127 protein-coding genes, 3 pseudogenes, 4 riboswitches and 2 other annotated features (1 of these 136 only partly in view) are annotated in these 115,343 nt (G+C 35.7%); of the genes and pseudogenes, 34 read left to right on the top strand and 96 right to left on the bottom strand.

From position 1 onward, the window contains the following. A protein-coding gene (locus tag BLV40_RS14040) for a ribonuclease FAU-1 family protein (protein ID WP_090691021.1) crosses the window boundary here: on the bottom strand, positions 1 to 509 show its 5' portion. Its footprint begins 10 nt before the window's first position; the window shows 509 of its 519 coding nt (coding positions 1-509); the start codon lies at positions 507 to 509; its stop codon lies beyond the left edge, outside the window. A gap of 66 nt (positions 510 to 575) precedes the next feature. Then, positions 576 to 1,847 carry a glutamate/aspartate:proton symporter GltP gene (gene gltP / locus BLV40_RS14035; RefSeq protein ID WP_026591270.1) on the bottom strand — a complete coding sequence of 424 codons (1,272 nt, stop codon included), beginning with the start codon at positions 1,845 to 1,847 and terminating at the stop codon, positions 576 to 578. 494 nt (positions 1,848 to 2,341) lie between these two features. Here gltP and BLV40_RS14030 point away from each other — a divergent pair, with 494 nt between their 5' ends. Both BLV40_RS14030 and BLV40_RS28625 read left to right on the top strand, forming a co-directional pair. Then, a complete protein-coding gene (locus tag BLV40_RS14030; protein ID WP_090691018.1) occupies positions 2,342 to 3,604 on the top strand; it encodes a murein hydrolase activator EnvC family protein in 1,263 nt (420 codons plus the stop codon). A 138-nt stretch (positions 3,605 to 3,742) separates the two neighbouring features. After that, the gene (locus BLV40_RS28625) at positions 3,743 to 3,907 is read left to right on the top strand and encodes a hypothetical protein (RefSeq protein WP_170833661.1); all 165 of its coding nucleotides are present in this window, start codon (positions 3,743 to 3,745) and stop codon (positions 3,905 to 3,907) included. Positions 3,908 to 3,988: 81 nt separating this feature from the next. Here the strand turns inward: BLV40_RS28625 and BLV40_RS14025 are convergent, their stop codons facing one another. The 12 genes from BLV40_RS14025 to BLV40_RS13965 form a co-directional block, all read right to left on the bottom strand. Continuing rightward, positions 3,989 to 5,347 carry a sodium-dependent transporter gene (locus BLV40_RS14025; protein WP_139265533.1) on the bottom strand — a complete coding sequence of 453 codons (1,359 nt, stop codon included), beginning with the start codon at positions 5,345 to 5,347 and terminating at the stop codon, positions 3,989 to 3,991. Positions 5,348 to 5,458: 111 nt separating this feature from the next. After that, positions 5,459 to 5,705 (bottom strand) — a binding site (T-box leader). 54 nt (positions 5,706 to 5,759) lie between these two features. Further along, a complete protein-coding gene (locus tag BLV40_RS14015) occupies positions 5,760 to 6,383 on the bottom strand; it encodes an NAD(P)-binding protein (protein WP_026591273.1) in 624 nt (207 codons plus the stop codon). Further along, positions 6,352 to 7,110 (bottom strand): sirohydrochlorin chelatase, encoded by a 759-nt coding sequence (locus BLV40_RS14010; protein ID WP_026591274.1) that lies wholly within the window; start codon positions 7,108 to 7,110, stop codon positions 6,352 to 6,354. The genes BLV40_RS14015 and BLV40_RS14010 overlap by 32 nt, the downstream gene beginning before the upstream one ends. 1 nt (position 7,111) lies before the next feature. Then, positions 7,112 to 7,888, bottom strand: coding sequence for a uroporphyrinogen-III C-methyltransferase (gene cobA, locus BLV40_RS14005; protein WP_026591275.1), 777 nt, complete (start codon positions 7,886 to 7,888; stop codon positions 7,112 to 7,114). Between the two features lie 158 nt (positions 7,889 to 8,046). Further along, complete coding sequence (locus tag BLV40_RS14000; protein ID WP_090691014.1) at positions 8,047 to 8,259, bottom strand: DUF3906 family protein; 213 nt, start codon at positions 8,257 to 8,259, stop codon at positions 8,047 to 8,049. A gap of 13 nt (positions 8,260 to 8,272) precedes the next feature. Further along, on the bottom strand, positions 8,273 to 9,895 hold the full coding sequence (locus tag BLV40_RS13995) for a nitrite/sulfite reductase (RefSeq protein ID WP_090691012.1): 1,623 nt from the start codon (positions 9,893 to 9,895) through the stop codon (positions 8,273 to 8,275). 11 nt (positions 9,896 to 9,906) lie between these two features. Further along, entirely contained in the window at positions 9,907 to 10,500 is a 594-nt protein-coding gene (gene cysC / locus BLV40_RS13990) for an adenylyl-sulfate kinase (RefSeq protein WP_090691010.1), read from the bottom strand. 12 nt (positions 10,501 to 10,512) lie between these two features. Continuing rightward, on the bottom strand, positions 10,513 to 11,649 hold the full coding sequence (gene sat / locus BLV40_RS13985; protein WP_090691008.1) for a sulfate adenylyltransferase: 1,137 nt from the start codon (positions 11,647 to 11,649) through the stop codon (positions 10,513 to 10,515). 45 nt (positions 11,650 to 11,694) lie between these two features. Next, on the bottom strand, positions 11,695 to 12,399 hold the full coding sequence (locus tag BLV40_RS13980) for a phosphoadenylyl-sulfate reductase (RefSeq protein WP_090691006.1): 705 nt from the start codon (positions 12,397 to 12,399) through the stop codon (positions 11,695 to 11,697). Between the two features lie 85 nt (positions 12,400 to 12,484). Further along, complete coding sequence (locus tag BLV40_RS13975; RefSeq protein ID WP_081810990.1) at positions 12,485 to 12,628, bottom strand: YezD family protein; 144 nt, start codon at positions 12,626 to 12,628, stop codon at positions 12,485 to 12,487. 70 nt (positions 12,629 to 12,698) lie between these two features. Further along, positions 12,699 to 12,806: riboswitch (SAM riboswitch) on the bottom strand. Between the two features lie 114 nt (positions 12,807 to 12,920). Further along, positions 12,921 to 14,237, bottom strand: coding sequence for a diaminopimelate decarboxylase (lysA, locus tag BLV40_RS13970; protein WP_090691003.1), 1,317 nt, complete (start codon positions 14,235 to 14,237; stop codon positions 12,921 to 12,923). 179 nt (positions 14,238 to 14,416) lie between these two features. Then, a riboswitch (Lysine riboswitch) is annotated at positions 14,417 to 14,599 on the bottom strand. 88 nt (positions 14,600 to 14,687) lie between these two features. Further along, entirely contained in the window at positions 14,688 to 15,083 is a 396-nt protein-coding gene (locus tag BLV40_RS13965; protein ID WP_026591282.1) for a DUF3888 domain-containing protein, read from the bottom strand. A 272-nt stretch (positions 15,084 to 15,355) separates the two neighbouring features. Between BLV40_RS13965 and BLV40_RS13960 the strand changes: the two genes are divergently transcribed. Together BLV40_RS13960 and pssA are read left to right on the top strand one after the other, a co-directional pair. Continuing rightward, a complete protein-coding gene (locus tag BLV40_RS13960; protein ID WP_026591283.1) occupies positions 15,356 to 17,242 on the top strand; it encodes an LTA synthase family protein in 1,887 nt (628 codons plus the stop codon). A gap of 285 nt (positions 17,243 to 17,527) precedes the next feature. Further along, the gene (gene pssA, locus BLV40_RS13955; RefSeq protein ID WP_026591284.1) at positions 17,528 to 18,235 is read left to right on the top strand and encodes a CDP-diacylglycerol--serine O-phosphatidyltransferase; all 708 of its coding nucleotides are present in this window, start codon (positions 17,528 to 17,530) and stop codon (positions 18,233 to 18,235) included. Positions 18,236 to 18,267: 32 nt separating this feature from the next. On the opposite strand, the gene BLV40_RS13950 is transcribed toward pssA, so the two are convergent. The 20 genes from BLV40_RS13950 to ilvE form a co-directional block, all read right to left on the bottom strand. Continuing rightward, positions 18,268 to 19,239, bottom strand: coding sequence for an NAD(P)-dependent oxidoreductase (locus tag BLV40_RS13950; RefSeq protein WP_090691002.1), 972 nt, complete (start codon positions 19,237 to 19,239; stop codon positions 18,268 to 18,270). A 150-nt stretch (positions 19,240 to 19,389) separates the two neighbouring features. Next, the gene (locus BLV40_RS13945) at positions 19,390 to 19,554 is read right to left on the bottom strand and encodes a DUF4025 domain-containing protein (protein WP_081810991.1); all 165 of its coding nucleotides are present in this window, start codon (positions 19,552 to 19,554) and stop codon (positions 19,390 to 19,392) included. A gap of 68 nt (positions 19,555 to 19,622) precedes the next feature. Beyond that, positions 19,623 to 20,645: a histidinol phosphate phosphatase domain-containing protein gene (locus BLV40_RS13940; protein WP_090690999.1), complete on the bottom strand. Its 1,023-nt coding sequence runs from the start codon at positions 20,643 to 20,645 to the stop codon at positions 19,623 to 19,625. Positions 20,646 to 20,657: 12 nt separating this feature from the next. Continuing rightward, positions 20,658 to 20,981: a phosphoribosyl-ATP diphosphatase gene (gene hisE / locus BLV40_RS13935; protein ID WP_090690997.1), complete on the bottom strand. Its 324-nt coding sequence runs from the start codon at positions 20,979 to 20,981 to the stop codon at positions 20,658 to 20,660. Positions 20,982 to 20,993: 12 nt separating this feature from the next. Next, positions 20,994 to 21,299, bottom strand: coding sequence for a phosphoribosyl-AMP cyclohydrolase (gene hisI, locus BLV40_RS13930; protein WP_026591288.1), 306 nt, complete (start codon positions 21,297 to 21,299; stop codon positions 20,994 to 20,996). Then, positions 21,296 to 22,054 carry an imidazole glycerol phosphate synthase subunit HisF gene (hisF, locus tag BLV40_RS13925; protein WP_090690995.1) on the bottom strand — a complete coding sequence of 253 codons (759 nt, stop codon included), beginning with the start codon at positions 22,052 to 22,054 and terminating at the stop codon, positions 21,296 to 21,298. The genes hisI and hisF overlap by 4 nt, the downstream gene beginning before the upstream one ends. Beyond that, entirely contained in the window at positions 22,048 to 22,767 is a 720-nt protein-coding gene (gene hisA, locus BLV40_RS13920) for a 1-(5-phosphoribosyl)-5-[(5-phosphoribosylamino)methylideneamino]imidazole-4-carboxamide isomerase (RefSeq protein WP_026591290.1), read from the bottom strand. Before hisA ends, hisF begins: the two co-directional genes overlap by 7 nt. Further along, positions 22,740 to 23,369, bottom strand: a complete 630-nt coding sequence (hisH, locus tag BLV40_RS13915) for an imidazole glycerol phosphate synthase subunit HisH (protein ID WP_090690991.1) — start codon at positions 23,367 to 23,369, stop codon at positions 22,740 to 22,742. The genes hisA and hisH overlap by 28 nt, the downstream gene beginning before the upstream one ends. Further along, positions 23,370 to 23,954 carry an imidazoleglycerol-phosphate dehydratase HisB gene (gene hisB, locus BLV40_RS13910; protein ID WP_090690987.1) on the bottom strand — a complete coding sequence of 195 codons (585 nt, stop codon included), beginning with the start codon at positions 23,952 to 23,954 and terminating at the stop codon, positions 23,370 to 23,372. It abuts the gene before it with no gap. Next, positions 23,954 to 25,243, bottom strand: a complete 1,290-nt coding sequence (hisD, locus tag BLV40_RS13905; protein ID WP_026591293.1) for a histidinol dehydrogenase — start codon at positions 25,241 to 25,243, stop codon at positions 23,954 to 23,956. Before hisD ends, hisB begins: the two co-directional genes overlap by 1 nt. A 13-nt stretch (positions 25,244 to 25,256) precedes the next feature. Beyond that, positions 25,257 to 25,892, bottom strand: a complete 636-nt coding sequence (gene hisG, locus BLV40_RS13900; protein WP_090690984.1) for an ATP phosphoribosyltransferase — start codon at positions 25,890 to 25,892, stop codon at positions 25,257 to 25,259. Continuing rightward, positions 25,868 to 27,130 carry an ATP phosphoribosyltransferase regulatory subunit gene (hisZ, locus tag BLV40_RS13895; protein ID WP_026591295.1) on the bottom strand — a complete coding sequence of 421 codons (1,263 nt, stop codon included), beginning with the start codon at positions 27,128 to 27,130 and terminating at the stop codon, positions 25,868 to 25,870. Before hisZ ends, hisG begins: the two co-directional genes overlap by 25 nt. A gap of 348 nt (positions 27,131 to 27,478) precedes the next feature. Beyond that, positions 27,479 to 28,057 carry a 3-isopropylmalate dehydratase small subunit gene (leuD, locus tag BLV40_RS13890; protein WP_026591296.1) on the bottom strand — a complete coding sequence of 193 codons (579 nt, stop codon included), beginning with the start codon at positions 28,055 to 28,057 and terminating at the stop codon, positions 27,479 to 27,481. Next, positions 28,035 to 29,429, bottom strand: coding sequence for a 3-isopropylmalate dehydratase large subunit (gene leuC / locus BLV40_RS13885; protein WP_090690980.1), 1,395 nt, complete (start codon positions 29,427 to 29,429; stop codon positions 28,035 to 28,037). The genes leuD and leuC overlap by 23 nt, the downstream gene beginning before the upstream one ends. Then, positions 29,429 to 30,493, bottom strand: coding sequence for a 3-isopropylmalate dehydrogenase (gene leuB / locus BLV40_RS13880; RefSeq protein WP_090690976.1), 1,065 nt, complete (start codon positions 30,491 to 30,493; stop codon positions 29,429 to 29,431). The genes leuC and leuB overlap by 1 nt, the downstream gene beginning before the upstream one ends. 81 nt (positions 30,494 to 30,574) lie before the next feature. Continuing rightward, positions 30,575 to 32,095 (bottom strand): 2-isopropylmalate synthase, encoded by a 1,521-nt coding sequence (locus tag BLV40_RS13875; RefSeq protein ID WP_090690973.1) that lies wholly within the window; start codon positions 32,093 to 32,095, stop codon positions 30,575 to 30,577. A 1-nt stretch (position 32,096) separates the two neighbouring features. Next, entirely contained in the window at positions 32,097 to 33,107 is a 1,011-nt protein-coding gene (ilvC, locus tag BLV40_RS13870) for a ketol-acid reductoisomerase (protein ID WP_026591300.1), read from the bottom strand. 27 nt (positions 33,108 to 33,134) lie between these two features. Further along, positions 33,135 to 33,647: an acetolactate synthase small subunit gene (gene ilvN, locus BLV40_RS13865; protein ID WP_026591301.1), complete on the bottom strand. Its 513-nt coding sequence runs from the start codon at positions 33,645 to 33,647 to the stop codon at positions 33,135 to 33,137. Continuing rightward, positions 33,647 to 35,344, bottom strand: a complete 1,698-nt coding sequence (gene ilvB / locus BLV40_RS13860) for an acetolactate synthase large subunit (RefSeq protein ID WP_090690969.1) — start codon at positions 35,342 to 35,344, stop codon at positions 33,647 to 33,649. Before ilvB ends, ilvN begins: the two co-directional genes overlap by 1 nt. A gap of 73 nt (positions 35,345 to 35,417) precedes the next feature. Then, positions 35,418 to 35,647: a binding site (T-box leader), on the bottom strand. A gap of 27 nt (positions 35,648 to 35,674) precedes the next feature. Further along, positions 35,675 to 36,568: a branched-chain-amino-acid transaminase gene (ilvE, locus tag BLV40_RS13855; RefSeq protein WP_090690965.1), complete on the bottom strand. Its 894-nt coding sequence runs from the start codon at positions 36,566 to 36,568 to the stop codon at positions 35,675 to 35,677. A gap of 412 nt (positions 36,569 to 36,980) precedes the next feature. Between ilvE and BLV40_RS13845 the strand changes: the two genes are divergently transcribed. Together BLV40_RS13845 and BLV40_RS13840 are read left to right on the top strand one after the other, a co-directional pair. After that, on the top strand, positions 36,981 to 37,220 hold the full coding sequence (locus tag BLV40_RS13845) for a DUF3911 family protein (protein ID WP_090690962.1): 240 nt from the start codon (positions 36,981 to 36,983) through the stop codon (positions 37,218 to 37,220). Between the two features lie 189 nt (positions 37,221 to 37,409). Continuing rightward, a complete protein-coding gene (locus tag BLV40_RS13840) occupies positions 37,410 to 37,649 on the top strand; it encodes a YkuS family protein (protein ID WP_026591305.1) in 240 nt (79 codons plus the stop codon). A 383-nt stretch (positions 37,650 to 38,032) separates the two neighbouring features. Here the strand turns inward: BLV40_RS13840 and BLV40_RS13835 are convergent, their stop codons facing one another. Both BLV40_RS13835 and ytfJ read right to left on the bottom strand, forming a co-directional pair. Continuing rightward, a complete protein-coding gene (locus tag BLV40_RS13835) occupies positions 38,033 to 38,122 on the bottom strand; it encodes a hypothetical protein (RefSeq protein WP_000608217.1) in 90 nt (29 codons plus the stop codon). Between the two features lie 115 nt (positions 38,123 to 38,237). Beyond that, positions 38,238 to 38,639 (bottom strand): GerW family sporulation protein, encoded by a 402-nt coding sequence (gene ytfJ, locus BLV40_RS13830; protein ID WP_026591306.1) that lies wholly within the window; start codon positions 38,637 to 38,639, stop codon positions 38,238 to 38,240. Positions 38,640 to 38,838: 199 nt separating this feature from the next. On the opposite strand from ytfJ, the gene BLV40_RS13825 reads away from it, so the two are divergent. Next, the gene (locus BLV40_RS13825) at positions 38,839 to 39,201 is read left to right on the top strand and encodes an imidazole glycerol phosphate synthase (protein WP_081810996.1); all 363 of its coding nucleotides are present in this window, start codon (positions 38,839 to 38,841) and stop codon (positions 39,199 to 39,201) included. Positions 39,202 to 39,234: 33 nt separating this feature from the next. Here BLV40_RS13825 and BLV40_RS13820 read toward each other — a convergent pair whose 3' ends face one another. The 3 genes from BLV40_RS13820 to BLV40_RS13810 all read right to left on the bottom strand — a co-directional run bounded on the left by BLV40_RS13820 (position 39,235) and on the right by BLV40_RS13810 (position 42,650). Further along, complete coding sequence (locus BLV40_RS13820) at positions 39,235 to 40,578, bottom strand: TrkH family potassium uptake protein (RefSeq protein WP_090690957.1); 1,344 nt, start codon at positions 40,576 to 40,578, stop codon at positions 39,235 to 39,237. A gap of 1,278 nt (positions 40,579 to 41,856) precedes the next feature. After that, positions 41,857 to 42,012, bottom strand: coding sequence for a hypothetical protein (locus BLV40_RS13815; RefSeq protein WP_026591309.1), 156 nt, complete (start codon positions 42,010 to 42,012; stop codon positions 41,857 to 41,859). Between the two features lie 218 nt (positions 42,013 to 42,230). Continuing rightward, positions 42,231 to 42,650, bottom strand: a complete 420-nt coding sequence (locus BLV40_RS13810; protein ID WP_026591310.1) for a MarR family winged helix-turn-helix transcriptional regulator — start codon at positions 42,648 to 42,650, stop codon at positions 42,231 to 42,233. Positions 42,651 to 42,990: 340 nt separating this feature from the next. On the opposite strand from BLV40_RS13810, the gene BLV40_RS13805 reads away from it, so the two are divergent. Both BLV40_RS13805 and BLV40_RS13800 read left to right on the top strand, forming a co-directional pair. Next, positions 42,991 to 43,434, top strand: a complete 444-nt coding sequence (locus BLV40_RS13805; RefSeq protein WP_090690954.1) for a YrvL family regulatory protein — start codon at positions 42,991 to 42,993, stop codon at positions 43,432 to 43,434. A gap of 66 nt (positions 43,435 to 43,500) precedes the next feature. After that, a complete protein-coding gene (locus BLV40_RS13800) occupies positions 43,501 to 44,055 on the top strand; it encodes a thioredoxin family protein (RefSeq protein WP_090690951.1) in 555 nt (184 codons plus the stop codon). 27 nt (positions 44,056 to 44,082) lie between these two features. Here the strand turns inward: BLV40_RS13800 and bacA are convergent, their stop codons facing one another. Continuing rightward, positions 44,083 to 44,877, bottom strand: coding sequence for an undecaprenyl-diphosphate phosphatase (gene bacA / locus BLV40_RS13795; protein WP_026591313.1), 795 nt, complete (start codon positions 44,875 to 44,877; stop codon positions 44,083 to 44,085). Positions 44,878 to 45,070: 193 nt separating this feature from the next. Between bacA and BLV40_RS13790 the strand changes: the two genes are divergently transcribed. The 3 genes from BLV40_RS13790 to BLV40_RS28620 all read left to right on the top strand — a co-directional run bounded on the left by BLV40_RS13790 (position 45,071) and on the right by BLV40_RS28620 (position 46,851). Next, positions 45,071 to 46,429: an MATE family efflux transporter gene (locus BLV40_RS13790; RefSeq protein WP_026591314.1), complete on the top strand. Its 1,359-nt coding sequence runs from the start codon at positions 45,071 to 45,073 to the stop codon at positions 46,427 to 46,429. A gap of 74 nt (positions 46,430 to 46,503) precedes the next feature. After that, positions 46,504 to 46,683, top strand: coding sequence for a hypothetical protein (locus tag BLV40_RS13785; protein ID WP_026591315.1), 180 nt, complete (start codon positions 46,504 to 46,506; stop codon positions 46,681 to 46,683). 18 nt (positions 46,684 to 46,701) lie between these two features. Continuing rightward, positions 46,702 to 46,851 carry a hypothetical protein gene (locus BLV40_RS28620; RefSeq protein ID WP_026591316.1) on the top strand — a complete coding sequence of 50 codons (150 nt, stop codon included), beginning with the start codon at positions 46,702 to 46,704 and terminating at the stop codon, positions 46,849 to 46,851. A gap of 88 nt (positions 46,852 to 46,939) precedes the next feature. On the opposite strand, the gene BLV40_RS13775 is transcribed toward BLV40_RS28620, so the two are convergent. Next, positions 46,940 to 47,461, bottom strand: a complete 522-nt coding sequence (locus BLV40_RS13775) for a biotin transporter BioY (protein WP_139265531.1) — start codon at positions 47,459 to 47,461, stop codon at positions 46,940 to 46,942. Positions 47,462 to 47,566: 105 nt separating this feature from the next. Here BLV40_RS13775 and BLV40_RS13770 point away from each other — a divergent pair, with 105 nt between their 5' ends. After that, positions 47,567 to 48,463, top strand: a complete 897-nt coding sequence (locus tag BLV40_RS13770; protein ID WP_090690944.1) for an aminoglycoside phosphotransferase family protein — start codon at positions 47,567 to 47,569, stop codon at positions 48,461 to 48,463. Here BLV40_RS13770 and BLV40_RS28615 read toward each other — a convergent pair. From BLV40_RS28615 to BLV40_RS13750, 4 genes are all read right to left on the bottom strand, one after another. Further along, entirely contained in the window at positions 48,460 to 48,633 is a 174-nt protein-coding gene (locus BLV40_RS28615) for a hypothetical protein (protein ID WP_090690940.1), read from the bottom strand. The genes BLV40_RS13770 and BLV40_RS28615 overlap by 4 nt on opposite strands. A gap of 101 nt (positions 48,634 to 48,734) precedes the next feature. Next, positions 48,735 to 49,508, bottom strand: coding sequence for a hypothetical protein (locus tag BLV40_RS13760; protein WP_090690937.1), 774 nt, complete (start codon positions 49,506 to 49,508; stop codon positions 48,735 to 48,737). Positions 49,509 to 49,531: 23 nt separating this feature from the next. Beyond that, positions 49,532 to 49,978, bottom strand: coding sequence for a flavodoxin (locus tag BLV40_RS13755; RefSeq protein ID WP_090690935.1), 447 nt, complete (start codon positions 49,976 to 49,978; stop codon positions 49,532 to 49,534). Between the two features lie 380 nt (positions 49,979 to 50,358). Beyond that, positions 50,359 to 51,528: an amidohydrolase gene (locus tag BLV40_RS13750; protein ID WP_090691226.1), complete on the bottom strand. Its 1,170-nt coding sequence runs from the start codon at positions 51,526 to 51,528 to the stop codon at positions 50,359 to 50,361. 323 nt (positions 51,529 to 51,851) lie between these two features. On the opposite strand from BLV40_RS13750, the gene BLV40_RS13745 reads away from it, so the two are divergent. The 5 genes from BLV40_RS13745 to dltD all read left to right on the top strand — a co-directional run bounded on the left by BLV40_RS13745 (position 51,852) and on the right by dltD (position 56,170). Then, the gene (locus tag BLV40_RS13745; RefSeq protein ID WP_003206349.1) at positions 51,852 to 51,998 is read left to right on the top strand and encodes a teichoic acid D-Ala incorporation-associated protein DltX; all 147 of its coding nucleotides are present in this window, start codon (positions 51,852 to 51,854) and stop codon (positions 51,996 to 51,998) included. Positions 51,999 to 52,010: 12 nt separating this feature from the next. Next, entirely contained in the window at positions 52,011 to 53,525 is a 1,515-nt protein-coding gene (gene dltA / locus BLV40_RS13740) for a D-alanine--poly(phosphoribitol) ligase subunit DltA (protein ID WP_090690932.1), read from the top strand. Beyond that, on the top strand, positions 53,522 to 54,688 hold the full coding sequence (gene dltB, locus BLV40_RS13735; protein WP_026591324.1) for a D-alanyl-lipoteichoic acid biosynthesis protein DltB: 1,167 nt from the start codon (positions 53,522 to 53,524) through the stop codon (positions 54,686 to 54,688). Before dltA ends, dltB begins: the two co-directional genes overlap by 4 nt. A gap of 70 nt (positions 54,689 to 54,758) precedes the next feature. Then, on the top strand, positions 54,759 to 54,998 hold the full coding sequence (gene dltC / locus BLV40_RS13730; protein WP_003196126.1) for a D-alanine--poly(phosphoribitol) ligase subunit DltC: 240 nt from the start codon (positions 54,759 to 54,761) through the stop codon (positions 54,996 to 54,998). Further along, positions 54,995 to 56,170 carry a D-alanyl-lipoteichoic acid biosynthesis protein DltD gene (gene dltD / locus BLV40_RS13725; protein ID WP_026591325.1) on the top strand — a complete coding sequence of 392 codons (1,176 nt, stop codon included), beginning with the start codon at positions 54,995 to 54,997 and terminating at the stop codon, positions 56,168 to 56,170. Before dltC ends, dltD begins: the two co-directional genes overlap by 4 nt. Positions 56,171 to 56,187: 17 nt before the next feature. Here dltD and BLV40_RS13720 read toward each other — a convergent pair whose 3' ends face one another. After that, entirely contained in the window at positions 56,188 to 57,285 is a 1,098-nt protein-coding gene (locus BLV40_RS13720; protein WP_090691223.1) for an NAD(P)H-dependent flavin oxidoreductase, read from the bottom strand. A gap of 117 nt (positions 57,286 to 57,402) precedes the next feature. Here BLV40_RS13720 and BLV40_RS13715 point away from each other — a divergent pair, with 117 nt between their 5' ends. After that, positions 57,403 to 58,314, top strand: coding sequence for a S66 peptidase family protein (locus BLV40_RS13715; protein WP_090690930.1), 912 nt, complete (start codon positions 57,403 to 57,405; stop codon positions 58,312 to 58,314). 190 nt (positions 58,315 to 58,504) lie between these two features. Here the strand turns inward: BLV40_RS13715 and BLV40_RS13710 are convergent, their stop codons facing one another. The 3 genes from BLV40_RS13710 to BLV40_RS13700 all read right to left on the bottom strand — a co-directional run bounded on the left by BLV40_RS13710 (position 58,505) and on the right by BLV40_RS13700 (position 59,998). Beyond that, positions 58,505 to 58,903 carry an SseB family protein gene (locus tag BLV40_RS13710; protein WP_090690928.1) on the bottom strand — a complete coding sequence of 133 codons (399 nt, stop codon included), beginning with the start codon at positions 58,901 to 58,903 and terminating at the stop codon, positions 58,505 to 58,507. Positions 58,904 to 59,000: 97 nt separating this feature from the next. After that, entirely contained in the window at positions 59,001 to 59,585 is a 585-nt protein-coding gene (locus BLV40_RS13705) for a cysteine hydrolase family protein (RefSeq protein WP_090691220.1), read from the bottom strand. After that, a complete protein-coding gene (locus BLV40_RS13700; RefSeq protein WP_231503918.1) occupies positions 59,582 to 59,998 on the bottom strand; it encodes a carboxymuconolactone decarboxylase family protein in 417 nt (138 codons plus the stop codon). The genes BLV40_RS13705 and BLV40_RS13700 overlap by 4 nt, the downstream gene beginning before the upstream one ends. 123 nt (positions 59,999 to 60,121) lie before the next feature. Here BLV40_RS13700 and BLV40_RS13695 point away from each other — a divergent pair, with 123 nt between their 5' ends. Both BLV40_RS13695 and BLV40_RS13690 read left to right on the top strand, forming a co-directional pair. Beyond that, positions 60,122 to 60,574: an Lrp/AsnC family transcriptional regulator gene (locus tag BLV40_RS13695; protein WP_026591331.1), complete on the top strand. Its 453-nt coding sequence runs from the start codon at positions 60,122 to 60,124 to the stop codon at positions 60,572 to 60,574. 102 nt (positions 60,575 to 60,676) lie between these two features. After that, a complete protein-coding gene (locus tag BLV40_RS13690; RefSeq protein WP_026591332.1) occupies positions 60,677 to 60,859 on the top strand; it encodes a DUF3913 family protein in 183 nt (60 codons plus the stop codon). Between the two features lie 60 nt (positions 60,860 to 60,919). On the opposite strand, the gene BLV40_RS13685 is transcribed toward BLV40_RS13690, so the two are convergent. The 21 genes and pseudogenes from BLV40_RS13685 to BLV40_RS13580 form a co-directional block, all read right to left on the bottom strand. Further along, positions 60,920 to 61,930 (bottom strand): CPBP family intramembrane glutamic endopeptidase, encoded by a 1,011-nt coding sequence (locus BLV40_RS13685; RefSeq protein WP_090691217.1) that lies wholly within the window; start codon positions 61,928 to 61,930, stop codon positions 60,920 to 60,922. A 293-nt stretch (positions 61,931 to 62,223) separates the two neighbouring features. Further along, entirely contained in the window at positions 62,224 to 63,000 is a 777-nt protein-coding gene (locus BLV40_RS13680; RefSeq protein ID WP_090690926.1) for an ABC transporter permease, read from the bottom strand. Then, a complete protein-coding gene (locus BLV40_RS13675) occupies positions 63,000 to 63,902 on the bottom strand; it encodes an ABC transporter ATP-binding protein (protein WP_090690924.1) in 903 nt (300 codons plus the stop codon). The genes BLV40_RS13680 and BLV40_RS13675 overlap by 1 nt, the downstream gene beginning before the upstream one ends. Before the next feature lie 14 nt (positions 63,903 to 63,916). Then, positions 63,917 to 64,708 (bottom strand): ABC transporter permease, encoded by a 792-nt coding sequence (locus BLV40_RS13670; RefSeq protein WP_090690921.1) that lies wholly within the window; start codon positions 64,706 to 64,708, stop codon positions 63,917 to 63,919. Then, positions 64,705 to 65,403, bottom strand: a complete 699-nt coding sequence (locus BLV40_RS13665; RefSeq protein ID WP_026591337.1) for an ABC transporter ATP-binding protein — start codon at positions 65,401 to 65,403, stop codon at positions 64,705 to 64,707. Before BLV40_RS13665 ends, BLV40_RS13670 begins: the two co-directional genes overlap by 4 nt. Next, a complete protein-coding gene (locus BLV40_RS13660; protein ID WP_026591338.1) occupies positions 65,403 to 65,780 on the bottom strand; it encodes a GntR family transcriptional regulator in 378 nt (125 codons plus the stop codon). The genes BLV40_RS13665 and BLV40_RS13660 overlap by 1 nt, the downstream gene beginning before the upstream one ends. Before the next feature lie 126 nt (positions 65,781 to 65,906). Beyond that, complete coding sequence (locus BLV40_RS13655) at positions 65,907 to 67,124, bottom strand: acyl-CoA dehydrogenase family protein (RefSeq protein ID WP_090690919.1); 1,218 nt, start codon at positions 67,122 to 67,124, stop codon at positions 65,907 to 65,909. Between the two features lie 13 nt (positions 67,125 to 67,137). Further along, the gene (locus BLV40_RS13650; RefSeq protein ID WP_090690916.1) at positions 67,138 to 68,325 is read right to left on the bottom strand and encodes a CaiB/BaiF CoA transferase family protein; all 1,188 of its coding nucleotides are present in this window, start codon (positions 68,323 to 68,325) and stop codon (positions 67,138 to 67,140) included. Between the two features lie 99 nt (positions 68,326 to 68,424). After that, positions 68,425 to 69,807, bottom strand: a complete 1,383-nt coding sequence (locus BLV40_RS13645) for a putrescine aminotransferase (protein ID WP_026591341.1) — start codon at positions 69,805 to 69,807, stop codon at positions 68,425 to 68,427. Then, positions 69,808 to 71,301, bottom strand: coding sequence for an aldehyde dehydrogenase family protein (locus BLV40_RS13640; protein WP_090690913.1), 1,494 nt, complete (start codon positions 71,299 to 71,301; stop codon positions 69,808 to 69,810). It abuts the gene before it with no gap. Between the two features lie 203 nt (positions 71,302 to 71,504). After that, positions 71,505 to 73,634 (bottom strand): sigma 54-interacting transcriptional regulator, encoded by a 2,130-nt coding sequence (locus tag BLV40_RS13635; protein WP_090690910.1) that lies wholly within the window; start codon positions 73,632 to 73,634, stop codon positions 71,505 to 71,507. 137 nt (positions 73,635 to 73,771) lie between these two features. Continuing rightward, positions 73,772 to 74,020, bottom strand: coding sequence for a biotin/lipoyl attachment domain-containing protein (locus BLV40_RS13630; protein ID WP_026591344.1), 249 nt, complete (start codon positions 74,018 to 74,020; stop codon positions 73,772 to 73,774). Positions 74,021 to 74,047: 27 nt separating this feature from the next. After that, the gene (locus BLV40_RS13625) at positions 74,048 to 74,338 is read right to left on the bottom strand and encodes an SAV0927 family protein (RefSeq protein ID WP_026591345.1); all 291 of its coding nucleotides are present in this window, start codon (positions 74,336 to 74,338) and stop codon (positions 74,048 to 74,050) included. A gap of 18 nt (positions 74,339 to 74,356) precedes the next feature. Next, a complete protein-coding gene (locus BLV40_RS13620; protein WP_244525410.1) occupies positions 74,357 to 75,616 on the bottom strand; it encodes a Glu/Leu/Phe/Val family dehydrogenase in 1,260 nt (419 codons plus the stop codon). Between the two features lie 247 nt (positions 75,617 to 75,863). Next, positions 75,864 to 77,213 carry an APC family permease gene (locus BLV40_RS13615; protein ID WP_026591347.1) on the bottom strand — a complete coding sequence of 450 codons (1,350 nt, stop codon included), beginning with the start codon at positions 77,211 to 77,213 and terminating at the stop codon, positions 75,864 to 75,866. Between the two features lie 415 nt (positions 77,214 to 77,628). Then, a complete protein-coding gene (gene nrdF, locus BLV40_RS13610) occupies positions 77,629 to 78,597 on the bottom strand; it encodes a class 1b ribonucleoside-diphosphate reductase subunit beta (RefSeq protein WP_026591348.1) in 969 nt (322 codons plus the stop codon). 170 nt (positions 78,598 to 78,767) lie between these two features. Then, positions 78,768 to 80,168 (bottom strand): annotated as a pseudogene (locus BLV40_RS13605) (ribonucleoside-diphosphate reductase subunit alpha); the annotation flags it as partial. A 307-nt stretch (positions 80,169 to 80,475) separates the two neighbouring features. Beyond that, a pseudogene (locus tag BLV40_RS13600) lies at positions 80,476 to 81,174 on the bottom strand (ribonucleotide reductase N-terminal alpha domain-containing protein); the annotation flags it as partial. Continuing rightward, the gene (gene nrdI, locus BLV40_RS13595; RefSeq protein WP_026591349.1) at positions 81,161 to 81,520 is read right to left on the bottom strand and encodes a class Ib ribonucleoside-diphosphate reductase assembly flavoprotein NrdI; all 360 of its coding nucleotides are present in this window, start codon (positions 81,518 to 81,520) and stop codon (positions 81,161 to 81,163) included. The pseudogene BLV40_RS13600 and the gene nrdI, both read right to left, overlap by 14 nt. A 545-nt stretch (positions 81,521 to 82,065) precedes the next feature. Beyond that, positions 82,066 to 82,383 (bottom strand): hypothetical protein, encoded by a 318-nt coding sequence (locus BLV40_RS13585; protein ID WP_090690903.1) that lies wholly within the window; start codon positions 82,381 to 82,383, stop codon positions 82,066 to 82,068. A 24-nt stretch (positions 82,384 to 82,407) separates the two neighbouring features. After that, positions 82,408 to 82,602, bottom strand: a complete 195-nt coding sequence (locus tag BLV40_RS13580) for a hypothetical protein (protein WP_026591351.1) — start codon at positions 82,600 to 82,602, stop codon at positions 82,408 to 82,410. Positions 82,603 to 82,819: 217 nt separating this feature from the next. Here BLV40_RS13580 and BLV40_RS13575 point away from each other — a divergent pair, with 217 nt between their 5' ends. After that, on the top strand, positions 82,820 to 83,398 hold the full coding sequence (locus BLV40_RS13575; protein WP_090690899.1) for a GNAT family N-acetyltransferase: 579 nt from the start codon (positions 82,820 to 82,822) through the stop codon (positions 83,396 to 83,398). 36 nt (positions 83,399 to 83,434) lie between these two features. Here BLV40_RS13575 and BLV40_RS13570 read toward each other — a convergent pair whose 3' ends face one another. Together BLV40_RS13570 and BLV40_RS28610 are read right to left on the bottom strand one after the other, a co-directional pair. Further along, positions 83,435 to 84,037, bottom strand: coding sequence for a histidine phosphatase family protein (locus BLV40_RS13570; protein ID WP_090690895.1), 603 nt, complete (start codon positions 84,035 to 84,037; stop codon positions 83,435 to 83,437). Between the two features lie 94 nt (positions 84,038 to 84,131). After that, positions 84,132 to 84,290, bottom strand: a complete 159-nt coding sequence (locus BLV40_RS28610) for a hypothetical protein (protein ID WP_090690892.1) — start codon at positions 84,288 to 84,290, stop codon at positions 84,132 to 84,134. A gap of 237 nt (positions 84,291 to 84,527) precedes the next feature. Between BLV40_RS28610 and BLV40_RS13560 the strand changes: the two genes are divergently transcribed. Then, entirely contained in the window at positions 84,528 to 84,713 is a 186-nt protein-coding gene (locus BLV40_RS13560) for a YkvS family protein (RefSeq protein ID WP_026591355.1), read from the top strand. A gap of 48 nt (positions 84,714 to 84,761) precedes the next feature. On the opposite strand, the gene queF is transcribed toward BLV40_RS13560, so the two are convergent. Genes queF through queC form a run of 4 tightly spaced genes read right to left on the bottom strand, consistent with a single transcriptional unit; the run spans position 84,762 to position 87,168 of the window. Further along, positions 84,762 to 85,259, bottom strand: coding sequence for a preQ(1) synthase (queF, locus tag BLV40_RS13555; protein ID WP_026591356.1), 498 nt, complete (start codon positions 85,257 to 85,259; stop codon positions 84,762 to 84,764). A 43-nt stretch (positions 85,260 to 85,302) separates the two neighbouring features. After that, complete coding sequence (gene queE / locus BLV40_RS13550) at positions 85,303 to 86,019, bottom strand: 7-carboxy-7-deazaguanine synthase QueE (RefSeq protein WP_026591357.1); 717 nt, start codon at positions 86,017 to 86,019, stop codon at positions 85,303 to 85,305. Then, a complete protein-coding gene (queD, locus tag BLV40_RS13545) occupies positions 86,012 to 86,506 on the bottom strand; it encodes a 6-carboxytetrahydropterin synthase QueD (protein WP_026591358.1) in 495 nt (164 codons plus the stop codon). The genes queE and queD overlap by 8 nt, the downstream gene beginning before the upstream one ends. After that, positions 86,506 to 87,168 carry a 7-cyano-7-deazaguanine synthase QueC gene (gene queC / locus BLV40_RS13540; protein WP_026591359.1) on the bottom strand — a complete coding sequence of 221 codons (663 nt, stop codon included), beginning with the start codon at positions 87,166 to 87,168 and terminating at the stop codon, positions 86,506 to 86,508. Before queC ends, queD begins: the two co-directional genes overlap by 1 nt. A 93-nt stretch (positions 87,169 to 87,261) precedes the next feature. Next, positions 87,262 to 87,305, bottom strand: a riboswitch (PreQ1 riboswitch). A gap of 233 nt (positions 87,306 to 87,538) precedes the next feature. Here queC and BLV40_RS13535 point away from each other — a divergent pair. Next, on the top strand, positions 87,539 to 88,747 hold the full coding sequence (locus BLV40_RS13535) for an ATP-binding protein (RefSeq protein ID WP_026591360.1): 1,209 nt from the start codon (positions 87,539 to 87,541) through the stop codon (positions 88,745 to 88,747). Positions 88,748 to 88,755: 8 nt separating this feature from the next. On the opposite strand, the gene BLV40_RS29345 is transcribed toward BLV40_RS13535, so the two are convergent. From BLV40_RS29345 to BLV40_RS13515, 4 genes are all read right to left on the bottom strand, one after another. Beyond that, the gene (locus BLV40_RS29345; RefSeq protein ID WP_026591361.1) at positions 88,756 to 88,872 is read right to left on the bottom strand and encodes a DUF6254 family protein; all 117 of its coding nucleotides are present in this window, start codon (positions 88,870 to 88,872) and stop codon (positions 88,756 to 88,758) included. A 262-nt stretch (positions 88,873 to 89,134) separates the two neighbouring features. Beyond that, positions 89,135 to 89,668 carry a DinB family protein gene (locus tag BLV40_RS13525; protein ID WP_090690889.1) on the bottom strand — a complete coding sequence of 178 codons (534 nt, stop codon included), beginning with the start codon at positions 89,666 to 89,668 and terminating at the stop codon, positions 89,135 to 89,137. Positions 89,669 to 89,808: 140 nt separating this feature from the next. Then, positions 89,809 to 91,503: a M3 family oligoendopeptidase gene (locus tag BLV40_RS13520; RefSeq protein ID WP_090690887.1), complete on the bottom strand. Its 1,695-nt coding sequence runs from the start codon at positions 91,501 to 91,503 to the stop codon at positions 89,809 to 89,811. A 468-nt stretch (positions 91,504 to 91,971) separates the two neighbouring features. After that, entirely contained in the window at positions 91,972 to 92,418 is a 447-nt protein-coding gene (locus BLV40_RS13515) for a MarR family winged helix-turn-helix transcriptional regulator (protein ID WP_026591364.1), read from the bottom strand. 231 nt (positions 92,419 to 92,649) lie between these two features. Between BLV40_RS13515 and BLV40_RS13505 the strand changes: the two are divergent. Then, positions 92,650 to 93,652, top strand: a pseudogene (locus BLV40_RS13505) (DUF3149 domain-containing protein). Positions 93,653 to 93,681: 29 nt separating this feature from the next. Here the strand turns inward: BLV40_RS13505 and BLV40_RS13500 are convergent. Beyond that, a complete protein-coding gene (locus tag BLV40_RS13500; RefSeq protein WP_026591368.1) occupies positions 93,682 to 93,963 on the bottom strand; it encodes an aspartyl-phosphate phosphatase Spo0E family protein in 282 nt (93 codons plus the stop codon). A gap of 531 nt (positions 93,964 to 94,494) precedes the next feature. Here BLV40_RS13500 and BLV40_RS13495 point away from each other — a divergent pair. Next, positions 94,495 to 95,262 carry a divergent polysaccharide deacetylase family protein gene (locus tag BLV40_RS13495; protein WP_090690880.1) on the top strand — a complete coding sequence of 256 codons (768 nt, stop codon included), beginning with the start codon at positions 94,495 to 94,497 and terminating at the stop codon, positions 95,260 to 95,262. A gap of 62 nt (positions 95,263 to 95,324) precedes the next feature. Here BLV40_RS13495 and cbpA read toward each other — a convergent pair whose 3' ends face one another. The 4 genes from cbpA to BLV40_RS28605 form a co-directional block, all read right to left on the bottom strand. Beyond that, a complete protein-coding gene (gene cbpA, locus BLV40_RS13490) occupies positions 95,325 to 95,948 on the bottom strand; it encodes a cyclic di-AMP binding protein CbpA (protein WP_026591370.1) in 624 nt (207 codons plus the stop codon). 123 nt (positions 95,949 to 96,071) lie between these two features. Further along, the gene (locus BLV40_RS13485) at positions 96,072 to 96,701 is read right to left on the bottom strand and encodes a class II aldolase/adducin family protein (protein ID WP_026591371.1); all 630 of its coding nucleotides are present in this window, start codon (positions 96,699 to 96,701) and stop codon (positions 96,072 to 96,074) included. A 692-nt stretch (positions 96,702 to 97,393) separates the two neighbouring features. Next, the gene (locus tag BLV40_RS13480) at positions 97,394 to 98,176 is read right to left on the bottom strand and encodes a DeoR/GlpR family DNA-binding transcription regulator (protein WP_090690876.1); all 783 of its coding nucleotides are present in this window, start codon (positions 98,174 to 98,176) and stop codon (positions 97,394 to 97,396) included. 434 nt (positions 98,177 to 98,610) lie between these two features. Further along, entirely contained in the window at positions 98,611 to 98,763 is a 153-nt protein-coding gene (locus tag BLV40_RS28605) for a hypothetical protein (protein ID WP_026591373.1), read from the bottom strand. Between the two features lie 173 nt (positions 98,764 to 98,936). Here BLV40_RS28605 and BLV40_RS13470 point away from each other — a divergent pair, with 173 nt between their 5' ends. Beyond that, a complete protein-coding gene (locus BLV40_RS13470; protein ID WP_139265530.1) occupies positions 98,937 to 99,272 on the top strand; it encodes a DUF3905 domain-containing protein in 336 nt (111 codons plus the stop codon). A 37-nt stretch (positions 99,273 to 99,309) separates the two neighbouring features. On the opposite strand, the gene BLV40_RS13465 is transcribed toward BLV40_RS13470, so the two are convergent. From BLV40_RS13465 to phaR, 5 genes are all read right to left on the bottom strand, one after another. Continuing rightward, positions 99,310 to 100,659 (bottom strand): TrkH family potassium uptake protein, encoded by a 1,350-nt coding sequence (locus tag BLV40_RS13465; RefSeq protein ID WP_026591375.1) that lies wholly within the window; start codon positions 100,657 to 100,659, stop codon positions 99,310 to 99,312. Between the two features lie 21 nt (positions 100,660 to 100,680). Continuing rightward, complete coding sequence (locus BLV40_RS13460; RefSeq protein ID WP_090690870.1) at positions 100,681 to 101,874, bottom strand: NAD(P)/FAD-dependent oxidoreductase; 1,194 nt, start codon at positions 101,872 to 101,874, stop codon at positions 100,681 to 100,683. Positions 101,875 to 102,009: 135 nt separating this feature from the next. Continuing rightward, the gene (phaC, locus tag BLV40_RS13455) at positions 102,010 to 103,095 is read right to left on the bottom strand and encodes a class III poly(R)-hydroxyalkanoic acid synthase subunit PhaC (RefSeq protein WP_026591377.1); all 1,086 of its coding nucleotides are present in this window, start codon (positions 103,093 to 103,095) and stop codon (positions 102,010 to 102,012) included. A gap of 83 nt (positions 103,096 to 103,178) precedes the next feature. After that, positions 103,179 to 103,922 (bottom strand): acetoacetyl-CoA reductase, encoded by a 744-nt coding sequence (locus BLV40_RS13450; protein ID WP_017152700.1) that lies wholly within the window; start codon positions 103,920 to 103,922, stop codon positions 103,179 to 103,181. Between the two features lie 155 nt (positions 103,923 to 104,077). Beyond that, positions 104,078 to 104,548: a polyhydroxyalkanoic acid synthase subunit PhaR gene (gene phaR / locus BLV40_RS13445; RefSeq protein ID WP_090690868.1), complete on the bottom strand. Its 471-nt coding sequence runs from the start codon at positions 104,546 to 104,548 to the stop codon at positions 104,078 to 104,080. 197 nt (positions 104,549 to 104,745) lie between these two features. Here phaR and phaQ point away from each other — a divergent pair, with 197 nt between their 5' ends. The 7 genes from phaQ to BLV40_RS13410 all read left to right on the top strand — a co-directional run bounded on the left by phaQ (position 104,746) and on the right by BLV40_RS13410 (position 110,324). Further along, a complete protein-coding gene (gene phaQ, locus BLV40_RS13440; protein ID WP_090690865.1) occupies positions 104,746 to 105,198 on the top strand; it encodes a poly-beta-hydroxybutyrate-responsive repressor in 453 nt (150 codons plus the stop codon). Positions 105,199 to 105,240: 42 nt separating this feature from the next. Further along, positions 105,241 to 105,765: a polyhydroxyalkanoic acid inclusion protein PhaP gene (gene phaP, locus BLV40_RS13435; protein ID WP_026591381.1), complete on the top strand. Its 525-nt coding sequence runs from the start codon at positions 105,241 to 105,243 to the stop codon at positions 105,763 to 105,765. 101 nt (positions 105,766 to 105,866) lie between these two features. After that, entirely contained in the window at positions 105,867 to 106,310 is a 444-nt protein-coding gene (locus BLV40_RS13430) for a MaoC family dehydratase (RefSeq protein ID WP_026591382.1), read from the top strand. A 171-nt stretch (positions 106,311 to 106,481) separates the two neighbouring features. Then, on the top strand, positions 106,482 to 106,667 hold the full coding sequence (locus BLV40_RS13425) for an alpha/beta-type small acid-soluble spore protein (protein ID WP_000241213.1): 186 nt from the start codon (positions 106,482 to 106,484) through the stop codon (positions 106,665 to 106,667). A gap of 115 nt (positions 106,668 to 106,782) precedes the next feature. Beyond that, positions 106,783 to 108,102, top strand: a complete 1,320-nt coding sequence (locus BLV40_RS13420; RefSeq protein ID WP_026591383.1) for a TrkH family potassium uptake protein — start codon at positions 106,783 to 106,785, stop codon at positions 108,100 to 108,102. A 38-nt stretch (positions 108,103 to 108,140) separates the two neighbouring features. Continuing rightward, positions 108,141 to 108,314: riboswitch (yybP-ykoY riboswitch) on the top strand. 82 nt (positions 108,315 to 108,396) lie between these two features. Then, positions 108,397 to 109,194, top strand: a complete 798-nt coding sequence (locus BLV40_RS13415) for a TerC family protein (protein ID WP_026591384.1) — start codon at positions 108,397 to 108,399, stop codon at positions 109,192 to 109,194. A 278-nt stretch (positions 109,195 to 109,472) separates the two neighbouring features. After that, on the top strand, positions 109,473 to 110,324 hold the full coding sequence (locus tag BLV40_RS13410; RefSeq protein WP_090690862.1) for a formate/nitrite transporter family protein: 852 nt from the start codon (positions 109,473 to 109,475) through the stop codon (positions 110,322 to 110,324). 33 nt (positions 110,325 to 110,357) lie between these two features. Here the strand turns inward: BLV40_RS13410 and BLV40_RS13405 are convergent, their stop codons facing one another. The 6 genes from BLV40_RS13405 to BLV40_RS13380 all read right to left on the bottom strand — a co-directional run bounded on the left by BLV40_RS13405 (position 110,358) and on the right by BLV40_RS13380 (position 115,287). Then, a complete protein-coding gene (locus tag BLV40_RS13405; RefSeq protein WP_090690860.1) occupies positions 110,358 to 110,669 on the bottom strand; it encodes a cyclic-phosphate processing receiver domain-containing protein in 312 nt (103 codons plus the stop codon). Between the two features lie 53 nt (positions 110,670 to 110,722). Then, positions 110,723 to 111,445 carry a prepilin peptidase gene (locus tag BLV40_RS13400; RefSeq protein WP_090690858.1) on the bottom strand — a complete coding sequence of 241 codons (723 nt, stop codon included), beginning with the start codon at positions 111,443 to 111,445 and terminating at the stop codon, positions 110,723 to 110,725. A 114-nt stretch (positions 111,446 to 111,559) separates the two neighbouring features. Continuing rightward, positions 111,560 to 112,270 (bottom strand): LutC/YkgG family protein, encoded by a 711-nt coding sequence (locus tag BLV40_RS13395; protein ID WP_090690856.1) that lies wholly within the window; start codon positions 112,268 to 112,270, stop codon positions 111,560 to 111,562. Beyond that, positions 112,270 to 113,691 (bottom strand): LutB/LldF family L-lactate oxidation iron-sulfur protein, encoded by a 1,422-nt coding sequence (locus BLV40_RS13390; protein WP_090690853.1) that lies wholly within the window; start codon positions 113,689 to 113,691, stop codon positions 112,270 to 112,272. Before BLV40_RS13390 ends, BLV40_RS13395 begins: the two co-directional genes overlap by 1 nt. Before the next feature lie 16 nt (positions 113,692 to 113,707). After that, positions 113,708 to 114,427, bottom strand: coding sequence for a (Fe-S)-binding protein (locus BLV40_RS13385; RefSeq protein ID WP_026591390.1), 720 nt, complete (start codon positions 114,425 to 114,427; stop codon positions 113,708 to 113,710). A gap of 170 nt (positions 114,428 to 114,597) precedes the next feature. After that, positions 114,598 to 115,287: a FadR/GntR family transcriptional regulator gene (locus BLV40_RS13380; RefSeq protein ID WP_255259962.1), complete on the bottom strand. Its 690-nt coding sequence runs from the start codon at positions 115,285 to 115,287 to the stop codon at positions 114,598 to 114,600. Between the last annotated feature and the right edge of the window lie 56 nt (positions 115,288 to 115,343).

Below are 115,343 nucleotides of genomic sequence, written 5' to 3'. Positions count from 1 at the left end.
TTTTGAATTTCTTTTTCTAAAATTGTAATCCAAGGGAATTTTTCTTTTTCAATTACTTCGATAAGCCATTTTGCTGTATCCACCGATTCATTATATTCCTCTTTAGAAATATCTCCATCTCTATATGCCTCTTCTAATTCGTCTTCATCAAGCAAATATATATCCCCATTAGGTAATAACACTACATCCAAATATAAATCATCAAAATATGGCATACCTCGCTCATCTATTTTATATTCTTTAGCCACATCAATATAATACTGCACTAATTCCCTTTTTTCATTTAACATAGCTGTGATGGCAAAGTTCTTATCGTTTATAAAATACTGCACCCACGTATAACCTGCATCTACAATACAAAGCTCTCGATCATTATATTTCTTATAGCTCGGCTCTTTTACCTTTTGTATACGCAATATACCTAACATACCTTGCTCTATTGCCTTTACTTCATATGTTTTCTCTATTAACCGATTCCAAGAAGAACCATCCCCATACTTTCTTTTCATTATTCCCTCTCCATTCTCTATGCAGAAAAGCCCTCACTCTATTGTGAGGGCTTTATTCATTACCAATTAAGCTGCTCGCTTCTCTGAAAGTTCTTTTAGATAAGCTTGTCCTTTTGCTTCATCATATTGACCTTCCCACTTAGACATAACAACAGCTGCTAAAGAGTTACCAACTACGTTAACTGCTGTACGAGCCATATCTAAAATACGGTCAATACCTGCGATAAATGCTAAGCCTTCCGGCGGAATACCTACTGTGCCAAGTGTTGCTAACAATACAACAAATGATACGCCTGGTACACCCGCAATCCCTTTAGATGTCACCATTAATACAAGCAATAATGTAACTTGCTGCGAAATTGATAAATCAATACCATACATTTGCGCTAAGAAAATTGCTGCAATTGCTTGATATAATGTAGATCCATCTAAGTTAAACGAATAACCTGTCGGAATAACGAAAGAAGTAATTGCTTTTGGACAACCAAACTTCTCCATTTTCTCCATAATTTTCGGTAAAACCGTTTCTGAACTTGCAGTAGAATACGCTAAAATAAGTTCATCTTTCAAAATCTTGAAGAATTGGAAAATATTAATTCCGAATATTTTCGCTGTCAAGCCTAAAACAACGACAACGAAGAAAATCATTGCTCCATATACGACAATGAGCAATTTCCCTAATGGGATTAATGAAGATAGACCAAATGTAGAAACTGTAACACCAATTAAAGCAAATACACCAAACGGTGCAAATTTCATAACTTGGTTCGTTACATAAAACATCGCATCTGCCACACCTTGGAAAAATTGAAGAACTGGTCTTCCTCTTTCACCAATTGCTGCAACGCCTAAACCAAATAGTACAGAGAAGAAAATGATAGCAAGCATATCACCATCAGCTAGAGATTTCACAATATTTGTCGGAACAATGTTTACAAATGTATCTGCAAAAGAGTGACTCTGTACTTGTTCTGTCGTGTGTGTATATTTAGAAATATCTGTCTTTGTTAATTTGCTCATATCTACGCCTTGTCCTGGTTGGAAAATATTCGCTACCAGTAGGCCTACAACGATTGCAATTGTTGTAATGATTTCAAAATAAATAATTGTTTTTCCGCCTAATCGTCCAAGCTTCTTTACATCACCTACGCCAGCAACACCAACAACGATGCTCGCTACGACAATTGGTACAACAATCATTTTAATTAATCGAATGAAAATATCACCAATTGGTTGTAAGTATCCTACAACTGCTGTATTGCCATAAAAAATCGCCCCTACCGCAATACCCAGCGCAAGACCTATTAAAATTTGCCATGCAAGTCCAATTCTTTTCATACTTGCTGCAACCCCCTTCTTAGATGCTTTTACTCTATTTTTCTCGTTTGTTATGAAACAGTGAAAGTAAGAGTATTACATATTATTCGACAATTCACTACATTTGTCCCTGTTTAAAATGATAAATCATAAAATTAAATCTGACAACAAAATAACTTTGCATGAATACAAATAATTTTCTTGACAAAAACAAAACCCATGTCAGAAAACCTAACATGAGAACGATTCCTCACTGATGATTTATAGGTTTCAAAAAAACGATTTCATTATGAAAAATGCCAACATTTCTCACTCGTTTCACATCAAAAAATTTTAAAATCCGATTTTGGATCCCATTGCATAGTTTCAAACTGATGACAAACTCCTCCAAATCATGCTAAATTCCGACAAATCTTAGCAATTTTATAAAATTTCCTTTACATTATGATTACAACAATAGACACTCTTCTTCTCCTTATGATATATACATTCATAGAGAAGGGAGCTAGACAACAATGAAGAAGAAATTTACAGCTTTCAGCGTTTTAGCCGCAGGGACTATTTTTGTTTCTCCTTTGCTATCACCAGCATATGCAGAAACAAGTCAAGATAAATTATCTAATATTCAAGCCGAGTTAGAAGGCAATCAACAAGAATTACAGGACAAATCAGCAGAGAAAGAACAAATTGAAAAAGAAATACAAGAATTACAGAAAAAAATCGATGATTTAACGGCTTCTATTAATAAAAACGAAACTGAATTAAACGATACAAAAAAAGAAATTAGTAAAACACAACAAACAATTGCTGAAAAAAAGAAACATATTGAGCAATTACAAACTAATATTGACACTCGCCAAGATGTCATTAAACAACGACTACAATCTATGCAAGAGAAACCACGAACAAACATCATAACTGAAGTATTGATGAACTCAAACAATTTTGCCGACCTTGTCGATAATGTGTATTCCGTTAGTTTAATTTTAAATAACGACACAGACATCGTAAAAAAGCAAACAACTGATCAAGAAACTGTAAAGGCAGAAAAAGAGGCCGTTGAAAAAATAGAACAACAACTAAAAGAATCCGAGCAACAATTGGAGCAAAAACAACAAGAACTTCAGAAAAACCAACAAGAACAACAGACACTTATTAACGATTTACATACCAAAGTATCAAAAGTAGATTCTGAGATTGAAGGATTAGAAGAATCAAAAAGTATTTTAGAAAATCAGCGTCAAGCTGTTCAAAAGGCGATTGAAGAAGAAAAACGCGCAGAAGAAGCTCGGAAAGCTGAAGAGGCACGTAAGGTAGAGGAAGCTCGGAAACAAGCTACTACATCTTCAGAAGCTGCTCCAACACCACAAGATACAAACAAAGGTGGATTTATTAAGCCAGCAGCCGGTTCAAAAACATCTGGATTCGGCGCACGTTCTTTAGATAACCATAAAGGAATTGATATCGCTGCTTCCGGAACAGTTCCAATTATTGCAGCTGCTGATGGCGTTGTCATTCGTTCCGAGATGTCATCCAGTTACGGAAATGTCGTGTATTTATCACATCGTATCAATGGTAAAACTTATACAACAGTATACGCTCATATGAGCAGTCGTTCTGTATCGAACGGACAAACTGTAAAACAAGGCGAACAATTAGGATTTATGGGAAACACTGGCCAATCTTTCGGACAGCATTTACACTTCGAACTTCATATCGGTGAATGGAATGTAGGTAAAACAAATGCCGTTGATCCTTCTCCTTATATCGGATTATAAATAAAAAACTCGGTGCATACCGAGTTTTTTTATTTATGTCCAAATTATATTCTTTATTATAAGCCCCTTTGTTTTTAACACTTTATAGGCATTTTACATAAACTAAAACAAAATGCCTATTCATCTGGGGGGATACACATGAATATAGAACAACAAGCAGAACTACAAGAAGCCAAAGAAACATATGTTGGCCGATTATTTACGCTTGGTAGTGCGATCCTATTTTTAATTGGTTCCGTTATATCAATTGCTACAGCTTATAAGACATATACTCGTTTATTACAAACATCTACATCACAATAAAGTGAAACTTTAACCAACGAGAGTATTACTGTCCGCGAATAGCGGGATAAAATAAAAAGGCAGGGAATCCCCCTCGCCTTTTTATTTTGTAAACATTTTAAACACACCAATTGCATTCAAAAATACAATTACTACTGTTACTGGAATAATATAGCGTAACAAGAAAAACCACACGTTAAATAATGTTTTTCCTTTTGTTTCTGTAACTTCTAACTCCTTCATTAATAAATCTTTACTCATTTTATTTGGCACAAACAATGAAATCGCTAGTACTCCTAACGGCAACAATACATTACTTACCGTAAAATCTACTAAGTCAAAAAATGTTTTTCCAAAGATTTTTACATCACTCATAACACCAAATGATAGAGCACATGGAATTCCAACGGCAAAAATGAGTAATCCGATAATAAATGATGCTGAAGGACGTTTCTTCTCATTATCTTTCGCTACAGACGCGACAACAATTTCAAGCATCGAGATTGCAGAAGTTAAAGTTGCAAAGAAGAATAAAATTAAAAACATAATAAAGAAAAATTGTCCGAATGGTATTTTCGCAAACACAGCAGGAAGAACGATAAACAGTAATCCCGGTCCTTCTGTTGGTTTAACCCCCAATGCAAAGATCGCCGGGAAAATCGCTAAACCTGCAAGTACTGTAATAAAAACAGTTAAACTTACGATGGATGTTGCTGATTTCGCTAAATGCTCCTCCTTCTTTAAGTACGAACTATACGTTACCATCACAGAGGCTCCTACCGTTAACGAGAAGAAAGATTGTCCCATCGCATATAAAATCGTATCTGCTGTTAACTTTGAAAAATCAGGTTTTAAGAAAAACTCTACCCCGGCCCATGCGCCATCAAGTGTAAGAGAACGGATAATAATAGCAATAAACAAAATAAATAATAGCGGCATCATATACTTACTTGCTTTTTCGATTCCTTTTTCTACACCTTTACTTACAACGAAAATAGTACAAAGCATAAAGATCAGCTGAGCGCCTACTGCACTAGCAGGATTCGAAATTGTTTGTTCAAACAATTTTCCATATTCAACTGCCCCGCTCCAAAAATCCCCTGTCACACTATAATATAGATATAATAAAATCCATCCACCTACGACACTATAAAAGGATAATACACTAAAACAAGTAACAACGCCCATACGACCAATCCATGGATATAATTTACTATTTGGTACTAACAATTTATATGCAGTAACCGCTTCTTTTTGTGTACTACGACCTATAACAAACTCAGCTATAAGAAGAGGCATACCAATAAACAAAGTTAATAATAAGAAGACTAGGAAAAATGCTCCTCCTCCACCATTACCTGCAACGTATGGAAATTTCCATATCGCTCCAAGTCCTACTGCGGCTCCGGCTGCTGCGAGTACAAAACCTATTTTCGACGTCCATTGCTGTGTTTCTTTCATGATAAAATCTCCTTTTCTGAATATTTACACTTTTATTAATTATACACTTTCATTTCATACTCGCACACCTCCTTTAGAAAATAAAAAAGTCCCCTACACGCTACTATGCATGTAGAGGACGATATATGTAATAGAATACCGTGGTACCACCTCAATTGGATTAAACAATCCCACTTGTTCAGGTACAGGAAACATCCGATACCCTATCCTTTTAACGGCGGAACCCGGGCTGCCTACTAAAATGTTCAGCATACCTCTCGCAAGCCCATTCTGTATATTTTATCGTACCGGGCTCACACCTTATCCCAGCTCTCTGAACGCATCAAATATACGTACTCTTCTTGCTCATCGATTTCATATATTGAAGTTACTAGTGATTATAGAGTAGATTGCTATGTTTGTAAAGAAGTATTTAATCTATTCTTTTATATCCCCTTTCATCTAACTCTTGTAAAAATCTTTCCCTTTTTTGCGGATTTTGAATGTACTCAGACTTCAACACTTCTTGTAATAAAATGTGCTGTCTTCTTTTTTCTAGAGACAATTTCTTCACCTTCATTCTCGCCTCATATAAAAAATCAAGGTACCCTTCATACACATCATCATATTTTTCCGCAATATCATCTCGAATTTTTTTCGCAAGTTTTGGACTTGCACCTCCAGTAGAAACAGCAACATTGAGCTTCCCTCGATGAATAGTCGCTGGAAAATGAACATTTCCACTTTCAGGGTTAGTAATTACATTAACAAGCTGGTTTAATGATGCATCTTGTGCAATATGTTCATTTAATATCGCATCACTTGTAGCTGCTACTACTAAAAATGCATCTTCTAAATCACTTTTTTCATAGTCCTTTTGAAACCAACGAATTTGCTTTGATTCTACAAGCTTCACTAAGCTCGGATCTAAATCATGACTCACTACAACTATATCCGCTCCTTCTTTTAGTAAAGGAGCTATTTTATATGACGCTACTCGTCCACCACCAATGACAATAACTCGTTTATTTGTAATTCGAACTGTAAGTGGATACACGTTCATCTCCCCTTAAAATTTCTTCCGTCTTCTGGATCAATACCTCTTGAAACACATGATTTCTTCCCAAATAAGGACTTACATATATATTCAAATTACTATAATTGCGAACTTCTCGTTCAATATGTTTCATTAGCAATCCTGTAAATAATAAATAAGGAAGAACGACGATGTTCTCATTAGCTCGTTTTACAACTTCTTTTAACTTTTCTTCAAATCGCGGTTCTGCTGCAGCTAAATAACATACTTCTACCTTTTTAACTTTCTCTTCTTTTTCAAACAAAGAAGCAATACGTTTCATATCTTCTAATGCCCTAGGATCACTACTTCCTCTTGCGACAAGTAATAAGGTCACTTCGCTTTCAGAAACTTTAATGCCACTTCCCTCGTACGTGGCTGATACAAGGGGTTCTGAAACACCAAACGGATTTCCGTAAGTAATTGCAATGTGCGGATATTTATTTTGCAGTTTTTTCAATTCATTTGGAATATCTTCTTTCACATGCCCTGCTGCTAATAAAAAAACAGGAACAACAACAACTTCTGTTGCTCCTCTTCTTACACAAGCGGCAAACCCTTCTGAAATAGAAGGCCTTGTTAACTCTAAAAAGCACAGCTCTTGAATAGGAGCTGACACACGATTCATACAAGAAGAAACAAAATCTATTGCTTCCTCTTTCGCCTCTCGGAGCCTACTTCCATGGCATATATATAATACAGCTTTCATTTTATAACACTCCACTTACTGGATACGTAGTATCAGCCTGTTGTTCAAACCAATGAATTTTTTCACGAAAACGAACAACTTCCCCAATCACAATCATACTCGGATTTTGAATCTGCTCATTTCCGGCAATCGTTACAATTGTTCCCAACGTTCCTGTAATAGTTCGCTGAGATGATGTAGTTCCCCACTCCACAATAGCAACAGGTGTATCTTCCTCTTTTCCATGTTTCAAAAGTTGTTCACATATATAAGGAAGATTACTTACTCCCATATAAACAGCAAGCGTGTCGACCCCTTTCGCTAAGTTTTCCCACTTCACTTCTTCTTCAGCACCATCTTTTCGATGCCCTGTCACAACAGCAAAACTCGCGCTCGCGTCTCGATGAGTAACAGGAATACCTGCATATGCTGAAGCAGCAATCCCAGCTGTAATACCAGGTACAATTTCAAATGGAATACCTTGCTTCGCTAATACTTCTGCTTCTTCTCCCCCTCTTCCAAATACAAATGGATCCCCACCTTTTAAGCGCGTTACAATTTTCCCTTTTTTCGCATATTTAACAAGAAACGCATGAATTGTTTCTTGTTTCATCGTGTGATAGTTTGGGAGCTTCCCACAATATATTAAATCTGCATTTGGCTTTGCATAAGAAAGTAATTCTTTATTTACAAGACGATCATATAAAATGACATCTGCTTGCTTGATACACTTGACTCCTTTTACAGAAATTAAATCTGGATCTCCCGGCCCTGCGCCAACAATATATACTTTTCCCATCATCTCTCCTCATTTCTACTATAAAGTGAAACTTCCATCGCTATTACGAATGGAAGTTACAATATATACCCATTTTGATTTACTGACATTTACGTCATGACTATAAAGAACAAAGGGGGATTCCCACTCGTTTTCTACCAACTTTCCAATATTTTGTATTACAACGTCTCTTGCTCATGAATGACAAATGCTGCCCCTTTTCGAATCTTCTTTTTTTCATATAGAGAGATTTCCTTAACTTCTGGCAGCGGTAAAAAATACTTCTCTAATTCTACTTCCACAAGTCTAAATGCCTGTTCTTCACTTTGTGCAACAACTACTACAGGAATAACACCATTTTCCAATACTGCTTCAAAACGATATAAATCCATATTGCCCTCCCCCCTATGATGCAATCACTTCTTCTAAAATAACATTTAACGCGGATTGTAAATCTTCTATACCAATGCGTCCAACAAACTCATAAAATGTTTCAGCTGGCAGTTTATGCTCTTTAAAATATGTTAAAAATGATACAAGAACATTTGGAAGGTCTTCCCCATCAATTTTCCCTTTTAATTTTTGGTTATAGACGCCACCATCTAATAACGTACCACCTACATAAATTTCAAACGCTTCCACAATTCCTTTTTCTTTCGTTTTCAATTTCACCCCTTGCAAACCAATGTCTGCAATTTGTCTTTGCCCACATGAATTTGGACACCCTACCATATGAATACGAACCGGAACATCTAAAACAAGCTGCGTATCTAAATAATCTGCAATATTACGTAGTCTTTCTTTCGTTTCCACTAATGCAAGGTTACAATATTCAATCCCTGTACACGATACTGCATATCCTATAAAAGATTTTGGACTTGCAAAAATAGATTCAAATAAAGGTTCTTTTAACAGTCCCTCCACATTTTCTTTCGGAATATTCGGAATGATGAAATTTTGGGAATTACATGTACGAATCTCTCCATTTCCGTACTGTTTCGCAATTCTAGCAATTTCAAAGAACTCCTCAGAATGTAAACGTCCAACAGGTACGTTAAAACCAACGTATGATAAATCACCTTGTTTTTGCTTATGAACACCGTAGAAATAACCCGCGTTCCACCCTTTTAAAGCATCTTTTCCTTTATCATGTAAAGGCCCTGTATATTCTAATAATTTGTCTTTAAATTTTTCCGGTCCCCAATCGGCAACTAAGAATTTCAAACGTGCTAAATGTCGTTTTTCACGATATCCGAAATCACGGAAAACTGTAGCAATTGCAATCGCTACTGTTTTCACTTGCTCAGGAAGGATGAACAAATCTAGCTCTTGCGCTAAATACGGACGGGCAGATAATCCTCCGCCTACTCGTAAATGAAATCCTTCCACTGTTTTTCCATCAATCTCTTTTGTAGCTGGAATAAAGGCAGCACAGTTAATTTCAGCATTTGCTGCATTATATACATTTGTGCTGATTGACATTTTAAATTTTCGAGGTAAATTCGAGAATTCTTCATTATGTTGGAAGAACTCATACACTTCTTTTACAATTGGTGCAGTATCAAATAATTCGTCACCATCAATACCAGCAAGAGGATTCCCAATGATATTTCTTGTAATATCACCGCAAGCTCCAGCTGATGATAATCCTACTTTTTCTAATCGGTCAAAAATATCTGGTATTTGACCAATTTCAAGCCAATGGAATTGAATCGCCTGCCTTGTAGTAATATCCAGAACATCACGACCATAATCTTCCGCAATCGAAGCCAATACCTCCACTTGTTCATTCGTTAAAATACCAGAAGGAATATTCACGCGCATCATAAAATATCCCGCTTCTTTTGGCCGCTGTAAATATAACCCCGCCCATTTAAATGAATCCCATTCTTCTTTTGGAATAGAATCAAATCCATGTTCAGCATAATACGGAATCGCTTTAAAAATTTCTAACCCGTCTTTTTCTAATTTCTTTTTCTCTGTAGCATTTAACTTTTCATTGTTTGCCCACACTTTTTCATAACTCATTTTTATTCCCCCTATATAAAGCTACGCTCTTGTAAGTAACCAATAATTTGTTCTGCACATTGTTCGATTGAATAAAGATGTGTTTCTACTACCACTTCTGCCTCTACAGGCTCCTCATACGGCGAATCAATACCAGTAAATTGCTTAATATCGCCTTGCCTCGCTTTTTTATAGAGTCCTTTCGGATCACGTTTCTCACATTCTTCTATTGGACACTTTACAAACACTTCGATAAATTCGTCCGTTTCAAGAATATCGCGTACTTGCTGACGATCCACTCGGAATGGTGAAATAAATGCTGTTAATACAATTGTCCCTTGATCTACAAATAACTTCGCCACTTCACCAATACGACGAATGTTTTCTGTCCGATCACTTTCGGAAAAGCCCAAATCTTTATTTAAACCATGACGAATATTATCGCCATCGAGCACATAATTCCCTATATTTCTTTCGAACAACTTCCTAGCAACCACATTGGCTACTGTTGATTTTCCAGAAGCTGACAATCCAGTGAACCAGAGCACAAAACTGTGGTGATCACTTTTCTTCCGTCTTTCTTTTTTTGAAACAGATGCTGTATGCCAAGTAATATTTCTTCCCATCTTACTCTCTCCTTATTTTGTAACGACTTCTTTTTGCAAACCACGAATTAATATTTCTATCACCTCTTTACGGCTAAATGTACTTGGCGGAATTTCTCTATTTCGTAACATCTCTCGTACTTTTGTACCAGATAAAATAACATGGTCATCTTTACTATGTGGACACGTTTTCGTAGAAGCCATCGCTTCACATTTGGTACAGTAAAAACTATGTTCAAAAAAGAGTGGTGTAATCCCTAACTCATCTACTGTAAAGTTCGCAAAAATCTCTTGCGCTTCGTACGTGCCATAATAATTACCTACCCCCGCATGATCACGTCCGACAATAAAGTGTGTACAGCCAAAGTTTTTTCTAACTAGCGCATGAAATATCGCTTCACGTGGTCCCGCATAACGCATTGCCGCTGGAAAAACACTTAAAAAGACACGATCACTCGGATAATAATTTTTCAACAGCACTTCATAACTTTCCATACGCACATCAGCTGGAATATCATCTGATTTCGTTTCACCAACAAGCGGATTCAAAAATAGGCCGTCTACAATTTCCAGTGCAGACTTTTGAATATACTCATGTGCACGGTGGACAGGGTTTCTTGTTTGAAAACCTACTACCGTTTTCCAACCTCGCTTTTTAAATTCTGCACGAGTTTCGCTTGGATCTAAGTGATAAGAAGCAAACTTATCATTTTTAAAACGCTTTACAAGCGTGATTGTTCCTCCAACATAAATATTCGGTCTATCATATAATTTTTTCACACCTGGATGGGCAATATCAGTGGTTTTATAGACAAGCAACGCTTCTTTCTCTTTATCCGGTGTAAAAATATCTTCTATTTGAATGGCACCATACGTGATTCCCTCTTTGACAAGACGAACCTCTTCACCAATTTTTAATTGCTTCGCCTTTGCTTCCGTTATTGGTAGTGTGATAGGGATACTCCATACACTCCCGTTTACTAGGCGCATTGTTTCTATTACAGATTGATAATCCTCTTTCCCTAAAAATCCTGTAAGGGGGCTATAACCACCTACTGCAAGAAGCTCTAAATCACTTAAAGCCATTTGGTCTAATTCAATTTCTTTTGTAACTCCCTTTATTTCATATGATTCATCAACGCGATTTACTAATATGTTTGTTTTACTCATTTTCCTGTCCGCCTCTTTCACATATATTTAAAAGTGCTTAAATTCTTATTGATAATGAAGGCCACATTCCGTTTTCGACTTTCCAGCCCATCGTCCGTCCCTGGAATCTCCTCCTTCTCCAATAGGCAATGTACATTTTTCACAACCTATACTTGGATACCCAACGTCGTGCAGCGGATTATACGGTAAATGATGCTTAAATACGTAACGCCACACTTCCTTCCACGTCCAATGAATGAGTGGACAAATTTTAATAGATTGAAAGCGATGATCTTGATTGATAAATCTTGTATGTTTACGTGTTTCAGATTGTTCCCTTCTTAGTCCTGATATCCAAGATTTCCCACTCGATAAAGACTCTTCCAGCGGTAAAATTTTTCTTAATTTACAACAAAGATTTGGATTATGCTCCCACAGATTATCCCCATGCTCCTTTGCTTGCTCTTCAAGCGTTAGCGAGGGTTGTTTTTCAGTAATTTTGAGATTTGGAAACCTTTCGCGCACTCGCTTAATTAAATCGTATGTTTCTTGAAAATGAACGTTTGTATCCAAAAATACAACGTTTGCAGATGGATTTACTTGATTTATAAGATGTAGTAACACCATCCCCTCTACACCAAAGCTACATGCGTATACAATATCATCCTCATAATGTTTATAAGCCCATTCTAATACTTGTAATGCTCCCTTCGTTTCATCTTCCTCAGAAAAAGAAACGAAATCCTCTTTCCACGTTTCATACGTCAGCATGTTATTTCCCCCTATAACACAAAAAGACGGTTTTAACCTAATAAAATAGATTAAAACCGCCTCTAGTTTTTCTAGTCAGCGCTTTTTACTTTAAGCGTACTTTTTCACTTTTCTCAAGCTGAATCACTTTTCCATCTTGCACAACAATTGTAATGGAACCATATTTCATACCTGCAAGCATCGTTTGAATTTTCTCAGCTACTTCGTCAAAATGTCCACGTACTCCCACGAACAGCCCCCCTTTTTATTCATAAAAAAAATCTTTTCCATTTCGAAAAGACTGTTCGGTAATATATTTTACCTTATCTTTCAAAATGGATGCCATTTTGCTGGACTTAGCACCTTGCTTTCATAAGCAGGTTGCTGAGCTTCGTAGGGCCAGTTCCCTCCGCTTCTCTTGATAAGCTTTGTATCTGTATTTTATCATAATTCTGATTTTTTTCAATCCTAGTTTTCCGATATATTTTATATTTTTTCTTTTTTAAAGGAGTTGCTCAGTCTAAGCAACTCCTTCTTATTGATTACACAAGCTCTTTTATGTGTATGCGATCGTTCCCAATTATATTTTCATATGTTTCACGTTCAACAACAACTTGCGACGCTCCATCTTTTGCAAATACTACAGCTGGTCTACGAATGCGATTATAATTGTTTGCCATAGAATATCCATATGCTCCTGTACAAGAAATTGCTAACAGATCTCCTGGAGCAACTTGCGGCAATTCTATATCCCAAATAAGCATATCCCCACTCTCACAACACTTTCCAGCAATCGAAACAACTTCTTCAGCCGCTGCTTTCCCTCGATTTGCTAACATCGCCTCATAACGTGCTCCATATAAAGCTGGTCTTAAATTATCTGTCATTCCACCATCGACTGACACATATTTACGAATACCAGGAATATTTTTTACAGCTCCTACTGTATAAATTGTTGTTCCTGTATCCCCAACGATACTACGACCTGGTTCAATCCATATTTCAGGAAGGGGATAATTATTTCGTGTAAATTGTTCTCTCACTGCATCAGTGACAGCATGCACATATGTTTCAAGTGTAAGTGGTGTATCAGCTTCCGTATATCGAATCCCAAAACCTCCACCGACGTTTAACACCGTTACAACATAACCAGTCTGTTCTCTTATTTCTTCTAAAAAGTTATACAATACTTCAATCGCCCGAACAAATCCTGCTGTTTCAAAAATTTGTGACCCAATATGCGAATGAATGCCTAACACATTATAATTTGATTTTCCTAACGCTATTTGAATTGCCTGCATTGCCTGGCCAGTAGAAACCCCAAAACCAAATTTCGAATCATCCTGCCCTGTTGTAATATATTCATGCGTATGTGCCTCTACCCCAGGTGTAACTCGAATTAATATATTTACAATTTTTCCATACTGCTGTGCTAAATCATGTAATACTTCCATTTCAAAGAAATTGTCTACTACAAAGCATCCAATACCTGCTTGTAGTGCCATTATGATTTCTTCTTCGGTCTTATTATTACCATGAAAATGAATGCGCGATGCAGGAAAGCCCGCCTGCAGAGCAGTATACAATTCACCGCCAGAAACAACATCTAACGACATATTTTCTTCACGAGCTACTCGGCACATCTCCATGCACAAGAACGCTTTACTTGCATACGCTACTTGATAAGAGAACCCACTTTCCTGGAAAGCATGATGAAACGCGTGACATTTTTCACGAATAGAAGCCTCATCGTATACATAAAGTGGTGTTCCATATTGTTTAGCTAGTTGCGCTGTATCGCATCCTCCAATTTCTAAGTGTCCTTGCTCATTGATTCGGCTTGTGCCGTGTAAATACATTTGAATTCCTCCCTTATTCCCTCTACAACTTATAACCCCAGTCTTCTATTCATTGCAGCACGCTTTTGGATAAACAAAAAACGCGCGGAACAATGTTCACACGCGTTTCTTATTAGGAATCATATATCATGAAAAAATAAACGAGTTGTTATCTTCTCAAATAAGAAACCGCATCAACATCTCCAAATAGCTCTCCATAAAATAAAATTTTATGACAGTACTACATTTATTCAATGTAGTCCCAATATATGAATGATGTGGTCAATCTTATATTTCGGCAATAGTCCCTTTCAATCTATGATCACAGATTCCACTAAATCTCCCATAGCTTACTCTTTCCTATCGCGGCCTCTACCTTTGAGAGTAGATGAGGTAATACTATTTAATTTTCAAACAGCTTATATTGGTATTAACAATACCAAACGAATAATTTATTTGTCAAACAATTTTTTACATTAATTTTTTACAATTTAATTTCGTATCATTCGGCAAGCGCTTTATATCTATTTTTTTCACAGTCCATTCTCCCTCATCATTATCAAACGTAATTCTTATTTTTTCAAATGGCGGAAGCACCTTTCCCCTTTTAACTTCATATTTTGTCACTTCAATTACAGCTTGAAATACATATGTACCACTATAAATTTTTTTTAAACTCACGATTTTGGGACAATCATATGGCTTTAGTTTTCCATAATTCTTTTCAATCGCAGCGTTTATTTTTGGAAACAATACAGAATAGAGGGCATCCTCCATTAAAGGTACATCATATTGTGCTGCAATCGCTGCTGGAGAAGAAAATAATATAAAAACACTACATAACGCTAAACAAAGTAACTTTTTCATTACAACCTCCATATTCTTACGCAACGTTTTCATCCCATTATTTTAATCAATGGATCAGCATCCATGAATTAAAGTTTCATTTTATTTTCTCCCACTTCTCTTTTTCTACTCGATTATTACAAAAATCATCCACAATCCCGCTTTGTTCTCGTATAATAGTACACATAGTATAATAATCATAATCATATAGGGCTGTTCGTATATATAGTGAAACTTCTATTCAGTAAGGTACAATCACTATAACTGTCATAAGTATAGGAGAGGAGTATATTATGTTACAACATTTGTTCCCAAAATTACGATTTGCACTTGTTGCAGTCGTTTTATTATGGATCAAAACATATATTGTGTACAAGCTAGCCTTCGATATTAAAATTGATAGCTTCTTTGAAGAAATGATGCTTTTGTTTAATCCAATTGCTTCATTGCTTTTATTTTTTGGTCTAGCTTTATTAGCATCAAAATATCGAAATCGAATTATTATTGGAATAAGCTTTTTGCTGTCATTTATTTTATTTGGAAATGCAATGTTTTATGGATTTTATAATGACTTTGTCACATTCCCTGTTCTATTCCAAACAAATAACATGGCTGATTTAGGAACAAGTATTAAAGAACTATTTACGTACAAAACATTACTTCTATTTGCAGATGCGATGATCTTAATTTTTATTTCACGTAAGTTCCCGAACTTCTGTGATAACACACCACTGTCCCGCTCTGAAAAACGAACCTTTTTTAGTGGTGTAACAGCTCTATTAGCATTGCAAGTTATTGTTTCTGTCATTCATAAGCCACAGTTATTTTCACACTCTTTTGATCGTCAAACTGTTGTGAAAAATCTAGGTTTATACACGTATCACCTATTTGACATTACACTTCAGTCTAAATCTTCTGCAGAGCGTGTATTTGCAAGTGGAGACGGTTTTTCTGAAATTAAAAACTATGTGAATTCAAAAGATAAACAAGTTGATAAAAATTTATTCGGAGCTGCAAAAGGAAAGAACGTCATTTTAATTTCAATGGAATCCACACAAAATTTTGTTATCAACAAAAAAATAAATGGAAAAGAAATTACTCCATTTTTAAATCAATTTATAAAAGATAGTTATTACTTCGATAACTTTTATCATCAAACTGGACAAGGAAAAACATCCGATGCCGAATTTATTGTAGAAAATTCATTATACCCATTAGACCGCGGCTCTGTATTCTTTACGCATGCAAAAAATGAATACACAGCAACTCCTGAACAGTTAAAAAAATACGGATATTATTCCGCTGTATTCCATTCAAATGATAAAACCTTTTGGAATCGGGATGTAATGTATCCAGCACTCGGATACGATCGTTATTTTAACCTCAATGATTATACAGGAACAGAACAAATGTCTGTTGGTTGGGGACTAAAAGATAAAGAGTTCTTTGAACAATCGATTTCAAAGCTTAAATCCTTGCCACAACCGTTTTACACAAAATTTATTACATTAACAAATCATTTCCCATTTCTTTTAAATCCAGAAGATCAATACATTAATGAGTATAATTCTGAGAGTGGTGTATTCAATCGTTATTTCCCAACCGTTCGCTATACAGACGAAGCTCTTAAACTATTTATCAATCGATTAAAAGAAGAGGGGCTATATGATAATTCAGTTATAGTTATTTATGGAGATCATTATGGTATTTCTGAAAACCATAATACTGCGATGGCACAGTTTCTCGGTAAAGAATCCATAACTCCATTTGATTCAATGCAGCTGCAACGTGTACCACTTATTATTCACGTTCCTGGTCAAGAAGGAAAAATCATTCCCAAAGTATCTGGACAAATCGATTTAAAACCAACATTGCTCCATTTACTTGGTATCAAAACAAACCAATCCATTGAATTTGGTACTGATTTATTTATAAAAAATGAAGATCCACTTATGATTATGCGTGATGGTAGTTTCGTAACAAACGATTATGTTTATACAAAAAATATGTGCTATAAAAAAAGCACAGGTGAACCTATTGATTCAGCAATTTGCCAGCCATATATTGAAAAAGCAAAAACAGAATTAAATTATTCCGACAAACTTATATATGGAGATTTATTACGATTTGATCCTAACAATACATATAAAACAGGATCAATGATAACTAAATTTGAATAAATTTCAAAGAAACCTCAAATGATAACAACTTGAGGTTTCTTTTTTCTTAATTAAATCTTTACTCTTTCATAAACATGACGATCTTATCTAGCACCCCTCTCTCTCCCTTAGCTCAACCCTCACTTTATCGAATCCCACCATTAAGCTAAATGAGGGTTTCACGTTATGAAATCTTTCACAAAATGGGAATTTTTTCGTACGTCGAAAGAAATTTATGTTATGATAAAATAAGTAAACTTTCATACACTAATTAAGAATTTATTACAGAAAGCAAGGGATCAGATTTTGTATAGAGCAGCAATTCCAAACTTATTTACGCTCGGAAATTTATACAGTGGATTTTTATCAATCGGCTATGCATCTTTAGGGTATTATAAACCAGCTGCTATTTTAGTACTAATCGGGATGATGTTAGATAGTCTTGATGGTCGGGTTGCTCGTTTATTGCGTGTTGATTCACAAATGGGAAAAGAACTTGATTCACTAGCAGATGTTGTAACATTCGGTGCTGCGCCTGCGGTTTTAATGTACTACACCTCCTTTTCCAATTACGGAATTATTGGACTATACATAGCAGGACTATTCCCCCTATTCGGAGCATATCGCTTAGCAAGGTTCAATGTAACGCCATCCTCTACTTCTATGAAGTATTTCACTGGTGTTCCTATTACTGCAGCAGGAGGACTTGTTGCCTTCTTAACATTGTTTTCAAATACCATTCCAAAAATCGTCCTCATTACGGTATTTGTAACGTTTGCATTTTTAATGGTAAGTCGCATTCGAATCCCAAGTTTAAAAGATGTACCAATTCCACGTTACAGCATTATTGTTACGCTATTTTTAATTGGTAGTATTTATACAATGTATAAAACGAGTTTTGGCAACATTTCAGTATTTCTATTCATTGCTATTCCACTTTATATTTTGTTTATGTTATCTCAATTTCTTAGACAAAGGCCATCTCATAAAAAACGAGCAAATAAAGAAAAATAGCAAGAACCCTTCCGAATTCGGAAGGGTTCTTGCTATTTTGTAACTAATACTTTTTGTTTCACAGGTGTTAATGGTTCCTCTCCTTCTAATACAGCTAAAATGTTACGTACTGCCATTTCAGCCATAGCGTCACGTGTTTCAAACGTTGCGTTTCCAACATGCGGAGTAAGAACAACATTTTTCAGCCCCTTTAATCTCTCTGTAATTTTCGGTTCAAACTCAAATACATCAAGAGCCGCCCCTTCAATTTCATTTGTCTCTAACGCATGAGCAAGCGCTAGTTCATTCATAATTGGACCACGTGCTGCATTTATGATATATGCTGTTTTCTTCATCATTTTAAATTGTTCTTCATCAATCATATGATGAAGACTTGGATTATACGCACAATTAATCGTAATAAAGTCTGCTGTTTGTAATAGTTCTTCTAATGTTACATATATTGCTTCTAATTCACTTTCTGCCTCATCCTTACGGTTTGGTCCTGTATAAATCACATTCATTCCAAATGCTTTTGCACGTTTCGCAACTGCTTTTCCAATTTCACCAAGGCCGATGATTCCAATTGTTTTCCCATATACTTCTCGGCCTAGGAAAAAGAGTGGTGCCCAGCCATTAAATCCTACAGTACGACATAATGTATCTCCTTCTGGAATTCGTCTTGCAGCTGCTAAAAGAAGGGCAAATGTTAACTCTGCTGTTGCTTCTGTTGAAACTTTTGGTGTATTTGTAACTGTAATTCCTTTTTCTGCAGCATACATATAATCGATATTATCGTAACCTGCACCATAGTTGGCAATGATTTTCAAATCAGGTGCTACATCAATTACTTCCTTTGTTACCTTTGTTGAAAGTAAACTTAACAGTGCATCTTTTTCCTTTACTCGTTCTGCTAGTTCCTCTACACTAATTAATCCTTCCTTATCATACATTTCCACATCATGATTTTGTAATAATTGTAGTCCGATTTCTGGAATTTTTCCTGCCACTAATATTTTCGCCACTAATAAGCACCTCTTCTATTTAAAAATGAAAACTCCTTTATATTTTATTGTAAGAAATCTATATCAAAAAAGCCAAGAAATTTGATTACAGTTCCGAAAACTGACACTTTTCCACATAATAAAAGAGGAGATCGATATCTCCTCTTTTATTTATTGCTCTTCACTAGATTGTTTTCCCAGCTTTACATCAATCGTTCCTTCTGCTACCGTATCACTAATTTGTTCTTGCACTACAGAATCAACTTCCTCGTTCGTTTGGGAAGCATAACTTTGATTCGTCACTTTCATGTTCTGTTTGTTGTTTTGTTTTGTCATTTCAAACCCTCCTTTATCATTCTTTTTTATTTTGAGCAAAAAGAAAGGTTTTCATCACAAAATCATTTTTACTTTGAAACAGTTACCGATTCTTCTTCAAGCAGCTTCATCTTCCTCATCCGTTTTTCAAATGTAGCAACATGAGAAATACCATGATTACGTAATGTTTTCACATTTTCCCGGATATAATTTCCTAAGTCATTTGGGTAATGAGCATCTGATGAAAGAGTAATCGGTACTTTATGCTGCGCTAACGCTTGTAAATAAAGCGGACTTGGACACATCTCTCGAACAGGATAACGATAATATAATCCAGCATTTACTTCCGTTGCTGTATTTGTTTCTATTAATGCCTTAGCAATTCTTTCGTAATATGGAATCTGTACATTTTCATCTAATCGATAATTAAATACTTTTATATTATCAAGGTGCGCTACAATATCAAATAATCTCGAACGAACTGCCTTTTCTACTGTTGTGAAAAAGGCACCATACAATGTATTTAGCTGATGATTTTCGAAATATTCTTTCGTATCTGGGTTATCAAATCCCCATCCATCAATAAAATGGACAGAACCAATTACATAATCCCAATCTCCTAATGCTAACAAATCTTCTAGCTCTCTCTCTCCATCAATAAAATAATCAGCTTCAATCCCAAGGCGCAGCACTACTCCTCTTTTTCTCCAACGCTCCTTTGCCTCTTGAATTGCTTTTGTAAAATCAGAAATGGAAGCTACCCGCACTTGATCTAGCCATTCTTTCTGCAGTCGACCGAGCTTTGAATCACTAATGTCTACATATTTTTCGTAATACTCTTTTGCCTCATAAAAGCGATAGAGATGATCAACAATCCCCACTTCTTTTATTCCTTTTTGCAGCGCTTCTTCTAAATATAAATCAATCCATTCCGCTGTAAACGGACCGTCTTGCACACGCTTTTGCAAACGTTCTTGTGTTTTCATGAGCCATTCAATAGAGTGCTTTTCTTCTTTGAGTGGTTGAAAATGTTCTAGCGATTCATTTATTCTCGCCAACCATCCTATTGAATACGGACCTTCTTCTAAATGAAGGTGATAATCTACTTTCATACTCTTCCCCCCTTATAATGTATCAATTTCTTTTCGTTCCCCTGTTTTTGAGAGCTTTCCTTGTCTCTCTTTCACTTCTTCTAACACATCTTCTAATGGAATATTTTTTGTGGCTAGTAAAACAAAGCAGTGATAAATCACATCGACCATTTCTTTTATAAGTTCTTCTTTATCATCGTTTTTTGCAGCGATCACAACTTCTATACACTCTTCCCCTATTTTTTTTAAAATCTTATCTTCACCTTTTGTAAATAAATAACTTGTATATGATTCCGAAATTGGACTTTCTTTACGCTGCTCAATAGTTTCATATAAAGACTTCAGTACGTCTTCCATCCTCAGATCCCCCTATATGATTTTATAATGAAAGCATGTTTTCTCTCCTGTATGACAAGCTGGTCCTACTTGCTTAACCATAATTACAATCGAATCTTGATCACAATCTAAATACAGAGATTGAACATACTGCATGTGCCCAGACGTTTCTCCTTTATTCCATAACGCTTGCCGCGAGCGTGAATAAAACCATGTTTTCTTCGTCTCTAACGTTTTTTTATATGCTTCTTCATTCATATATGCTAACATCAAAACTTCTTTTGTTTCTTCTTCTACCACAATAGCTGGCAACAATCCCTTTGAGAAATCAGGCGTCATATTCTCACCTCAATTTTCGCTTCTTGTAATTTTTGCTTCACCTCTTGCACTGTTGCCTCACCATAGTGAAAAATAGAGGCTGCTAATGCTGCATTTACCGATGTTTTTTGAAACACCTTTACAATATGTTCCGCGCTTCCACATCCTCCTGATGCAATAACTGGAATCGAGACAGCTTCTGAAATTGTTTTAGTCAAACGAATATCATAGCCATCCTTCGTCCCATCTGCATCCATACTCGTAAGTAAAATCTCGCCAGCCCCTAACTGTTCTACCTGCTTTGCCCATTGTACAGCATCAATTCCTGTATCAATCCGTCCACCATTTACATATACGTTCCATTTATTTTCTTTTACTTTCCTTGCATCAATTGCGACAACAATACATTGGGAACCAAAATGTTTGGCTCCTTCCCCAACTAATTTTGGATTTCGTACTGCCGCTGAGTTAAGTGAAACTTTGTCCGCACCTGCTCTTAGCAAGGCATATATATCTTGAATAGTGGAAATCCCACCCCCAACTGTAAGCGGAATAAACACTTTTGACGCCGCTCTCTCTACAACATCTATAATTGTTTTTCTCCCCTCATGCGTCGCCGTAATATCTAAAAAAACAATTTCATCTGCACCTGCTTTATTATACAAATCAGCTATTTCAACAGGATCACCAACATCTTGTAATCCTACAAAATTCACACCCTTTACAACACGGCCATCTTTCACATCTAAACATGGAATGATTCGCTTCGTTAACATATCTTTGTCACCTGCAATGCCTCTTCTAAATCAATTGTTTTTTCATATAACGCTTTTCCGATAATAACGCCATAGACATTCATATCGTTTAACTTCTGTATATCTTGCAATGAGCATACGCCGCCTGATGCAACAATACGGATCGCCACCGCTTTCTGTAGTAATTGCAGTTGCTCGAAGTTCGGACCCTCTAACGTACCATCTTTTGCAATATCTGTAAAAATGATTGTTTGCACGCCGGCACTTTCCATTTTCTTCGCAAGGTCAATATAAGAAATTTCAGACACATCTAACCAGCCTCTCGTTGCAACAAAACCATTTTTCGCATCAATACCAACAATAATATTTTCTCCATATAAACGAACTGCTTCTTCTAAAAAAGGACGATCATACAATGCTGCCGTTCCTAAAATAACTTTTTCTACTCCTACTGACAGTAACTTTTCAATCGTTTTAAGAGAGCGTATTCCTCCGCCTACTTGAACCGGAATTCGAACTGCTTTACATATATCCTCAATTACAGAAAGATTCATTGATTGACCTGCAACCGCCCCGTCTAAATCAACAATGTGTAATGTTCTTGCACCTAATTTTTCAAATAATAATGCTTGAGCAACTGGATTTTCATTCATAACTTTTTCCTTATTAAATTCTCCTTGATAAAGCCTAACACACCGCCCTTGTTTTAAATCGATAGCTGGGAAGATTTCCATGATTCTACCACTCCTTTAAAGTTTCTTAACATTTGTATTCCGATATCACCGCTTTTTTCAGGGTGAAACTGCGCTCCAAATATATTCCCTTTCGCAACAATCCCTGGAATATCAATCTTATAGTCACTACTACCACATACAACCTCACTTGGACAATCTACATAATAGGAATGAACATAATACACAAATGAACCATTTTCTACTCCATTCCACAGCTCCATTTCCCGTTTCTTCTTTAATTGATTCCAGCCCATATGCGGTATTTTATAAGGGACTTTCAGCTTTCGAACTACTCCTGGCAACAAACCTAATCCTTTTGTTCTCTCTATTTCTTCACTTTCTTCAAATAAAATCTGCATCCCTAAACAAATACCAAGTAGTGGTTTTCCTTGTGCTCCAATTTCTTGAATTACTGAAACGAGATCTTTTTCCTGCAAAGCAATCATTGCTTTTGGAAAAGCTCCAACTCCTGGTAAGATCACACCGTCACTTTGTAATATCTTCTCTTTATCATCTGTTACAATATGCTTAGCCCCAATACGTGTTAACGCCTGTTCAACACTGCGAATATTCCCCATTCCATAATCTACAATTGCAATCAATTACAACAGTCCTTTCGTAGAGTTTACACCAACAATTTTGTCATTTTTGTCCACCGCTTCACGCAGTGCACGTCCAAACGCTTTAAATAACGCTTCAATTTTGTGATGGGTATTACTTCCATATAATATTCGAGCATGTAGTGTGATATTGGCAGCGTGGGCAACCGCTCTAAAAAACTCCTCTGTCAGCTCTGTATCAAAATCTCCTAACTTAGGATTTTTCAATTCACCTTGAAAGACAAGATAAGACCTTCCGCTTATATCAATTGCTACAAAGCCTAATGCTTCATCCATTGGTACATATGCCGCTCCGTAACGATTAATCCCTTCTTTATTTTGCAGTGCCTCTTTCAAACAATTTCCAAGTACAATACCAACATCTTCAACAGTATGATGAGCGTCAACAAACACATCACCTTCTGCTTCGATTTGCAAACCAAATCGTCCATGTCTTGCAAACAAAGTTAACATATGATCAAAAAACCCCACACCTGTTTGAATCGCAACATTTGTACTTTCATCTAGTTGTAAACTCAGTTTGATTTTTGTTTCTGTCGTTCCTCGTACTTGACTTGCCTCACGCATTATTTCTCCTCCTCAAATCGAATTTGTATTGCTCTTGCATGCGCATGTAGTCCCTCTTTATCAGCGAGCGTTGTAATATGATGTTGAACGTTTTGTAACGCTTCTTTTGTATAGGATACAAAGCTCGATTTTTTCACAAAATCATCAACCGATAACGGTGAAAAGAAACGCGCCGTTCCGCTTGTTGGCAGTACATGATTGGGTCCTGCAAAATAATCTCCAAGTGGCTCTGGTGCATACGGACCAATAAAAATCGAACCCGCATGCTGAATATATGCCAAAGCGTTCATCGGCTCTTTTATGTGCAACTCTAAATGCTCCGGTGCTATTTCATTTGACAATTGAAACGCGTGCTCTAGCGAAGGAACAACGAGAATTGCTCCGTTTCTTTCTATTGATTCACAAGCTATTTCACTTCTTGGCAATTCCCGAAGTTGCTGCTTTATTTCTCTTTCTATCTCTTTAGCAAGTTCTACACAAGTTGTAATACAAATCGCTGTTGCTCTCACATCATGCTCAGCTTGAGATAATAAGTCCGCTGCGATAAAAGACGCATTTCCAGTTTTGTCAGCAATTACAACGATCTCAGATGGTCCAGCAATCATATCGATATGAACAACTCCAAATACCTCACGTTTTGCAAGAGCCACATATATATTCCCTGGACCGACAATTTTATCAACTTTCGGAATCGATTCTGTCCCATATGCTAATGCTCCTATCGCTTGTGCACCACCTACTGTATAGATTTCATCTACACCGGCAATTTCAGCAGCTGCTAAAATATGTGGATCTATTCCCGCTTTCCCTGGCGGTGTTACCATTACAACCTTCTGAACACCGGCAATTTTAGCAGGTAATACATTCATAAGTACAGATGACGGATACGATGCAGTTCCTCCTGGTACATATACACCAACTGTTTGCAATGGTCTAATCAGTTGCCCACGAATCACACCCTCATTTTCACAATCTAAAAAGGATTGTCTTTTTTGTTTTTCATGGTATGAGATGATGTTTTCCTTTGCGCATTGCAATGCTTCTAGAAATGAAGATTCCACATATTTACTCGCTTTTTCAACTTCTTCTTTTGCAACACGTAATTTTTGTAATTCAATTCCATCAAAAGTTTTTGTATAAGAAAATAGTGCCTCATCTTTCCCTTTTCTCACACCCTCAACAATTTCCCTTACGCGTATCTGTACAGTTTCTTCTATTATATTAGCCTGTTCTCTTAACTGCTTTATTCTCTTCAACGCTTCCGTGTAGTTTTCAGATATTACTTCCACCCAGAGTCCCCCTTTATTTATCTGCAGTGATGACACGCTCCATTTTATTTATAATATTGAATATTTCGTCTTTTTTTGTTTTTAAAGCAGCTTTATTTACAATCATGCGAGCTGATATTGAATACATTTCTTCAAATACAATCAATCCATTTTCTTGTAATGTTTTTCCCGTCTCTACAATATCAACAATCGCATCTGCTAATCCAAGAAGTGGAGCGATTTCTACTGAACCTTCTATTTTAATAATTTCTACATCTTCTCCCTTATCTCGAAAATAACCGGAAGTAATATGCGGATATTTTGTAGCAATTCTCTTTTTTCGATAGCCTTTCGGATTATATGTCGGGATAGAAGCGACACAAAACTTACAACATCCTACTTCTAAATCAACCATTTCATATATATCTTTCTCATATTCCATTAAAATATCTTTTCCAACAATACCTATGTCTGCAACACCATGTTCTACATATGTTGCAACATCAACCGCTTTAACAAGAATGAACGAAATATTAGCATTTTCACTTTGAAAAACAAGTCTTCTTCCTTTATCTTTCAGCTCCGAACAATCTATACCGATTTTTTCAAAAAGCGGTATAGTATGTTCCTCCAATCTTCCTTTCGTTAACGCAATTTGAATGTTACGCATGAAGTTTCTCCTTCTTTCTGTATCACCCATTTTTCTTTCCACATATATTCCACTAATGCTTTTCCAGTCGCTTCAATCACTTTTGTAATCCCATTCTTCTTCGCAAACTGAAATGTATCTTGCAAATTCTCAAACATAGATAACTCCACTTTCCAACCATCTTTCTGAAGTAAACCACATAGTCTTTCTGCTTCTGCTATCCGATCCAAAGAATAATGAATGATCATATCTAATTTTTTTCGTTTGAATTGTTTTTGCTGTTCTTGTAATATCCGGACAATTTGATTTACTTGTACAGCCAATCCAACTGCTGGCATCGGTTCCCCAAAATTACCAAGCAATTCATCATATCTTCCGCCACTAACGATTTCTCCTCCAACATCATATATATATCCTCTAAAAATAATTCCTGTATAATAATGCAAATGTTGAATCATTCCAAGGTCAATCGAGATATACGAAGCATATCCTAATTTTTCAATCGTTTTATAAATTTCTTTAACCCGCGCAATCGCTTGCTTCATCTCATAATTCGAAGCAAGTTTTTCCGCTTCTTCAATTACTTCAAGTTTTCCGAATAATCTTGGTAACTTTTCAAGTAACTGTACAGTTTCATCACGTCGATCTAAGTTCCTTTCTTGTAAAAAACGGGATAGTTCTGCATAATTTTTACTTTCAATATACGTACGTAAAAGCGACTCCTCCTCTTCTCCAAATGACAGCTTTTTAACGATACACTTGTATAACTGAACTTGCCCTAATTCTATTGTAAAAGATTGAATCCCCACAGCTTGAAGAGCGTGAATTGCGCTTACGATACATTCAATTTCAGCACGTATATTATCTATCCCAATTATTTCAATACCTGTTTGAATGATTTCATTGTATTTTCCAGCTAGCGACTCGTTCGCTCGAAACACATTCCCACTATATGTTAATTTCACTGGTGCTTCCTCACCATGAGTTCCTATTACTCTTGCAAGTGGGATTGTCATATCAGGTCTTAACACGATAATGCGTCCTTGCTGGTCAAAGAACTTATACATTTTCTCTTCATCTATCGGACGATTCCGAAAAGAAAAGACATCATAAAATTCAATCGTAGGCGTTCGGATTTCCTCATAGCCTCTTTCTAAAAAAGTACGTCGCAATTTTTGTTCAACTTCTTCTATTAGCGTACACTCTTCAAATACATAATCTCTTGTTCCATCTGGATTTGCTCGCTTCCATTTTGTCATACCGATTCACACTCCTTTAAGCTCTCATCAGTAAATTTCCCCTTTTAATATATGCCCACCATAGCAATCATGAACAAAATAAAAAGGGCCTTGTAGAAAAAATACCTACAAGGCCCTTTCATAGGGGGTAGGTACAACGGGACTAACCCTTGTACCTACACGTTGTTCACGCTAGGTTCAAGGGTTTATGTATGATGATGTAGTTGTGTAAGCATATTAATAGATTGTAATGTAAGCATTATCCTTACTCCCTTTCTCCTCTTATTTTCACATAGTATATAACACAAAATTCAGAATGTAAACAAAATTCAAACCTTATTTATATTTTATTACAGCTCGCTAAACAAATTAGCGAGCTGTATTTCGTTCATATTCTTGAATTTGTTGCTCATATTGAAGTGTGATTCCGATTTCATCTAAACCATTTAATAATTTTTCTTTCCACATGTTCTCAATTGTAAAATGAAAACGATGTAGCGAGGTTGTAATCACTTCATTCTCTAGATCAACTTCGATGACATCTCTTGGATCAACAGCTGCTAACTTTTCACGCATTTCTTTTTCCATAACGATTGGCAGCATGCCATTTTTCGTACAATTCATATAAAAAATATCTGCAAATCCCCCCGCAACAATAACACGAAATCCATAGTCAGCGAGTGCCCATGGCGCATGTTCTCGTGATGAACCACAGCCAAAATTTTCACCTGTAATGAGTATACTTGCACCTTTTCGCTCAGGTGCATTTAATGGAAAATCCGGATTCTCTTGCCTGTCATTCCCATAACGCCATTCATCAAATAAAAATTGCCCAAAACCCGTTCGTTCAATCCTCTTTAAATATTGTTTTGGAATAATTTGATCTGTATCAATATTATCGTTCATTAGTACGGCAACAGTACCTTTATGAATACGAAACGACTCCATCATAACTCTCCTTTCTTACATCAACGAAATGACCATAAAGTGCTGCGGCAGCTGCCATAGCAGGACTGACTAAATGTGTTCTTGCACCCTTCCCCTGCCGTCCTTCAAAATTCCGATTGGAAGTAGATGCACAATGTTCTCCTTCAGGCACTTGGTCTGGATTCATCCCAAGACACATAGAACACCCAGGTTCTCTCCATTCAAATCCCGCCTCTTCAAATATACGGTGCAATCCTTTTTCCATTGCTGCTTTTCGTACTCTTTTAGACCCTGGTACAACAAGCGCTCGCACCCCTTCTTTTACCTTTTTTCCCTTCACAACAGCCGCGGCGATTTCTAAATCTGATAAACGAGAATTTGTGCAAGAACCAATAAATACATGCTGAACAGGAATATCAAATACACTCTGTCCCGGCTGAAGCCCCATATACGCTAAAGCTCGTTCATCATTTTTATCATGTGTTTCTGGAAGCTTCTCATCAATACGCATACCCATACTTGGATTTGTTCCCCATGTTACATATGGTACTAGATTAGCAACATCTACTGAAATATAAGTATCGTATATTGCATCTGGCTCAGTATAAAGTTCCTTCCACTTTGCTACTGCCAAATCAAATTCTTCCGGTGCATACTCACGTCCTTTTACATAAGCAAATGTTTTTTCATCTGGCGCAATAATTCCTGCTTTTGCTCCGCCCTCGATTGCCATGTTACAAAGCGTCATTCGCTCTTCCATTTCCATATTTACAATTGTTTCTCCGTAAAACTCCATCACATATCCCGTTCCAACTGCTATCCCATGCGTAGCTAGGAGGTGTAAAATAATATCTTTTGCGTATACTCCTTTAGGCAATTTCCCCTTTAATTCAATCCCCATTGCCTTTGGCTTTCTCTGCCATAATGTTTGCGTCGCTAATACATGTTCAACTTCACTTGTACCAATTCCAAATGACAACGCTCCAAAGGCTCCATGTGTTGCCGTATGACTATCACCACATACAATGGTCTTTCCCGGTTGTGTAAGTCCTAGTTCCGGTCCAATAACATGAACAATCCCTTGATGTTCATCATCAATATCCGCTAATGGAATATTAAATTGCTTACAATTTTCACGAAGTGTATCTAATTGTTGCTTAGCAATACGATCCGTAATGTTCCAAACATCCTTTGTTGGAATATTATGATCCATCGTTGCAAATGTTAAATCCGGCCTCCGAACGTTTCGATTTGCGAGCCGCAAGCCTTCAAACGCTTGCGGCGATGTTACTTCATGTACGAGATGAAGATCGATATATAATAAATCTAATCCATTTTCATTTGTCGCAACAACATGTCTCTCCCACAACTTATCCAGTAACCTTTTAGCCATTATCTTCCTCTCCCTACTAACGCTTGTTCTTCCATTTCTTGAAGTACAGCCTTTGTAAACGAAGTTGTTGTTTCATTTCCGCCGATATCAACTGTACATTTCCCAGAGCGAAGAACTGAAGAAATTGCTTCTTCAATCGCTTCTCCCTCTCTTCTTAGTTCAAAAGACTGTCCAAGCATCATCGCAACTGAACGCATCATCGCAATTGGATTCACTTTATTTTTCCCTGCAATGTCTGGTGCTGATCCATGAATTGGTTCATAAAGTGAAGGCCCATTCTCTGCGTGACTTGCCGAAGGAAGCATCCCTAGTGACCCAGCTAATACAGAGGCCTCATCACTTAAAATATCACCAAATAAATTTTCTGTTACAACAACATCAAACCTGCCTGGGTTGCGAATCAATTCCATAGCCGCTGCATCTACTAAAATATGTTCAAGTTCAATATTAGGATAGCGAAGTGCCACTTCTTTTGTTACTTCCCTCCAAAGTTTACTCGACTCTAAAACATTTGCTTTATCAATAGAAGTAACTTTTTTACGACGTTTACTCGCTAATTGAAAAGCGTATGAAACAATGCGCTCAATTTCATGACGATGATAAGTAAGCGTATCTGTAGCTACTTCTTCTGTTCTTTCTTTTGGAAAAGAGAAATAAATACCACCCGTTAATTCACGAACAACAACAAAATCCACCTTATCAGCAGCCTTCAATGGAGATAAATGAGCAGTCGCTGCATCTACAGTGACAGGACGAACATTAGCAAATACACCAAGCCCTTTTCGAAGTGCAAGCAATCCTTTTTCCGGTCTTTCTTTCGCGTCGTCCCAGCGCGGTCCGCCAACCGAACCTAGTAATACCGCATCACTTGCTAAACATGCCGCTAATGTTCGAGGTGGCAATGGTTGCCCAAACGAATCAATCGCAGCTCCTCCAAATTGTTCATCTTGTAAATAAAAATGGTGACCATATAACCTTTCTATCATGTGCAGTACTTCCTTCGCACTCTCCATAATTTCTGGTCCAACACCATCACCCGCTAAGCAAACAATACGTTTTTCCAATGATCAGCACCCCTTTTTATTTTTACTGATTATTCTGAATTTAATTAAGTGAAGTGGGGGTATTCCCCCACTTATCAAACATTACTTTGCAAGCAATAACAAAGCCTTTAACTTTCCAGCTGCATGTACATAAGCTCTAGCTGATGCTTCTAATACATCTTGCGCCACACCAAAACCTGTAACTTGATGAGTTCCTTCTTTCAATTCAACATGAACATGAGCAAGTGCATCTTGACCTTGTGTAATAGATTGAATGCGATAATCAGCTAACTCACACTCAAGTCCCAAAATCCTTTGAATTGCATTGTAAATCGCTTCAATACTCCCTGCTCCTGTTGCTGCATCTTCGTACACATTACCTGCCTCATCTGTTAGTGCAACTGTTGCACATTGCGTACTATTTGATACAAAATGTACTTGTAATTGTTTAATTTTATACTGCTGGGTTGAAAATGCTGTTTCTCCCAGTACTAATGCACGTAAATCTTCTTCTGTAATCTCTTTTTTTCGATCTGCTAATCTCTTAAATGCGCTGAATGCTATATCTCGCTCTGCTTCCGTAAACTCATAGCCAAGTTCCTTCATTTTTTCAGTAAACGCATGGCGACCAGAATGCTTTCCAAGTACAAACAAATTTTGCGCTTCACCAATGAGCTCTGGTGCAATAATTTCATATGTCGTTACTTCTTTTAATACACCATCTTGATGAATACCTGATTCATGAGCAAACGCATTCGCTCCAACAATCGCTTTATTTTTCGGTACAACCATTCCTGTTAAACGACTCACTAATGTACTTGTTGCCTTAATCTCTTTCAATACCATAGAAGGATCGGCTTCATAATAGTCTTTTCGAATATGCAAAGCTACCGCTACCTCTTCTAAAGCTGCATTACCTGCGCGCTCTCCAATTCCATTAATTGTTCCCTCTATTTGGAGGGCCCCGCCTTCAATCGCCGCTAATGAATTTGCTACCGCCATTCCAAGATCGTCATGGCAATGGCAAGAGAAAATAGCTTTTTCATAAGAAGGAACGGACTCTTGTAAGTATTTAAAAAGAGAGTAGTATTCTTCTGGATTGGTATAACCAACTGTATCCGGAATATTAACAACATCCGCTCCAGCACGAATCGCAACTTCCACAGCTTCTGCTAAAAATGCACGAGCCGTTCTCGTTGCATCTTCTGCTGAAAATTGTACTGTGGGAAATAACGATTTCCCTAAAGTTACAGAGCGATGAATACTATCTAATACATCTTCTTTTGACATACAAAGCTTATATTTCATATGAATATCACTCGTTGCCAAAAAGACGTGTAACCTTGGAGATGCTGCATGTTTTAAAGCTTCATATGCTCTTTGAATATCACTTTCCCTCGCTCTTGCTAGACTCATAACAGAAGCGTTTTGAATCGTTTCTGCAATACGTTTTACTGAGCGAAAATCACCTTCAGAAGCTGCTGCAAATCCTGCTTCCATCACATTGATTCCTAGTTTTTCTAACTGTTTGGCAATCTGTAACTTTTCTTGTTCATTTAAATTGACTCCGGGTGATTGTTCGCCATCACGAAGCGTCGTATCCATGAACAAAATCTGTTTCATATTATTTAACCTCCGCCTTTACTTTCGGTTGTACAAACGGCATCATTTCACGTAATTTACGTCCAACAACCTCAATTTGATGTCCATTCTCCTTAGCGTTCGTTGCATGGAAATGTGGTCTCCCTGCTTTATGCTCTGCAATCCATCCTCTTGCGAATGTGCCATCTTGAATTTCTTTCAACACTTCATCCATCGCTTTCTTCGTATGTTCTGTTACAATACGTGGCCCTGATACAAAATCCCCCCACTGCGCTGTATCAGAAACAGAATATCTCATATTTTCAAGTCCACCTTCATACATAAGATCAACAATGAGCTTTAGTTCATGTAAACATTCGAAATAGGCAAGTTCTGGTTGATAACCAGCATCTACTAATGTTTCAAATCCTGCCTTTACAAGTGCAGTAACCCCTCCGCAAAGTACAGCCTGTTCTCCAAATAAATCTGTTTCTGTTTCTTCTTTAAATGTCGTTTCTAATACTCCAGCCCTCGTTGCTCCGATTCCATCTGCATAGGATAATGCTTTTTCAGTTGCTGCTCCTGTTGCGTCTTGATATACAGCAAATAATGCCGGAACTGCCCCGCCTTCGGTAAATGTACGACGTACTAAATGCCCTGGCCCTTTTGGTGCAACTAGAAAGACATCTACATCTTCTGGTGGTGTAATTTGATTAAAATGAACGTTAAACCCATGTGCAAACACGAGTGAATTTCCAGCTTGTAAATTCGGTTCGATTTCTGCTTCATATACCTCTGGTTGTAGTTCATCAGGTAATAGAATCATTACTACATCCGCAAACTTTGTTGCCTCTGCCACTGAATATACAGCAAAGCCATCCCCTTCCGCCTTTTCCCATGACTTTCCTGGCCTTAATCCAACTACTACTTCAAAATTGTTATCACGTAAGTTTTGTGCATGAGCATGACCTTGTGATCCATATCCAACAATTGCTACTTTCTTTCCCTTTAATACATTTACTGCTACATCTTTCTCATAATAAACTTTTGCCATATTCTTTCTCCCCCTATATTTAAATGATTACTGAATTAACATAATTTGTTTATCTTGTTTTTTCATGCTACGCGTGAATGCTGTGACACCTGTTCTTGCAATTTCTTTTAAGCCATATGGGCGCAAGAGCTCAATTAACGCTTCTACCTTTTCTTGCGTACCTGTTACTTGCACCACGATGGAATCCTTTCCAATATCTATTACAGTGGCTCGGAACGGTTCAATTAAGCTATACAATTCGGCTCTTGATACACTTGTTGTTGCTACTTTAATGAGAGCGAGTTCCCTTGCAATCATCGCCTCTTCCGTTATATCAGATACTTTTAACACATCAATTTGTTTATGCAGTTGCTTAATGAGCTGTTCCACTTGTTGTTCGCTTTCGACATGAACAACAAATGTCATCCGTGAAATATCAGACGATTCTGTATGCCCAACAGAAATACTTTCAATATTAAAATGCCTCCTCGTCATAACACCGGTAATTCGGTTTAATACGCCGCTTTGATTTCGAACGGTTGCCGTAACAATCCTTTTCATCACTTTTCCACCCCCTCCATTTGATGAACCCCTTTTCCAGGAGCAACCATCGGCATTACTTTTTCGGACTGTAGTACCCTGCAATCAATTACAACTGGTTCTTGTAAAGCAATCGCCTCTTTTAACTGTTCCTTTGCTAATAATGGATTTTCAATGCGAATCCCTTTTAGCCCATACGCCTGTGCAAGTGCTACAAAATCCGGTTGACAAGAAAGCAAAGAATGAGAATATCTTTGATTATAAAATTCATCTTGCCATTGTCTTACCATGCCTAAAGCTTCATTATTTAAAATCAAAACTTTAACCGGCAAGGAATGTTCTTTTAATACACCTAATTCTTGTAGTGTCATTTGAAAACCAGCATCCCCAACAATTGCAACAACTAACTCATTTGGCTTTGCAATTTGTGCACCAATAGCAGCTGGAAATCCAAATCCCATCGTCCCAAGCCCTCCAGATGTTACCCACTTATCTGGATCTTTAAGCGGATAATATTGAGCTGCCCACATTTGGTGCTGTCCAACATCTGTTGTAATAATCGCCTTGCCTTTTGTGATTTCGTATAGCATATCAATTGCCGATTGTGGTTTAATCTCATCAGAATCTTGATCGTAAGAAAAAGGATATTGTTCTTTTCTACTTTTCAAAAGTGATAACCATGCACTATGATTCTCTTTTTTCCCTTTAGAAACAAGAAGTGCCTCCAAAGCATGCTTTGCACTTGCTACAATCGGAATTTCTGTAGGGACATTCTTTCCAATTTCTGCTGGATCAATATCAATATGTGCGACTATAGCCTCTTTCGCAAAATATTCCAGATTTCCTGTGAGACGATCATCGAATCTCGCACCGAGATTTATGAGTAAATCACACTCATATAACGCCATGTTTGCTGTATACGAACCGTGCATCCCTCCCATTCCTAGAAACAACTCATCATGAGGAGGAAATCCACCTAATCCAAGAAGTGTATGAACCACAGGTATACGATACATTTGTGCAAAATCTGTTAATTCTTGTGCAGCTTTTGCATGCAATACGCCTGCTCCAGCTAAAATCAACGGCTTCTCAGCAACATCAATCGCTTGTAATAATTTGTTAATTTGCAATAAATTTGGTTCATAGTTTGGTTGATATCCTGGCAAATCCATTTGTACGTTACTACATCGCTCTCCTTTTTCTACTACCATGTTTTTAGGAAGATCGATAACTACCGGTCCTGGTCGACCCGTTTTCGCAATATGAAAGGCCTCTTTAATAATTCTTGGTAAATCTGATGCCCTGCGCACTTGATAATTATGTTTTGTTACTGGCATTGTAAGCCCCATAATATCCGCTTCTTGGAAAGCATCACTTCCAATCAGCGTTGTAGCTACTTGACCAGTGAAAACAACAAGCGGTAATGAGTCAATCATTGCATCTGCAAGACCCGTAATTACATTTGTCGCACCAGGACCACTTGTCGCAATAACAACACCAGGTTTTCCTGTAACTCGTGCATACCCCTCAGCTGCATGAATCGCTCCTTGTTCATGTCTTGTTAAAATATGAGGAATTTCGCAATCATAAATTGCATCATAGAGCGGTAGAACAGCACCTCCTGGATAACCAAAAATAACTTCTACGTCTTCCTTTCCTAACGCTTCTAACAATAGTTGTGCACCAGTTGCCATTTTATCTTCCGTTTTTGAAGGCATTTTTCTTATGAACCTCCTTTAAAATTGTTTTTTTACAATAAAAAAATCCTACGTCCACACTCCAGCTATGTGCTGAAGGGACGAAAGATTTCGCGGTACCACCCTTCTTCGCAAGAATACTTCTTGCCTCAGTGACTCAGGGGATGAGTCTAGCTAATAACGGAGCTACCGTCTAAACCTAGACAAACGCTTCAGTTTAGCACTCAAAGGCGATGTTCGTCGACGTGAACCATCGGTTTCCAGCAACCACCGACTCTCTGTGAGGCTTCACAATCAACTACTCCTCCCTATCAACGCTTTACAAATTTATCATTCATTACACTGCTATCATTAAACTTTATTTTCTTCGTAAACTTTCTCTCCATCTTCTATAACTAATTTACGAAACTCTTCTAATAAACGATTTGTATGTGGACCCGTTTTTCCGGCCCCAATCGTTCTTCCGTCAACTGTTGTCACTGCAATAACTTCAGCAGCAGTTCCTGTTAAAAATACTTCATCTGCTACATATACATCGTGTCTTGTAAATAATTCTTCTCTTACGTCATACCCGAGTTTTTCTCCAATTTCCAAAATGGAATTTCTTGTAATACCTTCTAATGCCCCTGCAGAACTTGGTGGTGTAATTAATTTATTGCCTTTTACAATGAACACATTATCACCAGATCCTTCTGCAACATAACCTTGTTCATTTAACATAAGGGCTTCTTGTACACCAGCAAGCTTCGCTTCAATTCGAACTAAAATATTATTTAAATAGTTTAAAGACTTTACTTGCGGTGTTAATACATCTGGACGATTTCGACGTGTGGCAACTGTCACAACCGGTATTCCTTTTTCGTAATATTCCGACGGAAATAGTGATAACTGTTCCGCAATTACGACTACATTCGGTTTTGAGCAAGAATCAGGATCTAATCCAAGGTTCCCAGCACCTCGTGATACAACTAAACGAATGTATCCGTTAGATAGCTTATTTTGACGAATCGTCTCAATAACAATATCTATCACTTCATCTAACGTATATGGAATTTCCAACATAATGGATTTTGCTGACTCATATAAACGAATAAGATGTTCTTTAAGTCTAAAGACATTGCCACTGTAGACACGAATCCCTTCAAACACCCCATCGCCATATAAATAACCATGATCATATACTGAAACTTTTGCTTCGTCTTTTGGAACAAATTCTCCATTTAAGAAAATCCGTTGCTCATTCACTTAAAAGCGCCTCCTATGTTCTGTGAATTTTTTATTGTTTCCTAGTTTACTCTCCTTTTTAAATAAATCAAGATAATTTTTAGAAAATTTTTAATTTTTAATTTATAGACACGCTCATTTATATTGATTTATCAACATTGTTAACGTTTACAAAATGTCAAAATTTTTTTTCGTCATTTTTCATCAAAAAAAATATTTGTTTAGAAGAAGGATTTTTGTCAAATAATGCGAATCTATTGTATTCAATAAACGGACGTCCGATTTCATATATTCGGCAATAAAAACGACTTTTAATTAAAAAGGAGGAATACATTCAAAATAAAATTGTATAAAAGTAACAATCATATTTTTCACGCAGCTTTCATAATCCTATTTTAAAAAAACAAATTGTCAAATGAAGGAGGAAAATAATATGGCGTGTGTACAAATTAAAGGAACAAGACAAGAGGTAGTAGAAATGTTACAACTATTTGATTTAATGGATACGAAAGGTTTTTGTAAATTCGACAATTACGTAGAGGTGTATCCAAATGAAAAACAAAATAACAACTTCATCGCCTCAATTGATATTCGATCCAATGATGCTTCTGCTCAAGATCAATTAAATGATCAGTTCGTCAGTCAAATGCTTACAGGTGTGTACAACGACTAATATATGATTAAAACTTCAAGGAGCACTGATCGTGCTTTTATAGACAGTTATCCCCTACCTACTTCTACGTCTCAAGGTGGGGGATCTTGCTACCGCAAGCAACTCTCCTTTTTCTACCATCTTTTTCTTACAAACATAAATATTTTCCAAAAAACAGTGCATATTACTAGATGGTAGGAGGTGAAGGAAATGGCGAAAATTGGTGTTGAAAATTCATTAACAGATGTTCAACAAGCATTGAAACAACAAGGACATGAAGTTATTTCACTGCAATCTGAAAACGATGCGCAAAACTGTGATTGTTGTGTTGTAACTGGACAAGATTCTAATGTGATGGGAATTAGTAATGTAACGATGAAAGGATCTGTCATTGAAGCAAGTGGCTTAACAACTGATGAAATTTGTCAACAAGTCGAAAGTCGACTTTAAAAAATGATATGACTACAAAATGCAAAAATTTATAAAAAGAAAAGTCTCCTATTCAAGGAGACTTTTCTTTTTATATTCACCTAACGGGAAAGTAACATATACTGGATGAAAGCCCTACCTCTCTCTCATCAACACGGTTCCTCTGACCGCTCCTTGATACACTAGTATGTGTATAAGCTTACAAATACAACTTTTTGGGTTTATTCACAAAAGTTGTTGGTAAAATTACCCGATCCTTCGCAAATTTTTCATGTCGCATTTATAAAAAATATCCAATATATACTAGCTGTAACCGAGACACGAAATGTAATCTTAACACTTCATAATAAATTCGTCAATATTTATTTTAACAAAATAAAAACAGACATCGTAATCTGTCTGTTTTAGAATGGAGCCTTTTCTTTTACTACATATACAACAAATCCGCTTACTAACATACATAAACCGACGGTAAAATTCTTGATGTTAATCATAACTACCTCTCCCTTATTTCATAAATCATATATATTTACATTTCAATTATATTCATTATCCCGAAGCACACTTTTTCTAATATATCACAATTCCTAAAAAATGCAACTTTACTTTTTAACGACCATTTACAAACTTATCCACTGTACTTGGAACCGCATTCAAAGCCTTTTCAATCAAATGTGTACCACTATGTAAATGTAACACTTGCACACCACCAGATCCTACTACTAAAAACGCAACCGGGTCAATTGAAACTCCTGCACCACTTCCGCCTCCAAACGGGTGCCCTTGTTTCAACTCTTTTTGCTGACCTTGTCCAGTCACACTTTTTCCTATAGACCTTTCTCCTTTAAAATCACTACCCCCTGCCCCAAACCCAAAAGCAACTTTTGAGACAGTTAAAACAACATGTCCGTCCGCTGTTGAAACAGGACTTCCGACAATTGTATTTACATCAACCATCTCTTTTAAATTTGTCATTGCGGTTTTCATTAAGTTTTCAATTGGATGTTCCATCATTTCAGCCACCTTTTTCCTCTTAATTCTTTTTTATGCTTTCCAAAATAGAGAAACTCATACCAAGTTTTACAATTCATAAACAACACTGCTCTATTATCAACTTTCTTCAACTTGATTAAGCGAAATGTAAATCGACTATCTATTTCTTACGGGATAAAAAAAGAAAAAGATATACATACTACTAATGAACCTTGTTATGAAAGGAGACATTGCTTTGACTGATAAATTTGATGAACAACATAGAACTGAAGAAGGGGACTATAAAGAAGAGTACGCGGCAGAGGTTGCTCCTCAGCATGTCAACTATAACGATAAAGATGAAGTAAAGTCAAAAACAGCGGGTTCAACAGCTGGTTTCATCGCACTTGCTCTTGCCGTATTATCTCTCTTTACATTCCCGACACTTTTTGGACTTGTTTCCGTTTTACTTGGCATTTACGCCTATAATCGTGGTGCTACTGTAACCGGTAGTATCGCAGCTATTATCGGTGGTATTTCTGCAATTGTCGCTCTCATATTCCGAGCTGCAATTATTGGTTTATTTTTCTCACTCTTTTAAAGAAAAAAGGTATCTCGCTTTTAGCGAGATACCTTATCCTGTGAAAACATCTTCTGATGGATATCGAATTTTTTGCTTCGCTGGTCGCGCCAGTGAAAATACAAGCGTTAACGGACCAATTAATCCACAAAACATAACAAACATGATGATACATTTTCCAACAGCTGATAATTTAGCAGTAATTCCCATCGTTAATCCAACTGTCCCAAACGCTGAAATTGTTTCAAATAAAAGTTGAATAAAACTAAAGTTTTCTGTAAGCATTAATAAAAATACTGCTGTAAAAATAAGAATTTGACTAGCAACCACAATCGCTAACGCTCTTGTTACCGTTGCCATTCTGATTGTACGCTGGAATAAAACAAAGTCTTCCTTCTTTCTAAAAAAGGAAATAACCGATGTAATTAAAATTACAAAAGTCGTTAACTTAATTCCTCCACCTGTTGAAACACTTCCTGCACCTATAAACATTAAAATCATTGTAAACAGTATGGATGACTCTTCCATTCCTCCATAGTCAACTGTATTAAATCCTGCAGTCCTTGGTGTAATTCCTTGGAAGAATGAGGCCCATAACTTCTCATTTAAAGATAAAGGCCCTAATGTTTCCACATTGTTATACTCCAATATAAAAATTACAATCATCGCACTAACATTAAGCGCTACTGTTCCGATAATCATAATTTTCGAATGAAGTGATAGTTTCCGAAAACTACGGCTATACCATACATCAATTAATACAGTAAATCCTAAACCACCTATAACGATTAAAGAACAGATCCCAATATTAATAATAGGATCCCCTACATATCTTGTTAAATTATCTGGCCATAAGGCAAATCCCGCATTATTGTACGAAGCGATAACATGAAAGATACTATAATATAAACCTTTACCAAAACCGAATTCTGGAATAAATCGAATGGATAGAAAAACAACTCCCACTAACTCAATACAAATAGAAAAAATAAAGACTCGCTTCACTAACTTTACAAGCCCACCTATATTCGTTTGATTAAATGCCTCTCCAATTAATAATCGGTGGCGAAGTCCAATTTTCTTTCCTAGTACCCAAACAATTAAAATTGCAATTGTCATTAATCCCAATCCACCTGTTTGAATTAATAACATAATGATAATTTGGCCAAATGTTGTAAACGTACTAGCAGTATCTACAACTCCTAACCCCGTTACTGTCGCTGCCGATGTTGCTGTAAAAAACGCATCCACCCAACTAATTGATTCTTTTGTCGCGAATGGTAGTTTCAATAACATTCCCCCGACAACAATTAAACAAAAAAAGCCCATTGCTAAAATTTGCGGCGGACTTAATCGTATAAGACGATTATAAAATCCTTGTTTTTTTGTTGCTTCCATATCACTAACTCCCTTAATAAAGTAAAACATCTATCCGTAGGCTGATAGCTTATTTCACTTGAACAAAATCTCATAGAAAGTAATTCTCCACCTAACTTTTTCAATTCCTCATACTTTTAGAGTGAACTCATTAGTGTGGATTAATCTTTATACCCTCATAATATAGTTGAGCATAATCCTTTTTTCCATAGATTTCAACTTTTATTTTCACAGGCAGTATAACAAGTATTCATTCACTTAACGCATCCATTCTACCTATTAGAACCATCTTACTAAAACAGAGTTTTACGATCATTCTCGTTCTTCACTCTCATTCTGCCTAAATATGCTCATGATAATCCTTACTTTTTTCTAAGAGAATACCTAACTACTTTTTTATTTTCCATCTATCATTCAAAAAAAATTAAACATACCTCTGAAATCCCCATATCTTTCACTCCAAGTTCACATTGAAATCACATCTATCTTTTATATTATAACTATCGAAGCTGTTCCTCCCTAATAATGAGACATTCCCCAGTGTCTCGAACAGCTTTCTATCCCTAATTAAAATTGACATAAATTGTCCCCTTCCCTGACCATCTTGTATGAACGAGATGGTCTATTTTTTTATCACCTACTACTAAATAATCCCCTTATCCATTAACGACAAATTATTCATCTATAGATTACCTAACTACCTTCTATCCTTCTTCTATTTATCAAAAAAATATAAAACAATTATTTTAAATTCCCCATACCTTTCACTTCAAGTTCACATTGAAGTCACATCTATCTTTTATATTATAACTATCGAAGCTGTTCCTCCCTAATAATGAGACATTCCCCAGTGTCTCGAACAGCTTTCCATCCCTAATTAAAATTGACATAAATTGTCCCCTTCCCTGGCCATCTTGTACCGACAAGATGGCCTATTTTTTATCACCTACTACTAAATAATCCCCTTATCCATTAACGACAAATTATTCATCTATAGATTCCCTAACTACTTTCTATCCTTCTTCTATTTATCAAAAAATATGAAACAATTATTTTAAAATCCTCATACCTTTCACTTCAGATTCACATTGAAGTCACATCTATCATTTATATTATAACTATCAAAGCTGTTCCTCCCTAATAACGAGGCATTCCCCAGTGTCTTGAACAGCTTTCCATACCCAATTAAAATTGACATAAATTGTCCCCTTCCCTGGCCATCTTGTACCGACAAGATGGCCTATTTTTTACCTTAAAATACAATTCAAATTTCCGAACAAAAAAAAGGAGTGAGAATCCTCACTCCTTTTTTGATTTACTTCCTTTTTTCGAACGATATTCTTTCCCTTTATTATCATTACCAGTTGAAAACTCAGAACTAAACTCTTGTTGGAACTGTCCTGTTTTCGGTGAACCTTGGTTTCCACTTCCTTGACTCCCATTGCGATTCGTCATCTTGCCCCCCCCCTTTCTTCTTCCATTATTGTTAGTATGGCTTTCTTCTCATAATCATACTCATAGCGTGCTTCTATATAAAAAGTTTCAACTTTTCATTTTATCCCGACTAGTGAAGTCTGATATCAATGGTTGTTGAGGCACTCACCGATTAAATAAAAAAATCCTGCCCAAAACATGGAAGGATCCTCTATTAGCTATAATTCATATGGCTTTTTCTATATAAGTTTTTTTGAAATAGATACCATTACATGCATTTCTTCTTCAGATAGTGCTGAAAACCTTTCTTTTAAATACTGCTTTTTTGCCAATTCCATTTTTTCAACTAACTCTTTTCCTTGTTCCGTAATTTCCAAATATACAACACGACGATCAGATGTAGAACGTGAACGCGTCACAAAACCTTTATGAATTAACTTTTCTGTAACAGCTGTAATATGACTGTTTGATACATGTAGTTCATTTGCTACACGAGAAACCATTTCTTTTTCATTACGATTTAATATACGGAGCACGAGAAACTCATTCCATGGTATGTAATCTCCAAAAATTTTTCCGATATCATTACGCAATGAACGAAACATAGCGAAAACATTTGCAGATAAATCCTCCATTAATTGTTCACGATTATGAGACACCGCTTACATCTCCTTTTAATTCATATAGTTAAATAAAAACTTTATGAATTATATTACCTCATATTTTACATTTTGTCACCTTTTTTCCTATACAATTCATCTATATACATATTGACACCGTTAAAATTATTCTTTATTTATCAAAGTACGTATCGTTTAATATCCATTTGGAAATAAATGATACAGGTTGCTTTTCTAACATGCTGAAGCTCACATCAGCCACAAAAAGGGATGCGATAAATCGCACCCCTTTTTGTTTTGGTTTCTTATTAAATATTCATGCTATAATGGATTATGAAATATTTTCCATCTCGCAACCCAAATTATTTGGAGGTGTAGTATGAATCTAGATAAAGAGAAGTTTTCAGATTTAAATAGCAAAGATAAAACGATTGCTATTAGTAGTATTACCCTTCTTATAATGATTGTTTTTGCCCTTATCTTCTTTATACATGTTGGAGTTTTTCGCCTCATCGGTGTTGAATATACATCAAGAACTGCACTATTTTTCATTTTTATTTTACTCCTATTTTTGGATGGCGTTAGTCATTTTTTTATGTTATTTTTTAAAGCACTTTTACAACCAATACTGAAACAAATGCCAAAATGGCTCACCTTTTTTCTGCTTTCTATCATCGAAATCTCACTTGATTGGCTCGTTATTCACACTGCAGATGATTGGATGGAAAGCATTACAATTTCAAATAGAGCTGAACTGCTCATTGTCCTTGTCTTTTTTATGTTAGATAAATTATGGCCTACTGATAACAAAAAGAAAGAGTAAGATTACAAGCTTTTCTCTATAAAAATTGATACAATAAAAGCAAAATATATTGAAGGGGTGTTACATATGACATTACAACAATGGGCCAATAAAGGTATATCCTTTAATACATACGTAAATAACATGACTGTGAATCAATATGAATTACTACATATTTATAATAACTTTTTAATTCCAAACGAATTACTTCCTGTTTTAGAAGAACGCCAAAATGACGGCTGGCGCGTTATTGTACTAACCGCTGATTGGTGCGGAGACGCTCTTCTTTGCGTACCTGTTATGAAACGTATTTGTGAGGTTTCCAATATTGAAATGAAATTATTCATCCGTGATGAAAATTTAGAACTAATGGATCAATATTTAACGAATGGAGCAGCACGTGCCATTCCAATCTTTATTTTTATTAATAAGGATGGAAAGGAACAAGCTGTTTGGGGACCACGCGCTCCAAAAGTACAAGAATTAGTTACTTCTATGCGTGCTACATTACCTGAAAAAGACGATCCACAATTTGAAGAAAAACAGAAAGAAATGTATGCGAATTTCCGCGCTACATTAGCTGATGACACATCACTTTGGGCACATGTGATGGATAGTATGATCGAAAAAATTGTAAAATAAAAAAACTGCCAATGGCAGTTTTTTTTATTACATAATGAAGAAATAATAGAACACCGCAGCTAACACAAAACGATAATAAGCAAATGGTGTTAACTTTACACGAGCTAATAATTTTAAGAATGAAACAATCGCAAGCATTGCTACAAGGAAAGCTGTAATAAAACCAGTTGCAAATAATGTGATATCTGCTGAACTTAATACGTCCCAGCTTTTAATTAAATCTAATCCTGATGCTGCAACCATCATCGGTACCGCTAAAATAAATGTATATTCAGCTGCTGCTGTATGAGATACACGAGCTAATAATCCACCACTTATTGTAGATCCAGAACGTGAAAATCCTGGCCATAACGCTAAACATTGGAACATGCCAATTGTGAATGCTTGTTTATACGTAATCTCGTCCAATGTCTTTGCTGTACTTGGTCGTGAAAACTTCTCAGCCACAATCATTAAAATACCACCAACGATTAAACTGACAACAACGGGTCCTGGTCCAAATAAAACTTCTTTAATTTTACTATGGAATAAAACACCTAGTACACCTGCTGGAATCATACCGATAATGATATGTAATAAATTTAAAGATGGCCCTTGTGTTACCTTTCCAATTCCAACTAATGACCATAAACGTTTCCAAAATACAACAACAACTGCTAAAATCGATCCCAATTGGATGACAACTTCAAATACTTTTGCTCTATCATCATCAAACCCTATTAAATGTCCTGTTAAAATCATGTGTCCTGTTGATGAAACGGGTAAAAACTCCGTTAACCCCTCAACAGCTCCCATGATTAAACCAATTAACCAATCAGCCACGGATAGTGCCTCCTTAATACCTTATATATACTTTTTTCACACCTTATCATAATACCTCATCCATTTTCAAAGTGCATCTTTTTTTTCAACCGTTCAAAATATAACAATACGTTCACATATGTGTATTTCTTTTCTATTTTCTTATTAAATTGTATGATAGAAAGAGTTTGGTCTCGCGTAGAAAGGAGCTTTTATGAAAGAAACACATTCATTCTTACAAAAAATAAAACAATTTGTATTACTATTTTTCCCGATTTTTATAACGCAAATGTCTTTATTTGCAATGAGCTTTTTTGATACTACAATGTCCGGACACGCAAGCGCTACTGATTTAGCCGGGGTTGCAATTGGAACAAGCGTATGGATTCCGATTAGTACTGGACTAACAGGAATCTTAATGGCTACTACTCCTATTATTGCTCAGCTTGTTGGCTCAAAACAAAAAAAAGCTGTTCCTCATATCGTAATACAAGCCGTATATTTAGCAATTGGAGTAAGTTTACTCGTTATTCTCATCGGCTTCTTTGCCGTTTCACCCATTTTAAAAGGCATGCATTTAGAACCGCCGGTTGAACACATCGCTTCTCAATTTTTAAGTATTATTGCAATTGGTATCATTCCTTTATTTGTCTATACTGTATTGCGTGGATTTATTGATGCATTAGGGAAAACACGTACAACGATGATGATTACATTACTTTCCTTACCGATTAACGTCATTTTAAATTATGTATTTATTTTTGGGAATTTTGGCTTTCCGAAACTAGGAGGCGTTGGTGCAGCAATTGCTTCTACCGCAACATATTGGTGCATTTTATTTATTACCATTATTATTATCAGTACGAAAGAACCATTTGCATCTTTCGGTATCTTTAGGCGCTTATACCGCCTTTCTCTTTCAAGTTGGAAAGAATTATTAAAGCTTGGAGTACCTATCGGGTTTGCCATCTTTTTTGAAACGAGCATTTTCGCCGCCGTTACACTTATGATGAGTAATTTTAGTACAACAACAATTGCTGCACATCAAGCGGCGATGAACTTTGCTTCGCTTCTATATATGACACCTTTAAGTTTAGCGATGGCCCTAACAATTACAGTCGGCTTTGAAGTTGGAGCAAACCGCTCTGAAAATGCAAAGCAATACAGTTTTATCGGAATTAGTTTGGCGCTCACTTTTGCCTTATTATATTCTATTCTACTCTTTTTCTTTGACGATCAAATTGCATCTATTTATACAACAGATATTGCTGTTCATGATTTAGCAAAAGAGTTCCTTATTTTTGCGATTTTATTTCAAATTTCCGATGCAATCGCTACTCCCGTGCAAGGTGCTCTCCGTGGTTATAAAGATGTAAATGTTGCTTTAATAATGACACTAATTGCCTACTGGATCATCGGTCTGCCACTCGGTTATATATTAGCAACCTATACCTCTTGGGCAGCTAAAGGTTATTGGATTGGTCTTATTATAGGGCTAGCATTTGGCGCTACCTTTCTTCTTGTTCGTCTCTTTCAAGTACAACGTAAATATACATCACAAAAAAGTCGCTAATCGTAGCGACTTTTTTCATCATGCATAGTTCCTCTTTAAACGTGTAACATAATGAAAAAGAAAGGTGTAAATCTATGGATGAAAAGAAAAAACAGCAGCTCTATGATGAAGAATTTGCTCCTGAAATCTCACCTGGATATAGGCAAGATATTCATGAGCCACCTCAATATAAAAACACTTCCACTTCGTTTTTAATTGGAATTGGTATTTTCGGAGCAATATTACTTGTACTTATTATTTTTGTCTACTTTTAATGAAGGGAGAACTATATTATGACAAAGCAATCCCCAACTTTCTCTAAAAGAGTTGTAAAAACACAAAAAGGTTATGCTGGTGATTCTGTAAATGCGCATAAGCAAGTCGAACAAGGCAATCTAGAAATCGCCAAAAAAGAAATTGGACAACAAAACGAGAACCTATGAATGTCCCCTTTCTTGCAAGTGTTTAAGGAAAGAGACTTCTTTTAGAATACTGTAAAAACCGAAAACATCCTCAGTTTCTGAGGATGTTTCATTCTACATATTGCCGCTGCTCTGCGATCTTGAATGTATGCTTCTCTTTTACAATCTTCATTTCATAGTTTAAACTCATTTCATCTCTCTTACCATTCTCAATACCTGAAACATAAGCTATGGCACAGTAAGTAAAACTTTCATCAGATTCTTCACATATTTCTTCATTAGAAAATTTATACTCTAAAGTATGAAAACGATTTGGATAATAATTTCTTATTAATTGTCCATAACCGCTCTCTATATGATCTTCCGAAAATATTTCCATCCCTATCTTTTTTATCTCCTCTTTATCCTGAATCTCAAAAACAGATAATTGTGCTGTAATAAAATACTCACCGATTTTTTTCTTTTCATCAAAAGTTAGCTGTTTTACTTCTTTTCCCTTTAATTCCTCAGATATCTGATACTCACTTTTCTGCTTAAATTTCGCAAAAGCTTGAATTTTATACATTCCTAAAAACAAAACACAAACGAACAATATCCACATTGCCATCTTTTTGTTTTTCTTTCGCATCATTTACCCTCTCTATTCCATCATTTATATTATCTTATCACAAAGAAAGAAAATTCTGTTATTATAAAATGAAACGAACGAATCAAGGAGAGAAATGAGGAAAGTTATATGTACTCTTACAGGACACATATAGAACAAGCGCTACCAAGTATCACCATACACTCTTATGAACAAAATGATAATGGCTGGGATAATGTAGCCATTATTATTAACAAGGAATGGCTCTTTCGTTTTCCACGTAATCCCCAGTATGCATGGCGAATACCTCGCGAAAAAGAGCTGTGCAAGAGACTTTCTCAATCATTACAAGAGGTAGAAGTTCCTAACTACCATGTTTTATATAAAAACAAATCAGATTTAATTCCATTTTGTAGTTACTATAAACTCATTCACGGAGAACCACTAACAGTAAAAACAATAGAAAGATTAACTGTAAAAGAACGTGAAACAGTAATCACACAACTTGCTACCTTTCTTGCTTCTTTACATACTATCCCAATAGAACATGCTATAAAATGGGAGTTTGATATCGAGAAGCCTATCTCATATTGGCGAGAGATTCAAACGAAATTACACGATTATCTTGCACACACGCTTACATCGTTAGAAAGAAAAGCTTTTGATTGTTTATTTGAAGATTTTTTTGAACTTATGCATGCATCTGATTTCCAAAAAGCAATGATCCATGCTGACTTTACACATCATCACATTTTATTTGATGAGGAGAAAAGAAGCATTGCTGGTATTATCGATTTTGGTGATGCTCAAATTGGAGATCCTGCCTTTGACTTTGCTGGATTATATAGTGATTTTGGTAGTAAATTTACAAATGACATCTATAAACAATACTGTGCTCTCACTCCCCACCATGATTCAACTTTCTTTAGGCGTGTCATGCAATTTTATCAATATAGCCCATTACTCCATAACCTTGTTTACAGCTTTGAAACAAATAATGAACAAGAGGTACAGAAAAATCGAAGACATTTACAAACTATACTTTAGGGAATGAATTCATTTCTTTCCCTATTCGCCTTTTCCTCATAGATTATTAATTTTTTATCCATTTCTATAATTAATTTATACATTTGAAACGCCTGCAAAATCTGCAATTGGATCCAAAAAGGAGCCTGTTGTTCTTTTAACCACTGAAATACTCTCGCTTCATTTTTCATTGATCATTTCTCCCTTCACAAGTTCCCCTACATCTATACCGTAAATGATGAAAAGCTTTTCATGTCAATAACAAAAAAGGGATACAATTTTGCACCCTTTTTTAATGAAATATAGAATTTTTTCGAACTGGTAGATGTTGTACCTCGTCTACTTTACATTCATTACGAAAGGCACATCCAATACATTCAGAACGAACTGTACGTTCTGTGTACAGTTCCGGTTGCTGTAATATCTCTTTCATTCTATATAAATCCTTCATTCCGTCCACAATATCTCTCTCTTTTGGAACATATTCATACCTAGTTCCTTCTATTAAATTAACAATTTCAATTCTTTCAGCAAGAATTCCAAAAGCTTTGTAACTAAACACTGCTGTAAGCTTTTGAAAAAGAGCTAGCATCTCTTCATTTGCATCAACAACATACTTTTTAATTACAAACGATTTTGTAGACCACTCCCCCACTTCAAACGTTAATGAAATATGCATCCCTAGCTCTTCCATATAGGTTTGTAACTTCTCATATAAAAATAAAGGTGGTATTTTACTTGCGTCATTCTTCACAAACTGTAGTAAATGGTCCGTTAACTTTGCGAGAACAATATAATATTCCGCTTTAGAAGAGAACATATCAATACGCACATTCCCCCAATGTCTCTCTAATCGTTCTAACAGAAGCATTGTTGTTTGTTTTTCTACGGGTGATGTGTAGTAATCAATAATAATTTGATTTACAATCGCTTGAACCATTTGTTGCCATTCAAATGAAGAAGGTTCTCTTCTTTTTATATAGCGAAAATAAAACTTATGCGGACAACGCATAAAATCATATAAATGATAATCTGTCATCGTTTTAATTGATATTTTCCCCTGCACCCATCTTCATCTCCCTCTCGCCATTAAGAAAGGTGTTTTATGAATTCAGCACCAAACTGAAGACATTTCTCTACATCCTCATCTTCTGGCGTTAATTCTATTTTTAGCCCTTCCATTACAACTTCAGCACCGAGCTCTCGTAATTTTTCTTCTAAAATGTCAACAGCTGCTCCGTATTTCGGATAAGCAGAGTCACAAGATCCAAATACCGCTGCTTTTTTACCAGTTAAATGAATTTCTTCCATTTCATCATAAAAATCTAAGAAATCATCAGGAAGTTCACCGTCTCCCCACGTGTATGCTCCTAAAATAATTCCATCATATTCTTCTAATATAAAAGCCTCTGGCGTCGTCATAATGTCAATGACTTCGATTTCATTTCCTGTTTCCCGAATGGCTCCAGCTATATGATCAGCCATTTCCTCTGTATTTCCACTCATACTTGCAAAAATCATTACACATTTACCCAACTGGCTCTCTCCCTTGATTATATCTATTTTTTCTGTGTTATTTGTTTTTCTCATCTACATATTCAGCACGGATTATTCGCCGTTGCCATACTATATCTTTATCTTTCATTTCCCATTGTCGAAAGCGGAATATTATTTCATTTCTCTCATCCATTCTACCGCCTGTTAATCAATTGATAATAATTATCAATTCCAACTATGCATTTAGATTAATTGAAAACGATTATCAAAGTCAATGTTTTTTTTGAAAAAATAATGAAAAAGTACAAGCTTGTCCGGTAACAGTTCATATACTATAAATGAGCATAGTTCTTTCTCAGCCCTCTCTAACGGAAAGAAATAGAAGCAACTGCAGTAATTGCAGTTGCCCTTTTTTATTTTTAAGCTTTTAGTAAATTCATTGTCGCCTGTAAAAATAGCTCTGCCCCACTAATTAAAGCTGATTCATCCACATCAAATTTTGGATGATGGTGGGGATAACAAGTGTTTGTTTTCTCATTTCCAGTTCCTAATTTAATAAAGCAGCCTGGTGCTTCTTTTAAATATGCAGAGAAATCTTCTCCTCCCATTGAAGGAGCAAGTTTTACAATTCTCTCTTTTCCAAACAACTCTATCGCGCTTTCTTCTACTATTTTTGTAATAAACGTATCATTGATTACCGGGTCATATCCATAACGATATGCGTACGTATACGTTGCACCATGTGCCTCTGTAATTCCCTTAGCAATTTGCTCAATCCTCTCCTCTGCTTCTTTTCTCAATGCTTGATCGAAAGAGCGAACTGTTCCCATCAAATATGCTGTATCAGGAACAATATTATCCGCTGTTCCCCCATGAAATTGTGTTATTGACACAACTCTTTGCATAAAAGCGCCTGTATTTCTAGAGACAATATGCTGTAAATTCGTAATAATTTGTGCACCAACTGCTATCGGATCTACCGTTTCTTCTGGTCTAGCAGCATGCCCTCCTCTTCCTTTTACCTCTATTGTAAATACATCGGGGGCAGCCATCATCGGTCCATATACAATCCCAATCTTTCCCGTTTCTAATCCAGACATAACATGCAAACCGATAATATAATCTACCCCGTTCATGACACCTGCTTTCACCATTTCCTGTCCCCCGCCAGGATACACTTCTTCAGCATGCTGAAATAAAAGGCGAATTTCTCCTTCCCACTCCTCATCCATGTTCCCTAGTGCTTCTGCCGTGCCTAATAAAATAGCAGTATGGGCATCATGCCCACATGCATGCATAACTCCTGGAGTAAGTGATGCATATGCTTTATACGTCTCTTCCTGAATTGGCAATGCATCCATATCTGCACGAATTGCTACAACTTTTCCAGTCTTATGCCCTTTTTTCTTTGCCATCACACTATATGGCGTCGGTCTTGTCACCTCGAAAGCTGAAAATGAACACAATGTATCATATATAAATTGTGAAGTTTTTTCTTCATAGAATGATAGCTCAGGAAATTGGTGAAGATGCCTCCGCCACTTTATAATATTTTCCTCTGACACGTATGTCGGCCATCCTTTATTCACATGCTCCATTCCTGACGACCTCCTTTTTTATTGTTCACATTTCTTATTTCACTGTGATAATTCAATTTTCTTGTAAGATTTTCATTTATAAAAACGCTTTATTTATTCCCTGCTTATTTAAAAAAAGACAAATCCATTACAAATTCATATAGAATGTAATATAATTGCTAAGTTAGGGATTTTCTTTTTTAGTATTTAGTGCTACTATCAAAAAAGAGCCTTTTTGTCTTATATTTACCTAAAATGTGGAATTTTGTTTTTTTCACAACAATGTAGGATATGATATCTACATACAGTTACTATTTCATAAGAGAGGGAAAGACATGGAAAGATTAAAAGAGATATGGTCTCGACCACTCACACAATGGTTTGCAAAAACTTTTTATTACCTTGCAATTTTATTTGCTTTGCTTTGGTTGTATGGTTTCCATGATACGAACACAAGCACATTTATTTACAATGAATTTTAGGGTGGGAACGTTATGAAGTTATTAGAACAAATCGAAAAGTGGGCAGTTGAAACTCCAGACCAAACCGCTTTCGTTTGGCGAGATGCGAAAATTACGTACAGACAATTAAAGGAAGACTCCGATGCGCTAGCCCATTGGATTTCTTCTGAGTATGCCGATGATCGCTCACCAATTATGGTTTATGGCCATATGCAGCCAGAGATGATCACTAGCTTTTTAGGGTGTGTCAAAGCTGGACATGCTTACATTCCAGTAGATTTATCTATTCCAGCTGATCGTGTACAACGTATTGCTGAAAGTTCTGGTGCGAAATTACTTCTATCACCGGTAGAAGTAACAGTAACTGATTTACCAGTTCGCATCATATCTGAAAACGACTTAAAAGATATTCTCTTTACTCATAAAGGAGAAACACCAAACCCTACTCATGCGGTAAAAGATGATGAAAACTTCTACATTATTTACACCTCAGGGAGCACAGGTAATCCAAAAGGTGTACAAATTACGTATAATTGTCTTGTAAGTTTTACAAAATGGGCGGTCGAAGATTTCAACTTACAAACAGGGCAAGTTTTCTTAAACCAAGCACCTTTCTCATTCGATTTATCTGTGATGGATGTTTATCCATCGTTAGTAACAGGTGGTACGCTTTGGGCAATTGATAAAGATATGATTGCACGTCCAAAAGACTTGTTTGCTTCTTTAGAACAATCTGATGTACAAGTATGGACATCCACACCATCTTTTGCAGAAATGTGTTTAATGGAGCCATCTTTCTCTGAAAGTATGCTACCAAACATGAAAACATTCTTATTCTGCGGTGAAGTATTATCAAATGACGTCGCAAGAAAACTAATTGAACGTTTCCCAAAAGCAACAATTATGAATACGTACGGTCCAACAGAAGCAACTGTAGCTGTAACAGGTATTCATGTTACACAAGAAGTCGTTGATACCTATCAATCACTTCCAGTTGGCTATTGTAAATCTGATTGCCGTATTCTTATTATGAAAGAAGATGGTACGATTGCGCCAGATGGTGAGAAAGGTGAAATCGTAATCGTTGGTCCAAGCGTAAGTGTTGGATATTTAGGAAGCCCTGAATTAACAGACAAAGCATTCACGGTTATTGATGGCGAACGTGCCTACAAAACAGGGGATGCTGGCTATGTAGAAAATGGTCTTCTTTTCTATAATGGTCGTCTTGATTTCCAAATTAAATTACATGGTTATCGAATGGAATTAGAAGAAATCGAACATCACCTTCGCGGTTGCTCTTATGTAGAAGGAGCTGTCGTAATTCCCATTAAAAAAGGTGAGAAATACGATTACTTATTAGCGGTTGTTGTTCCAGGAGAGCATTCATTTGAAAAAGAATTCAAATTAACATCTGCAATCAAAAAAGAACTCAATGAGCGATTACCAAATTACATGATTCCAAGAAAATTCATGTATCAATCTTCTATTCCAATGACACCAAATGGAAAGGTAGATCGCAAAAAATTATTGAGTGAGGTTACAGCATGACCGCATACGGATCATTTTATTTTTTCGCCATAGTGGGCATTTTATTAATACCTACTATTATAGCTGGATTAAAAGGTAAAATGTTGCGCAAATATAATGCTGTTCTAACATTAGTTATGCTTGCAATTATCTTCTCTGATAAACCAAAGCAAGCGTTGATGTTGGCAGTATTTATCATTTGGCAATACATCCTGATTAAAGGCTATTTACTATTACGAAAACAAAATAATAATACGTTCATGTTTTGCATGGCTGTTATTTTATCGATTTTGCCACTAGTGTTAGCAAAAATCGCACCATTCGTACCTGAACTAAAGTTCATTGTTTTCCTTGGTATGTCTTATGTGACATTTAGGGCCGTACAAATGGTGTTTGAAGTTCGTGATGGTTTAATTAAAGAATTCACATTCTTTAACTTCTGGGAATTCGTTCTGTTCTTCCCAGCTATCTCAACTGGACCTATCGATCGTTATCGAAGATTCCAAAAGGATATTCAAAAACCGCCAAGTGCTGAAGAATATCAACAGTTACTATACACAGGGATGAACCGTATTTTCCAAGGGTTTCTGTATAAATTTATAATTGCTTATTTACTACAGAAGCATTTTGTTGATGCAGTATTTGCAAATCAAGATACGTTTTTATCTAATGTTATTTATATGTATAGTTATAGTTTATACCTATTCTTCGATTTTGCTGGTTATAGTGCATTCGTAATCGGTGTAAGTTATATGATGGGTATTAAAACGCCAGAAAACTTTAATAAACCGTTCATCAGTCGCAACATTAAAGATTTCTGGAACCGTTGGCACATGAGCCTATCTTTCTGGTTCCGTGACTTTATTTATATGCGCTTTGTCTTTTTTGCAACAAAGAAAAAGTTAATTAAGAATCGATATACGATTTCATATATCGGCGCATTCTTAAACTTCTTCATTATGGGCGTATGGCACATTTTAGGTGAACATGTATATCAATACATTATTTACGGCCTATATCATGCAGCTCTGTTTATTTTGTTTGATATTTTTGAACGAAAAAACAAAAAGCATAAGTTTTGGCCAAATAATAAATTCATGCATGTCCTTGCAATTGTAATTACGTTCCATTTCGTATGTTTCGGTTTCCTAATCTTCTCTGGTCACCTTAACAGATACTTTTAATGAATAACTTCTTTTCTTACAGCTAAGAAGTTACACATAATATATTTCGGATATAAAGGAGATTTTAAAAATGGCAGAATTTAAAGATCAAGTATTAGATATTTTAGAAGAAGTTTGTGAAAATGATATTGTAAAAGAAAATCCAGATGTACAATTATTTGAAGAAGGTATCCTTGATTCTTTCGGTACAGTATCTTTATTAGTAGAATTCCAAGAACGTCTAGATATCGAAGTATCTATTTCTGATTTTGATCGTGATGAGTGGGCAACACCAAACATGATTATCAAAAAGTTGGAAGAAATCCGATGAAAAAAGCAACCTTTGGACCGATGCTCTTAGCATTGGCCCTTTTTGCTGTATTCTTACTTATCCCAACACGCTTTCTCCTTCCACTTGTAAGTGATAAAAAAGTAGAGGAAGCGGCAACTTCTCTAAAACCAGAGAAAATACAAAGTATGGTTTTACAGCAAAAAATGTTAGAAGATCCGAAATACCTTCCGATGTATGGTTCATCGGAATTTGCAAGAATGGATGCTTTTCACCCATCCAATTACTTTAAAGTAAAACCCGCAGGATTCACGCCATTCCTTCTTGGTCGTGGCGGAACACAGGACCTTGTCCATGTGCTAAACTTTGCATCTACAATGGATCAATTAAAAGATAAAAAAATGATTTTTGTCCTTTCACCACAGTGGTTTGTACCACAGGGAATTGATGAAACACACTTTGCACCTAACTTTTCAAAACAACAAGGCTACCACCTCATTTTTAACAATGATTTAAAGCCTGAAATGAAAAAGAAGATTGCAAAACGTTTATTGAACTTTGAAATTGTAAAGAAAGAAACGCTATTAAAAACATCTTTAGAAGGTATTGTCTATGATGATACGACGCATCAAATAAAAGCACTTGCTGCGAAACCTTTCGCTTATCTTTACCGCAATATATTAGATCGTAAGGACATATTTACAGCAATGTTCGATATTAAACCGCATAAAGAAAAGCTTGATCCTTCATTGAAACAAATGAACTGGGAAGAAGTACGTAAACAGGCAGATCAAACTGGTAAATTAGAATCTCAATCAAATGAATATGGTATCGAGGATGGTTATTTCAATAGCAAAATTAAACAGAAATTGAAACAACGCAAAGGTTACTTAAAACATGATTCTTATGAAAACTCTCCAGAATATGAAGATTTACAAATTGCTCTTGATTTATTAAAACAATCCGGTGCAAAACCACTCTTCATTTCTGTTCCTGTAAAAGGCCCTTGGTATGATTATGCTGGATTCCCGAAAGAACGACGCGAATTATACTATAAGAAAGTTCATGAGCAAATTCAGCAAGCTGGCTATCCAATTGCTGACTTCTCAAACCATGAGTATGACAAGTACTTCTTAAAAGATCATATGCACTTAGGCTGGAAAGGTTGGGTATACATCGACCAAGCCATCCAGCAATTTTATAAAGCAAACTAACAAAAAGACCGCTTGATTTATTCAAGTGGTCTTTTTGTGTATGCATCTTGCAATTTGTTTACCGTTACTTCTACTTCTTCAATCACCTGTTTAACAATTTGCTCTGCTGAGTCTTTTCTTGCTAATGAGGAAGCTTGTCCAGCCCAAAGTGACATATATTCTCCTTTATTTTGTTTTGCTGCTTCTTGACGTATTTTCGAAGTTAATACATTTTGCACTGGATACATGGGGAGACCGCCTTCTTTTCCCTCATGCCGATCTATAAATATATTCCGAATACCTCTTGCGTATTTCCCAGAAAATGCCCTTGTTACAGTTGTACTTGTATCCGTACTTTGTAATACTGCTTCTTTATGCACATCGTGTGTAATACTCTCTTCGCTTGTTAAAAAGGCAGACCCCATTTGAACGCCTTCTGCACCTAATACATAAGCTGCAACAACACCTTGTCCATTCATAATACCACCTGCCGCTATAATTGGGATATGTGGTACTGCGGCTACCATTTGTGGAATTAATGCAAATGTACCAATCATAGAATCTTGCTCATTTCCAATAAATGTCCCACGGTGTCCCCCAGCTTCGCTACCTTGTCCAACAATTACATCTACCTCTAATTCAGCAAGCACCTTCGCTTCTGCTACATTTGTAGCTGTGCCAATTATCTTTATGTTCTCTTTCTTCAATAATGCCATTTCCTCTTGTTCTAACGTGTGAAATGCAAAGCTGACAACTGGAACTTTTTCTTCCCTTAACACTTGTAGTTGTTCTTTATAACTTTTCGGAAGTTGCAAGGGTTGATTATACTCATCAATATCTAATTCTTTTCGTATCGACTCTAATAAAATTCTAGCTGTTTGTACTTTTTCTTCTTCAATTTGTATTTCCTTCGTAAGCAACAGATTGACTGCGAACGGCTTATCTGTTAACTCTCGTATTTTATAAATAGATTGACGAATTTGTTCTGGACCCATATAGCCAGCCCCAAGTGTTCCTAATCCCCCACTATTACTTACAGCCGCAACAAGTTCTGGTGTCGTAATTGCTCCTGCCATGCCCGCTTGAATAATTGGATATTTTATTTGTAATATATCAGTTACTCTGCTTGTAAACATCATTCTTCTCCCTTCCTATCCCCTCTTATACCTTCTTGTTTCAACAAGTTTTTCCTTCTTTTAATAGGATTGAACTGGCTATAAACGAATATATTGAAAGTGAAGGAGGAGATTTACATGATTCAACCAACTGCCTTACAACAAGGCGATACGGTAATGATTATTGCTCCAGCAGGACCACCAGTAATAGAACAGGTCCTTACAGGAAAAAAAGTATTGGAAAAAATGGGTCTATCCGTAATAATTGGTCAAAGTGTTTACGAGAAATACGGCTATCTAGCTGGAAATAATGCAATCCGCCTTCATGATATACACGAAGCATTTGCAAACCCTAAAGTGAAAGCTGTTTTTTGCGCAAAAGGTGGATATGGGAGCGGTCGTCTTCTCCCTTATATTCAATATGAACTCATTCAAAATACCCCCAAAATTTTTTGGGGGTATAGCGATATTACTTCTTTGCATATTGCTTTTTCACAATATACAGGACTTGTTACCTTCCATGGACCGATGATTGAGGAATTAGGCAGAGGAATTGATTCTCTCTCATTCTCCTCTTTCAATCAACTATTCCATCCGTATTCTACTATTTTACAAGCAGCAGAATGTATCAATGCCACATCTACCTGCATTGTTTCTGCACCATTAACTGGAGGCAATTTAACCGTATTGGTAAGTACACTAGGTACATCCTATGAAATCTATACAGCAAATAAAATTGTATTACTTGAAGATGTTGGAGAAGAGCCGTATCGTATTGATCGCATGTTCAACCAATTACATTTAGCAGGAAAATTGAATGAGTGTGCAGGGATTGTATTCACAAGCTGCCATAACTGTATTACCTCAAAGCAGTCCCTATCATTACAAAACATATTGTATGACTATCTCGCACCATACAATATTCCTGTATTATTCGGTCTTCCTATTGGGCATATACAACCAAATGTCGGAATACCACTCGGTGTGACTGCTACAATAAATACGGAAAAAAATACATTTTCTATTCCTTCTGGTGTAACATGCATATAAAATGAACTTTTAATCCGTAATGTTTTTCTTCCCCTTCATTAATTATTAGCCTTGTTACTGACCAATATTGCGATAAATAGAAGTGTTCGATGCAATTTTTTATTTACACAAAAAAAGGAAAAGTATGTATCGCTTTTCCTTTTTGTTATGCTGTGTTAATTGCAAAAAAGTAATTTCAACACTTACTCTTTTATTGATAATAATTGAAAATTCTTCCAGATGCTATATCCGCAATTTCTTCTGGAATAAATGTTTTACTAATCTCCGTACCAACATTCAATACCGCTGTTGCTTCTTTATCTAGATTTTCAAACAATTCTTTTCCACGTATCGTAATAAGGGGCGTTTCTTCCGGCAACACTTCTTTCACAAATTCTAATTGTGTAAAGAATGGTACAATCCATCTACCCTCTCCTTGGAAATAACGCAAACGAAGTGTTCCTTCTGATGCAGAATCATCCGCCTCTATAGATCCAGTAACATAAAAATGAGTTGTTAGCAACAATTCATAAAATTCCTTTTGTTTTTGTTTATCCTCTTCTGCTAAAACAAGTACTGTTTCTATTTTCTTTACTGGAATTTGCTCCATATGCTGCCACCCCTGTTTCAAAATAATTGTACTTTGATTATACAAAATATTCTTATTTTTTTCCACATAATTATTCAAATATTTTATTAAAATAGTATCAATTTAACTGACTCAACCTTATCTTCTCTACTGTCTCCAATGTTATAACAATAGTAGCAAACTCTTCATGCAGATTCACTAGTGTCATATTATGAATTTCGTCAGCACAATATTTTACTCCATCTGGTCCTTTTCGGTTAAATGTAGCTGTCGCATCACTTACTAAGTACGTTGAAAATCCTAAGTTTCCAGCCATCCGAGTTGTTGTCTCGACACAGTGATTCGTCGTTAATCCAACAATAACAATCGACTCGCAGTTTTTTTCGTTTAATTGCTTTTCTAAATCAGTTCCAATGAATGCACTGTTCACACTCTTTTGAATAACAATTTCACCTTGTAATGGCTGGACTTCTTCTTTAAAGTGAACGGTTTCTGCACTTAGATATAACATCGACTCTACATTTTCTTTATTCACATGCTGAATATGAAATATTGGTAGCCTTCTTCTTCTCCACTCTTCTAATAAACGCTTCATATTTTCTTCTGCTAAAGGGTTATTTCGCTCTCCCCAGTACGAGAGATTAAACGCTTTTTGTACATCAATTATAATTAGTGCTGGTTGATTCACTACTTCTCCTCCTATTCTCCTGGCTGTAATTGAAATAAAAATCCAAGTTGTTGTGAAGCTGTAATAAAGCAAATATATGCACAGAGTTCTACAATCTCTACCTCACTCCAATACTGTTTTAACACATCAAACATCTTATCATCTATCGCTGAACGATTATGTACAAATACATGTGCAAAAGTAACAGCGGTGCTAATCTCCTCTATTTTTTGTACATCATCTGGTTTTCCCTTTGCCATACAATACATACATTCATTTCCAAACGCAAGTGTTCTCCGTACTTGCTCCTTTAACTCTTCAGAAAGACTTCCCTTTTCATATAAAGTCCTTTCAAGTGTACTCCAAGATTGTAATATAGCTGGGCTATGCCCTAATAATTTTTGAAACTTTGTTTCTCCTGCATCTGATAATGAAATTCTCTCCATCATTTCTCCCCCTATTCCTTTCTATTTTATTGTAAAATAAAATGGACCCGTTTTACATTTCATATGAATCTTAATTTATATATTTTCTTTACAAAAATTATTAGTTTATTGGAGGTATATTTACAAATGCAATTAGATCGTATTGATCGTAAAATTTTAAATGAATTATATAATGATAGTCGTCTCTCTATGCGGGAATTATCAAAACGAGTAAATTTATCCGCACCTTCTACTGCAGAACGTGTTCGTAAATTAGAGAGTGAAGGCGTCATTCAAAAGTATACAATTGATATTGATTATAAAAAAGCTGGACTCGTTTTAGACTGTATTTTAGAAATAACCTTAAAAAATGGTGATACAACGCGCATGCAACAATTTATTCAATCGTATCCATCCGCAAGCTTTTGCTATCGCGTAACAGGAAGCCTTTGTTATATCGTTAAAATTTCTGTCCCGTCATTAGTTGAACTTGAAGAATTTATTAATGATGTTTCTTCATATGCAACAACCGTTTCTCATATCGTATTATCAGAAGTATCCCTTACTCCTGATATCGAACACATTTTCCCAGAAAAATAAAATTAATTTTTATTCAAAATTCCATAAAAAACCCCTTACAAAAAGAATAAAAATGATTTATTATGTATTAAAATACACAAAGTTCGAGAAAGGGGCATTACATTGAAAATTTGGTTTTACGAAAAAACAACTCAAGTAGATGATTTACTTGGCATTTGGGACAATGTTCCCACCATCCCTCGAATTGGGGAAAAGGTGGAAATTTTAAAAACAGTTCGTACAGTCACAGATATTAAATATGTAAAAAACGGTAACAACTTTCACGTTGAAATTGTTATCCATTAAAATAGTAGCTCTCCTTAGTAATATTGGAGAGCTGCCTTTTCGTTTCTCATACTTTTATTACTATTTTGCTTTTCTTATAATAATTTGATTATCCTCTACCGTAACCGTTACATAATCATTCTGTTCTAGTGCTAACTGATTCACGGCTTCATCCGGCAATTCTACCGCCATGAGTCGATCTGTTACAATGACTTGACTATATGTTTCATTTTTCTGTAATGGTATAGAGGCCTTATCTTCATTGATGAAACGAAGAGACGGTACTCCTACTTCTTTTACAGTTCGCCAATTTTTTCGAATAAAAGGTACTAACCATAGTAAACTGATAAGAATCACAATAAGTCCAATCCATAAATTACTTTGTCCTTGTAATTCAGCAATCGAAATAGCATCGTCTGTTCCTTCTCCACTCGTTAATTGGATGGTGGTTGCAATACAATTATTCAATGCATGAACAGCAATATTCGTCCATATATTTTTCGTTTTAATGTAAAGAAGGCACATCACAACACCGAATACAAAAGCACCAACGATATCAAAATGACCTAAACCAAAAATAAGGGAGGACACAATCACAGCTCGTTTTATTCCCCATTTAAACGTCATACGCTGTAAGAAGAAACCTCGAAAAATGACTTCTTCCATGATTGGTGCAAAAATACATGCTGAAATGAAACCGAATATCTGTGTAGAAATACTGCTCATATCAATCACACCATTATCGTTCAACATGTCAACCAAGAAATTAGGAAAAATATGTGCTAGTATGTAAAATTGAATAAAAGATACACCGAATGAAAAAATCATTCCCATTGCAGTTGCAATTACAATCAACTTCCAGTTTAATCGTGAAGATTTATCAAAGAAACTAGTAAATATAATATTGTTTTTTCTTGTTTTAAAATATAACCATAATAGTGGAAATACAAAAAACACCGAAATTTGCACCGCAACATCCATGACACTATCTGAAGCTCCCATAATGTCCAGCGGCAGCACCGTTACTAACATCCCTAAAATCATCCATGCAAAAAAACTCCGAAGTCGTATACGTGAAAATGCGTACTGAATATAAAACACCCCCAAGATGATATTCATAGTTATATTGTAATATGAATATCATCAAAATTCTTCCTATTTTTCTCAGTTTACTCTTACATAATATATCTATTAAACTATATAATACGAAATCTGTTTTTCGGAATTTCTTCTTTATCAGATTTTCTGTTTTAATGTTAAATGTCGTTTTTTTATACCTATTTTCCCAAAATATATTATTATAATAGGAATAAAGAGGATTATGCACCTGTTGTCGTAACAAATATTACATTGATTCCATTTACCTGCTCCTATATATTAGCAGTTTATAATACATCACGTTTTTGAAATAGTACGCTTGATGAAACAAGTAACACTACAAAATAAGCAAGTACGAGCAGTAATGATGTTGTAAAAGTGAATTCTGTAAATGGTGGTGTAGCACCACCGCTAATTAGTTTATTACCATCATATATACTTAAATCTAAATGCGAGAATACAACAAACTTAGCTACTCCTTTAACAAACATCATGAGCATCATGCTAATTGCTCCTTGTAAGAAGAATAGAAACAGTGCAATGATTAATGGTAATACTGATTTTCGAAAAACATTTGCCAAGAAGAAGGAAAGTGTTGCAAAGAAGAATGGAGACACAAGTTTATATGAGAGCGCTTTAAACAATACCCCTAGCGTTAATTCTGTTTTACCACCATCCATAACGATTGCACCCATAACCATTGTAATTAAGGTACCTGTAACGATAACAAAAAGCATCGTTAATAAAACCGAAACATATTTAGAAAATAAAATCATAATCCTTTTTCTTGGGCGAATTAACAGCTGCTTAATTGTTCCTTTTTGGAATTCATCAGTAATCGTTCGCGATGCAATGGTAATACCAAAGATTGTTACAAATAAAATAACTATACCTGTATCTGTCATCGCATAATCTAGATAGGTTCCTTTAAGATCTTTCGCTTCCCCCCATTTCACCATTACAAAAGCACCAAGAATTTCTAACGTAGCAATCACACCTATCAATATATACATCCCTTTTTTCGCATGTAACTTTAATAATTCATTTTGAATTAATTTTAACATTATGCTTTCACTCCCCCGGTAATCGCTAAGAACTCATCTTCTAACGTTTTATTTTGCACTGTAACGCCATATACGAGAATATCCGAATGCACAAGTTGTTTCACAATCTGCGGAATTTCTTCTTTCATTACGGAGACAACAACAACATTTTCTTGCACTTTACCTTTAATCACTTCATTTGCACGCTGAATCTGATTCACCTCAAAAGTTACAGCAACCGTTTCATCATTCTTCGCTTGTTCATGTAAGTTATATGCTTGTACAAATTGACCATTCTTAATGATAACAACACGATCACACATCAGTTCAATCTCGCTTAATAAATGACTCGATACGATGACAGCGATATTTTCCTCTTTCGCTAATCGTTGTAAATAATCACGAATTTGACGAATACCAGCTGGATCTAATCCGTTTGTTGGTTCATCTAGGATAAGAACTTTCGGATTATGAAGAAGTGCTTGTGCAATTCCAAGACGTTGCTTCATTCCAAGTGAATATGTCTTTACCTTTTTATGAATGGCATGCTCTAACTCCACAAGTTTTACAATTTCAGTAATACGTTCTTTACTAATCGGCTTAATTGCCATATTCGCAAAATGCTTTACATTTTGCATCCCTGTCATATAATCATATAATTCCGGATTTTCGACAATAGCCCCAATGTGTTCTAACGCCTTCTCACGTTCTGTACGAATGCTATGACCACAAATTGTAATATCTCCTTCTGTCATTGCAATAAGACCGGTCATCATCCGAATTGTCGTCGTTTTCCCGCTCCCATTTGGACCAAGAAATCCGTATACTTCCCCTTCACATACCTCAAACGAAAGACCACGAATAATTTCGTTTTTCCCTATTTTTTTATGGACATTCTCTAATTTTACTACTACGTTTCCCAATGATTGTTCCCCCTTTAGATTTCTAGTTTTTTATCGATGATATGACTTGTTATTACCACCAATAAATAAATTGATAATAAATTAAAAATTAGATAAGAAATATTTGAAGTATCACTCAAATAAAAAGATGTTTCAAAAAAGCCATTTTTATCTATTACCCCAACATTTTTTATCGAAAACACATATATATTTATTTTATCTATCATATTAGTTATAAAAAACTGAATTCCACCGAAAACAACAAATAAAATGATAAATAACATTTTATTTAATGAAGATTTCAAATTAAATAGTTTTACAACTATGATTATGAAATACAGAGAAACTAATGTACTTACTAAATCTATAATCCATAAGAAGAGGGAGAACAGGTGGTGTAATAGACCATAATTGTATAAGCTACTAATGGCTTGCTGTACCTCTCCATTTGCTTTATTCCCATATATGTTTATGGAAAGAAAATGTAAAAAAGCAATTCCTATTAAAGACAACAAGCTAAACATGATTACAAATAATAACAAATTCGCGTATATATATTTCTTTGATGGAATTGCTGCATACCAAATCATAGAGCCTCTTACTATTTGTCGGAAAGAAGAAAGCGCTAGTAAGAAGATAGAAAATGCAGTTATACAAAATAAGAATATAAATATGATTAATGTTATATCTTGTCTACTTGAAAACCTTACTCCCGTACATCCCTTCATATTAAATAATAGAATTAATGAAATAGTAATAAATCCAAAATAAATCGCCCATATCTTCTTTTTATTACAATTGTATAAATATCGAAGGGTTTGACTCATTTTCCAAACACATCCTTAAACAATTCAGTCACCGCTTTCCCTCTTTTAAAACGAAGTTCTTCTACATTCTCATGTAGTACAATCTCTCCATCCTTCAAAAAAATAACTTCATCAAAAATATTTTCAATTTCACCAATTAAATGAGTAGAAATTAAAATCGTACTATCCTCACGATAAAACTGCAAAATAAGTTCTAGCACATGCTCCCGTGAAACAGGATCAATCCCGCCAAGCGGTTCATCTAATATATATAGTTTCGCTTTTCTTGAAAATGTTAAAATAAGCTGCAGTTTCTCAACCATTCCTTTTGACAAAGCTGTAATCTTTTCCTCCAGCGGTATTTTAAATTCAGCGACCTTATCAACCGCCTTTTGAATATCAAAGTCTGGATAAAAGTCACGATAGAAAAATAAAGCATCCTTTACAGTCATCCATTCATCAAATACTGGTCGATCTGGCATAAATGAAACAATTTTTTTTGTTTCTAAGCCTACATTCTCTCTTGCAATTTTGATATTCCCTTCTGAAGGATGCTGCAAACCTGCAATCATTTTTAATAATGTTGTCTTACCACTGCCGTTATCGCCAACAAGACCAATGATTTTCCCTTCTGTAATCACTAGATTTACATCGCGAATGACTGCCTTTAACCCATATCGCTTCCATAATTCCTTAATTTCGAGCAAGTTCATCATCATTTCTCCTCCCTTTTCTCTTCCAATGAAGAACGAAGAATCGAGAGAATTTCCTCTTCTGAAAATCCTAAATTATCCATTCCATTTATAAAAGAATGAAGCAACTCTTTCGCCATACCTTTGCGCAGCTCCATAATTTTCTCCCCTTCGCTCGTTACATATCTTCCCATTCCTCTGCGTGTTACAACGATACCTTCTCTCTCTAGTTCTTGAAATGTACGCTGAATTGTATTTGGATTGACTTGTAACTCACTCGCTAATTCGCGTACAGAAGGAATTTTTTCACCAGGTAATAAATGACCTGTTACAATTTCTTTTTTTATGTATTCCATCACCTGAATATAAATCGGTATGTTAGGAGAAAACTCAATTTTCATTTCCCCCCTCCTTTTGTCTTAGTGTACTAGTTAAATAGTACACTAAGACAAAATGTATGTAAATACTTGTAAGTTGAAAAGATAATAAAAAAGGCAGTGCAACCTTCGTTGCACTGCCCTCCTATTTTATTTCGTTACCATTTCTGCCTCACTTTCTTCAAAAGGCCACTTCGGTAACATATTACGAAGTTCCTTATCAGAGCGATAACCAAGTGCGTATTCCGCTTGCATAATGGTATGAATCTCACGTGTTCCTTCGTAAATAACTGGAGCCTTTGCATTTCGTAAATATCGTTCTACTGGAAATTCATTTGAATATCCATATGCTCCGTGCACCTGCACTGCATCATTTGCCGCTTCAAATGCAGCGTCACAAGCGATCCATTTTGCTAAAGACGTTTCACGCGTATTACGTTTCCCTTCGTTTTTCAACCACCCTGCTTTATAAACCAATAAACGTGATATTTCAAGATTTGCAGACATTTTCGCAATCATTTGTTGTACAAGCTGATGTTTTCCAATTTCTTTTCCGAATGTTTGACGCTCTTCACAATACTTTACACTTGCTTCCAGACTTGCTTGAATAAGTCCACATGCACCTGCAGCTACTGTAAAGCGTCCGTTATCTAATGAAGACATAGCAATTTTAAATCCTTCCCCTTCTTCTCCAAGGAGATTCTCTATCGGTACTTTTACATCATCTAAAAACACTTCACCTGTATTTCCAGCTCTAATACCAAGCTTTCCTTTTATTGCTTTTGTTGATACTCCTGGAAATGTTCGTTCTACAATAAAACAAGAAATACCTCGGTGCTTCAATTCCGGATTTATTTTTGCAAATATTAAGAAGTGATCTGCAACATCACATAACGAAATCCATGTTTTAGATCCATTTAATACGTAGTAATCGCCTTGTTTTACTGCTGTAGTCTGCATAGCAACGACATCTGATCCTGCATTTGGTTCCGTTAAACCGAACGCCCCAATCTTTTCACCTTTCGCTTGTGGAACAAGATACTTTTGTTTCTGCTCTTCTGTTCCCCATTGAAGAAGTGTCATGCTATTTAGCCCCGTATGTACAGATACAGCTGTACGAAAAGCAGTATCACCACGTTCTAATTCTTCACAAATAATAGCTAGTGTATTATAGTCCATGCCCACTCCGCCATATTGTTCTGGGATACAAACGCCCATAAATTGTAATTCTGCTAAACGCTTCAAGATTTTTTGTTCAAAATGTCCTTTTTCATCCCATTCTTTAATGTATGGAATAATTTCATTATCCACAAACGATCTCACTACTTTTCTAACACTTTGTTGTTCTTCTGTTAATGAAAAATTCATTTGTACTGCCTCCTCATATGTATTGATTTTTTGTCATTTCCATAATGATTTCCTGTGAATATCCAAGGCTTTGCAAAATCTTTTCTGTATGTTCCCCATGGAGTGGCGGATGTTTCTGCATCTGAACTGGTGACTTTGAAAGCTTTAGTGGTGAACCTACAAGTTTAAGGTTTTCGATTGTCGGATGGTCCATATGAATTGTCATACCTCGCGCCATTGCCTGCTCTGTTTCTAGCGCTTCTTTCACATTGAGGATTGGTCCATTTGGAATCCCCGCTTCATCCAAAAGTTGTTTCCATTCTTTTTTCTTTTTCTTCTTCATTTCATTTGCAATCATATTGACGAGCTCATCTTTATGCTGAAGACGGCCTGCATTTGTTTTATAACGTTCTAGGCTGGATAAATCTTGTCTACCTAACAACAAACAGAACTTATAAAACTGCTCATCGTTTCCGACCGCAACAACAAGATCACCATCCTCCGCTTCAAATACTTGATACGGAACAATATTCGGATGCTGATTGCCCAGTCTCTCTGGTAATTCACCTGTACATAAATAATTGCTCGCTACATTTACTAATGCTGCTAACTGTGAATCAAATAATGAAATATCAATCTCTTGTCCTTCTCCCGTTCTATTTCGGTGCTGCAAAGCGGCTAAAATTCCGATACACGTAAAAAGCCCTGTGAGTACATCTGAAATGGCAACCCCTACTTTTGCAGGCTCTTCATCTCTACCTCCGGTTATGCTCATAAGTCCACTCATTGCTTGAATCATATAATCATAGCCAGGAAGTTGGGAAGTAGGACCACTTTGACCAAATCCACTAATAGAGGCGAGAATAATATCTTCCCTCATCTTTTTTAATACTTCATACCCAAGTCCCATTCGCTCAAGTGTTCCAGGCTTAAAATTTTGCACAACGATATCCGCATGAGAAATAAGCTTTGTCAAAACTTCCTTTCCCATTTCTGATTTTAAATTTAATGTAATAGATTCTTTATTACGATTTGCACAAAGAAAATACGCACTTTCTCCTCCTACAAAAGGGGGCCCCCACCCTCTCGTATCATCACCATTTCCTACATTTTCAACTTTTATCACTTTGGCTCCTAAATCACCAAGAATCATCGTACAAAAAGGACCAGCAAGAACCCGAGATAAATCAATAATTGTAATCCCTTGTAGTGCTCCTTCCACTCCTTATCCTCCTATAGTAAAAACCAGTAAAACCAATTAGAAAGAAAAGCGGCATGGTGGTTTTACTGGCTTGTATTTAAAAGTTATTGTGTAAAAGAATTATTGTGCTTTCACTTGTGATAACACGGATTTAAATGCATTGATTACTGTATCTACTTCTTCATAACTAATTGTTAGCGATGGCTCAATACGAATTGTTTTTGAGTTAATTAGTGTTCCGGCAACAAGAATACCTTGATCAAACATTGCCTTCGATACTTCATAGCCAATTTCATCTTTATGGAATTCAATCCCAATCATTAAGCCTTGACCACGAATTTCAAAAACTTTGTCCTCATGTCCTTCCGCTGCTTTTTTCAATCCATTTAAGAAATACTCTCCAACTTCCGCAGCTCGTTCTGGTAATTTATCTTCCAATAACACATGAATGGTTGCGATTGCAGCTGCACATGCAAGTGGGTTCCCACCAAACGTTGTTGTATGCATGAATGGATTATCAAACCAACTTTTAAATACTTTTTCTTTCGCCACAATTGCACCTGCTGGCATTACCCCTCCGCCAAATGCTTTCGCAAGACAAATAATATCTGGTACTACATCGTATAATTCCGCAGCAAACATTTTCCCAGTGCGTCCCATTCCAGTTTGTACTTCATCAAAAATAAGTAGTGATCCGAATTCATCACAAAGTTCTCTTACTTGTTTCAAGTAGTTTTCTGGAGGTAAAATAATACCACCCTCGCCTTGAATTGGTTCTAAGATAACAGCTGCAACATCTTCTCCTACTAAAGCACACGTTTCAAATGTTTTTCTCATCATCTCGATATCACCAAATGGAACGTGACGGAAGCCTGGAATTAATGGTAAGAACGGCTTACGGAACATTCCTTTTGCTGTTCCAGATAATGAACCAAGGCTCTTACCATGGAAGGCGCGCGTTGTTGCAATAAAAGTTGTTCGCTCACTATACATTTTTGCTAGTTTTAATGCTGCCTCTACACTTTCTGTCCCGCTATTTGTAAAGAATGCATATTTCAAATCTCCCGGTGTAATATCCGCTAAAATCTTTGCAAGAATTGCACGAAGTGGATCTAATAAGTCTTGACTATGCAATGCTTGACGCTTTAATTGATCCGTTACAGCCTTTACCACTTTTGGATTACGGTGTCCAACATTATAAATCCCGAATCCACCTAAACAATCAATATATTTTTTACCATTGATATCCATGAAGCAAGACCCTTCATCAGACCATTCTACTGCCGCGAACTGTCCATCTTTTGTTACCGTTTTTCTATATGCAAGGAAGCCTGGGTTTACATGTTCACGGAACCCATCTACTGTTTCTTTTGTAATCCAGCTTGCTTCTTCCTCGGAAACTTTATCTTTTTCAATTAATTGCAGTACTTTCGTAATATACTCATTTACACTTGTATTGTTCACATCTTGCTCATTTGATTTACTTTTCACATTCGTTCCCATCTATTTCACCTCTATAGTTTTTTTATTTGCAAACCAACCAATTGGTTCTACTTCTAGATTTATATTAATCTGCTTAATTTCTTGAAATTCCTCTAAACCAAACGTTCCTAAACTACGACCGATACCACTTTGCTTATACCCACCCCAAGGTGCTTCGTTGTATGTTGGGTGATAACTATTAATCCACGTAATTCCTGCGCGAAGCTTGCGGATTACACGCATCGCTTTGGCACCATCAACTGTAAATACACCTCCGGCTAAGCCGTAATCTGTACCATTTGCTAGCTCAATCGCTTCTTGTTCATTCTTAAACTTCTGGATTACTACAACCGGTCCAAAAATTTCTTCCTGTACAATACGCATATCAGGTTTCACATTGACAAAGGCCGTTGGTTCAATAAAGAAACCGTCACCTTTCCCATCCGCCATTATACGCTTTCCTCCGCAAGCAATTTCTGCTCCTTCATCTTTTCCAATCTCTATATAGCGTAATACTTTTTCCATATGCTCTTGACTTACAAGTGGCCCCATCTCTGATTCTGGATTATCACCAGGTCCAACATTAATTTGGTTCGCTCGTTCTACAAAACAATTAACAAATTTATCGTAAACGCTTTCTTCTACAAGAATCCTTGATCCTGCTGAACATACTTGTCCAGTACCTGCATAAATACCAAACAGAGCATAATCAACAGCTGTTTCAAAATCTGCATCTGCAAAAATAATATTTGGAGATTTCCCACCAAGTTCTAACGAAATCTTCTTCATATTATCTGCCGCTGTTCTCATAATGTGCTTTCCTGTTTTTGTTCCACCTGTAAAAGAAATCATATCAACTTTATTACTTGCTGCAATCTCATTTCCTACTATTGGTCCAGCTCCCATTACCATATTGGCAACACCTTTTGGCAATTCTACTTTTTCCATTATTTCAAATAATTTTGTTGCAGTGATTGGTGTAACCTCAGAAGGCTTAAATACAATTGTGTTTCCAGCTGCTAAAGCAGGTGCAATTTTCCAAACACTCATTAATAACGGATAATTCCAAGGAACTATTAAACCACAAACACCAACTGGCTCTCTCACTACCATAGCTTGCATCGGATCAGCTACATGATACGTTTGTCCGTCTGGTTTTGTAATAAGCCCCGCATAATAGCGGAAACAGGCTGCCGCATCTCCAATATCTCCTTCTGCCTCTCGATATGTTTTTCCATTGTCCATTGTTTCAAGTTGCGCAAGTTCTTTTAAATTTTTATCAATTTCATCTGCTATTTTAAATAAATAAGATGCTCTTTCCGCAGCGGATGTTTCTGACCAAATTCCGCTATCAAAAGTAGCTCGTGCCACTTCAATCGCGTATTTTGCATCCTCGATTGTTCCTTCAGGTGCATATGCGATAACCTTGCCATTCGCAGGGTTAATAATCGGTCTTTTCTCTTGATTACTAGAATCTCTCCATTCACCGTTTAGATACATTTTTAAATCTAGCACTGTATATAGTCCCCCTTTGTAAATCATTCATATATTATATAAGCAATAATTGTGCCAACATTCAAAATACGAAGCAACCATACAAAAATTGATGATTTCCTTAAATAACCTACACAAAATTATGCATATTTGCATAGGTTATGATATTTCGCATAATTACACCAAAGAGAAGGGGCAGTCTATGTAGACTCCCCCTTTCCCCTTTAAAAATATGAAATTGTATCAATTGCTATTTCCTTTTCATTCATGATTTTTTGATATTTACGACTTACAGAAGACTGGCTTATCCCAAGAGCTTTTGCTGCCTTTGTTGTCGTTTTATACTGCTTCATTGCAAGTAAAATTAATTGTTCTTCTACAGAATGCAGTGCTTCTTGTAATGGCAAAACCCTTGTGATCACTGGTTTTGATTTTTTAAAATCATATCCAGGATTAAGGAATTTACTAACAAATTCAGCATCAATGACTGAATCATCTGCAGATACTACTAAACGTTCAATCATATTCTGCAATTCTCTTACATTTCCTGGCCATGAATAAAACTCTAGTAAATTCAGTGCATCAGGAGTTAAATGATAGTTCTTGTTATATTTCTCATTCAACTCTTGTAAAAAATGAAACGCGAGTAGCGGAACATCTTCCATCCGTTCTCTTAGTGGTGGAACTTGCAATGGAATGACGTTTAAGCGATAAAATAAATCTTCCCTAAACGTACCAGCCTCCACCATTTTTTCAAGACGTTTATTCGTCGCGGCAATAATTTGAACATTGATTTTCGTAGGTATTGTGCTACCAATCGGAATTACCTCTTGTTCTTGCAATACTCTGAGTAATTTCACTTGCAGATGTAAAGGCATTTCTCCAATCTCATCCAAAAATAAAATCCCTTGATCCGCTCGCTTAAAATATCCTTCTTTTCCATTTTTATCAGCACCGGTAAAAGCCCCCTTCGTATAACCGAACAGTTCACTTTCTAATAATGTCTCTGGGATTGCACCGCAATTTAATTTTAAAAATGGCTTTGAAGATCTGTTTCCAAGTTGGTGAATCGCTTGTGCAATCACTTCCTTTCCAACACCCGATTCTCCAGTAATGAGCACATTTGAAGAAAAGTCAGCTATTTTTTTTGCTTGATTAATAATTTGCTCCATTTTCGGACTACAATAAATAAGTTTCTTCAAAAAACGATCTTTACTTTTAAAGCTGTCTAACTCTTTCTTATATTGTTCAGATATCTTTTTTATCTCATGTAATTCCGTCTTTAATCTTGTTGCTTCTGTAATATCTCTTGAGGCAATAATAATGCGGTGAAGCTCCCCATTTTCATTAAACACAGGATTTCCAACTGCTAATATCTTTCTGCCACTTTTTGTTTCTTGTACAATCGATACCTTCTTCTTTTGTTCTAACACTAATCGCGTAACAGATGGACTAAATAACCCTTGTTTCTCTAAATCTAAAAGATTTTTTCCTAAAAGATCCTTCAAATCTCTTCCCCAAAAATCATTAACAACGGTTTCACTATAACGGATTAATTCCCCTTTATGATTGACCACTAATATTTCATCATAAATGCTAGATAAGATTGCATGTAAGTCTTTATTTAAATCCTTTATATATTCAATTTCCATAGCCATATCCTCGACCATCGGTAAATCTTGCACAATAATAACCATTCCTTCGATGCTTTGATCGAAGCTTGGTATAGGACTGTAGTCAACTAATACTCCCATCTCATTTGTTATTTGTAATTGATTTAAAATCGTTTTTCCTGTTGCAAATGCATTATTTATATGTTCCCCATTAAAAATCTGTTCTGCTGGTACATTCATTACTTTTTCAGGAATAGATTTAATCATCTTCAAACCAGATTCATTACAATTTACAATTTTCTTTTCACGGTCTACTACAAAAATCCCCATTGGAATGGAAGTTAAAATAATTTTCAGTATATCTACACTTTTATTTTCTTGTTTAAATAGTTCTGCAAAAACATCTTCTCTTCTTATGTATCCCGTTAACTCTCCTCTTTCATTTTTCACTATCGCAATGGGTGCCCCAATAATTTGAAAGAGAGCTGTTAAGGAAATATTTTTGCTAAGATGACATATTGTATCTAGTGAAACAGCATTTAAAAGTAACGTTTGAGTGGTTAAGCGCTCCTTTCTCGATAGCAGCTCCTTAACATGGACGTATGCAAATAATTGATCTTCCCTTTTTAGAAACAGAAAAGATTCTTTCATATTTTCAACATCTATATTCCATTCCTTTTCAGATTGGTCGATTGACATGGAAACAATAGGTCTAATTTTGTTATGAGCAATGGAAAACATTCTGTTACTCCTCCTTTAAACTGCTTAACTTGTATTGTATCATTAAAATCGGATTTTTTTAATTAATCTGACAATATGTATTTTTTACTTACTTTAATAAAAAAAGGAAGATGAATAGTTCCATCTTCCTCCTAAAATCAATCACTCCCACTAATTAAAATATCTTCCTGAATATATGCTAATACCATACCTGGAATTACTTTATCTCCTTCTTCTACTTCTAAAGACTGCACTTCCCCGCTACACCCTATTTTAATTACTTCCACTTTTCCATTCGCATTTTTAATTGAAAACAGCGGTTCCCATTCGTAAATTCGGGAGTCTCTATCAATAACTACCTTCTCAATTGTTCCATAACATGGGCTCGTAACTATCTCATAATACAAAATAAATCATTCCCTTCTTTTATTCTATTAATATTGTTCTGCCAACATTTGTTCCTGAAGAATCATATGAAAAAAGCTTTGAAAATCTTCTACATCTTCCACTTCAATCCCTAGCTTAGGGGCCCAGTATTGCTCCTCTCCAATATCCTCTTGGCTTAATAAAATCATTCTTCCATTTTGAATAGAAGTAACCATTGCTTTTCCAAAAAACTGCTGTGAATATGCAACTGCTATATCGTATCGATGATGATTCGACACAATACAGTAATAACCAATGGGTTGTTTTTCAATTTGTTCTAGTAAAATATCAAGTTTCATATGTTCCCTCCCTTTATATTAAAAATGTAACCAACCTCGAAGGCGTGATGCTTCTACAATCTTACGGATCCCTTCTATATACGCAGCAATTTTCATATTTACCCCGAAACGCTTTGAAGTATTGAATACATCAAAAAAGCTAGATGTAATTTTCTCTTTTAAACATTGATCAACATATTGCTCTGTCCAATAGTATCCTTGGTTATTTTGACACCACTCAAAATATGAAACAATAACTCCTCCAGAGTTCGCTAAAATATCTGGAACAACTAAAATGTCTTTCTCTTCTAACATTGTTATCGCCTCTTTTGTTGTTGGGCCATTTGCAGCTTCAATTACAATCTTACATCCAAGCTTTTCCGCATTATGTTTCGTAATTACCCCTCCAATTGCGGCTGGAATGAGTACATCACATTCTTTTTCTAACAACTCTTGGTTAGAGATTGTTTTACTAAAGAGGTTCGATACAACGCCAAAAGAATCTCGATTTTCTAGTAAATAAGGAACATCTAAACCGTCTGGGTTATAAATACCACCTAAAGCATCAGACACTCCTACCACTTTCACGCCAGCATCATATAAATATTTTGCTAAATAGCTTCCAACGTTTCCAAATCCTTGAATGATTACTCGCATATTTTGAAGCGGAATATGTTTTAGCTCACTGACTAATTGAAGCGTATAGAACACTCCTTTAGACGTTGCTGTTTCTCGCCCTTGTGATCCTCCTAACATTAACGGCTTTCCAGTAATAAAACCTGGAGAATCAAATTCTCTAATATGATCATATTCATCCAGCATCCAAGCCATAATTTGCGCATTTGTATACATATCAGGAGCTGGAATATCTTTAGTAGGTCCAACAATTTGGCTTACCGCTCTTACATAGCCACGGCTAAGTAGCTCTAGTTCTCTAAAACTCATCTCTTGTGGATTACAAATAATTCCGCCCTTCGCGCCTCCATATGGAAGCCCCGTCACTCCACATTTCAAACTCATCCAACCAGCAAGCGCCTTTACTTCCTCTGGTGTAACATCTGGATGAAACCGAATGCCACCTTTTGTCGGTCCTGCTGCATCATTATGCTGAGCACGATACCCTTGAAATACTTTGGTTCTTCCATCATCCATCCGAACAGGAATACTTACTTCTAAAAAACGCATCGGTTTTTTAAGAAAATCGAATACTTCCTCTGGATAACGTAAAGCACGGAGTGCTTCTTTTAATATGGCCTGAAATTCCTCTAAAGGATTTTCTACCTCAACTTTTTCTTGAATAGATTGTGTTACATCTTCCTTCTCTGATTGAATTACCACGATAACACCTCATTTATTTATTTTTACTAGTATTAGGAAGCAATAATCGTGCCAAGTGATAAGAGAAGGATGATCCTGCCGTTTCAGCCTTCTCACTTATACTTTTTCTTTCCTTCCTTATGAATAGTTGAATGATTTATGCAAACTTGCATGACTTTAAAACCTCCAAAATAAAAAACACCGGATACATCCCGATGTTTTTGTTATTTTACATTTCCTGTACTTCTTCAAAATGCATTTGCGGAGGTGCTGAACGAAACATGTTCGTAATATATAAAAGATAACCGATTCCAATAGCAGCCCAGCTAATTCCAAGAATAAGCGAATGAATATTGAGGTTAAACCAGAGTACCGCTACTGTACCAGCTCCCAAAATAGGCATAACTAAGAAATTAAAAAAGTCTTTAACAGTTTTATATCGTTTTTGCTTAATCACATAATAAGAAATAACTGATAAATTAACAAATGTAAAAGCAATAAGTGCTCCGAAGTTAATGAGAGAGGCTGCTGTTTCTAAATCAATAAACATAGCTGAGAGTGCAATAATTCCTACAATAACAATGTTATATACTGGCGTTCGCCAGCGAGGATGAATGTATCCAAATATCTTTTGCGGGATTACATTATCTCGCCCCATTACATACAATAATCGCGATACACTTGTATGAGACGCTAAACCAGAAGCGATTGTACCCATAAATGTTCCTACTAAAAAGAAAGTTTGAAACAATTTCCCTCCGACATATAGTGCAATTTCTGGAGCTGCTGATTCTTGATCTTTAAATACGGATGCATCCGGGAAAAAGGATTGTGTAAAGTAGGTAGTGACAATGAATAAAATTCCGCCAATTAAAGCAGTAAGAAAAATAGCTCGAGGAATTGTCTTCTTTGCGTTTGGCGTTTCTTCAGAAAAGGTAGTTACTGCATCAAAACCTAAAAATGAAAAACAAAGAATTGTAGCCCCTGCAACTAACGGTGATATTTGTATATCTGATTCAAAAAACGGCTGAATGGAAAAAACTTCTCCGGTTCCTTCTCCTGCTATTAAACCTTTTATAACAAGAAAAACAAACACAACCATTACTAGCACTTGAAATGTTACTAAGAACGTGTTGAAATTTGCAGTAACATTTACACTAATAATATTTATAAGCGTAATCAGTAGAACAAAGCCAATGACCCATGCCCAATCTGGAACACTCGGAAAAAGTGCCGACATATAAATTCTCGTTAATAATGCGTTCACCATTGGTAAAAACAAATAATCCAATAACGATGACCATCCAACGAGAAATCCCAGCCTTGCACTAATTGTTTTTTGTGTATACGTATAAGCAGATCCTGCAGTAGGAAAAACCTTTACCATTTTGCCGTAGCTTGCAGCTGTAAATAACATCCCCGCTAACGCAATCAGATAAGCCCCTGGAACATGCCCGCCCGTTTTCTCGGAAACAATTCCAAATGTATCAAACCCCACCATCGGTGTCATATACCCGACGCCTAGCATAACAATTGACCAAAGTCCCAATGAACGTTTTAAACCAACCTCTTTTCCCACCTATCATTCCTCCTACTTTCTCTCTCTAATTTCCATCTGAAAATTGATAGCCGACTAGAAAACGCTTTCAATGAACGTTGCATGTTATACGTCCTATCACAAAAACCTCCTTTTATTTTAAATATTCATGCAATTTTCAAGCCAACATTGTCTTCGATGAAAAATTAATAGAGCAGCTCTATTTTTTCCTGCTCCAAAGAAATAACAGGTGGAATTATTTTTTCTAAAGTTTTGTTTGATTTTCTATTCATTTTGACATAACTTATTCAATCCCTCATACCACTACATGCAAATGAAGCAGAATTTTAATCGGTCGGAAAATAAAAAACTTATCATGAAATAATAACATTATGTAAACTATATCTACCAAAAAAAGCTGCCTTCACATGAAAGACAGCTTTTCCAATACTATTTATTAAAAATCAAATACGAAATCATCATCTGATAGCTTTTCAACATTTGTTGCCTTTACATAGCCATTCCCTTTTACAGAGAAGAAATCATGGTTTTTCGTATCTGTACGTAAACCATTTAATACGATTGGGTTAATTTCTTCTTCTTCAAAGCGTGGCTCTAATCCTAAGTTCATAAGCCCTTTATTCGCATTGTAACGAACAAAACGGTTTACATCTTCAACAAGACCAATAGACGTATAAATTTCTTCTGTATATGCAGTTTCAATTTCATACAGTTCCATTAATAGTTCTTGTGTTTCTTTTTGTACTTCTTGTTGCTCTTCTGCAGAAAGTTCTGCGAAGATTTGTTGTGCTAAAATACCGACGAATACGCCGTGAATTGACTCATCACGAATGATTAAGTTAATAATTTCACCACTTGCAGTCAACTTTCCTTGTCCTGCTAAGTATAGCGGATAGAAGAATCCACTATAGAATAAATAACTTTCTAAGAATACACTTGCTACCATAGCCATATATAATTCTTTTTTCGTTACTTGTGGCTTTAATAACTTGCGATAATACCCTGTAATAATACCTGCTTTTTTCTCAAGTAGCGGATGACTATCTACCCATTCAAAGATGTCATCAATTTCTTCTTCTGTTGCGAGTGTCGTGAAAATATGACTATAGCTCTTCGCATGGACTTCTTCCATAGCACCCATGAAAGCTAGTACACTTTTCGCTTGTAAATTCTCAAGATGAACAAGTACAAGTGGCATCCCTTCGCCACCTTGCTTTGTATCTAAAAGTGTTAAACCACCTAATACACGTTTATAAGCAATTTGCTCTTCTTTTGATAATTGCACCCAAGTATTTTTGTCAGAAGATACTGCGATTTCTTCTTCTGTCCAAAACTGAGCGATGTTTTGCTTCCAAAACATTAAACTAAAATCGTCTTCTTTTTTGTTCCAGTTTACCGCGCGCATTGAATCGCCCCTTCTCTATCAATAAGCTCTTCTAACATGCGGTAAAGCTTTCAGTTTGTAATGAAAACTTAACCGCATATTAGACGTCTTAAATTTTATAACTAAGCATGAGCAGGGTCAGAAAAACCCTGCTCATGATGTCTTACTCTATCATTCAATCTTATTTTACATCAAACCGTACAAGCTACACACTCTTCCACGCTTAGTTTACGTGTTCTTGTATAATACAAGCTCTTCAGACCTTTTTTATGTGCATAGATATAATAACGTGCTAACTCACGCGTAGAAATATCACTATTTACATACAAAATTGTACTAATTCCTTGGTCAATATGCTCTTGAATTTCTGCAATCAAATCAATTAGTTTAAACTGATTCATATCGTAAGAAGATTTATAATACCAGAATGTATCTTTTGATAAATACGGCATTGGATAATATGTTGTCGCATTTGCATACGTTCTTGATTCGATTTGACTTACGATTGGCATTACGCTTGAAGTTGCATTTTGGACGTAACTAATGGATTGTGTTGGCGCAATAGCTAAACGATATGAATTGTATAGACCATGCTCCTGAACTTGTTCTTTTAGACTTGTCCAATCTTCTTTTGTTGGAATATAAATCCCTTCAAATAACTGTTGTACTTTCTCTGTTACAGGGCTATATTCTGTTGTTTCATACTTTTCAAAGTATGTGCCGTTTGCATAATCAGACTTATCGAAGTCTTTAAATGTTTCGCCCTTTTCTTTTGCAATCCCCATACTCTTTTCAATGGAGTAGTAGTTTAACATCATGAAGAATGTACGAACAAACTCTTTCGCTTCTGCACTTTCATAAGCAATTTTATTTTTCGCTAAATATCCATGCAAGTTCATTGCACCAAGTCCAACTGAATGCAGCTCATCATTTGCTTTTTTCACAGTTGGTGCGTTTGGAATAATAGTCATATCAGAAACAGCCGTTAAAGCTTCCATTCCTGCATGAACCGCTTCACGGATTTCTTTATTTTCCATAACGTTTACAATATTTAGTGATCCTAAGTTACAGTTAATATCACGACGGATAATGTCATCTGTACCGTAGTCGTTAATTTCGGATGTTTCTTGTAGCTGGAAGATTTCCGTACAAAGGTTTGACATCTTCACAGTTCCAATATCCTTTAACGGATGTTGTTTGTTCGCATTTGATTTAAACATTAAGTATGGATAACCAGACTCAAGCTGAATCATTGCAATCTTAATAAGCATATCACGTGCACTAATATCAAGTGGCTTCTTCTTCACATTTGGATTACTCATCAGTTCATCATACATTTCGTCGATATCTATATCATCTAAATGTTTTCCGTACTCTTTATATACTGTAAATGGCGCAAAAACATGGAATGGTTCATTCTTCTCTGCAAGCTCAAAGAACTTACTTGGAACGATAATACCGATTGATAGAGACTGAATACGGCTCTTCTCATCAGCATTTATTTTTTTTGTATCAAGGAATTCAATAATATCCCAATGGAAAATGTTTAAATATACTGCTCCGGCACCTTTTCTTTGCATATTGTTACTCCATACCTTTAAAACATATGGGGGATAGTCATTTCTGCTACCCTCTCTATATCGCTATAGAGTTCAGACCATATCTTCTTCTCTTTCCTACAACCTTAGTTTGAGAAGCCAGGTTCGAGCTATATAGTCACCTACATAGCCACTTGGTCGTTGAACCTTCTCCCTATCTAATAGACTTAGGAGCTCGGCTGCTGATTTCCTGCAATCTTGGATTTTTAGGGGGCGCTACGTAATTTCTTCGTAGTATCCTACCTCGATATACTCAGGCGTTCCAGCAATTGACCCGGTTTTATAGTTGAGCCATAAGTTAACCCAACTGATTCGCATATGAAAACGAATCTTCAAGCAATTTCATAACTGGTACCACACCGCTTGCTGCGTTCTCGATACCTTTAATTTGCTCTCCGCGTGCGCGTAGTTTGGACAAGTTTAAAGCTACTCCTCCGCCAATTTTCGATAACTGCATCGCTGTATTAATATTAAATCCGATCGAATTTAAGCTATCATCCATCTCTAACAAGAAACAAGACACCATTTCTCCTCTTCTGCTTCTTCCCGCATTTAAAAAGGTTGGTGTCGCTGGTTGATAGTTTTGTTTTACGATCATGCTTGCAAATTGTTTCGCTTTATTAACATCACCACGTCCTAAGTATAATGACACAATTGATACGCGATCTTCGTAGCTTTCTAAGTATTGTTTTTGATCATTTGTTTTTAACGCATAGTCCTTATAAAACTTAGATGCCGCCATATAAGATTGGAATTTGAAGTTCTCACCGTATGCAACGTTGTATACTTCTTCGACCTCCTCCAACTTATACTCGTCCAGAACGTTGTAATAGTAATCATGTTCATTCATATACTCGATTCGCTCTGCCACGCTATCAAAATGAACGGTATTCGCTCTCGCTTCTTCCATAAAAACTTCTAATGCTTCTTTATCTTTATGAAGCTGATAGAAACCGTCTTGCATTTGCGTGATTTCATTATTCAGTTCAATGTGTCGCAATCTCCCGCACCCTTTCCTTAAAATATTCTACATCATTATTTGTTCCAGATAACTCGAATTTTGATACAATAGGTACTTCGTATCTGGTTGAGATTTTATCTGCACTTGCTCCGAACATATCTCCCCAGTTGCGATTGCCACTTGCAGATACGCCTTTTAAATTTGCATTATTGCGTTCTAAAAATTCTAAAACACGTTCCGGCACATTTCCAAAACCTGTTGTATAAGTAATAAGAACAAAATCTTCGTCTAATACTAGATCCTCATTAATTTGAACGGCCGGCATATTTAATTTGTGAATGAAACGCTTCACGTTTCCTGTCATAGAATCATATGCAATTAACATCTCCGACCCTCCCTTTCTTCCTTTTATATCTTGATGCCGATTCATGTTTTCCCTATATATTGTATTATGTTTCGAAACAAGACACAAGATATATGTATAAATTCTTTCTTTTTTTAACTTTTACTTTTCGACATCACGAGCCGTTTTTTTCAATACAAAGACTATGAAACAACATTCTAAAACTCATGTCAATAAAGTGCTTTTCAAAAAAGTTGTCAACGAATTTAACCATATTTACAAAAATGTTATCAATCTGTTTTGTCAAAAAACAGTAAATGCTGGAGAAATATATTTCTCCAGCATCACACAAAAAAGAACAGACTTTAGATTGTAATCTGCTCGAAACCGGTTACACATTATTTAGATCACACAAATAAGAAATTCTCCTCCTTGTGGATTAAACAGTTATTTATTTGAATACATATACTTTCTTTTTTGTTACACAATAAAAAATATCATTATAATGAAAAGGATAATTATGATGGCACTCCAATTTATTTGTTAGTGTAATGAGAATTTAAAAAAGACTGCAAACAGAGCATCACTCATTCGCAATGTTCAATACGTAAAATATCCTTTATGAATAAATGATGAAAATTCTCGTCTTTATCTTGCATTGTAAACACTGGTGCTTCTTCATCAAAATATACAACCATTCCCTCCACATATTGATTCATATGCAGGAGTTTCACAGTTGCTCGAATTTTGGTTTCTTGCTCATATGCTACTTTCAATTTCTCTATAACTTCTTTTGTACGTTTCCGTTTCTCTGGAAACATAACCATTCCTACAAGCCGGTTTCCAGCGCCATCTTTCCACATATAGTCCCAGTGCGGTAAAATACCTTGTTTAAACTCTCCCATAATTCCCCTCTCCTTTTCCTTCTATTAAGAACGCGGTGTTTCTATATATGTATAAATAATTTTCCCGCCGCGTTGTGCATTCCCACTGAAATGTTTAAAATCCTCTCGATTTACTACAACCTCACGAAACGTATAAAATACATCCTTAGTTACAATATACTCTTCTATCTCTCCATTTTTCAGTTGATCTAAAATTGTATTTGCTAATTGTTTATCCATGTATTTCACCTCTCTGCAATATTTTATCCTATCTTCCACAAGTCGACAATGTTAAATTTCTTACATTCACAGCAAACATCATATACTACCATAACGGTTCCCCTTTTCTGAATCCATTCGATATTCAAGCTTATCCTATAAAATTCAAGAAATTATTGAATCACTGATTGAAACTTTATTTTATGTTACAATAAGAATGACAACTAGGAGGGATAATATGATTCGGAAAGCAAAAAAGACAGATGCGAAGGCAATATCTTCTTTATTGTATAACGCTCTGCATGAAATTGCTGAAAAAATCACAGGTGGGAGAACAGAAACAGAAGTCTTGACAGGGCTTGAAACTTGGTTTTCAAAAAAAGAAAATCGGCTTAGCTACGAGAACTGTTTCGTTGAAGAACAAAATGGACAAGCAGTTGGAATCATCGTAGCCTATCACGGCAGTCATGCCAAGCAACTAGATACTCCAATTGTAAAACACTTACGAAAAATCCATCAAGATTCAACGATTACGCTAGAAAAAGAAGCAGAACTCGATGAATATTATATTGACACTTTGTCCGTTTCAAGCACATATAGTGGAAGAGGAATAGGTTCAAGGTTGATTCAAGCAGTAGAAAATGATGCCTATGAAAAAGGTTATGAGAAAATCGCATTACTCGTAAATTTAGAAAACGAACGAGCTTTCTCTTTATATAAAAGACTTGGTTACCAAGAGGATAAAACAGTTATGCTTGTTGGAGAACCATATGCTCATTTAGTGAAGCCATTATATAAAAAAGCTTTCGTTTCTTAAAAAAAGCACACGATTCTTTATTGTAATCGTGTGCTTTTATGTTAAATTGGTACTTAATATATTTCCATTCATCGCTTCACGAAATGTATATTCTGTACAACTCCATGGCTTCCTATGAAAAACAGGAGGACCAGACCATCCTCTAGTACGTAATTCATACCCAATCATCGCATTAAAATAACTATGCCCTACAAGTGCGATATGCCCATGTACTAACGCATATCCAACTAATGTATCAGCTGCTTGTCTTGCTCTTTCTTGCGCTTCACGATAAGACTCCACACCTTTAGAATATCCAACTATCCATACTGTGCGCCCAATGAATATCCACACTGCGGGTTTGCACTTCACCCATTTCGGAATATAGAAGCTAGATGGTACTTCTGCCTCTCGAAAAAGAGCACTTTGTGTAAAAGAAAGAGAATTCGTTAATTCTGCAGCTGACTGTACCGCACGTTTTTGATTACTCGTTACAATAAGCTTTGCAGATTCAATTGCTTCAATTGTATCAATTGGTATGTCCGTACTTTTTTCCATACTAGCTAAATCGTATCGCTCCATCCATTTGCGAAACGATGATACTGTCATTAATTCTGTAACATTATTTAAGCGACCGTGACGAATAAAAGAAATTCGCATCTTCTCCACTCTCCATTCACCGCTCATCACCTATATTATTATGTGCTTTTTCTTATTGTCATCATACCATGGAGAAAGAGAAAGGCATACTTCCTTACATATCTGTACCGCTCTCATGAGTAATAGAAGCATGCACACCATCTAACCCATCAAAATATGTACGTGTCTCATGCATACGTATCATCTTTAATTGTTTATGTGAGAATAAAAATAACAAAAATGCTATAAAACTTCCGACAATTTCAAATACCATTTTACCGCCCCTCACCTATTATACCCTTATATTGTAATATAAGCACTTTTCACCAATGGATAACCTAAAATACGGAAAATGATTCATACAAATCTTACAAAAAAATTACTATTTTTTGAAATTATTTCATGGAAACATTTACAAACAGGGGAATATAGTTCAAAATAAAGGGAAATAAAAAAGAACGAACTTGTTCTTTTTTTGGCAAAACTGTAACAAGGAGAGTTGCTTATGGAAATGGAAATCGCAAAAGCTGGAGATCTTATCGAATTTAAAGGTGGAATGCAAGGCCGTGTTCAAAAAGTGAATAAAAACTCCGTTATTGTCGATATAACAATCATGGAGAATTTTAGAGAACTAGATATGGAACCTCTTACAGTTGTAAATCATAAAAACTATAAAGTTATTAATCAACATGCATAATATAATAGAAAAAAAGGATCCGTACGATACATACAGATCCTTTTTTCATTAGCGATTATCGATTGTTTCAGGGTATAGATCATGATTCATCATACGATATTCAGCCATTTGCTCATATTTCGTACCAGGGCGACCGTAGTTGCAATATGGATCAATTGAGATACCACCACGTGGTGTAAATTTCCCCCACACTTCAATATAACGTGGGTCCATTAATTTAATTAAATCATTCATAATAACATTCATACAATCTTCATGAAAATCACCATGATTACGGAAACTAAATAAATATAACTTTAAAGATTTACTTTCAACCATTTTTTGTTCTGGAATATAACTAATATAAATCGTTGCGAAATCTGGTTGTCCTGTTTTTGGACATAAGCTTGTAAATTCAGGACAATTGAATTTTACAAAATAATCACGGTTTGGATGATTGTTATCAAATGTCTCTAAAATGTCCGGACTATATTCAAATAAATATTTTGTATTTTGATTTCCAAGTAACGTTACATCTTTTAAATCTTCGTCTAATCTTCCTGCCATTCTTTATACGTCCCTTCAATTCAATTAGATTCGTAAGAGTTTCTTATACGCCACGCTTATTTCCCCATACTAACGCATGAAGCTGAGGTAATACTTTTGCATCATTCATCTCTTTACATTGAACAGCTTTTTCGATGAGCCATTCATATTTTTGTAATAAATTCCTAATAAGCATCGCATCGTCCACTGTTTTAGTATCATTATTTCCAACTTGTAAGAAAAATGGTATGTGAGGGTAACGCTCATGTACCTTTATCGCATATTCAAAATCATGATCATCAAACACAACGACTTTTAAACTAAAATCTTTTCCTGCTAATCTTTCAATAACAGAATCTAACATGATAAAATCTGTTTTCATCTGTGAGCTTGGCGGTTTTGGTGAGATGGTTATTTCATCAATGTGAAGCAACCATTCCTGCCACTTACTTCCTTGTGTTTCAATAGCGGTGCGAATTTTCTTTTCTTGTAATAAAGACAGAAAACCAGCTAAATTTTTCAATAGGACTGGATTCCCACCTGAAATGGTTACATGTGAAAAATTTTCTCCACCAATTTCAACAAGTTCACTCCAAATTTCTTCTGGAGTCATTTGTCTAATTTGCTCTTTTGCGGATCCATCCCATGTAAAAGAGGAATCACACCACGTGCAGCTATAGTCACAACCTGCTGTACGAATAAACATCGTCTTCTGCCCGACAACCATTCCTTCGCCTTGAATGGTCGGCCCGAAAATTTCCAAAACAGGAATTTTACTCACCGATCATCCACTCCCGTCTTACTTCTGCATAACTTGTTGGCGTTTCAAATAGACGAACAAATTCAACACGTGCTCCCTTATATTCATGGGCGCGTTCCTCTTTTTTTAGTGCTTCTTCCATCTTTTCATAAATCCAAACGACCATGTTTTCAGCCGTCGTATTCATCGATGGTAAAGTTTCATTTAAATAACGATGATCCAAATAAATTTCTATTTCATTTTTCCAAATTTCTTTTATATCTCCAAAGTCAATAGCAAGTCCAATCTCATTTACATAACCGCTAATTCCAAAAACAACTTTGTATGTGTGACCGTGTAAATTTTTACATTTCCCTTCATAACAGTGCAGATGATGCGCTGCATCAAATGTAAATTCCTTACTTACCATCACTCGTTTATTATGATATTTCAGTTGTTCACGCTGAATGTCCTTATCTATTTTTTGTAAATTTTCTACGATGCGAAATCCAAAAAAATTCTGCTCCATTATACATTCGCTCCTTCGCGTTCTTGTAGGTACGTATCTAAACCTGCTTTACGAAGTTTACAAGCTGGACATTCACCGCAACCATCACCGATTATTCCGTTATAACATGTTAATGTTTTTTCTCTAACAAACTCGAATGCACCAAGTTCATCTGATAACTTCCATGTTTCCGCTTTATCAATCCACATAAGTGGTGTATGAATAACAAATGGATAATCCATAGATAAATTCAAAGTAACGTTTAACGATTTCACAAATACATCACGGCAATCAGGATAACCGCTAAAATCTGTTTCACATACGCCAGTTACAATATGACGTGCTCCAACTTGCTTTGCTAACACAGCTGCAAATGATAAGAATAATAAATTTCGTCCATCTACAAATGTTGATGGTAATTCACCATCTTCATGTGTAATCTCCATATCCGTTCTCGTTAACGCATTTGGAGCAAGTTGATTTAATAGGCTCATATCAAGTACTGTATGTTTAATTCCGAGTTCTTTCGCAATATCAGCTGCACAATCAATTTCCAACTTATGACGCTGGTTATAATTAAACGTCACAGCTTCCACTTCTGCGAACTGCTGCATTGCCCAAAATAAACATGTTGTACTATCCTGGCCACCGCTAAAAACGACAACTGCTTTTTCCTTTTTCATCTCACTCATTCTCCTTCTCTAATACGAATAAGAAGAAAGAACGTTCTTGAACTGTCACAATAAAAAAACAAAACAATACCTAAGGATATTGTTGTTTCCATAGTTTTTTATAGAGGGAGTTCGCGAACCTCTCCCATGTTATACATGGAATTTCTTCTTTCATTGACAACACATATTGTAACATACTGTATCTCCCTCAGGAAAACTTCTGATTTTTCTGTTTTTTGGTGAAATTAAGATTCATTTTCTTGTATTTTAATAGTATGATTATACTTAATTAACACCGTACATATGAAAATCGAAAGGAGGCACAATCCTGAAACTTTTTATTATTTACCTCTTTTTAAATATACTATCGATTCTCGTTATGATGCTCATGTATCACTTATTTTGGAACCAGAAAGGGAAACATTCACCTAAATTAAATTCAACGGTATTTATATTATTTTGTAGCTCAGCTACCATTCTTTGTATTTCATTTGCAGCAAAAATGGACAATGGATTTCAATTTGATATGCGTCATATTGTATTAATTGTTGGCACATTAACAGGAGGACCTATTGCTGGAGGATCAATTTTAGCCGTATTAAACCTATACCGTTTCTTATTAGGAGGCCTTGGGGTTTTCCCATCCATTATCGCTTCTATTTTCCTATATATTATTCTTCTTGCTACATACAAACTCTTTCGGAGAGGAAGTAATCAGGTAAAAGTAATACTCGCTATTTTATATAGTTCTGTATATGTATTTAGTTGGGTTCCTTTTTTTCTTGCCGAAGTTCCTAACGCTGAGTATTACCTTCCTCATATTATTGTGTATGAACTATGTACCATTATTGGTACCATTCTTATTCTTTATTTACTAAACGTACTACAATTACAAATTCGCTTACAAGAAGAGCTGATTAACGCTGAAAAATTTCACCTTATTGGAGAAATGGCTGCCTCTATCTCTCATGAAGTTCGCAATCCTTTAACTTCAACAAAAGGTTTTTTACAGCTCCTACAATCCGAAGAATACTCGGAAAAAGATCGAAAATTGTATATAGAAATTGCCATACATGGTATTGAACAAGCAAATCACGTACTTACAGATTACCTAACATTTGCAAAACCAAGTATTGAAAAAGAACAAATTTTACAAATAGAAGATGAATTACTTCATGCAGTATCTCTCATTACTCCGCTCGCTAATCTAACAAATGTCCGAATAGCCTATACAAAACAAAGCAAGGTATTTCATATTGCTGGCGAAAAACAGAAATTTAATCAATGCTTGTTAAACATTTTAAAAAATTGTATTGAAGCCATGCCAAAGGGAGGGGATCTTATTCTCACCTTAACCCCTAACAATAAACAGATACAATTATCCATAAAAGATACCGGTGTTGGCATGAATCCAGAACAAATAAAACGTCTTGGTGCCCCTTTCTATTCAACGAAAGAAAAAGGAACTGGACTTGGCATGATGGTCGTATTCAGCATCGTAAAAGCAATGGGTGGAAAAATCGATATTACAAGTGAAAAAGACATTGGTACAAGTTTCCTATTAACTTTCCCACTCATACAAAAAACGTGATGATCTCATCACGTTTTTTCCGCTTCATCCACAAGTTCTGCGAAAGTCTTTACTTTCCCATGTGGTTTTTGATTTTCTTTTCGTGCCTTCCAACTACGCTCTTGCTCTTTCTTTTTGTGTGACATGCTTTCAACTCCTTTAAATGCTCTCTTTATGTATTATTCCAAAACCAGAGATAAAAATATGCATCAATCTAGTTTCATCTTCCACGGATAATTACTCCTCACAAATCTAGATTATATGAGTGATTATCTCCCGCTAGCTTCTTTTCCTGAATCTTGAGGGAAGATTATTGCTCACGAATAACGAAATAAAAGAAGCGAGTTAACTACTGCCTCGCTTCCTTTGTTTATTAAATATAGTTCCCATATGAATGGCAATTTTTCTTTATCTTTGCAAAATCGCATATTTTGCTTCTTTTAACTGTGTAAGGTGGCGCTGTTCATGTAAATCAAGGAATTGAACCCATTGATATAGATTAAGCTCCTGAAACACAGGATGTTTCAATGAATTTTCAAACAATTCTTTTTCGTCCACAATACTATGCAGTGTATGCAATAAATCTGCTCGTGAATGTTCAAGCAGCTGAATTCCTTGTTGTTTTTTCACTAATGTTTCTGTTGGTTGCATTTGTTGAGGAGCTTCTCGTTTGTGTGTTCGATCAAGAGTAAGTTGGAGATCTTTAAGTGGCACTACTTTTTTGTCTTTTTTCTGCAAAGCATACACAAGGGATGATGTAACGGATTGTTCAACTAAATGTAGATGATGCAAAATTTGAATAATACTCCATTTATCACGGCGCGGTTTTACATTCACTTCCGTGTCATTTAACATCTCGATTTCTGATAAGAGTGTGTTTCTTGTAGATTGTAAAGATTGCAGTAAAGTTTCCAAACCAATATTCATATTAGATTGAAGCATAATTCTCCCCCCTCTTTTTTGGTAAAAAGAGGCGCTTCTACTTTAGAAACACCCCTTTGGATAATTCTGAATTTTCTTATATTATCTCATTATTTTGTGAATGTGTCGATTACAAAATAGGCAAAAACGAAGGGTTATTTTTACAATTCTGTGTCATCTACAGCATGTAACCACGTTTGAATCTCATTGATTACTCCCTGAACACATCCATCAGCAAATGGCGATGTTAAATTTGCTACCTCCACTAAATCTAGGAAAGATTTACTTCCTCCTTGCTGACAAAGGTTCACATAGTCTTCCCATGCTTCTTGTCTATTGTCTCTTGCTCGCTTCCAAAATTGCAGCGCACAAATTTGAGCCAATGTATAATCAATATAGTAAAAAGGTGAGTTATAAATATGCCCTTGGCGTTGCCAGAAGCCACCACGTTCTAAATAGTCATTATCTTCATAGTCCCGGTGTGGTAAGTACTTTCTTTCAATATTACGCCATGCCGTTTTACGCTCTTCTGGAGATGCTTCTGGATTTTCATATACATAATGTTGATATTCATCAACCGATACACCGTATGGTAAAAATAGAAGAGCTGAACTTAAATGAGAGAAATAATATTTATCCGCATCTTCCTTAAAGAACAGTTTCATCCATGGCCATGTGAAAAATTCCATACTCATGGAATGAATTTCACACGCTTCATACGTTGGCCAATTATACTCTGGGATTTCAAACTTACGGCTCTCATATACTTGAAATGCATGACCCGCTTCGTGTGTTAGCACATCAATATCACCTGATGTTCCATTAAAATTCGAGAAAATAAACGGAGCTTTATAATTTTCAATGTATGTACAATAACCGCCGCCAGCTTTTCCTTTTTTCGCGACTAAATCTAATAATTCATTATCTAACATGAAGTTAAAGAATTCATCAGTTTCATTTGATAATTCTTTGTACATCGTTTTTCCATGATTAATAATCCATTCTGCATCTCCCTTTGGAGTCGGATTGCCTGTTGCATATTCAAAATTCTCATCATAGTAAGCTAGCTTTTCGACACCGATGCGTGCCTTTTGTCTATTTCGTAATTCTGTTGCAACTGGAACGATGTAATCTAATATTTGTTTACGATAATTTGCCACCATTTCCGCATTATAGTCTGTACGATACATTCTTGCGTAACCAAGTTCAACAAAGTTTTGAAAACCAAGTATTTTGGCAATCTTCGTTCTTACTTTTACAAGGGCATCGTAAATACGATCTAACTCTTCTTCGTGATCAGCTAAAAAGCCATAATAAGCTTCACTTGCTCTTTTACGCATATCCCTATTTGTATGTTGCATAAAAGGTCCGAGCTGTGATAGCGTTCTCTCTTCTCCTTCAAAATCAATTTTTGCAGCTGCTAAAAGTTGTGTATATTGCGAAGATAATTTATTTTCCAATTGCAAATCTTTCACAATTTCATCTGAATATGTTTTCAAATCACATTCTGCCAAAGCAAATAACTGTTTTCCATAATAAGCCTCTAATTCATCGCGTAACGGGGAATTTATCAATGCTTTATAGTATTTCGTTGTATAGCCTTGTACAATCGGAGAATATTCATCAAAGAAATCTTGTTCTTCCTTATAAAAAGCATCTGTTGTATCGACAGAGTGACGAATGTAACAAATATTTCCCATTGTACCAAAGTCATTGCGAATCTCATTAATATCATGAATAACTTGCTTTTGCGCTTCTAGTGTTTTTGCATCTTCAAATCGTTTTAAAGCTGCAGTAAATTTTTCTTGTAATTCTTCTGTATTTGGGCGTTTATATTCATAATTCTTAAATGACATGAATAAGTCTCCTCTCAATTATATATACCTTTACTATAATTCCATTTCCTTTTCTAAATCTCCTTTTATTCTTCAACAAAAGCCTTTAGAAACTGTACCATGCTTTCCATACTTTTTGTAGAACAGCAACTCAACTCCATTACTACCTATATAGATACAAAATAGAGTAAAACTTCTCTATTCGTGGGAATTCCCCCCTATCTTCTTCCCTTCTCTCCGTCCGTAAATAGCACGACAAACAAAAAAGCCTTTGATCATTTTACATCAAAAACTTTTTTAACATGTTATATACATTCATTTTGATTTTTCAACATATAATTTCCCTGCCTCGCATAACAAAGGATGACCTGCATTCATTTTCCCCTTTTGTTTTCACTTGGCATGGAGCTCCTTCTACGCATGGTTGGACACACTCTCTCATCAAAAAAGAACAATTTTCTGTTAGTTTTTCATTTGTACTTACATATATCATCTTTCATATTTCCCAACTTTTTTAAGTAAAGATAACAATTCATCCTGCTCCTCATTTGTTAACATTTCAAAGGAATGATGTATAACTTTTTCATGATTCGGAAAAATAGAAGCGATAAATGCTTCTCCTTCCTCTGTTAACTGCGCATATATAACACGGCGATCATTCGGGCATGGAATTCGTTTTACAAGCCCCTTTTTTTCTAATTTATCGACAACATAAGTAATACTACCACTTGCAATTAAAATACGCTCTCCAATTTGTTGAAGTGGCTGGCTTCCTTTATGATAGAGCAATTCCAATACGGCAAACTCAGTTGGATTTAGTCCGTTACTTTGTATTGATTTATTTGTAGTATCCATAACAAAACGGTGCACACGCGATAGTGCAATAAACAATTTTAAAGATTGAGAAATATCTTCTCGCTCATCATTCGATTTCATACGATTTCAACCCTTCACTTAAATTCACAAGAATTCGAGACGATCTATCGAATAAAAAGGTTACCCCTAAAGCAAAATTGGTGGCGATATTTCCCCTTTATCTCCCAGTGATCGCTCAATCACTTCTCAGTTTTACTCTTCCTCCATACTAACAATCACACATTAAATAAAAACATGACAATTTTAACACAGTTTATATATAATGATAATAAAAAAGAAGAAGTAACAACTTTGAACGGGAATTTACGTAGCATAGCTTTTTATATACTACTTGTTATATTACCAACGTTTGGAATCAGTGCGGCTTTCTATGCTTATCACACCTACCAAATGCAAAAAGAAAACAAACAAGCTGCTCATAAGAGGCTACTTAGATCATATTGGTGAAGCTATTTCCGCATTAGAGATGCTTGCTATGGTCGTAAATATAGAAACAGAAAATACGAACGAAATTCAGCAGATATTACACGACACCGATGAAAAAGACAAGCATTTTTCTGGACTATATTATTTTTACTTGTTCAATATATTTTGCTGAAACGACAAACAAAATTGGAGAGACAACAAAATGAAATACAAAAAGTTGAATTAGTTGGTATTTTCGCAGCTAGTACAGCTCACAAAATCCGTAATCCTCTTACCGGAATGAAAGATCTTGTAACACTTTTAAAGGAAAAATATACGCAAGAACAAGACCAATTTTATTATTTTGTTATTGGACAAGAAATAGAATGTATTAATGAAATTGTTAGCGAATTTATGATTCTCGGCAAACCAACAGCGATTATTAAAAAAGTATGATGTACGAGATATTATCAAAGAGATAGCATTTATTATTCAGTTGGAAGCGAATTTACATAATATTATATTTATCTTGCAGTTACCAGATTATCCTGTTCATATCCGTTGTTCAAAAGATCATATGAAACAAGTGGTTTTAAATATTACAAAAAATGCAATTGAAGCTATGTCATCTGGTGGTACATTAACAATTCAGGTAACCAGTAATGAAGAGCACGCACAATTACACATTATTGACACAGGAAAAGGTATTCCAAAGCATATTCAAAAACACCTCTTTCATCCGTTCTTTACCAATAAAGATACCAGAACAGGTCTTGGTCTTGTCATATGCAAACGAATTATAGAAATGTATAATGGACAAATTGTGCTTGATAGCAAAGAAAATAAAGGAACAACTGTCCATATAAAGCTCCCATTAGTTTCAGCATAATTAACCTTCTCTACAGAGGGTAATTATGTTTATTTCATAAAAGCAGTCACAAACATTCTCCAAAAAGCACTTGATTTCCCTTCATATTCTATTTGAAAAAAGGGTATCTTCATAAATGTTAACCATCTTGGTGTTTGTTGTTCTTTATAGCGTTGATACTGCAAAATAAGCTTGTCCAATTCTTGACTCACTTGAATTGTTTCGGTACTGTTTAATCCGTTTGTTAAACCTAAATGAATCATTTCTTCACGTTTCATACGAATATCACGCGAAAGTTTTTCCATTGTGTACTTCCGTTTTGCTGTAAACATCCATATCCCCCTCATTATTCTTCCATACTCTCTACTTCATTTTTACTCCATGCATTTAATCTACAAATGTATATTGCATTTGAATTGGAATACTCAGAAATTTTAACATTTTCTCCCTGTAATTTACAAATCTTTATCCTCACTTTGAGAATTATTACAAATTATTCTATCTTTGTAAATACATTCGCAATAATAGACATTTTTTTCATGTTATTTTTTATAATCAGCAGATAAACTCGACTTTTAAATTTTTATTTCACATTACTTCGACATTTTTCTCGTTTAATTTATATAGAAAACGCAAATCATAATTATAGATTTGCGTTCCCATCTTCACAAATAAAACAGCAACCTTATTTTATTAGAAAACAATAAAGTGAAACTTTAATCAGTGAGATTTTCTTCATCCTCCGCCGATGATTAACCCTTACTAATGGAGCTTTTACTGCCAATTCATGCAGGTTTCACTAACTAGAAACCTAATGGAGCTTTATTTATAACAAATCACTCAATCAGAAAGGAATTTCTTATATGCGCAAACAAATCATTATTTTTTTCATTTCATTATCTATTGTCATATTTCCTCTTCAAACATATGCTCATACTAATAAAGTTGCCATTGTCATCGATGACTTTGGAAATAATATGAAGGGAACGGAAAGAATGCTATCACTTCCCATACCACTTACTGTAGCCGTTATGCCTTTTCTTCCATCTTCAAAACAAGATGCGGTAGCCGCACACCAAAAAGGACATGAAGTTATTATTCATATGCCAATGGAGCCTATCAAAGGAAAGAAAGAATGGCTCGGCCCTAATGCCATTACAACTAATTTAAGTGATCGTGAAATTGAAAATCGGATTGAACAAGCAATCAAGGAAATACCACATGCAATTGGGATGAACAATCATATGGGCTCTAAAGTAACAGCTGATGAACGAATCATGCGAATCATACTATCAGTATGTAAAAAGCACGGACTTTTTTATTTGGATAGTAAAACCAATCCTAATAGCGTAGTACCAAAAATCGGTAAAGAATTAGGCGTTCCTATTGTAGAAAATCAACTATTCTTTGATGATGTTTATACAGCATCTCACATTACAAAACAAGCACAGTTACTTATACAAAGAATTAAAGAAAAACCCGTAGTAGTTGCAATTGGACATGTCGGTCCTCCCGGGGAAATTACTTCTCGTGTTATTGAATCCTTCATTCCAAAAGTACGTGAACATGCAGACTTTATTTTCTTATCCGACCTTGTACTCTCACCACCACCTGTTTCCAAACAAAAATAGAGAGCAGCTATATAGCTGCTCTCTATTTTTCATACTGCTCTGACCTCCATGTGTCATAAATCTTATATACAATCGACATGACTAACGCGAAATCCTTTTTTCTCTATTTTTGCAATTAATGTTTCTAGTGCTTTGTCGCTTAAATCGTCTGTAATATTTACAATTACACGGCGTATATATCGATCACCATTGTCTAATGTAAATAACCCACCAATATGATAAGACTTGAAGAGCGTTCCTAACTCCTTAATTGTCCCCTTACAATCTTGCGTCGCGATTGTTATTATATAACCGCCTGTTTGCATCCCAAATGAATCTTCAATGACATCAAATATATTAGAATGTGTTAAAATGCCAACAAATTCATTGTACTCATTCAATACAGCTAAAAATGGAAGACGCCTAATTACATAAAAAGCTCGAAAAAAAGAATCCCTTTCAAAAATAAATGCAGATTTATTTTCCACGATATCTTTCACATATATATCGTCTAATCCTTCATTACATTTACGTTCTAAAATATCTACTTTATAAATGATTCCTTTAAATTCCTTCTCATCTTCTGCAAGCACAGGAATCGCTCTATATCCCTGCTCGTTCATAATGTTTAACGCCTGTTCCCCTGAATCATTTTCCTTACAAAATGTCACCTGTTGTTTCAGCAGAAAATGATATTTAACTCGCAAAATACGTTCCTCCTCACATGACGACATGTAATCTATATATAATAAGGAGACCCATATTTTATGAGTGAAATTAATTTTTAAAACGCTTTCATTTATAGGTTTTCGCGTAACGAATTGTTCTTTTTATATAACTGAACTCTTATTTCCTTTAATCATCAATAATTTCACATGATAATTCATTAAATACTCTAACCCCTCTAGCCACTTTTTCGTCTCTTCTGGTGAGTTTCCCCATACAAGCATTCCATAGTTATGAACAAGTACAGCACCGCCACCTTCTATAAAATTAGGGACATGATTCTCTAATAAATCAGCAAACTTCTTTTCATTTTCTACAATTGGAATTGTAATCTCTTTAATTCCTTCTTTTCCAAAAACACGTTCTACAGTACGTTTTTCAAATGTCACTTCTCCGTCTTTTCCATATAGCTCTGACATTAAATGACTATCTACAGTTTGCACTTGCAAAATACACTCCGCATTACCTTTTTTATAAATATCCGCATGCATAAACGATTCAACTGCTGGTTTTTCATCATTTGCAAATACAGGCTCGCACATACTATTTACTACAATAAAATCTTCTTCTGCAAATAACCCTTTATCTCTTCCTTCAATATTTACTAAAAATGTTAACGGTTCTTGTGATGTCCGCATAGATAAACTAATTTTTGTACCATAAAACCAATCACGAAGAGCTAATTCCATTTTTACATCTCTCAACTCTTTCCACTTCTTTAAAAAAAATAACATTTCGTCACCCCCATGAGAATATCACTTTAGTGGTTCAACCACTTCTATGTAAAAAGTATTTTTTGATTATTCCAAAAATTTAATTGAATTATCACATGAGAAACTCTTTTTGTCAATATGATTTCTCCATTCCACTTGAAAATTAGGCGCAGATTACACGACAAAAAAGCTCTTTCACAGAGCTTTTTTGTTCACTATTTGAAGCATCTCACTCTTTTCCCGTTCAGTAATAACGCCGAGCTTTTGTAATATATTCGCATACAATATAAGTTTATTATGCAAACGTTCCGACACCTCTTCCCCTTCTTTCCTTCAGTCAACTTTCTTTCTATTGGTAAATTATATGAAGGAAATTGAAAAATGTGTCCATTTTTTGCACTGATACAAAACTTTTTCAATTCTCTTTCACAACTATATACATCCATTTTGCTTCTTCAACATATAAGTCACTGCTATGAAGAACAAAAAAGTGATCGCTCACCTGGCATGGGGCTAAAAAACGCTTCTATGCATAGCTGAACCCTCTCTCACACCTAAAAGAAGGAGGGATATCAGTTTTTTAATTTGAATTTATCCCGCATGAATGGACAGGAAGAGCTCGATTGGTCGTGTTAATAATCGGTGGGGATGAAGAAAACTCCCACTGATTAAAGTTTCACTTTATATACCCTTCTAGAACGACAAACCTATATTTAACTAATCGTCCAACAAATATTATTTTTTGTAATAAATTCTTCAAAACTATGCGGCATTTTTTTATCGCAAATTATGTGCTCTATATTAGACAAACCAGCAATTCGATAATTTCCTTTTACCCCAAGTTTTGTATGATCACATAAAATAAATGTCTTCTCCGCTAATTGAATCATCGCTTCTGATAACTTAGCTTTTTCCAATTCAAAACTCGAGACCCCAAAGCCAGGTAACAATCCATCACTTGAAATAAATGCCTTATGAAAATGAAACTGACGAATGACTTGCTGCGAAATAGAACCTGATACACGACAATGTTTTGGAGACACCTTTCCTCCAATAAACAATACTTCACCATCAAACATTTTTTTATTTATAGAAGAAATTAATTGAGTTGCAACAGGAAATGAGCTCGTCACGACAGTTAAGTTTTTCCGATGAACGAGATAAGGAACCATTTGGAGTGGCGTACTTCCATCATCGATAACAATTACATCACCATCTTCTACAAAAGTTGCTGCTTTATAGCCGATTCTTTTCTTTTCTTCAATATGTAGCATTTCTCTTTCTAGCATAGGTGGTTCGATACCAGCTCCTGGAAGTTGGACCGCTCCCCCATATACTTTCTTCAATTTCTTTTCCCGATCAAGCTCTTCTAAATATCTTCGAATGGTTTCCGTTGATACGGAGAACTCACTTGCTAACTCTGAAACCTTCACTTTTCCCTTAAACTCTACTTTTTCAAGAATACTACGCTTTCTCTCTTCTCCAACAACAGACATAATTTCACCTCATTTATCTCGCTTATATAGGTAACCAAATCCCAGCTCAAGATTTTGGAATGGAATGCATATAGGAATTGACAAATGAAAGTTTCATTTATACAAAATCATAGTTTTCTTCTACTAGACAAATCTCTTCGTAAATACGGATGCCTCGTTTTTCTAACTCATCAAAATGATTTTTGAATTTCGGAAAACTTCTTCACTGTTTCTCTCTCCTTTTATTTTTCTTATGTACAACTTCAATATAAACACCCAGTGTAAAAGCAGTATTAAACCAACATTAATCTTTTGTTTGTTGTTTATTTTTGTGTAATGCGTTGCTACTTCAATGTTTTTTCAAATTTTTCTGCTAATAAAAAACATAAAATTTACAAGAAATTAAAAAAAGATTAAAAATCCCACAAAAAAATGAGGCGTTTGTAAAAAACGCCTCATTTTTGCTTACTTTTTTTCGAATTACGATTTGCATATTTCGCTGGGTTTTCATTTTCATATTCTACCGCAAATTCTGCGTCTGGCAGACTTTCTTTTGGAGTTTTATTATGATTCATTGCTGCATGTTGTTTTACTTTTCGCTTTACCATCAACAATACCTTCCTTCACTGTAATGACCTATCACTTTCTATCTTAGTTTGAGAAAACTTTCAAAAATTATTGATGGGAAGTGTTAACAAGTACAAAGTAACTTATATAGGGAAACACTATACTTGAACAGGGAATTTATATCGCCTACTATAATAAAAAAGGAACGATTATTTTGAAGAAAAAACAACACATTGATTCGCCCATTTTAGATGAGACACTTCCGCACCAAATGAATTTTCCATCCTTTAAAGGAACTGGAAAACAAATGCAACAACCCTTTATTAATCAATATGATGTTGTAATTGGAGACAGTAAATACAATTCTAAAAATAGCCCACTTAATAATTGGAGCGATGAAGTTGATCCGGCCATTATGGCTGGTAAGGAATGGATTCATCCCACAAATGATATCGGATGGATTTCAGAAGAAAATCAAGACTTGTTACAGAACGAAACAGACAGAACCGAAGATTCATTTATGCATCCTCAATTTGGCATTAACGATTAAAAAACCATTCTACCCTCATAGGTAGAATGGTTTCATGTTATCCAATAATAATTCTCTCTTTCGGATATTTATAGCGAGGCGGTTGTTCCCTTCCACCACTGGCTAAAATAAATGTTAAAATACCAACACGACCAATAAACATAAGAACAATTAACACAAGTTTTCCGACCGTTGTTAAATCAGAAGTTATGCCTGTTGATAATCCAGTCGTTCCAAATGCAGAGCACACTTCAACAATTAAACTCATAAATGGTACATTTTCAGTCATAGACAAAATAAATAACGCCGAAGCACATAATAAAATCCCCATAGTCATAACAACGGACGCTTTTAAAACGTCTTCCTCATGCAATTGTCGTTTAAAAATGCGTACCGTTCTATCACCTTTCGCGAACGTATATAAGGAAAGCATATTCACAGCAAACGTTGTCGTACGTATCCCTCCCCCAACTGAACTTGGAGAAGCACCGATAAACATTAAAACACTCATAAATAAAAGTGTCGGCTGTGACAAGTCCCGTATATCCATTGTTGCTAATCCGCCACTTCTCGTTGTAACGGATTGAAACAGTGTATAAAACACCGTTTCATGCCAAGACTTCCCTACTAAAAATTGATTTCGTTCCAATAAAAAAATAACGATTGTTCCAACAATAACAAGCGAAAAAAATGTTGTGGTAGTTAGCTTTGTAAATAATGAAAAACGAAACAATTGATGTTTTTCCTTACTCAAATACTGTTTTACTTCCATTAGCACAGGAAATCCAATTGCTCCTAAAATAATAAGCAGCATATGAATAATTTGTACAATATAGTCATTTTTATATGGAATAAGCGACTGACCTGTTAAATCAAATCCGCCATTCGTCGTCGCGCTAACAGCGGCAAAAAAACCATGAAAATACGCTTCCTGCCAGGTTGGAAAATAGAGTAAAAACCTTGTACCTAAGAGGAGTGCCCCAATCACTTCTATTGAAACAATCAAAATTAAAATAGACCGCATAAGTTCAACAAGCCCTGATAAATTCCCTTGGTTATGATCTGCCATAATTAATCGTCTTCGCTGCAAACCTATTTTCTTACCTGTTAACATCCAAACAAATGTACCAAGTGCCATAATTCCTAAACCGCCTAATTGTAACACAAGAGCCAAGGCGATAATGCCCGCTGTATTAAACGTATCTGGAATAGAAACGACGGAAAGTCCTGTAACGCTTACAGCACTAACAGATGTAAATAAAGCATCTATAAACGTCCACTTTACACCTGGTTTAATGAAAAATGGTAAACTTAATAAAATTACCGAAACAATTACGGCTATAAAATAAAATAAAACGATAAGCTGTACCGGACGCAATTTTTGCAAAAATTTCTTTATATCTCTCATTCCATCACTTCGCTACCTTTTTTATCGATTAAACAAAGAAAAATCACCATTTTCTTTCTTTGTAAATAACTGCTGAAATAGTTTTGCGAATACCATTCCATATACAGTCCCATTTCCCCCATACGGTAATGCATAATATAGATTGGAGATTTTTCCATCTTCTTTAAAAATGGGAAGGCCATCATGACTTCCCCCGAATGCAGCAGCCCAATAATATTCAGCTCTTACATTTGAAAGATTTGGAAACATCTCTTGTATAATTTTAGTAAGTAATTCTCGTTTATGCAATAACTTCGTATCACCAAACTTCTGAAATAGCATCGGTTCATCTAATCCGCCTGCAATAATTCGATTCTTATACGTGCGAAAATATAAATACGGACGAGCCGTTTCCCAAATTAAGGATTGTTCATGCCACCCATTAAAATGCTCTTGTTTATTTGTAACAATTGCATATGTTGTTTCTACTGTTGTATTTGCTTCTTTTTTCCCAAATAATGTTTCATATCCCGTAGCCATAATTACTGCTTTCGCTATAATTTTCTTACCTGTTTTTGTATAGGAAACTAAATCTTTTTCAACAGGCTTAATATGCATAAGCTCTGTATCTTTAAAAATAGAAGCCCCTAGTTGATTTGCTTTATGTATAAGACCTTGCGTTAATATATAAGGGTTCACTTCTGCATCCCCGTATGTATATAAAGCCGCTGGTTTTGTAAATGAATAACGCTTCTTAACGTCACGTTCTGTAAAATAATCAACGGGAAATCCATAACGTTTTAATGTTTCATACTCTTCTTGTAAAAATGAAATATCTTTATTTTGACTTGCGTAATATAAGCTACTTTTTGGAATGAAACACGGATCCATCTCTAGCTTTGGAACAACTTGTTCTAAAGTTTTCAGCGCCTCATAACAAAGTTGATACGCACGTACTCCTTTTGCTTCGCCAAACGTATGAATCATAGAAGTTAATGACTTATCATGGCTAAATTGAAGCAGACCTGTATTCGCAAGTGTACTTCCATTTGCAATTTTTCGTTTATCAATGAGTACAACATCCATACCTAACAATGTTAAAAAATACGCAATATGAGCACCAGTTTCACCGCTTCCCACAATCAACACATCACATATCATATCATTTTCTAATAGTGGATAACAAGGCATACAAACCCCTTCATTCCAAAACAACTTCCCTAATGTTAGTTTCATCACTATACTCCTAAAGCGAATGTTTTTCCTATTTTTCATCATTTCAAAAAAAAAATTCCAACTAGATTACACTAGTTGGAATTCCTATTGAATGCATCGAAAAGGTACTTCATACATCCACTATAGCGTACCACTTTAATTAGAGCGTTCCTCAAGCCAATCTCCAACTGTAGGATACGTTTGTTTTACAGCCGTTCCACCGTATACGATTGACATATGTCCTGTCGGTAAGCACACATATTGCTTATCTGTACTAGAAATATGGTCTAAGAGCGCCTCTACTTGACATGGCAACGCAATATGATCGCGTTTTGCAGAAATATTTAAGACATTTGCCTTAATATTTTCAAGTTGTACTTTTTGTCCCCGAATTACGAGCTCACCTTTAACCAATTTATTATTTTGATAAAAATCACGAATCCATTGTCGGTATGATTCGCCTGGGAACGGGATACCATCTCCAACCCATTTTTGAACGAGCTTCCAGCTTTCTACAAAGCGTTCATTTTCTGAGCGATCAAGTAAAGCGACATATGGACCAACAAAATTTGTAATCGGCTTTAACATTTTATTTCCAAAATCAATCATTTCTGGTGGGATATTTCCGAATGTATCTACTGCTTTATCTAAGTTAAAATACTTTTCATCTAATAATGGACCATATAATCCTGTTTCAGAGAAATCAAACGGACTGGTCATAAAAATTAAGTTCCGGATCGGCATATGTGGATGAAGCGCCGCATAAATGGATGTTAGCGTACCACCCATGCAATAACCAAGTAAAGAAATCTCGTCCGATTTTGCAGTTCTCATTACCTTTTTAACCGCTTTTGCAATATAATCGAACACGAAATCATCAAATTTCAAATGACTGTCTTCTAACCCAAATGTACCCCAGTCAAGCATATACACGTCAAAACCACGATCTACTAAATATTCTACCAAGCTATTTCCTGGTGTTAAATCCATAATATATGGTTTATTAATTAGCGCATAAATTAATAAAATAGGAACAGAATGTGTTTTTTCCTGCTTTGGAATGTAACGATACAGCTTCGTTTTATTTTTCGTCCAAATAACCTCTTTGGGAGTTAAACCAACTTGTGGCTCTGGTTCACGTAGTAAAACTTCACTCGCTCTTTTAAAACGACGATATGCTTTTCGGTACTCTTCTGGGTATAGTTCCAATTGCTTTTCCCATTCTGTTACGAATGTAGTCATTTTCCTATCTCCTTTTTGATAGATTTCCTTCTTCAAGAAAGAAGTGCACTCCTGCTATGGATATGCACTCTCCTCTTTCTTCATTACATATATAATCCGCCGTTAATATTTAACTGTTGACCAGTGATATACGCTCCATCACGGCACAGGTATACAACACCTTTTGCAATTTCATCAGCTTGTCCAAAACGTTTCTTTGGAATCTTAGAAACGATTTTTTGGCGAACATCTTCTGGTACTTCTGCTACCATTTCTGTATCAATGAATCCTGGGCAAATCGCATTCACCGTTACATTTGTTTTCGCAAGTTCTAGTGCTAATGATTTTGTGAATCCTAGCATACCAGCTTTTGCTGCTGAGTAGTTTGTTTGACCAAATCCACCGGCCTGTCCAATAATAGAAGAAATACTAATGATTCTTCCTTCTTCAGACTCTGTTATGTAAGGAAGTGCCGCACTCGTTGTATTAAATACACTACTTAGGTTCACATCAATTACACGATCCCAGTCTTCACGGTTTAACTTCTTGAAAGTACGATCTCTTGTAATACCAGCGTTATTTACAAGAATATCTACCTTACCAAAATGATTCACAGCTTCATCTACAAGACGCTTCGCGTCTTCTAGCTTAGAAACATCCGCCTGAACTGCGTATACATCATGACCTTCTGTTCCTAATTCATTCACTAGATTTTCAGCCGCTTCTTTACTGCTATTATAGTTAATAACAACCTTTGCTCCCTCTTTTGCTAATGCTACTGTAATCGCTTTTCCAATCCCTTTTGCTCCACCTGTTACGATCGCTACTTTACCATTTAATTGAGTCATTTCTTTTCCCCCTTTAAATTTGTGAACGATAATGAATGAATCAAATTGGCACTTATATGAAAAAGTCCCATGTATAATATTTTTTCGCCGTTATACTGTCCCAAAAAGAGATTCTCCCTTCCCTTTTTGAAACATGTAAACAAGGCGCTTATTCATCACTTTTTATTTTCTGGTTTCACTGGCGCTTTCACAGGTTCTTGTAAATTTGCTAATACTTCATTTTGTTTTTCCAGTAATTCTAAAATCTTATCTACTTTATTTTCCAATGTATGAATATCTTGTTTCACTTTTGTTACGTCGCGTTTTAATGTAGGAGATTGTCCTATGGATTCTGCTTTTTCTTCCAAAAACTCTTCAATGTTATCAACTTTATTTTCTAAGTTAATAACAAGCGTAGCTACTCTTGCTATATCTTCTTGGGTTGGTATGTTCACTTTTTCTAAATATCCCTTTGTTGCATCATTTAACATCTTCTGATAAAACAAATTCAAATCTAGAACGCTTCCCATCCAAGCAGAATACTCTTCTGTTTTGATTGTTTCATTGAGCGCTTTTCCCCAAAATGTTTCGGTCTGTTCATAAGCTTCTTTCCATGCTTGTAGTGGATCGAATTTTTGATCAATCACTTCTCCTACACTCCTTTATTTGTTTTTGAAACAATTCAACCTATTCACTATTTTCCAATATTCTGAATAAAACTTCAAGTCTGTATTTTATTTTTTATATCTTCCAACAAATGTATTGACATTAAAAACAGATAGGTGTAAATTGCACTTATAAGCAAAAAATTCCATCTAACTGATTCATGAGGTGATGCACAATCATGCTACATAATGAACCAGAACAACAAGAAAATTGGGAAAAAAACCAAGCGAAACAACCAAACTCCATGCCAAAAAACTTCTTAGTTCCCTTCTTACTTCTCTGTCTAAAAGACTGGAGTCTTCACGGTTACAAACTGATTCAAATGTTAATGGACATCGGCTTTTCTTCTGTTGACCAAGGTAATGTTTATCGAACCTTACGCAAGTTAGAAAAAGAAAATCTTATTTCTTCTACTTGGGATACAAGTGACGGAGGGCCAGCAAAACGAATCTATTCTTTAACAGAATATGGAGAGCAATATTTAGCAACATGCGCGACCTCTTTTGAGCATTATCAGAATATGCTACGAACATTCTTCACGTTATACACCAATGCATTCTTTCCATTTTCTACTTCTCCAGAAAAGGATGAAAAAAAATCTTCATCTTCACCTGGTGGTACAGCAGAATAATCTGCGTTCACAATATGCAAAAAAATATTTGGAGGTCAAACCATGGAAACTAAACCTTACGAACTGGTCGATGCATTTTGGAAAAATTGGTCGCATTCTCTTTCCCTTTTCTCTTCAGCAGGGAAACAATTAGAGCAACTTACTTTAGAAACGTTAAAACAACAGCAGGATGCTTTGCATAAATTAACAGCAGGAGTAGATGAACTTGAAAAAGAACTACAACAATTCACTACTCAATATAATAGTCAATATACAGAATATGTGAAACAATTCACAGGTAACTCCTTAAATGAACAAATTAACGAATGGCAAGAAAAGTGGAATGAACTTTCTAATCATATTCACCAACTTACTGTGTCCCCAACAAAAACATCTTTGTCAATTCTTACTCAAACAAGCGGCCAGTTTGAAGAAACAACAAAACAATTCATTGAACAACAACAACTTCAACGTGATGAGGTTCAAAAACAATTAGAAGGTTTTTTGGAGGAGTTCAAATCTACTCAACTGGAACTCGTAAAAAAGTTCGAGGAAAACTCAAAAAATCTATTTACTTCCATCAAGTAAGGAAAATGTGGAAGCTTACCGCAGAACAAACTAAACTCTTTCTTCCCCCCATTACATCAAGATGGCTTACATTTTTCGGTATGGAAAAGAAGGAGGAAAAAATGAATCCATTTCAAGAAGCGCAGTCTGTTCCAGAGCTTCATTATGATGAGATTCAAGTTGGCGATCAAGCATCATTAGTAACAACGATTACCGATGAAGACATTATCAATTTTGCAAAATTGACCGGTGATGTAAATCCCATTCATATTCTGGACTCTTTTGCAAAGACGACAATGTTTAAAGAAAGAATTGCACACGGCATGCTTGTTTCAGGGTATATCTCTACCGTTCTTGGAACAAAGTTACCAGGGAAAAATACAATTTATTTATCACAAAATGTATCATTTCGTGCACCCGTAAAAATTGGTGATACCTTACGCGTAGTCGCAGAAGTGATCAAAAAACGTGATGATAAAAAAATTATTACATTGCAAACAAATGTATATAATCAATTGAATGACATAGTTGTCGAAGGTACAGCAACCATAATGAAAAAAGAGTAGCAAATACGCTACTCTTTTTTCATATCCAATAACTTCTAATCGCACCGATTACTTCCGTGTATGTCCAAACACATAACACATACACTAATGATACCAGTTTATACAGTAGGCTTGTATCAGAAAAATAGTCCTTAACAAATAAACTGGAATATAAGTTAGGATGTGTTATTGATGGTTAAAACAAATAAATTACTTGTTCCTGGTGCTGAGCAAGCATTAGAACAATTTAAATATGAAATTGCTCAAGAATTCGGTGTAAGTTTAGGTTCTAATACAGCATCTCGTTCTAATGGATCTGTTGGTGGCGAAGTAACAAAACGTCTCGTTTCCTTAGCACAACAGCAATTACGTGGATAATTCTATATAACATTGATTTAGGGGCAGATATATTCTGCCTCTTTTCCTTTTCAACATACATTCTCATCCTTTTTGACATACTACAAAGAGAAAGCCGAAAGGAAAGGTATATGATATGAAGCGGATTAATATTAAAATGAGTCCACCCCGTGTACTTACGTTATCATTTATTGCACTATCCATTATCGGAACATGCCTATTAAAACTACCTATTTCCACTACAACTTCAATTTCTTGGCTAGATGCCTTATTTACAACTGTTTCTGCGTTTACAGTTACAGGGCTCGGCGTTGTTGACACAGGAAAAGTATTCACCTTGTTTGGTCAACTTGTCATTTTAACACTCATACAAGTTGGCGGCCTTGGCATTATGAGCTTTGCCATATTAATCGCCATTATGCTCGGAAGAAAAATCGGCCTCCAAAATCGAATTTTACTACAACAAGCATTAAACCAAACAAACATTGGAGGAGTGATCCGTCTCGCGAAATCATTGTTTTTATTTTCTTTTACAGTTGAATGTTTTGCTACCCTTCTTCTTGCTTTTGAATGGATTCCAAAATACGGATTGTTTTACGGGCTATATTATAGCTTTTTTCATGCTATTTCGGCATTTAACAACGCCGGATTTTCTATTTGGACTGATAATTTAATGTCTCAATCTCATAGTATACTCGTGAACATAGTAATTTCTTCTCTCATTATTTTAGGAGGAATCGGTTTCACAGTCATAGTGGATATAAAGAGAAAACGAAACTTTAAGAACCTTACATTACACTCAAAACTTATGCTCTCATCTACTCTTATTGTAAATGTAGCCGCTACAATCTTAATTTTTATATTTGAATTTCATAATCCAAATTCTATGAAAGGATTTACACCGTTTGAAGAAGGACTAGCAGCCTATTTCCAAGCTGTTTCTACACGCACAGCTGGATTTAATACTGTAGACATAGCGCAATTAACAAAACCATCTCTTTTATTGATGATGTTACTCATGTTCATTGGAGCTGGCAGCGCTTCAACAGGCGGAGGAATTAAATTAACAACCTTTTTAATTATGTTATTAGGAGTTCTTAAATTTTTACAAGAGCAAGATGACATTGTCATCTTTAAAAAATCAATCAAAGATGCTTTGATTGTAAAATCACTCGCCATTGTAGTCATTTCAATCTCATGTATTTTCTTTGCCATATTAATTTTAAGTATCACCGAACAAGTTCCTCTCTTAATGAGTGCCTTTGAAGTATTTTCAGCATTTGGGACTGTTGGTCTGAGTATGGGGCTCACCTCAAAACTTACAATAATAGGGAAAATAACTATTATTTTTATGATGTTTTTTGGGAAAATGGGTCCTTTAACATTAGCATTTTCTTTTGCACGTAAAAACCAAAAAAAGATAAAATATCCAAACGAAGACATTTTAACAGGTTGACAAACATTTACATCATCCATATAATAAAAATATAATAGCATATCTCCAAAGGGGAGTAGCGTCCAAGAACTTATTCTTGGAAACAAAGTCGTCATTACGTAGAACTTAGTTCTTCCGGCTTTGTTGGCATTTTCATTACATATGTCTAGCAAGACCTTTGCCTATTAGCGGCAGAGGTCTTTTTTGCATTTTTTCTAGATTCTTCTACCGTTGATAGGTGGGAGTATGGGGAAACTAAACAATGGGGAATTTCTTCACTTGTTTAGGATTTATACAAATGAGAGGAGAATGTACATGGATGTATCATTATTATTGGAGTATGGTTGGGTATTGCTTATTTTAATTGCACTAGAAGGAATTTTAGCTGCTGATAATGCACTAGTTCTTGCCATCATGGTAAAACATTTACCAGAAGAAAAACGAAAAAAAGCATTATTTTACGGATTAGCAGGAGCTTTCGTGTTCCGTTTTGGATCATTGTTTATGATTTCTTTCTTAGTCGACGTATGGCAAGTGCAAGCAATCGGTGCGATTTACTTAATGTTTATCGCTGGTAACCATTTATTTAAAACGTATGTCAAAAAGAATACACATGAAGAAACACAAGAAAAAGAAACAAAGAAAAAACAAGAAAACTTTTGGTGGACGGTATTTAAAGTTGAAGTGGCTGACATTGCATTTGCAGTTGACTCTATTTTAGCTGCTGTTGCGTTAGCGGTAACTTTACCAAAAACAGGTCTTGGTACAATTGGTAGCCTTGATACAGGACAATTCCTTGTTATTTTTACAGGTGGGCTCATTGGTTTAATCATTATGCGATTTGCAGCATCAGCTTTCGTACAATTATTAAAACGCAAACCTGGCTTAGAAACTGCAGCTTTCTTAATCGTTGGTTGGGTTGGTGTTAAATTAGCCGTTTATACATTAGCTCACCCTGCTTTAGGTGTTATTCCACATAGTTTTCCAGAGTCTACCCCATGGAAATTAGGTTTCTGGGTTGTATTAATCGGAATCGCAGCTGGCGGTTGGTTTTTCTCAAAAGATACGAGTGTCCAAACTACACAAAAGAATTTGGATGAAAAAGCGCTGTAACAACAGCGCTTTTTCATTTATCTCACACGAAATAGACTCCCAAAAAATAGATGGAGGACAACTAATCCATCGGCCATCCTTGAAAAACAAAAAGTTTCCATTCCCCCTCTATTTTTACAAACATATGATATTATACTATAATTTGTTAGCGCTTTCATTCAGAAGGTATGTCCTTTTTGTGAAACATTGAACAAACTTATTGAAACTAGGCGTAAATACGTGTACCTTATTCATATGAAGAGTACTTACAGACAATGCACTAAAGGAGCGTATTACTTATGCTAGAACAAGGATTAGCTTACGTTGTACAACTTGCGCAGAAAAAGAAACAAATGTTGGATGTAAATCCTATGCAATATTTCATTCGTGCTGCACTAGCTGGCGTCTATATTGGTTTTATTATTGTACTATGTTTTAAATTAGGAAATTTCTTCAATGTTGTACATTCACCCGCAACATATTTAACATCTTCTATGTTTTTTGGAATTGCACTTATATTAATTATATATGGTGGAGCTGAATTATTCACAGGAAATACAATGTATTTTACAGTCTCAACTCTACGAAAAAAAACAACAATTCGCGATACACTTCGTAATTGGGTTGCTTGTTATGCAGGTAACTTAGTAGGTGCAGTATTTTTTGCATTGTTATTTTATGCAACTGGTATTTTCCAATCAATCGATCATGGACATTTGATGAGTACAGTCGTTGCAGGAAAAATGGGAACACCTACAATGCAATTATTTTTCAAAGCGATTTTATGTAACTGGCTTGTGTGCCTTGCATGTTTTCTCCCTTCTCAAGTAAAAGGGGATACAGCAAAAATACTTATGATAATGTTTCTTGTCTTTACTTTCTTCTTATCTGGTTATGAACATAGCATCGCAAACTTATCATTATTTGCATTATCTTTAGTATCACCACATCCAGATACAATTTCTTTCGCTGGTGCTATCCATAACTTAATTCCAGTTACAATCGGTAACATTGTTGGTGGATCTGTATTCGTTGGTATGGTATATCATTATTTAACTCAAAAAAATCCAGAACCTAACATAGTAGAAGACAACCTAGAAACAGTTCAGCAAGAAGAGATCCTTCCTTTACAAGCACATATGAAACATTAAGAAAAAAGTTCCTCGGGTTTCCTTGGAACTTTTTTAACTTCCAGTACATTTCACTTGTATACTTGAAGAAATATCTCCCGCTTCTTTTCCTTTATTTATCTGCTCTAACATGTACTGCATACCAATTGAATCATTTGTATGTAAATGAATTTCCTTTACATGAAGACCTTCCATGCAAAAAACTTCTAAAAAATCTAAACCATTTTTCTGACGCCATCCCATATTGTAGTCGAGAGATAAGAGACTCACATCATATTCTCTAACAATTTTCAGAGCAGCTTCTACCGTTGTTACTAAAACATACCCGAAAGGACTAGGTCTTTGATCATCCATATACACGTTCATTTTCTCCTTCTCCTTTCACCCGCTATTTATACCCCGCTGATTACGTTTTCACTTTATCTCCAATATATCATAGCCAAATAACATACTGTTCCAAGTGCAATAAACGGTCCAAATGGCACTGGTTGTCTTGGTGTTATACGCTTTAGCAAGATACCAATTCCAAAAAAGCAAAGGCTCAAAATAGAAGCAAAACAAAGCGTAATACAAATTGCCTTCGCCCCTATTATAAATCCAAGTAACGAAAGTAATTTCACATCGCCTCCTCCAAGTCCATTTGGAAATATGATTTGAACCAAATATAATACAATTAATATCGTCCCTCCGCCTATTAAGCTATCCCACCAAGGAACGAGCGAAATAAAAATATGCTCTATTAAAAATAAACACGTAAAACAGACTAAAACCACATCTGGAATCAACATATAGAATAAATCTGTCATCGTAATAATAATAAGTAAAGAAAGTAACGTCCATATAAGAATTAGTTCCTCATCCATTCCAATTACGCACGCAGAAAAAAGAAATGCTACCCCTGTTATCCCCTCAAACAATGTATACGTAAAGGGTATTTTCATTTTACAATGAAAGCAGCAACCTCTTTGCAAACAAAATGAAATAATTGGAATAAGTTCTTTCGCCCCTAGCGTATGGCGACAATAGTGACAATAAGAACGCGGAGCAATAATCGATTGTCCAATAGGAATACGCACTGCTACAACCGTATAAAAAGAACCGAGCACCGTTCCAATTAAAAAAGCATATAAATAAAATGTCATATCAGCCTCCCCTTTCCCCCAAAAAATATAACAGAAAGAGTACGATACTTCCATTTCACATTATCTTTGTTCCAATAAAAAAGCAGGCCATTTCTTAGCCTGCTTTCCTCCATTTTACACCACAAAATAATATGCTTTTAATGGTCCGTGTACACCTACAACAAGATTCATTTCAATATCAGCTGAGTTACTTGGACCTGTAATGAAATTGATACAAGAAGCTACTGCTTCCCCATTCTCTACACGCGTGTTCATATCCTGAACTGCTTGTGTAATACGTGGTACGATTGTTTCACGTGGGATAATCGCAAAATAAACCGTAGGTAAGAAATGTAAAGAACGACCTTGACCTTTATGACTTTGCACAACAATTGTACCAGATTCCGCCAATGTGTAATCACTAAAGGCAATACCGATATTTGCTTTTTCAGCCAAACGAATATTTTCCTCTTTTTTCTCCGGATCCCAAATGTTTACTTCCATATGTTGATTTGGGAGCTCTGTAGAAAATAAAGAGTTCAAACCGTACGTAGCAAAACGTTCGTCCTGCGATAATAAAATAGGTCCACCGCCGTTTTCCACAATTATCTTTTGAATCGCTGTACTTAGTTCATCTTTTGTTGTTTCAATTACAGTCGTATGAATGTTTGTACATTGTTTTTTGAATACTTCTAGCAATTCTTCCTCTGAATAATCTTTCAACGTTTCTACGTTCACATTATTTTTCCACACTGGACGCTGTACGCCTTCTGTTTTACGAGCACGTCCAAGTTCTTTTGCAATGTTCTCTAAAAAAGAATCACGGTTTTGAATTGTCCCTGCCATCAGTCGTTCCCGCCTTTCTTGTGATCTTTATACCAATCACGGAATCTTTCCTTACTTGGAGCTGGAAACTCACGAATATCCGTCCAGTTTTTCAACGGCCCTACACCCTTCGTTACACGATTACCAGCCGTAAATGGACTCATTGCTGTCGGAGCCATTTTCGATCCCATTTTATATAAAGCTGCTGAAGAGGCACCCATACTAAACATCTTCATTGCTAGTTTTTCTGCAAGTGGTGCTCGTCCTTCTTTCTCAACAATGACTTGGCGATGTTTTAATAACAAGTCATGCAATGGAATTTTTACTGGACAAGCTTCTGTACATGCCCCACATAAACTAGAAGCATACGGAAGTTCTTTATAATCGTCATAGCCACCTAAAAGTGGTGTTAATACTGCTCCAATTGGACCAGAATAGATGGATCCATAAGAATGCCCACCAACATGACGATATACAGGACATACGTTTACGCAAGCTGCACAACGAATACATTGCAAGACTTGACGGAATTCAGACCCAAGAATTTGAGATCGTCCATTATCTACAACAACTAAATGGAACTCCTCTGGTCCATCTACTTCTTCTTCTTGAATTGGTCCTGCTACCGTTACATAACTTGTTAATTTTTGCCCAACTGCACTGCGGCATAGTAAACCAACAAGGACATCTAGTTCTTCCATAGTTGGAACCATACGTTCCATACCCATTACTGCAATTTGTGTTTTTGGAATAGACATAACAAGGTCAGCATTTCCTTCGTTTGTTACTAAACAAAGAGAACCTGTATTTGCAACTGCAAAGTTACATCCCGTTACTCCAATTTCAGCATCCATAAATTTTTCACGAAGTTGTTTACGAACAAACTTTGTCATTTCATATGGATCATCAGAATTTTCATATCCAAGCTTCTCTTTAAATACGTCACGAATTTGCGTTCTGTTTTTATGAAGTGCCGGTGCGATGATATGAGATGGTGGATCGTTATCCACTTGCAGAATGTACTCACCTAAGTCACTCTCTAACACTTCACAACCAATCTCTTCAAGCGCATGGTTCATACTAATTTCTTCTGTTACCATCGACTTTGATTTTACAACTTTTTTTGCTTGTTTCTGTTTTGCTACCTCTTGAATGTATTTGGCTGCTTCTTCTTTTGTTTTCGCAAAGAAAACATGACCACCTCTTTTAGATACATTTTCACTTAGTTGCATTAAGTAGTAGTCTAGATTTTCTAACGTATGCTGACGAATTTGTTCACCAAGTTCACGCCATTCTTCCCAGTTTCCTAATTCATCGGCTGCTTTTAATCGATTTGTATATAAACGTGTTTGTGCAGAAGATACTGCCCCACGCATAAATGAATCTTGAATTCCATCGCCAACGCGATCATTAAATTTTTTCTCACTGATTTTCATAGACATAGCTTATGTTCCCCCTTTATGAGCGACTATTCAATACCTCAGCAATATGCATTACCTTTACTTCCTTACCTAAGCGCTCAATACGTCCGCCAATGTTTAACAAACACCCACAGTCAGCACCGATTAAATAATCAGCACCCGTTTCCATTACACTATTCACTTTCTCATCTACCATTTGCTCAGAAATTGGTGTCATCTTAACTGAAAACGTTCCCCCAAAACCACAACAATTTTGTGCGTTTGGTAATTCTTTTACAGTTAATCCTTTTACATTTGATAGTAAAATTCCTGGTGCTTCCTTTACTCCAAGCATGCGTGTCATATGGCAAGATTTATGAACAGTTGCTGTTCCTTCTAAGCTAGCTCCAACATCTGTAACTTTTAACACATCTACAATAAATTGTGTTAATTCATATGTATGATCTGCTACTTTTTGTGCACGAGGTGCCCATTTTGGATCATCTTTAAAAACGTGTGGATACTCATGAAACATTGTCGCACAAGAACCAGATGGAGTTACGATATACTCTGCATCTTCGAAAGTCTCAATCATGTGCTTCATCGCTTCTTTTGCTGCTTCTACATGACCGCTATTATAAGCTGGTTGTCCACAGCAAACCTGAGCTTCTGGAAATTCAATTTCACAACCTAAACGCTCCAACAATTCAACTGTTGCTTTACCGACATTTGTTTCAAACATATCGACTAAGCAAGTAACAAACAAAGTAACTTTCATAATTATAATTCCCCCTCATTACAACTTCATTAACAATCATATGGTCATCAGATGACTTGATAGAAAGAAGAAGCTAGGCATAATCGACCTACCTGACCCTCTCCCTAAAAGAAAACGCTTACTCAATCTTCCTCTATTTTATCAGAAAAATGAAATTTCGAAAGACTAAATCACGAATTTATATCTTGTTTACCTGTGACAATATGCTCTACATTTGTTAAATGATCCAGCATTGCTTGTTGTGCAGATTCTACATCTTGTTTCAATACCGCATCGTAAATAACTTGATGCTCTTCTAAAAGTCGTTCTGCTGTTGTTTGTTCACCATATAAAATAATGCGTCTCGATTCACCAATCGTCTCAGCAATCATTTCCGAAACATGATTCATAAGTTCGAGCAAGATGTTGTTATCTGAAGACTTTGCAATTTCCATATGAAAATGAAAGTCCGCTTTTTCACCAGCTCTTTCATTCCCAATACTTTTTTCCATTTCATCTAACCAATGCTTCATATTTTTTAAATTATCTTCTGTACGTTTTGTTGCTGCCGCTCGAACTGCCCCTACTTCAAGCACTTTTCGCACTTCCAATAAATTTAAAATATCTTCCTTCTTCATTAACAACATGTTATTTAAAGGTTTTGTTAATGCAGAAGAATCGAAGTTCTTCACATATGTTCCTTCTCCTTGTTTCATCTCAATTAAGCCCATCGCTCGCAAGGCACTTAATGCTTCACGAATCGCAGATCTGCCAACTTGAAACTGCTCAGCTAATTGATGAACAGGAAGAAGTTTGTCACCAGGTTTTAATGTACCATTTTTTATCATTGTTAAAATGGCTTCAGATACCTCTTCGTAAATTTTTTTCGGTTTGATAGATTTGTACTCCAGTTAAATCACCTCAGTATCATCCAAAC

Source organism: Bacillus sp. 166amftsu, assembly GCF_900107445.1.
GTDB lineage: Bacteria > Bacillota > Bacilli > Bacillales > Bacillaceae_G > Bacillus_A > Bacillus_A arachidis.
The sequence above is the reverse complement of the archived record's forward strand: the minus strand, read 5'-3'. Positions and strand labels throughout refer to the sequence as shown.

Bases quoted from the DNA above. Each gene is read 5' to 3' on its own strand.
- gltP (WP_026591270.1), bottom strand. From the start codon at position 1,847: ATGAAAAGAATTGGACTTGCATGGCAAATTTTAATAGGTCTTGCGCTG.
- BLV40_RS14030 (WP_090691018.1), top strand. From the start codon at position 2,342: ATGAAGAAGAAATTTACAGCTTTCAGCGTTTTAGCCGCAGGGACTATT.
- BLV40_RS28625 (WP_170833661.1), top strand. From the start codon at position 3,743: ATGAATATAGAACAACAAGCAGAACTACAAGAAGCCAAAGAAACATAT.
- BLV40_RS14025 (WP_139265533.1), bottom strand. From the start codon at position 5,347: ATGAAAGAAACACAGCAATGGACGTCGAAAATAGGTTTTGTACTCGCA.
- BLV40_RS14010 (WP_026591274.1), bottom strand. From the start codon at position 7,110: ATGAAAGCTGTATTATATATATGCCATGGAAGTAGGCTCCGAGAGGCG.
- cobA (WP_026591275.1), bottom strand. From the start codon at position 7,888: ATGGGAAAAGTATATATTGTTGGCGCAGGGCCGGGAGATCCAGATTTA.
- BLV40_RS14000 (WP_090691014.1), bottom strand. From the start codon at position 8,259: ATGGATTTATATCGTTTTGAAGCAGTATTGGAAAATGGTGTTATTCCT.
- BLV40_RS13995 (WP_090691012.1), bottom strand. From the start codon at position 9,895: ATGAGTTATGAAAAAGTGTGGGCAAACAATGAAAAGTTAAATGCTACA.
- cysC (WP_090691010.1), bottom strand. From the start codon at position 10,500: ATGGGAAGAAATATTACTTGGCATACAGCATCTGTTTCAAAAAAAGAA.
- sat (WP_090691008.1), bottom strand. From the start codon at position 11,649: ATGAGTAAAACAAACATATTAGTAAATCGCGTTGATGAATCATATGAA.
- BLV40_RS13980 (WP_090691006.1), bottom strand. From the start codon at position 12,399: ATGCTGACGTATGAAACGTGGAAAGAGGATTTCGTTTCTTTTTCTGAG.
- lysA (WP_090691003.1), bottom strand. From the start codon at position 14,237: ATGTATTTACACGGCACAAGCCGAATCAATGAGCAAGGACACTTAGAA.
- BLV40_RS13965 (WP_026591282.1), bottom strand. From the start codon at position 15,083: ATGAAAAAGTTACTTTGTTTAGCGTTATGTAGTGTTTTTATATTATTT.
- BLV40_RS13960 (WP_026591283.1), top strand. From the start codon at position 15,356: ATGTTACAACATTTGTTCCCAAAATTACGATTTGCACTTGTTGCAGTC.
- BLV40_RS13945 (WP_081810991.1), bottom strand. From the start codon at position 19,554: ATGACAAAACAAAACAACAAACAGAACATGAAAGTGACGAATCAAAGT.
- BLV40_RS13940 (WP_090690999.1), bottom strand. From the start codon at position 20,645: ATGAAAGTAGATTATCACCTTCATTTAGAAGAAGGTCCGTATTCAATA.
- hisE (WP_090690997.1), bottom strand. From the start codon at position 20,981: ATGGAAGACGTACTGAAGTCTTTATATGAAACTATTGAGCAGCGTAAA.
- hisI (WP_026591288.1), bottom strand. From the start codon at position 21,299: ATGACGCCTGATTTCTCAAAGGGATTGTTGCCAGCTATTGTGGTAGAA.
- hisF (WP_090690995.1), bottom strand. From the start codon at position 22,054: ATGTTAACGAAGCGAATCATTCCATGTTTAGATGTGAAAGATGGCCGT.
- hisA (WP_026591290.1), bottom strand. From the start codon at position 22,767: ATGGAAATCTTCCCAGCTATCGATTTAAAACAAGGGCGGTGTGTTAGG.
- hisB (WP_090690987.1), bottom strand. From the start codon at position 23,954: ATGCGTGAGGCAAGTCAAGTACGAGGAACGACAGAAACAAAAATCAAA.
- hisG (WP_090690984.1), bottom strand. From the start codon at position 25,892: ATGCGTAACATTCAAATTGCGTTAACGAAAGGAAGATTGGAGGAACAT.
- hisZ (WP_026591295.1), bottom strand. From the start codon at position 27,130: ATGACAAAATGGAAGCGAGCAAATCCAGATGGAACAAGAGATTATGTA.
- leuD (WP_026591296.1), bottom strand. From the start codon at position 28,057: ATGGAGTCGTTTCGTATTCATAAAGGTACTGTTGCCGTACTAATGAAC.
- leuC (WP_090690980.1), bottom strand. From the start codon at position 29,429: ATGGCTAAAAGGTTACTGGATAAGTTGTGGGAGAGACATGTTGTTGCG.
- BLV40_RS13875 (WP_090690973.1), bottom strand. From the start codon at position 32,095: ATGAAACAGATTTTGTTCATGGATACGACGCTTCGTGATGGCGAACAA.
- ilvC (WP_026591300.1), bottom strand. From the start codon at position 33,107: ATGGCAAAAGTTTATTATGAGAAAGATGTAGCAGTAAATGTATTAAAG.
- ilvN (WP_026591301.1), bottom strand. From the start codon at position 33,647: ATGAAAAGGATTGTTACGGCAACCGTTCGAAATCAAAGCGGCGTATTA.
- ilvB (WP_090690969.1), bottom strand. From the start codon at position 35,344: ATGCCTTCAAAAACGGAAGATAAAATGGCAACTGGTGCACAACTATTG.
- BLV40_RS13845 (WP_090690962.1), top strand. From the start codon at position 36,981: ATGGCGTGTGTACAAATTAAAGGAACAAGACAAGAGGTAGTAGAAATG.
- BLV40_RS13840 (WP_026591305.1), top strand. From the start codon at position 37,410: ATGGCGAAAATTGGTGTTGAAAATTCATTAACAGATGTTCAACAAGCA.
- BLV40_RS13835 (WP_000608217.1), bottom strand. From the start codon at position 38,122: ATGATTAACATCAAGAATTTTACCGTCGGTTTATGTATGTTAGTAAGC.
- ytfJ (WP_026591306.1), bottom strand. From the start codon at position 38,639: ATGGAACATCCAATTGAAAACTTAATGAAAACCGCAATGACAAATTTA.
- BLV40_RS13825 (WP_081810996.1), top strand. From the start codon at position 38,839: ATGAAAGGAGACATTGCTTTGACTGATAAATTTGATGAACAACATAGA.
- BLV40_RS13820 (WP_090690957.1), bottom strand. From the start codon at position 40,578: ATGGAAGCAACAAAAAAACAAGGATTTTATAATCGTCTTATACGATTA.
- BLV40_RS13815 (WP_026591309.1), bottom strand. From the start codon at position 42,012: ATGACGAATCGCAATGGGAGTCAAGGAAGTGGAAACCAAGGTTCACCG.
- BLV40_RS13805 (WP_090690954.1), top strand. From the start codon at position 42,991: ATGAATCTAGATAAAGAGAAGTTTTCAGATTTAAATAGCAAAGATAAA.
- BLV40_RS13800 (WP_090690951.1), top strand. From the start codon at position 43,501: ATGACATTACAACAATGGGCCAATAAAGGTATATCCTTTAATACATAC.
- BLV40_RS13790 (WP_026591314.1), top strand. From the start codon at position 45,071: ATGAAAGAAACACATTCATTCTTACAAAAAATAAAACAATTTGTATTA.
- BLV40_RS13785 (WP_026591315.1), top strand. From the start codon at position 46,504: ATGGATGAAAAGAAAAAACAGCAGCTCTATGATGAAGAATTTGCTCCT.
- BLV40_RS28620 (WP_026591316.1), top strand. From the start codon at position 46,702: ATGACAAAGCAATCCCCAACTTTCTCTAAAAGAGTTGTAAAAACACAA.
- BLV40_RS13775 (WP_139265531.1), bottom strand. From the start codon at position 47,461: ATGATGCGAAAGAAAAACAAAAAGATGGCAATGTGGATATTGTTCGTT.
- BLV40_RS13770 (WP_090690944.1), top strand. From the start codon at position 47,567: ATGTACTCTTACAGGACACATATAGAACAAGCGCTACCAAGTATCACC.
- BLV40_RS28615 (WP_090690940.1), bottom strand. From the start codon at position 48,633: ATGAAAAATGAAGCGAGAGTATTTCAGTGGTTAAAAGAACAACAGGCT.
- BLV40_RS13745 (WP_003206349.1), top strand. From the start codon at position 51,852: ATGGAAAGATTAAAAGAGATATGGTCTCGACCACTCACACAATGGTTT.
- dltA (WP_090690932.1), top strand. From the start codon at position 52,011: ATGAAGTTATTAGAACAAATCGAAAAGTGGGCAGTTGAAACTCCAGAC.
- dltB (WP_026591324.1), top strand. From the start codon at position 53,522: ATGACCGCATACGGATCATTTTATTTTTTCGCCATAGTGGGCATTTTA.
- dltC (WP_003196126.1), top strand. From the start codon at position 54,759: ATGGCAGAATTTAAAGATCAAGTATTAGATATTTTAGAAGAAGTTTGT.
- dltD (WP_026591325.1), top strand. From the start codon at position 54,995: ATGAAAAAAGCAACCTTTGGACCGATGCTCTTAGCATTGGCCCTTTTT.
- BLV40_RS13720 (WP_090691223.1), bottom strand. From the start codon at position 57,285: ATGTTTACAAGCAGAGTAACTGATATATTACAAATAAAATATCCAATT.
- BLV40_RS13715 (WP_090690930.1), top strand. From the start codon at position 57,403: ATGATTCAACCAACTGCCTTACAACAAGGCGATACGGTAATGATTATT.
- BLV40_RS13710 (WP_090690928.1), bottom strand. From the start codon at position 58,903: ATGGAGCAAATTCCAGTAAAGAAAATAGAAACAGTACTTGTTTTAGCA.
- BLV40_RS13700 (WP_231503918.1), bottom strand. From the start codon at position 59,998: ATGATGGAGAGAATTTCATTATCAGATGCAGGAGAAACAAAGTTTCAA.
- BLV40_RS13695 (WP_026591331.1), top strand. From the start codon at position 60,122: ATGCAATTAGATCGTATTGATCGTAAAATTTTAAATGAATTATATAAT.
- BLV40_RS13680 (WP_090690926.1), bottom strand. From the start codon at position 63,000: ATGTTAAAATTAATTCAAAATGAATTATTAAAGTTACATGCGAAAAAA.
- BLV40_RS13670 (WP_090690921.1), bottom strand. From the start codon at position 64,708: ATGAGTCAAACCCTTCGATATTTATACAATTGTAATAAAAAGAAGATA.
- BLV40_RS13665 (WP_026591337.1), bottom strand. From the start codon at position 65,403: ATGATGAACTTGCTCGAAATTAAGGAATTATGGAAGCGATATGGGTTA.
- BLV40_RS13660 (WP_026591338.1), bottom strand. From the start codon at position 65,780: ATGAAAATTGAGTTTTCTCCTAACATACCGATTTATATTCAGGTGATG.
- BLV40_RS13655 (WP_090690919.1), bottom strand. From the start codon at position 67,124: ATGAATTTTTCATTAACAGAAGAACAACAAAGTGTTAGAAAAGTAGTG.
- BLV40_RS13645 (WP_026591341.1), bottom strand. From the start codon at position 69,807: ATGGGAACGAATGTGAAAAGTAAATCAAATGAGCAAGATGTGAACAAT.
- BLV40_RS13635 (WP_090690910.1), bottom strand. From the start codon at position 73,634: ATGTTTTCCATTGCTCATAACAAAATTAGACCTATTGTTTCCATGTCA.
- BLV40_RS13625 (WP_026591345.1), bottom strand. From the start codon at position 74,338: ATGAAACTTGATATTTTACTAGAACAAATTGAAAAACAACCCATTGGT.
- nrdF (WP_026591348.1), bottom strand. From the start codon at position 78,597: ATGCGCGCGGTAAACTGGAACAAAAAAGAAGACGATTTTAGTTTAATG.
- nrdI (WP_026591349.1), bottom strand. From the start codon at position 81,520: ATGTTAATTGCATATGATTCTATGACAGGAAACGTGAAGCGTTTCATT.
- BLV40_RS13585 (WP_090690903.1), bottom strand. From the start codon at position 82,383: ATGGGAGAGTTTAAACAAGGTATTTTACCGCACTGGGACTATATGTGG.
- BLV40_RS13580 (WP_026591351.1), bottom strand. From the start codon at position 82,602: ATGGATAAACAATTAGCAAATACAATTTTAGATCAACTGAAAAATGGA.
- BLV40_RS13575 (WP_090690899.1), top strand. From the start codon at position 82,820: ATGATTCGGAAAGCAAAAAAGACAGATGCGAAGGCAATATCTTCTTTA.
- BLV40_RS13570 (WP_090690895.1), bottom strand. From the start codon at position 84,037: ATGCGAATTTCTTTTATTCGTCACGGTCGCTTAAATAATGTTACAGAA.
- BLV40_RS28610 (WP_090690892.1), bottom strand. From the start codon at position 84,290: ATGGTATTTGAAATTGTCGGAAGTTTTATAGCATTTTTGTTATTTTTA.
- BLV40_RS13560 (WP_026591355.1), top strand. From the start codon at position 84,528: ATGGAAATCGCAAAAGCTGGAGATCTTATCGAATTTAAAGGTGGAATG.
- queF (WP_026591356.1), bottom strand. From the start codon at position 85,259: ATGGCAGGAAGATTAGACGAAGATTTAAAAGATGTAACGTTACTTGGA.
- queD (WP_026591358.1), bottom strand. From the start codon at position 86,506: ATGGAGCAGAATTTTTTTGGATTTCGCATCGTAGAAAATTTACAAAAA.
- queC (WP_026591359.1), bottom strand. From the start codon at position 87,168: ATGAAAAAGGAAAAAGCAGTTGTCGTTTTTAGCGGTGGCCAGGATAGT.
- BLV40_RS13535 (WP_026591360.1), top strand. From the start codon at position 87,539: ATGCTCATGTATCACTTATTTTGGAACCAGAAAGGGAAACATTCACCT.
- BLV40_RS29345 (WP_026591361.1), bottom strand. From the start codon at position 88,872: ATGTCACACAAAAAGAAAGAGCAAGAGCGTAGTTGGAAGGCACGAAAA.
- BLV40_RS13525 (WP_090690889.1), bottom strand. From the start codon at position 89,668: ATGCTTCAATCTAATATGAATATTGGTTTGGAAACTTTACTGCAATCT.
- BLV40_RS13520 (WP_090690887.1), bottom strand. From the start codon at position 91,503: ATGTCATTTAAGAATTATGAATATAAACGCCCAAATACAGAAGAATTA.
- BLV40_RS13515 (WP_026591364.1), bottom strand. From the start codon at position 92,418: ATGAAATCGAATGATGAGCGAGAAGATATTTCTCAATCTTTAAAATTG.
- BLV40_RS13500 (WP_026591368.1), bottom strand. From the start codon at position 93,963: ATGTTTACAGCAAAACGGAAGTACACAATGGAAAAACTTTCGCGTGAT.
- BLV40_RS13495 (WP_090690880.1), top strand. From the start codon at position 94,495: ATGCGCAAACAAATCATTATTTTTTTCATTTCATTATCTATTGTCATA.
- BLV40_RS13485 (WP_026591371.1), bottom strand. From the start codon at position 96,701: ATGTTATTTTTTTTAAAGAAGTGGAAAGAGTTGAGAGATGTAAAAATG.
- BLV40_RS13480 (WP_090690876.1), bottom strand. From the start codon at position 98,176: ATGTCTGTTGTTGGAGAAGAGAGAAAGCGTAGTATTCTTGAAAAAGTA.
- BLV40_RS28605 (WP_026591373.1), bottom strand. From the start codon at position 98,763: ATGGTAAAGCGAAAAGTAAAACAACATGCAGCAATGAATCATAATAAA.
- BLV40_RS13465 (WP_026591375.1), bottom strand. From the start codon at position 100,659: ATGAGAGATATAAAGAAATTTTTGCAAAAATTGCGTCCGGTACAGCTT.
- BLV40_RS13460 (WP_090690870.1), bottom strand. From the start codon at position 101,874: ATGAAACTAACATTAGGGAAGTTGTTTTGGAATGAAGGGGTTTGTATG.
- phaC (WP_026591377.1), bottom strand. From the start codon at position 103,095: ATGACTACATTCGTAACAGAATGGGAAAAGCAATTGGAACTATACCCA.
- BLV40_RS13450 (WP_017152700.1), bottom strand. From the start codon at position 103,922: ATGACTCAATTAAATGGTAAAGTAGCGATCGTAACAGGTGGAGCAAAA.
- phaQ (WP_090690865.1), top strand. From the start codon at position 104,746: ATGCTACATAATGAACCAGAACAACAAGAAAATTGGGAAAAAAACCAA.
- phaP (WP_026591381.1), top strand. From the start codon at position 105,241: ATGGAAACTAAACCTTACGAACTGGTCGATGCATTTTGGAAAAATTGG.
- BLV40_RS13430 (WP_026591382.1), top strand. From the start codon at position 105,867: ATGAATCCATTTCAAGAAGCGCAGTCTGTTCCAGAGCTTCATTATGAT.
- BLV40_RS13425 (WP_000241213.1), top strand. From the start codon at position 106,482: ATGGTTAAAACAAATAAATTACTTGTTCCTGGTGCTGAGCAAGCATTA.
- BLV40_RS13420 (WP_026591383.1), top strand. From the start codon at position 106,783: ATGAAGCGGATTAATATTAAAATGAGTCCACCCCGTGTACTTACGTTA.
- BLV40_RS13415 (WP_026591384.1), top strand. From the start codon at position 108,397: ATGGATGTATCATTATTATTGGAGTATGGTTGGGTATTGCTTATTTTA.
- BLV40_RS13410 (WP_090690862.1), top strand. From the start codon at position 109,473: ATGCTAGAACAAGGATTAGCTTACGTTGTACAACTTGCGCAGAAAAAG.
- BLV40_RS13405 (WP_090690860.1), bottom strand. From the start codon at position 110,669: ATGAACGTGTATATGGATGATCAAAGACCTAGTCCTTTCGGGTATGTT.
- BLV40_RS13400 (WP_090690858.1), bottom strand. From the start codon at position 111,445: ATGACATTTTATTTATATGCTTTTTTAATTGGAACGGTGCTCGGTTCT.
- BLV40_RS13395 (WP_090690856.1), bottom strand. From the start codon at position 112,270: ATGGCAGGGACAATTCAAAACCGTGATTCTTTTTTAGAGAACATTGCA.
- BLV40_RS13390 (WP_090690853.1), bottom strand. From the start codon at position 113,691: ATGTCTATGAAAATCAGTGAGAAAAAATTTAATGATCGCGTTGGCGAT.
- BLV40_RS13385 (WP_026591390.1), bottom strand. From the start codon at position 114,427: ATGAAAGTTACTTTGTTTGTTACTTGCTTAGTCGATATGTTTGAAACA.